Annotated in this window: 104 protein-coding genes, 1 pseudogene and 1 riboswitch (2 of these 106 running past the window's edge); of the genes and pseudogenes, 80 read left to right on the top strand and 25 right to left on the bottom strand. The window is 72.4% G+C overall.

Annotated features, from left to right (window positions below):
- The 28 genes from rplB to truA all read left to right on the top strand — a co-directional run.
- Window positions 1–285: the 3' end of a 50S ribosomal protein L2 gene (gene rplB / locus OG702_RS14020; protein ID WP_327289210.1), read on the top strand. 552 nt of this gene lie to the left of the window's left edge; the window shows 285 of its 837 coding nt (coding positions 553–837); its start codon lies off the left edge, out of view; the stop codon is at window positions 283–285.
- 12 nt (window positions 286–297) lie between these two features.
- Window positions 298–579, top strand: coding sequence for a 30S ribosomal protein S19 (gene rpsS, locus OG702_RS14015; protein WP_033177798.1), 282 nt, complete (start codon window positions 298–300; stop codon window positions 577–579).
- A 45-nt stretch (window positions 580–624) separates the two neighbouring features.
- A complete protein-coding gene (gene rplV, locus OG702_RS14010) occupies window positions 625–972 on the top strand; it encodes a 50S ribosomal protein L22 (RefSeq protein WP_327289209.1) in 348 nt (115 codons plus the stop codon).
- Window positions 972–1,811 carry a 30S ribosomal protein S3 gene (gene rpsC / locus OG702_RS14005; RefSeq protein ID WP_327289208.1) on the top strand — a complete coding sequence of 280 codons (840 nt, stop codon included), beginning with the start codon at window positions 972–974 and terminating at the stop codon, window positions 1,809–1,811. The genes rplV and rpsC overlap by 1 nt, the downstream gene beginning before the upstream one ends.
- A 5-nt stretch (window positions 1,812–1,816) precedes the next feature.
- Window positions 1,817–2,236, top strand: coding sequence for a 50S ribosomal protein L16 (rplP, locus tag OG702_RS14000; RefSeq protein WP_033177801.1), 420 nt, complete (start codon window positions 1,817–1,819; stop codon window positions 2,234–2,236).
- Window positions 2,236–2,469: a 50S ribosomal protein L29 gene (gene rpmC / locus OG702_RS13995; RefSeq protein WP_327289207.1), complete on the top strand. Its 234-nt coding sequence runs from the start codon at window positions 2,236–2,238 to the stop codon at window positions 2,467–2,469. Before rplP ends, rpmC begins: the two co-directional genes overlap by 1 nt.
- A complete protein-coding gene (rpsQ, locus tag OG702_RS13990; RefSeq protein ID WP_188284650.1) occupies window positions 2,469–2,756 on the top strand; it encodes a 30S ribosomal protein S17 in 288 nt (95 codons plus the stop codon). Before rpmC ends, rpsQ begins: the two co-directional genes overlap by 1 nt.
- 119 nt (window positions 2,757–2,875) lie before the next feature.
- The gene (gene rplN, locus OG702_RS13985) at window positions 2,876–3,244 is read left to right on the top strand and encodes a 50S ribosomal protein L14 (RefSeq protein ID WP_073492414.1); all 369 of its coding nucleotides are present in this window, start codon (window positions 2,876–2,878) and stop codon (window positions 3,242–3,244) included.
- A 3-nt stretch (window positions 3,245–3,247) separates the two neighbouring features.
- Window positions 3,248–3,571 carry a 50S ribosomal protein L24 gene (rplX, locus tag OG702_RS13980; RefSeq protein ID WP_327289206.1) on the top strand — a complete coding sequence of 108 codons (324 nt, stop codon included), beginning with the start codon at window positions 3,248–3,250 and terminating at the stop codon, window positions 3,569–3,571.
- Entirely contained in the window at window positions 3,571–4,131 is a 561-nt protein-coding gene (rplE, locus tag OG702_RS13975) for a 50S ribosomal protein L5 (protein ID WP_251485174.1), read from the top strand. Before rplX ends, rplE begins: the two co-directional genes overlap by 1 nt.
- Before the next feature lie 2 nt (window positions 4,132–4,133).
- On the top strand, window positions 4,134–4,319 hold the full coding sequence (locus OG702_RS13970; protein ID WP_073492416.1) for a type Z 30S ribosomal protein S14: 186 nt from the start codon (window positions 4,134–4,136) through the stop codon (window positions 4,317–4,319).
- Window positions 4,320–4,527: 208 nt separating this feature from the next.
- Entirely contained in the window at window positions 4,528–4,926 is a 399-nt protein-coding gene (rpsH, locus tag OG702_RS13965) for a 30S ribosomal protein S8 (RefSeq protein ID WP_327293223.1), read from the top strand.
- Between the two features lie 21 nt (window positions 4,927–4,947).
- Entirely contained in the window at window positions 4,948–5,487 is a 540-nt protein-coding gene (rplF, locus tag OG702_RS13960) for a 50S ribosomal protein L6 (RefSeq protein WP_327289205.1), read from the top strand.
- Window positions 5,488–5,489: 2 nt separating this feature from the next.
- Window positions 5,490–5,873, top strand: a complete 384-nt coding sequence (rplR, locus tag OG702_RS13955; RefSeq protein WP_327289204.1) for a 50S ribosomal protein L18 — start codon at window positions 5,490–5,492, stop codon at window positions 5,871–5,873.
- 43 nt (window positions 5,874–5,916) lie between these two features.
- The gene (gene rpsE, locus OG702_RS13950) at window positions 5,917–6,522 is read left to right on the top strand and encodes a 30S ribosomal protein S5 (protein ID WP_031524774.1); all 606 of its coding nucleotides are present in this window, start codon (window positions 5,917–5,919) and stop codon (window positions 6,520–6,522) included.
- Complete coding sequence (rpmD, locus tag OG702_RS13945) at window positions 6,522–6,704, top strand: 50S ribosomal protein L30 (RefSeq protein WP_031524772.1); 183 nt, start codon at window positions 6,522–6,524, stop codon at window positions 6,702–6,704. Before rpsE ends, rpmD begins: the two co-directional genes overlap by 1 nt.
- Before the next feature lie 2 nt (window positions 6,705–6,706).
- Window positions 6,707–7,159 carry a 50S ribosomal protein L15 gene (gene rplO / locus OG702_RS13940; protein ID WP_442814413.1) on the top strand — a complete coding sequence of 151 codons (453 nt, stop codon included), beginning with the start codon at window positions 6,707–6,709 and terminating at the stop codon, window positions 7,157–7,159.
- A 191-nt stretch (window positions 7,160–7,350) separates the two neighbouring features.
- Window positions 7,351–8,667 (top strand): preprotein translocase subunit SecY, encoded by a 1,317-nt coding sequence (secY, locus tag OG702_RS13935; RefSeq protein ID WP_327289203.1) that lies wholly within the window; start codon window positions 7,351–7,353, stop codon window positions 8,665–8,667.
- Window positions 8,667–9,320 carry an adenylate kinase gene (locus tag OG702_RS13930; RefSeq protein WP_327289202.1) on the top strand — a complete coding sequence of 218 codons (654 nt, stop codon included), beginning with the start codon at window positions 8,667–8,669 and terminating at the stop codon, window positions 9,318–9,320. The genes secY and OG702_RS13930 overlap by 1 nt, the downstream gene beginning before the upstream one ends.
- 146 nt (window positions 9,321–9,466) lie before the next feature.
- Window positions 9,467–10,303: a type I methionyl aminopeptidase gene (gene map, locus OG702_RS13925; protein ID WP_327289201.1), complete on the top strand. Its 837-nt coding sequence runs from the start codon at window positions 9,467–9,469 to the stop codon at window positions 10,301–10,303.
- A 131-nt stretch (window positions 10,304–10,434) separates the two neighbouring features.
- Window positions 10,435–10,656: a translation initiation factor IF-1 gene (gene infA / locus OG702_RS13920; RefSeq protein WP_003956442.1), complete on the top strand. Its 222-nt coding sequence runs from the start codon at window positions 10,435–10,437 to the stop codon at window positions 10,654–10,656.
- 29 nt (window positions 10,657–10,685) lie between these two features.
- On the top strand, window positions 10,686–10,799 hold the full coding sequence (rpmJ, locus tag OG702_RS13915; RefSeq protein WP_003956441.1) for a 50S ribosomal protein L36: 114 nt from the start codon (window positions 10,686–10,688) through the stop codon (window positions 10,797–10,799).
- Window positions 10,800–10,986: 187 nt separating this feature from the next.
- Entirely contained in the window at window positions 10,987–11,367 is a 381-nt protein-coding gene (gene rpsM, locus OG702_RS13910) for a 30S ribosomal protein S13 (RefSeq protein WP_327289200.1), read from the top strand.
- Window positions 11,368–11,435: 68 nt separating this feature from the next.
- Window positions 11,436–11,840, top strand: a complete 405-nt coding sequence (gene rpsK, locus OG702_RS13905; protein WP_003956432.1) for a 30S ribosomal protein S11 — start codon at window positions 11,436–11,438, stop codon at window positions 11,838–11,840.
- Between the two features lie 26 nt (window positions 11,841–11,866).
- Window positions 11,867–12,493, top strand: a complete 627-nt coding sequence (gene rpsD, locus OG702_RS13900) for a 30S ribosomal protein S4 (RefSeq protein WP_327289199.1) — start codon at window positions 11,867–11,869, stop codon at window positions 12,491–12,493.
- 117 nt (window positions 12,494–12,610) lie between these two features.
- On the top strand, window positions 12,611–13,633 hold the full coding sequence (locus OG702_RS13895; RefSeq protein WP_033177813.1) for a DNA-directed RNA polymerase subunit alpha: 1,023 nt from the start codon (window positions 12,611–12,613) through the stop codon (window positions 13,631–13,633).
- A gap of 118 nt (window positions 13,634–13,751) precedes the next feature.
- On the top strand, window positions 13,752–14,288 hold the full coding sequence (gene rplQ / locus OG702_RS13890; protein WP_327289198.1) for a 50S ribosomal protein L17: 537 nt from the start codon (window positions 13,752–13,754) through the stop codon (window positions 14,286–14,288).
- Window positions 14,289–14,373: 85 nt separating this feature from the next.
- Window positions 14,374–15,216, top strand: coding sequence for a tRNA pseudouridine(38-40) synthase TruA (gene truA, locus OG702_RS13885; RefSeq protein WP_327289197.1), 843 nt, complete (start codon window positions 14,374–14,376; stop codon window positions 15,214–15,216).
- Window positions 15,217–15,598: 382 nt separating this feature from the next.
- Here truA and OG702_RS13880 read toward each other — a convergent pair whose 3' ends face one another.
- The gene (locus OG702_RS13880) at window positions 15,599–17,104 is read right to left on the bottom strand and encodes a hypothetical protein (protein ID WP_327289196.1); all 1,506 of its coding nucleotides are present in this window, start codon (window positions 17,102–17,104) and stop codon (window positions 15,599–15,601) included.
- 121 nt (window positions 17,105–17,225) lie between these two features.
- Here OG702_RS13880 and OG702_RS13875 point away from each other — a divergent pair, with 121 nt between their 5' ends.
- From OG702_RS13875 to glmM, 4 genes are all read left to right on the top strand, one after another.
- Window positions 17,226–18,848, top strand: coding sequence for an ABC-F family ATP-binding cassette domain-containing protein (locus OG702_RS13875; RefSeq protein WP_327289195.1), 1,623 nt, complete (start codon window positions 17,226–17,228; stop codon window positions 18,846–18,848).
- A gap of 284 nt (window positions 18,849–19,132) precedes the next feature.
- Entirely contained in the window at window positions 19,133–19,576 is a 444-nt protein-coding gene (rplM, locus tag OG702_RS13870) for a 50S ribosomal protein L13 (protein WP_251485194.1), read from the top strand.
- Between the two features lie 39 nt (window positions 19,577–19,615).
- Complete coding sequence (gene rpsI, locus OG702_RS13865) at window positions 19,616–20,131, top strand: 30S ribosomal protein S9 (protein WP_073492440.1); 516 nt, start codon at window positions 19,616–19,618, stop codon at window positions 20,129–20,131.
- Between the two features lie 266 nt (window positions 20,132–20,397).
- Complete coding sequence (glmM, locus tag OG702_RS13860) at window positions 20,398–21,756, top strand: phosphoglucosamine mutase (RefSeq protein ID WP_327289194.1); 1,359 nt, start codon at window positions 20,398–20,400, stop codon at window positions 21,754–21,756.
- 62 nt (window positions 21,757–21,818) lie between these two features.
- Here glmM and coaA read toward each other — a convergent pair whose 3' ends face one another.
- Window positions 21,819–22,784 carry a type I pantothenate kinase gene (gene coaA, locus OG702_RS13855; RefSeq protein WP_442814412.1) on the bottom strand — a complete coding sequence of 322 codons (966 nt, stop codon included), beginning with the start codon at window positions 22,782–22,784 and terminating at the stop codon, window positions 21,819–21,821.
- Between the two features lie 199 nt (window positions 22,785–22,983).
- Here coaA and OG702_RS13850 point away from each other — a divergent pair, with 199 nt between their 5' ends.
- Both OG702_RS13850 and OG702_RS13845 read left to right on the top strand, forming a co-directional pair.
- On the top strand, window positions 22,984–23,352 hold the full coding sequence (locus OG702_RS13850) for a holo-ACP synthase (RefSeq protein WP_327289192.1): 369 nt from the start codon (window positions 22,984–22,986) through the stop codon (window positions 23,350–23,352).
- Between the two features lie 68 nt (window positions 23,353–23,420).
- A complete protein-coding gene (locus OG702_RS13845) occupies window positions 23,421–24,872 on the top strand; it encodes an NAD(P)H-hydrate dehydratase (RefSeq protein WP_327289191.1) in 1,452 nt (483 codons plus the stop codon).
- A 2-nt stretch (window positions 24,873–24,874) separates the two neighbouring features.
- Here OG702_RS13845 and OG702_RS35605 read toward each other — a convergent pair.
- Window positions 24,875–25,045 (bottom strand): annotated as a pseudogene (locus OG702_RS35605) (SUMF1/EgtB/PvdO family nonheme iron enzyme); the annotation flags it as partial.
- 143 nt (window positions 25,046–25,188) lie between these two features.
- Between OG702_RS35605 and alr the strand changes: the two are divergent.
- The 4 genes from alr to OG702_RS13820 all read left to right on the top strand — a co-directional run bounded on the left by alr (window position 25,189) and on the right by OG702_RS13820 (window position 28,463).
- Window positions 25,189–26,331: an alanine racemase gene (alr, locus tag OG702_RS13835; protein ID WP_327289190.1), complete on the top strand. Its 1,143-nt coding sequence runs from the start codon at window positions 25,189–25,191 to the stop codon at window positions 26,329–26,331.
- Entirely contained in the window at window positions 26,324–27,532 is a 1,209-nt protein-coding gene (locus tag OG702_RS13830) for an alpha/beta fold hydrolase (RefSeq protein WP_327289189.1), read from the top strand. Before alr ends, OG702_RS13830 begins: the two co-directional genes overlap by 8 nt.
- A gap of 71 nt (window positions 27,533–27,603) precedes the next feature.
- Window positions 27,604–28,146 (top strand): tRNA (adenosine(37)-N6)-threonylcarbamoyltransferase complex ATPase subunit type 1 TsaE, encoded by a 543-nt coding sequence (gene tsaE, locus OG702_RS13825; protein ID WP_327289188.1) that lies wholly within the window; start codon window positions 27,604–27,606, stop codon window positions 28,144–28,146.
- Between the two features lie 176 nt (window positions 28,147–28,322).
- Entirely contained in the window at window positions 28,323–28,463 is a 141-nt protein-coding gene (locus OG702_RS13820) for a hypothetical protein (RefSeq protein WP_327289187.1), read from the top strand.
- A gap of 72 nt (window positions 28,464–28,535) precedes the next feature.
- Here OG702_RS13820 and OG702_RS13815 read toward each other — a convergent pair whose 3' ends face one another.
- Window positions 28,536–29,084, bottom strand: a complete 549-nt coding sequence (locus OG702_RS13815) for a hypothetical protein (protein ID WP_327289186.1) — start codon at window positions 29,082–29,084, stop codon at window positions 28,536–28,538.
- A 132-nt stretch (window positions 29,085–29,216) separates the two neighbouring features.
- Here OG702_RS13815 and tsaB point away from each other — a divergent pair, with 132 nt between their 5' ends.
- From tsaB to OG702_RS13790, 5 genes are all read left to right on the top strand, one after another.
- A complete protein-coding gene (gene tsaB, locus OG702_RS13810) occupies window positions 29,217–29,882 on the top strand; it encodes a tRNA (adenosine(37)-N6)-threonylcarbamoyltransferase complex dimerization subunit type 1 TsaB (RefSeq protein ID WP_327289185.1) in 666 nt (221 codons plus the stop codon).
- Window positions 29,879–30,385 carry a ribosomal protein S18-alanine N-acetyltransferase gene (gene rimI, locus OG702_RS13805; protein ID WP_327289184.1) on the top strand — a complete coding sequence of 169 codons (507 nt, stop codon included), beginning with the start codon at window positions 29,879–29,881 and terminating at the stop codon, window positions 30,383–30,385. The genes tsaB and rimI overlap by 4 nt, the downstream gene beginning before the upstream one ends.
- On the top strand, window positions 30,378–31,469 hold the full coding sequence (gene tsaD, locus OG702_RS13800) for a tRNA (adenosine(37)-N6)-threonylcarbamoyltransferase complex transferase subunit TsaD (protein ID WP_327289183.1): 1,092 nt from the start codon (window positions 30,378–30,380) through the stop codon (window positions 31,467–31,469). Before rimI ends, tsaD begins: the two co-directional genes overlap by 8 nt.
- On the top strand, window positions 31,466–31,738 hold the full coding sequence (locus OG702_RS13795) for a hypothetical protein (protein WP_327289182.1): 273 nt from the start codon (window positions 31,466–31,468) through the stop codon (window positions 31,736–31,738). Before tsaD ends, OG702_RS13795 begins: the two co-directional genes overlap by 4 nt.
- A 97-nt stretch (window positions 31,739–31,835) precedes the next feature.
- A complete protein-coding gene (locus tag OG702_RS13790; RefSeq protein ID WP_327289181.1) occupies window positions 31,836–32,681 on the top strand; it encodes a polysaccharide deacetylase family protein in 846 nt (281 codons plus the stop codon).
- Here OG702_RS13790 and OG702_RS13785 read toward each other — a convergent pair.
- On the bottom strand, window positions 32,672–33,874 hold the full coding sequence (locus OG702_RS13785; protein ID WP_327293221.1) for a THUMP-like domain-containing protein: 1,203 nt from the start codon (window positions 33,872–33,874) through the stop codon (window positions 32,672–32,674). The genes OG702_RS13790 and OG702_RS13785 overlap by 10 nt on opposite strands.
- 455 nt (window positions 33,875–34,329) lie before the next feature.
- On the opposite strand from OG702_RS13785, the gene groES reads away from it, so the two are divergent.
- The gene (groES, locus tag OG702_RS13780; protein ID WP_033177833.1) at window positions 34,330–34,638 is read left to right on the top strand and encodes a co-chaperone GroES; all 309 of its coding nucleotides are present in this window, start codon (window positions 34,330–34,332) and stop codon (window positions 34,636–34,638) included.
- A gap of 135 nt (window positions 34,639–34,773) precedes the next feature.
- Window positions 34,774–36,396 (top strand): chaperonin GroEL, encoded by a 1,623-nt coding sequence (gene groL / locus OG702_RS13775; protein ID WP_327289180.1) that lies wholly within the window; start codon window positions 34,774–34,776, stop codon window positions 36,394–36,396.
- A 70-nt stretch (window positions 36,397–36,466) separates the two neighbouring features.
- On the opposite strand, the gene OG702_RS13770 is transcribed toward groL, so the two are convergent.
- From OG702_RS13770 to OG702_RS13755, 4 genes are all read right to left on the bottom strand, one after another.
- Window positions 36,467–37,246 (bottom strand): SDR family NAD(P)-dependent oxidoreductase, encoded by a 780-nt coding sequence (locus tag OG702_RS13770; RefSeq protein ID WP_327289179.1) that lies wholly within the window; start codon window positions 37,244–37,246, stop codon window positions 36,467–36,469.
- 25 nt (window positions 37,247–37,271) lie between these two features.
- Complete coding sequence (locus OG702_RS13765; RefSeq protein WP_327289178.1) at window positions 37,272–37,934, bottom strand: MOSC domain-containing protein; 663 nt, start codon at window positions 37,932–37,934, stop codon at window positions 37,272–37,274.
- A gap of 15 nt (window positions 37,935–37,949) precedes the next feature.
- Complete coding sequence (locus OG702_RS13760; protein WP_327289177.1) at window positions 37,950–38,753, bottom strand: GNAT family N-acetyltransferase; 804 nt, start codon at window positions 38,751–38,753, stop codon at window positions 37,950–37,952.
- A 70-nt stretch (window positions 38,754–38,823) separates the two neighbouring features.
- Window positions 38,824–39,909, bottom strand: coding sequence for an aminotransferase class V-fold PLP-dependent enzyme (locus OG702_RS13755; RefSeq protein WP_327289176.1), 1,086 nt, complete (start codon window positions 39,907–39,909; stop codon window positions 38,824–38,826).
- 83 nt (window positions 39,910–39,992) lie between these two features.
- Here OG702_RS13755 and OG702_RS13750 point away from each other — a divergent pair, with 83 nt between their 5' ends.
- Entirely contained in the window at window positions 39,993–40,901 is a 909-nt protein-coding gene (locus OG702_RS13750; protein ID WP_327289175.1) for a LysR family transcriptional regulator, read from the top strand.
- Window positions 40,902–40,944: 43 nt separating this feature from the next.
- On the opposite strand, the gene OG702_RS13745 is transcribed toward OG702_RS13750, so the two are convergent.
- Entirely contained in the window at window positions 40,945–41,247 is a 303-nt protein-coding gene (locus OG702_RS13745; protein WP_327289174.1) for a WhiB family transcriptional regulator, read from the bottom strand.
- Between the two features lie 474 nt (window positions 41,248–41,721).
- Between OG702_RS13745 and OG702_RS13740 the strand changes: the two genes are divergently transcribed.
- From OG702_RS13740 to OG702_RS13725, 4 genes are all read left to right on the top strand, one after another.
- Window positions 41,722–42,333, top strand: coding sequence for a response regulator transcription factor (locus tag OG702_RS13740; RefSeq protein ID WP_003948568.1), 612 nt, complete (start codon window positions 41,722–41,724; stop codon window positions 42,331–42,333).
- 248 nt (window positions 42,334–42,581) lie between these two features.
- Window positions 42,582–43,199 carry a sigma-70 family RNA polymerase sigma factor gene (locus OG702_RS13735; protein ID WP_327289173.1) on the top strand — a complete coding sequence of 206 codons (618 nt, stop codon included), beginning with the start codon at window positions 42,582–42,584 and terminating at the stop codon, window positions 43,197–43,199.
- A gap of 96 nt (window positions 43,200–43,295) precedes the next feature.
- Window positions 43,296–44,795 carry an IMP dehydrogenase gene (guaB, locus tag OG702_RS13730; RefSeq protein WP_327289172.1) on the top strand — a complete coding sequence of 500 codons (1,500 nt, stop codon included), beginning with the start codon at window positions 43,296–43,298 and terminating at the stop codon, window positions 44,793–44,795.
- 222 nt (window positions 44,796–45,017) lie between these two features.
- On the top strand, window positions 45,018–46,139 hold the full coding sequence (locus OG702_RS13725; protein ID WP_327289171.1) for a GuaB3 family IMP dehydrogenase-related protein: 1,122 nt from the start codon (window positions 45,018–45,020) through the stop codon (window positions 46,137–46,139).
- Window positions 46,140–46,214: 75 nt separating this feature from the next.
- Here OG702_RS13725 and OG702_RS13720 read toward each other — a convergent pair whose 3' ends face one another.
- On the bottom strand, window positions 46,215–46,841 hold the full coding sequence (locus OG702_RS13720) for a hypothetical protein (RefSeq protein ID WP_327289170.1): 627 nt from the start codon (window positions 46,839–46,841) through the stop codon (window positions 46,215–46,217).
- 191 nt (window positions 46,842–47,032) lie between these two features.
- Window positions 47,033–48,304: a nucleotide sugar dehydrogenase gene (locus OG702_RS13715; protein ID WP_327289169.1), complete on the bottom strand. Its 1,272-nt coding sequence runs from the start codon at window positions 48,302–48,304 to the stop codon at window positions 47,033–47,035.
- A gap of 388 nt (window positions 48,305–48,692) precedes the next feature.
- Here OG702_RS13715 and OG702_RS13710 point away from each other — a divergent pair, with 388 nt between their 5' ends.
- The 9 genes from OG702_RS13710 to OG702_RS13670 all read left to right on the top strand — a co-directional run bounded on the left by OG702_RS13710 (window position 48,693) and on the right by OG702_RS13670 (window position 64,615).
- Window positions 48,693–50,399: a glycerol-3-phosphate dehydrogenase/oxidase gene (locus tag OG702_RS13710; protein WP_327289168.1), complete on the top strand. Its 1,707-nt coding sequence runs from the start codon at window positions 48,693–48,695 to the stop codon at window positions 50,397–50,399.
- Window positions 50,400–50,482: 83 nt separating this feature from the next.
- Window positions 50,483–52,147, top strand: coding sequence for a serine/threonine-protein kinase (locus OG702_RS13705; RefSeq protein WP_327289167.1), 1,665 nt, complete (start codon window positions 50,483–50,485; stop codon window positions 52,145–52,147).
- Between the two features lie 85 nt (window positions 52,148–52,232).
- Window positions 52,233–54,089, top strand: a complete 1,857-nt coding sequence (locus OG702_RS13700; protein ID WP_327289166.1) for a serine/threonine-protein kinase — start codon at window positions 52,233–52,235, stop codon at window positions 54,087–54,089.
- A 119-nt stretch (window positions 54,090–54,208) separates the two neighbouring features.
- Entirely contained in the window at window positions 54,209–56,224 is a 2,016-nt protein-coding gene (locus OG702_RS13695; protein WP_327289165.1) for a protein kinase, read from the top strand.
- 386 nt (window positions 56,225–56,610) lie between these two features.
- The gene (locus tag OG702_RS13690; RefSeq protein ID WP_327289164.1) at window positions 56,611–58,173 is read left to right on the top strand and encodes a serine/threonine-protein kinase; all 1,563 of its coding nucleotides are present in this window, start codon (window positions 56,611–56,613) and stop codon (window positions 58,171–58,173) included.
- A gap of 291 nt (window positions 58,174–58,464) precedes the next feature.
- On the top strand, window positions 58,465–60,084 hold the full coding sequence (locus OG702_RS13685; protein ID WP_327289163.1) for a succinic semialdehyde dehydrogenase: 1,620 nt from the start codon (window positions 58,465–58,467) through the stop codon (window positions 60,082–60,084).
- Window positions 60,085–60,094: 10 nt separating this feature from the next.
- On the top strand, window positions 60,095–61,885 hold the full coding sequence (locus OG702_RS13680; protein WP_327289162.1) for a GMC family oxidoreductase: 1,791 nt from the start codon (window positions 60,095–60,097) through the stop codon (window positions 61,883–61,885).
- Window positions 61,886–62,291: 406 nt separating this feature from the next.
- Window positions 62,292–63,896: a glutamine-hydrolyzing GMP synthase gene (gene guaA / locus OG702_RS13675; RefSeq protein ID WP_327289161.1), complete on the top strand. Its 1,605-nt coding sequence runs from the start codon at window positions 62,292–62,294 to the stop codon at window positions 63,894–63,896.
- 161 nt (window positions 63,897–64,057) lie between these two features.
- Window positions 64,058–64,615, top strand: coding sequence for a DoxX family protein (locus tag OG702_RS13670; RefSeq protein ID WP_327289160.1), 558 nt, complete (start codon window positions 64,058–64,060; stop codon window positions 64,613–64,615).
- Here OG702_RS13670 and OG702_RS13665 read toward each other — a convergent pair.
- On the bottom strand, window positions 64,563–64,781 hold the full coding sequence (locus OG702_RS13665) for a hypothetical protein (RefSeq protein WP_327289159.1): 219 nt from the start codon (window positions 64,779–64,781) through the stop codon (window positions 64,563–64,565). The two genes, OG702_RS13670 and OG702_RS13665, sit on opposite strands and share 53 nt — an antisense overlap.
- Window positions 64,778–66,073 (bottom strand): PspC domain-containing protein, encoded by a 1,296-nt coding sequence (locus OG702_RS13660; protein WP_327289158.1) that lies wholly within the window; start codon window positions 66,071–66,073, stop codon window positions 64,778–64,780. The genes OG702_RS13665 and OG702_RS13660 overlap by 4 nt, the downstream gene beginning before the upstream one ends.
- A gap of 148 nt (window positions 66,074–66,221) precedes the next feature.
- Between OG702_RS13660 and OG702_RS13655 the strand changes: the two genes are divergently transcribed.
- The 6 genes from OG702_RS13655 (at window position 66,222) to OG702_RS13630 (ending at window position 80,819) form a co-directional block, all read left to right on the top strand.
- The gene (locus OG702_RS13655; protein WP_327289157.1) at window positions 66,222–67,592 is read left to right on the top strand and encodes an ATP-binding protein; all 1,371 of its coding nucleotides are present in this window, start codon (window positions 66,222–66,224) and stop codon (window positions 67,590–67,592) included.
- On the top strand, window positions 67,589–68,281 hold the full coding sequence (locus OG702_RS13650) for a response regulator transcription factor (RefSeq protein ID WP_327289156.1): 693 nt from the start codon (window positions 67,589–67,591) through the stop codon (window positions 68,279–68,281). The genes OG702_RS13655 and OG702_RS13650 overlap by 4 nt, the downstream gene beginning before the upstream one ends.
- A 140-nt stretch (window positions 68,282–68,421) precedes the next feature.
- Window positions 68,422–69,333 (top strand): transglutaminase-like domain-containing protein, encoded by a 912-nt coding sequence (locus OG702_RS13645; protein WP_327289155.1) that lies wholly within the window; start codon window positions 68,422–68,424, stop codon window positions 69,331–69,333.
- 304 nt (window positions 69,334–69,637) lie between these two features.
- Window positions 69,638–73,354: a LamG domain-containing protein gene (locus tag OG702_RS13640; RefSeq protein WP_327289154.1), complete on the top strand. Its 3,717-nt coding sequence runs from the start codon at window positions 69,638–69,640 to the stop codon at window positions 73,352–73,354.
- Window positions 73,355–73,870: 516 nt separating this feature from the next.
- Window positions 73,871–80,236: an RHS repeat-associated core domain-containing protein gene (locus OG702_RS13635; RefSeq protein WP_327289153.1), complete on the top strand. Its 6,366-nt coding sequence runs from the start codon at window positions 73,871–73,873 to the stop codon at window positions 80,234–80,236.
- 10 nt (window positions 80,237–80,246) lie between these two features.
- Window positions 80,247–80,819 (top strand): hypothetical protein, encoded by a 573-nt coding sequence (locus OG702_RS13630; RefSeq protein ID WP_327289152.1) that lies wholly within the window; start codon window positions 80,247–80,249, stop codon window positions 80,817–80,819.
- Between the two features lie 50 nt (window positions 80,820–80,869).
- Here the strand turns inward: OG702_RS13630 and OG702_RS13625 are convergent, their stop codons facing one another.
- The 3 genes from OG702_RS13625 to OG702_RS13615 form a co-directional block, all read right to left on the bottom strand.
- Window positions 80,870–82,045 carry a C40 family peptidase gene (locus OG702_RS13625; protein ID WP_327289151.1) on the bottom strand — a complete coding sequence of 392 codons (1,176 nt, stop codon included), beginning with the start codon at window positions 82,043–82,045 and terminating at the stop codon, window positions 80,870–80,872.
- Window positions 82,046–82,350: 305 nt separating this feature from the next.
- On the bottom strand, window positions 82,351–83,385 hold the full coding sequence (locus OG702_RS13620; protein ID WP_327289150.1) for a C40 family peptidase: 1,035 nt from the start codon (window positions 83,383–83,385) through the stop codon (window positions 82,351–82,353).
- Window positions 83,386–83,392: 7 nt separating this feature from the next.
- A riboswitch (cyclic di-AMP (ydaO/yuaA leader) is annotated at window positions 83,393–83,549 on the bottom strand.
- A 130-nt stretch (window positions 83,550–83,679) separates the two neighbouring features.
- Complete coding sequence (locus OG702_RS13615; RefSeq protein ID WP_327289149.1) at window positions 83,680–84,792, bottom strand: C40 family peptidase; 1,113 nt, start codon at window positions 84,790–84,792, stop codon at window positions 83,680–83,682.
- 214 nt (window positions 84,793–85,006) lie between these two features.
- Here OG702_RS13615 and pcrA point away from each other — a divergent pair, with 214 nt between their 5' ends.
- Window positions 85,007–87,466: a DNA helicase PcrA gene (pcrA, locus tag OG702_RS13610; protein ID WP_327289148.1), complete on the top strand. Its 2,460-nt coding sequence runs from the start codon at window positions 85,007–85,009 to the stop codon at window positions 87,464–87,466.
- 121 nt (window positions 87,467–87,587) lie between these two features.
- On the opposite strand, the gene OG702_RS13605 is transcribed toward pcrA, so the two are convergent.
- Together OG702_RS13605 and OG702_RS13600 are read right to left on the bottom strand one after the other, a co-directional pair.
- Window positions 87,588–89,144: a M23 family metallopeptidase gene (locus OG702_RS13605; protein ID WP_327289147.1), complete on the bottom strand. Its 1,557-nt coding sequence runs from the start codon at window positions 89,142–89,144 to the stop codon at window positions 87,588–87,590.
- A 139-nt stretch (window positions 89,145–89,283) separates the two neighbouring features.
- Window positions 89,284–89,997 (bottom strand): esterase/lipase family protein, encoded by a 714-nt coding sequence (locus OG702_RS13600; RefSeq protein WP_327293220.1) that lies wholly within the window; start codon window positions 89,995–89,997, stop codon window positions 89,284–89,286.
- 529 nt (window positions 89,998–90,526) lie between these two features.
- Here OG702_RS13600 and OG702_RS13595 point away from each other — a divergent pair.
- Window positions 90,527–90,934 (top strand): cobalamin B12-binding domain-containing protein, encoded by a 408-nt coding sequence (locus tag OG702_RS13595; protein ID WP_327289146.1) that lies wholly within the window; start codon window positions 90,527–90,529, stop codon window positions 90,932–90,934.
- A gap of 323 nt (window positions 90,935–91,257) precedes the next feature.
- Here OG702_RS13595 and OG702_RS13590 read toward each other — a convergent pair whose 3' ends face one another.
- On the bottom strand, window positions 91,258–92,826 hold the full coding sequence (locus OG702_RS13590; RefSeq protein ID WP_327289145.1) for a DUF5691 domain-containing protein: 1,569 nt from the start codon (window positions 92,824–92,826) through the stop codon (window positions 91,258–91,260).
- Window positions 92,827–92,912: 86 nt separating this feature from the next.
- Window positions 92,913–94,256: an SWIM zinc finger family protein gene (locus OG702_RS13585; RefSeq protein WP_327289144.1), complete on the bottom strand. Its 1,344-nt coding sequence runs from the start codon at window positions 94,254–94,256 to the stop codon at window positions 92,913–92,915.
- Between the two features lie 138 nt (window positions 94,257–94,394).
- Here OG702_RS13585 and OG702_RS13580 point away from each other — a divergent pair, with 138 nt between their 5' ends.
- The 5 genes from OG702_RS13580 to sucD all read left to right on the top strand — a co-directional run bounded on the left by OG702_RS13580 (window position 94,395) and on the right by sucD (window position 101,621).
- A complete protein-coding gene (locus OG702_RS13580; protein ID WP_327289143.1) occupies window positions 94,395–95,507 on the top strand; it encodes an ATP-binding protein in 1,113 nt (370 codons plus the stop codon).
- Window positions 95,504–98,083 (top strand): DUF5682 family protein, encoded by a 2,580-nt coding sequence (locus tag OG702_RS13575; RefSeq protein WP_327289142.1) that lies wholly within the window; start codon window positions 95,504–95,506, stop codon window positions 98,081–98,083. Before OG702_RS13580 ends, OG702_RS13575 begins: the two co-directional genes overlap by 4 nt.
- Window positions 98,076–99,254 carry a VWA domain-containing protein gene (locus OG702_RS13570; protein WP_327289141.1) on the top strand — a complete coding sequence of 393 codons (1,179 nt, stop codon included), beginning with the start codon at window positions 98,076–98,078 and terminating at the stop codon, window positions 99,252–99,254. The genes OG702_RS13575 and OG702_RS13570 overlap by 8 nt, the downstream gene beginning before the upstream one ends.
- 285 nt (window positions 99,255–99,539) lie before the next feature.
- On the top strand, window positions 99,540–100,712 hold the full coding sequence (sucC, locus tag OG702_RS13565; RefSeq protein WP_327289140.1) for an ADP-forming succinate--CoA ligase subunit beta: 1,173 nt from the start codon (window positions 99,540–99,542) through the stop codon (window positions 100,710–100,712).
- 21 nt (window positions 100,713–100,733) lie between these two features.
- The gene (gene sucD, locus OG702_RS13560; RefSeq protein ID WP_327289139.1) at window positions 100,734–101,621 is read left to right on the top strand and encodes a succinate--CoA ligase subunit alpha; all 888 of its coding nucleotides are present in this window, start codon (window positions 100,734–100,736) and stop codon (window positions 101,619–101,621) included.
- 77 nt (window positions 101,622–101,698) lie between these two features.
- Here sucD and OG702_RS13555 read toward each other — a convergent pair whose 3' ends face one another.
- Window positions 101,699–102,721 carry a hypothetical protein gene (locus OG702_RS13555; RefSeq protein ID WP_327289138.1) on the bottom strand — a complete coding sequence of 341 codons (1,023 nt, stop codon included), beginning with the start codon at window positions 102,719–102,721 and terminating at the stop codon, window positions 101,699–101,701.
- Between the two features lie 127 nt (window positions 102,722–102,848).
- On the opposite strand from OG702_RS13555, the gene OG702_RS13550 reads away from it, so the two are divergent.
- Entirely contained in the window at window positions 102,849–104,111 is a 1,263-nt protein-coding gene (locus OG702_RS13550; RefSeq protein ID WP_327289137.1) for a cell division protein PerM, read from the top strand.
- Window positions 104,112–104,376: 265 nt separating this feature from the next.
- Here the strand turns inward: OG702_RS13550 and OG702_RS13545 are convergent, their stop codons facing one another.
- The gene (locus OG702_RS13545; protein ID WP_327289136.1) at window positions 104,377–105,171 is read right to left on the bottom strand and encodes a hypothetical protein; all 795 of its coding nucleotides are present in this window, start codon (window positions 105,169–105,171) and stop codon (window positions 104,377–104,379) included.
- A 284-nt stretch (window positions 105,172–105,455) separates the two neighbouring features.
- Here OG702_RS13545 and purN point away from each other — a divergent pair, with 284 nt between their 5' ends.
- Both purN and purH read left to right on the top strand, forming a co-directional pair.
- Window positions 105,456–106,094 carry a phosphoribosylglycinamide formyltransferase gene (purN, locus tag OG702_RS13540; protein WP_327289135.1) on the top strand — a complete coding sequence of 213 codons (639 nt, stop codon included), beginning with the start codon at window positions 105,456–105,458 and terminating at the stop codon, window positions 106,092–106,094.
- Window positions 106,091–107,686: a bifunctional phosphoribosylaminoimidazolecarboxamide formyltransferase/IMP cyclohydrolase gene (gene purH / locus OG702_RS13535; protein WP_327289134.1), complete on the top strand. Its 1,596-nt coding sequence runs from the start codon at window positions 106,091–106,093 to the stop codon at window positions 107,684–107,686. Before purN ends, purH begins: the two co-directional genes overlap by 4 nt.
- 89 nt (window positions 107,687–107,775) lie before the next feature.
- On the opposite strand, the gene OG702_RS13530 is transcribed toward purH, so the two are convergent.
- Window positions 107,776–108,438, bottom strand: a complete 663-nt coding sequence (locus tag OG702_RS13530) for an RDD family protein (RefSeq protein ID WP_327289133.1) — start codon at window positions 108,436–108,438, stop codon at window positions 107,776–107,778.
- A 142-nt stretch (window positions 108,439–108,580) separates the two neighbouring features.
- On the opposite strand from OG702_RS13530, the gene OG702_RS13525 reads away from it, so the two are divergent.
- The 5 genes from OG702_RS13525 to OG702_RS13505 all read left to right on the top strand — a co-directional run bounded on the left by OG702_RS13525 (window position 108,581) and on the right by OG702_RS13505 (window position 114,270).
- Window positions 108,581–109,444, top strand: a complete 864-nt coding sequence (locus OG702_RS13525) for a bifunctional methylenetetrahydrofolate dehydrogenase/methenyltetrahydrofolate cyclohydrolase (protein WP_327289132.1) — start codon at window positions 108,581–108,583, stop codon at window positions 109,442–109,444.
- The gene (locus OG702_RS13520) at window positions 109,434–109,832 is read left to right on the top strand and encodes a DUF3017 domain-containing protein (protein ID WP_327289131.1); all 399 of its coding nucleotides are present in this window, start codon (window positions 109,434–109,436) and stop codon (window positions 109,830–109,832) included. Before OG702_RS13525 ends, OG702_RS13520 begins: the two co-directional genes overlap by 11 nt.
- Window positions 109,833–110,336: 504 nt before the next feature.
- On the top strand, window positions 110,337–111,155 hold the full coding sequence (locus OG702_RS13515) for a helix-turn-helix domain-containing protein (RefSeq protein WP_327289130.1): 819 nt from the start codon (window positions 110,337–110,339) through the stop codon (window positions 111,153–111,155).
- Between the two features lie 183 nt (window positions 111,156–111,338).
- Window positions 111,339–112,328, top strand: a complete 990-nt coding sequence (locus OG702_RS13510) for a malate dehydrogenase (protein WP_327289129.1) — start codon at window positions 111,339–111,341, stop codon at window positions 112,326–112,328.
- A 223-nt stretch (window positions 112,329–112,551) separates the two neighbouring features.
- Window positions 112,552–114,270 (top strand): LCP family protein, encoded by a 1,719-nt coding sequence (locus OG702_RS13505; protein WP_327289128.1) that lies wholly within the window; start codon window positions 112,552–112,554, stop codon window positions 114,268–114,270.
- Between the two features lie 100 nt (window positions 114,271–114,370).
- Here the strand turns inward: OG702_RS13505 and pdxR are convergent, their stop codons facing one another.
- On the bottom strand, window positions 114,371–114,424 hold the 3' portion of the coding sequence (pdxR, locus tag OG702_RS13500) for a MocR-like pyridoxine biosynthesis transcription factor PdxR (RefSeq protein ID WP_327289127.1). 1,392 nt of this gene lie beyond the right edge of the window; only the last 54 of its 1,446 coding nucleotides appear in the window; its start codon lies beyond the right edge, outside the window; the stop codon is at window positions 114,371–114,373.

Here is a 114,424-nt window from a genome sequence, read left to right as displayed (position 1 = left end):
GTCGACGTCCGCTGCCGCGCCACCATCGGCGAGGTCGGCAACGCCGAGCAGTCGAACATCAACTGGGGCAAGGCCGGCCGTATGCGGTGGAAGGGCGTACGCCCGACCGTCCGCGGTGTCGCCATGAACCCGGTGGACCACCCGCACGGTGGTGGTGAGGGCAAGACCTCCGGTGGTCGCCACCCGGTCTCCCCCTGGGGTCAGAAGGAAGGTCGTACTCGCTCGCCGAAGAAGGCATCGAGCAAGTACATCGTCCGCCGCCGCAAGACGAACAAGAAGCGCTAGGAGCGGGTTCAGATGCCGCGCAGTCTCAAGAAGGGGCCCTTCGTCGACGACCACCTGATCAAGAAGGTGGACGTCCAGAACGAAGCAGGCACCAAGAACGTCATCAAGACCTGGTCCCGCCGCTCGATGATCATCCCGGCGATGCTGGGCCACACGATCGCGGTGCACGACGGCCGTAAGCACGTCCCGGTGTTTGTCACTGAGTCGATGGTCGGCCACAAGCTCGGCGAGTTCGCACCGACCCGCACTTTCCGCGGGCACGAGAAGGACGACCGCAAGTCGCGGCGTCGCTGAGCGGGCTGAACCGTGACGACGAAGACAGACACTGAAGGGACGACCATGGAAGCCAGGGCCCAGGCGCGGTACATCCGCGTCACGCCCATGAAGGCCCGCCGTGTGGTGGACCTCATCCGTGGCATGAACGCCACGGAGGCTCAGGCGGTCCTGCGTTTCACCCCGCAGGCCGCGAGCGAGCCGGTCGGCAAGGTGCTCGACAGCGCCATTGCCAACGCCGCGCACAACTACGACCACACGGACGCCGAGTCGCTGTTCATCAGCGAGGCGTACGTGGACGAGGGCCCGACCCTGAAGCGGTTCCGGCCGCGCGCCCAGGGCCGTGCCTACCGGATCCGCAAGCGGACCAGCCACATCACCGTGGTCGTCGCCAGCAAGGAAGGGACCCGGTAATGGGCCAGAAGGTTAACCCTTACGGGTTCCGGCTCGGCATCACCACGGACTTCAAGTCCCGGTGGTACGCCGACAAGCTGTACAAGGACTACGTCAAGGAAGACGTCGCCATCCGCCGGATGATGACGCAGGGCATGGAGCGGGCCGGCATCTCCAAGGTGGAGATCGAGCGCACCCGCGACCGCGTCCGCGTCGACATCCACACCGCCCGGCCGGGCATCGTCATCGGCCGCCGCGGCGCGGAGGCCGACCGTATCCGCGGTGACCTGGAGAAGCTGACCGGCAAGCAGGTCCAGCTGAACATCCTCGAGGTCAAGAACCCGGAGATGGACGCTCAGCTGGTGGCCCAGGCCGTCGCCGAGCAGCTGTCCTCCCGCGTCTCCTTCCGCCGTGCCATGCGCAAGAGCATGCAGGGCACGCTGAAGGCCGGCGCCAAGGGCATCAAGATCCAGTGCGGCGGCCGTCTCGGCGGCGCCGAGATGTCCCGCTCGGAGTTCTACCGCGAGGGCCGGGTCCCGCTGCACACGCTGCGGGCGAACGTGGACTACGGCTTCTTCGAGGCCAAGACCACCTTCGGCCGGATCGGCGTGAAGGTCTGGATCTACAAGGGCAATGTCAAGAACATCGCCGAGGTCCGCGCCGACAACGCGGCCGCCAGGGCGGGCAACCGTCCGGCCCGCGGTGGTGGCAACGAGCGTCCGCAGCGTCGCGGTGGCGAGCGTGGCGGCGAGCGCGGTGGCCGTGGCCGTCGTCCCCAGACGGAAGGAGCGCCGGCCCCCAAGGTCGACGCGCCCGCCGCTGAGGCCCCGGCCGCGGAGACCCCCGGAACGGAAGGCTAAGTACCATGCTGATCCCCCGTAGGGTCAAGCACCGCAAGCAGCACCACCCGACCCGCCGCGGCATGGCCAAGGGCGGCACGGAGCTGGCGTTCGGCGAGTACGGCCTGCAGGCCGTCACCCCCGCGTATGTGACCAACCGGCAGATCGAGTCCGCTCGTATCTCCATCACCCGGCACATCAAGCGTGGCGGCAAGGTCTGGATCAACATCTACCCGGACCGCCCGCTGACGAAGAAGCCGGCCGAGACCCGCATGGGTTCCGGCAAGGGTTCCCCGGAGTGGTGGATCGCGAACGTCAAGCCCGGTCGGGTGATGTTCGAGCTGTCCTTCCCGAACGAGAAGGTTGCCCGCGAGGCGCTCACCCGCGCCGCGCACAAGCTTCCGATGAAGTGCCGCATCGTGCGGCGCGAGGCAGGTGAGTCGTGATGGCGGCCGGTACCAAGGCGACCGAGCTGCGCCAGCTGGGCGACGAGGAACTCGTCGGCAAGCTGCGTGAGGCCAAGGAGGAGCTGTTCAACCTCCGCTTCCAGGCGGCCACGGGACAGCTTGAGAACAACAGCCGGCTCAGGGTCGTCCGCAAGGACATCGCCCGGATCTACACCCTCATGCGTGAGCGCGAGCTGGGCATCGAGACGGTGGAGAGCGTGGAGAGCGCCTGATGAGCGAGAAGAATGTGACTGAGACGACCGACGAGCAGCGCGGCTTCCGCAAGACCCGTGAGGGTCTGGTGGTCAGCGACAAGATGGACAAGACCGTAGTGGTCGCCGTCGAGGACCGCGTCAAGCACGCGCTGTACGGCAAGGTCATCCGCCGCACCAACAAGCTCAAGGCGCACGACGAGCAGAACGCCGCCGGCATCGGCGACCGGGTCCTCCTCATGGAGACCCGGCCGACCTCCGCCACGAAGCGGTGGCGCGTCGTGGAGATCCTCGAGAAGGCCAAGTAAGGCCCAGAAATCCCTGAGCGGGTATCCGCTCAGGACCGTTCCGTCAGGCTCGGCGGCGGGGCCGCACCGCGAGGCAGCGGCCCCCCGCCGGGAACCGACGCGACAAACAGGAGATAGACGTGATCCAGCAGGAGTCGCGACTCCGCATCGCTGACAACACTGGTGCCAAGGAGATCCTTTGCATCCGTGTTCTCGGTGGTTCGGGTCGCCGCTACGCGGGAATCGGTGACGTCATCGTCGCCACCGTCAAGGACGCGATCCCCGGTGGCAACGTGAAGAAGGGCGAGGTCGTCAAGGCGGTCATCGTCCGGACTGTCAAGGAGCGCCGTCGTGCCGACGGCTCGTACATCCGGTTCGACGAGAACGCCGCCGTCATCCTCAAGAACGACGGCGACCCCCGCGGCACCCGTATCTTCGGCCCGGTGGGTCGTGAGCTGCGCGAGAAGAAGTTCATGAAGATCGTCTCGCTCGCGCCGGAGGTGCTGTAACCGATGAAGATCAAGAAGGGCGACCTGGTCCAGGTCATCACCGGTAAGGACAAGGGCAAGCAGGGCAAGGTCATCGTGGCCTTCCCGGCCCAGGACCGTGTCCTCGTCGAGGGTGTCAACCGGGTCAAGAAGCACACCAAGGCCGGCGCGACCGACCGCGGTTCGAAGACCGGCGGCATCATCACCACCGAGGCGCCGATCCACATCAGCAACGTGCAGCTGGTTGTTGAGAAGGACGGCAAGAAGGTCGTGACCCGCGTCGGCTACCGCTTCGACGACGAAGGCAACAAGATCCGCGTTGCCAAGCGGACCGGTGAGGACATCTGATGACTGCCACCACCACTTCACCCCGCCTCAAGGCGCGCTACCGCGAGGAGATCGCGGGAAAGATGCGTGACCAGTTCTCCTACGAGAACGTCATGCAGATCCCCGGTCTCACCAAGATCGTGGTCAACATGGGTGTGGGCGACGCCGCCCGCGACTCCAAGCTGATCGAGGGCGCCATCCGCGACCTCGCCACGATCACCGGCCAGAAGCCGCAGGTCACCAAGGCCCGTAAGTCCATCGCGCAGTTCAAGCTGCGTGAGGGCCAGCCCATCGGTGCCCACGTCACGCTGCGCGGCGACCGCATGTGGGAGTTCCTCGACCGTCTGCTGTCGCTGGCGCTGCCGCGTATCCGCGACTTCCGCGGTCTGTCCCCCAAGCAGTTCGACGGCCGGGGCAACTACACCTTCGGTCTCACGGAGCAGGTCATGTTCCACGAGATCGACCAGGACAAGATCGACCGGGTCCGGGGCATGGACATCACCGTGGTCACCACGGCGACCAACGACGACGAGGGTCGTGCCCTCCTTCGTCACCTCGGCTTCCCGTTCAAGGAGAACTGACCGTGGCGAAGAAGGCTCTGATCGCTAAGGCCGCTCGCAAGCCCAAGTTCGCTGTGCGCGGCTACAACCGCTGCCAGCGCTGTGGCCGGCCGCACTCCGTCTACCGCAAGTTCGGCCTGTGCCGCGTGTGCCTTCGTGAGATGGCCCACCGTGGCGAGCTGCCGGGCGTGACCAAGAGCTCCTGGTAAGTCCCTCCGGGACCACCAGGAACTCTCGGTAAGCAGTTGGACGGCGGGACCCCCGCCTTTCTTCCCGTAAGGTAGAAGGGTTGGGCGCCCGCCGCCCGCATCGACTTACTACGCCGTAGGTCCACCGCACCGCACCCGTCCCCGGTTCGCCCGGGGGAGAGGGATGGAGCACCAGGAAACCCCGGCGAGAGAGGCCCAGGGCCACCTCATGACCATGACCGACCCGATCGCAGACATGCTGACCCGTCTGCGTAACGCGAATTCGGCATACCACGACGACGTCACCATGCCGTTCAGCAAGATCAAGTCGCACATCGCGGAGATCCTCCAGCAGGAGGGTTACATCACCGGCTGGAAGGTCGAGGACGCCGAGGTCGGCAAGAACCTCCTCCTTGAGCTGAAGTTCGGCCCGGAGCGGCAGCGCTCCATCGCCGGGATCAAGCGGATCAGCAAGCCTGGTCTGCGGGTCTACGCGAAGTCCACCAACCTGCCGAAGGTGCTCGGCGGCCTGGGCGTGGCGATCATCTCCACGTCGCACGGCCTGCTCACCGGCCAGCAGGCTCAGAAGAAGGGCGTGGGTGGGGAAGTCCTCGCCTACGTCTGGTAACCGGGAAAGCGAGGTATAGCAATGTCGCGCATCGGCAAGCTGCCCATCTCGGTTCCCGCCGGAGTGGACGTCACCATCGACGGCCGCACGGTCGCGGTGAAGGGCCCCAAGGGCTCGCTCACCCACACCGTCGCCGCGCCGATCGACATCGCAAAGGGCGAGGACGGCACTCTGCTGGTCACCCGCCCCAACGACGAGCGTGTCTCGAAGGCCCTGCACGGCCTGTCCCGCACGCTGGTGGCGAACATGATCACCGGCGTGACCGCGGGCTACAGCAAGCAGCTCGAGATCAGCGGTGTCGGCTACCGCGTCCAGGCGAAGGGCTCCAACCTGGAGTTCGCGCTCGGCTACAGCCACCCGATCCTGGTCGAGGCCCCCGAGGGGATCTCCTTCAAGGTCGAGAACCCGACGAAGTTCTCCGTCGAGGGCATCGACAAGCAGAAGGTCGGCGAGGTCGCCGCCAACATCCGCAAGCTGCGGAAGCCCGACCCGTACAAGGCCAAGGGTGTCAAGTACGCGGGCGAAGTCATCCGCCGCAAGGTCGGAAAGGCGGGTAAGTAGCCATGGCATACGGTGTCAAGATCGCCAAGGGCAAGGCTTACAAGAGCGCTGCGATCAAGCGTCGCCACATCCGGGTGCGCAAGCGCGTCTCCGGTACGACCGAGCGTCCGCGCCTGGTCGTGACCCGGTCCAACCGGGGCATCGTGGCGCAGGTCATCGACGACCTCGCGGGCCACACGCTCGCGTCGGCGTCGACCCTCGACGCGTCCATCCGCGGCGGCGAAGGCGACAAGAGCGCCAAGGCTAAGCAGGTCGGCCAGCTCGTGGCCGAGCGTGCGAAGGCCAAGGGCGTCGAGGCTGTCGTGTTCGACCGTGGCGGCAACCAGTACGCGGGGCGCATCGCCGCCCTGGCGGACGCCGCCCGCGAAGCCGGTCTGAAGTTCTAGCCCGGTTCCGTTTGCTAGCGGGAAACGAAGAGAGGTAATTCCAATGGCTGGACCCCAGCGCCGCGGAAGCGGTGCCGGTGGCGGCGAGCGACGGGACCGTAAGGACCGGCGGGACGGCGGCCAGCAGGCCGAGAAGACCGCCTATGTCGAGCGGGTCGTCGCGATCAATCGCGTCGCCAAGGTTGTGAAGGGTGGTCGTCGCTTCAGCTTCACCGCGCTGGTCGTGGTGGGCGACGGTGACGGCACCGTGGGTGTCGGCTACGGCAAGGCCAAGGAGGTGCCGGCCGCCATCGCCAAGGGTGTTGAGGAGGCCAAGAAGCACTTCTTCAAGGTCCCCCGTATCCAGGGCACCATCCCGCACCCGATCCAGGGCGAGAAGGCCGCGGGCGTCGTCCTGCTCAAGCCGGCTTCCCCCGGTACCGGTGTGATCGCCGGTGGCCCGGTGCGTGCCGTGCTGGAGTGCGCGGGCATCCACGACGTGCTGTCCAAGAGCCTCGGCTCGGACAACGCGATCAACATCGTGCACGCCACGGTCGCGGCGCTCCAGGGCCTGCAGCGGCCCGAGGAGATCGCGGCCCGCCGCGGTCTGCCGATCGAGGACGTCGCTCCCGCGGCCCTGCTGCGGGCCCGTGCCGGAGTGGGTGTGTGATGGCGCGTCTGAAGGTCACGCAGACCAAGTCCTACATCGGCAGCAAGCAGAACCACCGTGACACCCTGCGTTCGCTCGGGCTCAAGCGCCTGCACGACGTCGTGGTCAAGGAGGACCGCCCGGAGATCCGCGGCATGGTCCACACCGTCCGCCACCTCGTCACGGTCGAGGAGGTCGACTGATCATGGGTGACAACCCGATCAAGATCCACAACCTGCGTCCCGCCCCGGGAGCCAAGACCGCCAAGACCCGCGTGGGTCGCGGCGAGGCGTCCAAGGGCAAGACGGCCGGTCGTGGCACCAAGGGCACCAAGGCCCGCTACCAGGTTCCGGAGCGCTTCGAGGGCGGGCAGATGCCCCTCCACATGCGGCTCCCGAAGCTCAAGGGCTTCAAGAACCCGTTCCGCACCGAGTACCAGGTGGTCAACCTGGACAAGCTCGTGACCCTCTACCCCGAGGGTGGCGAAGTCACGGTGGCCGATCTGGTCGCCAAGGGTGCGGTCCGCAAGAACCAGCTCGTCAAGGTGCTCGGCGCCGGCGAGGTCTCCGTGGCGCTGCAGGTGACCGTTGACGCGGTCTCCGGTTCCGCCAAGGAGAAGATCGCCGCCGCCGGCGGCACCGTCACCGAGCTCGTCTGAGTCCGATGCGGAACACGACCGGGGACATCCAGAAACTTCTGGATGTCCCCGGTCGTTCGTTCCTGTGATTTTCCTTCCCTGGTTGGTCATTCCTTGAGGGGCCAGGTCGCCGGTAGGCTGGCCGACGCTGCTGTCGTCAGAAACCTCATAAACCGTCCTTCCGCCCTGGCGCGGGGGGTGCAGGAGGCACCGTGCTCACCGCGTTCGCACGGGCGTTCAGGACGCCCGACCTGCGCAAGAAGCTGCTGTTCACTCTGAGCATCGTGGTGGTCTACCGCCTCGGAGCCCATGTACCGGTGCCGGGCATCGACTACCACGTCGTCAACCAGTGCATCAAGGACACGAAGGGCAACAACAGCCTGTTCGGTCTGGTGAACATGTTCAGCGGCGGCGCGCTGCTGCAGCTGACCATCTTCGCGCTCGGGATCATGCCGTACATCACGGCGAGCATCATCCTCCAGCTGCTGACCGTGGTGATCCCACGCCTGGAGGCCCTCAAGAAGGAGGGCCAGGCGGGCACCACGAAGATCACGCAGTACACCCGGTATCTGACGGTCGCGCTGGCCGTGCTGCAGGGCACCGGCCTGGTCGCCACCGCCCGCTCCGGCAGCCTGTTCTCCGGCTGCAACAACGCCACCGGGATCGTGCCCAACCAGTCGATCTTCACGACCATCACCATGGTCACGACGATGACCGCGGGCACCGTGGTGATCATGTGGCTCGGCGAGCTGGTCACCGACAAGGGCATCGGCAACGGCATGTCCATCCTGATGTTCGTCTCCATCGCGGCCGGCTTCCCGGGCTCGCTGTGGGCGATCAAGGTCTCCGGCAAGATCGCCGGCGGCTGGGTGGAGTTCCTCGCCGTGCTGGCGGTCGGCCTGGCGATGGTGGGCCTGGTGGTCTTCGTCGAACAGGCACAGCGGCGTATCCCCGTGCAGTACGCCAAGCGCATGATCGGGCGGCGGTCGTACGGCGGCACGTCCACGTACATCCCGCTCAAGGTCAACCAGGCCGGTGTGATCCCGGTCATCTTCGCGTCGTCGCTGCTCTACATCCCGGCGCTGATCGTGCAGTTCTCCGGTTCGACCTCGGGCTGGGCCCAGTGGATCAGCCGGAACTTCACCAAGGGCGACCACCCGGTGTACATGGCCGCGTACTTCCTGCTGATCGTCTTCTTCGCCTTCTTCTACGTCGCGATCTCCTTCAACCCCGAAGAAGTCGCGGACAATATGAAGAAGTATGGTGGGTTCATTCCGGGCATCCGTGCCGGTCGCCCCACCGCCGAATACCTGAGTTACGTGCTGAACCGCATCACGTGGCCCGGGGCGCTGTACCTGGGGCTCATCGCTCTCGTGCCGACGGTCGCCATCGCGATCTTCAACGGCAGCAACGGCAACTTCCCACTCGGTGGTACCAGCATCCTGATCATCGTGGGTGTCGGTCTTGAGACGGTGAAGCAGATCGAGAGCCAGCTACAGCAGCGCAACTACGAAGGGTTCCTCCGCTGATGCGTATCGTCCTGGTCGGGCCGCCCGGCGCGGGCAAGGGGACGCAGGCCGCGTATCTGGCCGAGAACCTGTCGATCCCGCACATCTCCACGGGCGACCTGTTCCGCGCCAACATCAGCCAGGGCACCGAGCTGGGCAAGCAGGCCAAGGCCTACATGGACGCCGGCCGGCTCGTGCCGGACGAGGTCACCATCGGTATGGCGGAGGACCGGCTGCTGCAGCCGGACGCCGCACGTGGCTTCCTGCTGGACGGCTTCCCGCGCAACGTCGGCCAGGCGCAGGCGCTTGACGCCTTCCTGGCCAAGACGAAGGTGTCGCTGGACGCGGTCCTCGACCTGGAGGTCCCCGAGGAGGAGGTCGTCAAGCGGATCGCCGGCCGCCGGCTGTGCCGCAACGACGGCAGCCACGTCTTCCACGTCGAGTACAACCCGCCGGCCGACGACAACGTGTGCGACACCTGCGGCGGCGAGCTCTACCAGCGCTCGGACGACACCGAGGAAGCCGTCCGCATCCGGCTGGAGGAGTACCACAGCAAGACCGAGCCGATCATCGACTACTACAAGCAGCAGGGCCTGGTGCGGACGATCCCGGCCCTGGGCAAGGTGGCCGAGGTCACCCAGCGCGCGATGGACGCGCTGCAGCGCGAGGCCTGACCGGGCCCCGTCGCACGGCGGCGACAGCACAGCACAGCACGGCAGACGGCCGTGGTGCCCCCAGGGGTGCCACGGCCGTATCGTTGAACGGGCGCCGCGCCCGTCAGCGCCCGTACCACCCCGATTCGAGGAAGGCGTCAGCCGCAATGGTGGAGATCAAGACCCCGGAGCAGATCGCCACGATGCGGCGCGCCGGGCTGGTCGTCGCGGCGGTGCACGGGGCGACCCGCGCCGCGGCCGTCCCCGGTGCCACGACCAAGGACCTGGACGAGATCGCCGCCAAGGTCATCGCCGACCACGGCGCCAAGCCGAACTTCCTCGGCTACGGCGGCTTCCCCGGCACCATCTGCACCTCGGTCAACGATGTCGTGGTGCACGGCATCCCGGACCGCGAGACGGTGCTCAAGGACGGCGACATCATCGCCATCGACGCCGGCGCGATCGTGGACGGCTGGCACGGCGACGCGGCCTTCACCTGCTTCGTCGGCGGCGGTCACGCACCGGAGCTGATCGAGCTGAGCCGGGTGACCGAGGAGTCCATGTGGGCCGGCATCGCCGCCTTCCGCAAGGGCAACCGGCTGGAGGACATCTCCCGGGCCGTCGAGGGCTACATCCGCCGCCAGCCGCGCCCCGCGTCCGGCAAGTACGGCATCGTCGAGGACTACGGCGGCCACGGCATCGGCAGCGAGATGCACATGGACCCGCACCTGCTGAACTACGTCACCAAGAAGCGCGGCCGGGGCATCAAGCTGATCCCCGGGGTGTGCCTGGCGATCGAGCCGATGGTCACCCTCGGCACCCCGCACACCCACGTCCTGGACGACGAGTGGACGGTCAAGTCCGACGACGGCTCGTGGTCCTCGCACTGGGAGCACACCATCGCCCTGACCGAGGACGGCCCGCTGGTGCTCACCGCCCCGGACTGCGGCCGGGCCAAGCTCGCCGAGTACGGCATCACGGTGGCACCCGATCCCGCTGCGTAATGATCTTGCAGCGTGGGCATACACAGTGGATTCGTCTTTCCGGGAGCCGTGTCGTAGACTGACACGTCGGCTCTCGCATGTCTTCCGGCATGCCTGGAGCCGATCAAGGTAGCCGATCCCGAAAGCAGGACATGGCCAAAAAGCAAGGCGCCATCGAAATCGAGGGCACCGTGATCGAGTCTCTGCCGAACGCCATGTTCAAGGTGGAGCTGCAGAACGGTCACAAGGTCCTCGCGCACATCAGCGGCAAGATGCGGATGCACTACATCCGTATCCTTCCGGATGACCGGGTCGTCGTGGAGCTGTCTCCGTACGACCTGACGCGCGGACGGATCGTCTACCGATACAAGTAGATCTCAAGACCCGGAGAACCTGACATCCCATGAAGGTCAAGCCGAGCGTCAAGAAGATCTGCGACAAGTGCAAGGTGATCCGCCGCCACGGCCGGGTCATGGTCATCTGCGACAACCTGCGCCACAAGCAGCGCCAGGGCTGACGTACGACCTGCTCCTTCTGCACCGCCGCAGAGATTCGCGCGACGCACACACGTACATACGCAGTGCCCGTCCCCCGTATCGAGGGGACGACACCCCCGGCGGAGGCCGGGGACCCGTCCGGTACCTGACACGGCCGCCGGGAACCGGCGCTGCGGAAGACCTCCGACATCATCAGGAGCCACACACATGGCACGCCTTTCAGGCGTTGACCTCCCGCGCGAGAAGCGCGTGGAGATCGCCCTCACCTATGTCTTCGGCATCGGGCGTTCGCGCTCGCAGGACATCCTGAAGAACACCGGTGTGAACCCCGACGTCCGCGTGCGCGACCTTCCCGAGGAAGACCTCGTCAAGATCGCCAAGTGGGTCGACGACAACTACACGACCGAGGGTGACCTCCGTCGTTCGGTGCAGGCCGACATCCGCCGCAAGGTGGAGATCGGCTGCTACCAGGGTCTTCGTCACCGCCGCGGCCTGCCCGTCCACGGGCAGCGCACTCACACCAACGCCCGCACCCGCAAGGGCCCGCGTCGCGCCATCGCCGGCAAGAAGAAGCCGGGCAAGAAGTAGTCCTCAGCAGGACCCACCCAGCGGTCTTCGCCATAGGACCGACCACCTCCACCGGGAGAACGTGACACATGCCTCCTAAGGGCCGTCAGGGCGCAGCCAAGAAGGTGCGCCGCAAGGAAAAGAAGAACGTCGCTCACGGGCACGCCCACATCAAGAGCACGTTCAACAACACGATCGTCTCGATCACCGACCCCTCGGGCAACGTGATCTCCTGGGCCTCCGCCGGCCACGTCGGCTTCAAGGGCTCGCGCAAGTCCACCCCCTTCGCCGCGCAGATGGCCGCCGAGTCGGCCGCCCGCCGGGCGCAGGAGCACGGCATGCGCAAGGTTGACGTCTTCGTCAAGGGTCCCGGCTCCGGCCGCGAGACCGCGATCCGCTCCCTCCAGGCCACCGGCCTCGAGGTCGGCTCGATCCAGGACGTCACCCCGACCCCGCACAACGGCTGCCGCCCGCCGAAGCGCCGCCGCGTCTGACCAGCTGATACAGGAGAACTGAGACAATGGCGCGTTACACCGGGGCCGACTGCAAGCGATGCCGTCGGGAAAAGCAGAAGCTCTTCCTCAAGGGAGCCAAGTGCGAGAGCGCGAAGTGCCCGATCGAGATCCGTCCTTACCCCCCGGGTGAGCACGGACGCGGGCGCACCAAGGACAGCGAGTACCTGCTTCAGCTGCGTGAGAAGCAGAAGTGCGCGCGTATCTACGGTGTCCTCGAGAAGCAGTTCGTGAACTACTACAAGGAAGCGAACCAGAAGTCCGGCAAGACCGGTGAGAACCTGCTTCGCATCCTCGAGACCCGCCTCGACAACGTGGTCTACCGGGCCGGCTTCGCCAAGTCCCGCGACCACGCCCGTCAGCTGGTCCGTCACGGACACATCACCGTCAACGGCCGCAAGAACGACATTCCGTCGGCTCGCGTCGCTGTGAGTGACATCGTCGAGGTCCGCGAGTCGTCCCGCAACCTGACCCCGTTCGCGGTGGCGCAGGGCGAGGCCGGCGACAAGACCGTGCCGGCGTGGCTGGAAGCCAACGCGGGCAAGCTGCGGATCCTCGTGCACAGCCTGCCCGAGCGCCAGGTGATCGACACCCAGGTGCAGGAGCAGCTGATCGTCGAGCTCTACTCCAAGTAGCAGCTCGCTGGGCGGGCGGTACGGCAGCCGTTTCTCACGGTTTCGCCGTGCCGCCCGTACCCTCGTAGTACAGGGGGCGTCAAATAGCGGGCGCCCACGACAGAAGGACCCACGAAAATGCTGATTGCTCAGCGTCCCTCGTTGACCGAAGAGGTCGTCGACGAATTCCGCTCACGGTTCGTGATCGAGCCGCTTGAGCCGGGCTTCGGCTACACCCTCGGCAACTCCCTGCGCCGTACGCTCCTCTCCTCGATCCCGGGTGCCGCGGTCACCTCCATCCGGGTCGACGGCGTCCTGCACGAGTTCACCACCGTGCCGGGTGTCAAGGAGGACGTGACCGACGTCATCCTCAACATCAAGCAGCTGGTCGTCTCCTCCGAGCACGACGAGCCGGTCGTGATGTACCTGCGCAAGCAGGGCCCGGGTGTCGTCACCGCCGCCGACATCGCGCCCCCGGCCGGTGTCGAGGTGCACAATCCCGACCTGGTCCTGGCCACGCTGAACGCCAAGGGCAAGCTGGAGATGGAGCTGACCGTCGAGCGCGGTCGCGGCTACGTCTCCGCGGTGCAGAACAAGCAGCAGGGCCAGGAGATCGGCCGGATCCCGGTCGACTCCATCTACAGCCCGGTGCTCAAGGTCACCTACAAGGTCGAGGCGACCCGTGTCGAGCAGCGCACCGACTTCGACAAGCTGATCGTCGACGTCGAGACCAAGCAGGCCATGCGTCCCCGCGACGCCATGGCGTCGGCCGGCAAGACCCTGGTCGAGCTGTTCGGCCTGGCCCGCGAGCTCAACGTCGACGCCGAGGGCATCGACATGGGCCCGTCCCCGACGGACGCCGCCCTGGCCGCGGACCTGGCGCTGCCGATCGAGGAGCTGGAACTGACCGTCCGCTCCTACAACTGCCTCAAGCGTGAGGGCATCCACTCCGTGGGTGAGCTCGTCGCCCGCTCCGAGGCGGACCTGCTCGACATCCGGAACTTCGGTGCGAAGTCGATCGACGAGGTCAAGGCGAAGCTGGCCGGCATGGGCCTGGCCCTCAAGGACAGCCCGCCCGGATTCGACCCGACCGCCGCCGCCGACGCCTTCGGCGCCGACGACGACGTCGACGCCGGCTTCGTGGAGACCGAGCAGTACTGATCACTTCCGGCGGCACCCGGGGACTCCCCGGGTGCCGCCGGTGAACGAGCTGGCAGCCGCCAGTTCGCACTGACACCGGTACCTGACACGGCCGGTGCAGCGTAGAAGGAGAACGACCATGCCTCAGCCCGCCAAGGGTGCCCGTCTGGGCGGCAGCGCCGCGCACGAGAAGCTGCTCCTCGCGAACCTCGCGAAGTCGCTCTTCGAGCACGGCCGCATCACCACCACCGAGGCCAAGGCGCGCCGTCTGCGCCCGGTCGCGGAGCGCCTGATCACCAAGGCGAAGAAGGGCGACATGCACAACCGTCGCCAGGTGCTGCAGACCATCACGGACAAGAGCATCGTGCACACGCTCTTCACCGAGATCGGCCCGCGGTACGAGAACCGCCCGGGTGGCTACACCCGGATCACCAAGATCGGCCCCCGTCGTGGCGACAACGCCCCGATGGCGGTCATCGAGCTGGTCGAGGCCCTGACCGTGCAGCAGTCCGCTGTCGGTGAGGCCGAGGCCGCGACGAAGCGTTCCGCGAAGGACGCCGCGGGTGACGAGGCCCTGAGCGACCTCAAGAAGGACGAGGCCGCAGAGGACGCCAAGCCCGCTGGCGCGGACGCGGACGCCGAGGCCGAGGAGTCGGACGAGGCCAAGGACGCCTGAGGCGTCGGACTCTGTGTTCCACGGGCGGACCCGTACCCCCTCCGGGGTGCGGGTCCGTTCCGTTCCCCATGGTGAGGAGCTACCCGTGAGCGACGACGCGGCACCCGGTTTCGTCCGGGTCCGGCTGGACCTGGCATACGACGGGGCCGAATTCTCCGGCTGGGCCAAGCAGCGCAGCCGGCGCACCGTGCAGGGTGAGCTGGAGTCGGCGATCGCCACGGTGCTGCGGCTGCCCGAGCCGGTCGAGCTGACCGTGGCCGGCCGCACCGACGCCGGCGTCCACGCGCGCGGGCAGGTCGCACACGTCGACCTGCCGGAGGACGTCTGGGCCCTCGAACGCGACAAGCTGCGCAGGCGGCTCGCCGGGCGGCTGCCCTGGGACGTCCGCGTCTTCCGCGTCAGCGAGGCGCCGGCCGGCTTCAACGCCCGCTTCTCCGCGGTCTGGCGGCGCTACGCCTACCGGGTCGGCGACCACCCCGGCGGGGTGGACCCGCTGCTGCGCGGCCATGTGCTCTGGCACGACCGGCCGGTCGACGTCGACGCCATGAACGCCGCTGCCGAACTGCTCCTGGGGGAGCACGACTTCGCGGCCTACTGCAAGAAGCGCGAGGGCGCGACGACGATCCGCACGCTGCTCGACGTGCGCTGGTCGCGCGGCGCCGACGGTGTGGCCGTCGCCACGGTCAGGGCTGACGCCTTCTGCCACAACATGGTGCGGGCGCTGGTGGGGGCGATGATCCTGGTCGGCGACGGCCACCGGCCGGTGCCCTTCCCGGCGGAGGTCCTGGCCGGCCGGGTCCGCCACTCCGCGGTGAACGTCGTGCGCCCCCACGGCCTGACCCTGGAGGAGGTCGGCTACCCCGCCGACGCCCACCTCGCGGCCCGCAACCAGGCCGCCCGCAACCTCCGCACACTCGGCTGCGCCTAGCTTGTAGGTGGGGGTGCCACTTCCTGTTGCGTTCACAGTGCCGGTGCGTCGTTGTTGCGCGCGCAGTTCCCCGCGCCCCTGAAAAACGCTCACCCTCTCCGGCAGAGAGCCCCTGGCAGGGGCGCAATGCTGGGCGGAGGAGGAAACGCGCCCGAAGGGGCGCGGGGAACTGCGCGCTCAGCCGAGACGGTGGGAAAGATGCGACGCCACGGCAAGTGGCACCTACCCAGGGGCGCGGGGAACTGCGCGACCAGCCACGACGGCGCTGCAGGCGACCAGCCACCGCAAGTGGCAGCCCCCAGGGGCGCTCACCGGGACCGCGGGAAGGCAGCGTCGCCACCGCAAGGGGCAAGGGCCCCCCGGCCCGCGGGGTACGGCGGGGCTACTGCCGGCTCGGGTCCGCAGCGGCAGCGTCCTTGCCGCGCTGGACTATGCGGCCGAACGCGAAATCGGACGCGTCGTTGGCCGCCTGCTTCCCCACCGTGTCGTGGGCCGACAGCGTCGTACCGTTCTTGAAGCCCGCGATGCTGAAGTAGGCGTACCGGCCCACGGAGTTGGCCGTCATCTGGCAGCGCACAGCCCGGCAGAAGTCGGCGACGCCGCCGCCGCTGAGCGGGGCCAGGTATTGGTTGATGCCCGAGACCATCTTGGCGTGGGCGTCGTCGGGGAAGACCGCGACGCCGACCGTCACGACCAGGTCGCCCTGCGTGTAGGTCGCGCGGATCAGCTTCTGGCAGCCGTTGGCGGTGAGCGCCGTCGCGACCGCCTTCCTGGCGTTCTTCGCGCAGGACGTCGTGACGTCGGTCGTGGTCTTGGTGTAGGTGCGGCCACCGCTCTTCGTGGTGAACTGCTTGGTCGGGAAGAGGGCGTCCGGGGTGAGCGGCGCCTTGTCCTTGGCGGCGGTGTTGAGGTAGTCCAGCGGATTCACCGGCGGAGGCGGCGCCACGGAGGAGAAGGACGGCACCGGCGGCAGCGGCTGCTGGCCGGCCGTGGTGGACGTGGAGGCGGACGGTCCCGCGGACGTCTTGTCGTCGCTCTTGCCGGACATCACGACCGCAGTGGCCACGCCGCCGGCTATCACCGCGATGGCGACGATGCCGCCGGTGAGCATCAGGACGCGGCGCCGGCGCGCGCCGGTGGCCTCCTGCTGCTCGGCGAGCGCGTCCCAGTCCGGGGTGGGGGCTTCCGCGGTCTGCCGCGACCGCGACCGCGGCGGCCGTGCCGCAGGGCCGCCGGCGAACGGCACCTGCCCCTGCGGGCCCTGGGCCGCGTGCCGGGCGGGCGACTGGGCCTGCGGGGGCGGAGCGGCGTGCTGGGCCGGCGCGGGCTGCTGCGGGGCGGGTCGCGGCTGCTGCTGGGCCGGCGCCGGGGTGGGGGCCGGGGCCGGCGCCTGCGGCTGGGGCTGGGGCGCGTACTGCTGCGCCGGCTGACCGGCCTGCTGCTGCGGGGCCGCGTACTGCTGCTGGGCCGGCGCCTGCGGCGGTACGGACTGCTGCGGGCCGGCGTGCGGCTGCTGCTCGGCCGGGGGCTGCGGCTGCGCCGCGTACGGCGGCCCCGACCAGTTCTGGGCCGGGACGATCTGCGTCGCGGCGTCCGGGTGCGGGGTCTCCAGCGCCGGCTGCTGCGGGCCCTGGCCCCACGGTTCGCCCTGGGGGACCGCCTGGGTGGCCGCGTCGGCCTGCGGGGACCAGGCGGGGCCGGCCTCGGGGGCCTGCGGGGGCGGTGGGGACTGCCGGCGGAACTGCTGGCGCGGGTCGGAGTCGTGCTGGGACTGCGGGCGGGAGGGGATGACGCGTCCCTCCAGCACTTCGCGCTCGCCGGTACCTTCGGCGTCGGCGTTCGTGCGCGGTTCCTGCGGCGGCTGCTGCTGCCCGGGGCCATCGGTCATGTCGCGCATCATATTGCCGGTCCGGCCACCGGCCTACCGCGGGCCGTTACGGGCGGCAGGGACAAGGCCGTTCGGGGAAAACGGGTTGGGCGGGATCGGACCGCACGGGAGAATTCAGGTCATGGGACATGTGGAAGCAGCGCACCTGGAGTATTACCTGCCGGACGGGCGGGCGCTGCTCGGCGACGTCTCGTTCCGGGTCGGCGACGGCGCGGCCGTCGCGCTGGTCGGACCGAACGGCGCAGGCAAGACGACGCTGCTGCGGCTGATCTCCGGGGAGATCACGCCGCACGGCGGCGGGATCACCGTCAGCGGCGGCCTCGGCGTGATGCGGCAGTTCATCGGAAGCGTCCGGGACGATCGGACCGTACGCGACCTGCTGGTGTCGGTGGCGCACCCGAGGATCCGGGCGGCCGCCGAGGCGGTCGACGCGGCCGAGTTGGCGATCATGGCGCAGGACGACGAGCCGGCCCAGATGGCGTACGCGCACGCGCTCGGCGACTGGGCGGAGGCGCGCGGCTACGAGGCCGAGACGCTGTGGGACATGTGCACCATGGCGGCGCTCGGCGTCCCCTACGAGCGGGCGCAGTGGCGCGAGGTCAAGACGCTCTCCGGCGGCGAGCAGAAGCGGCTGGTGCTCGAAGCGCTGCTGCGCGGCCCCGACGAGGTGCTGCTGCTCGACGAGCCGGACAACTACCTGGACGTACCGGGCAAGCGCTGGCTGGAGGAGCAGATCGCGGCCACCCGGAAGACCGTGCTGTTCGTCAGCCACGACCGGGAGTTGCTGTCGCGTACCGCGGAGAAGATCGTCAGCGTGGAGACCGGGCCCGCCGGATCGACGACCTGGGTGCACGGCGGCGGCTTCGACACCTTCCACGAGGCCCGCAAGGAGCGCTTCGCGCGCTTCGAGGAGCTGCGGCGCCGCTGGGAGGAGGAGCACGCCAAGCTCAAGGCGATGGTGCTGCGGCTGCGCCAGCAGGCGGCGAACAGCCCCGACATGGCGTCGCGTTACCACGCGGCCCAGACCCGGCTGAAGCGTTTCGAGGACGCCGGCGCCCCGCAGGAGCCGCCGCGCGAGCAGGACATCAGCATGCGGCTCAAGGGCGGCCGCACCGGCATGCGCGCGGTGACCTGCGAGAAGCTGGAGCTGACCGGCCTGATGAAGCCGTTCGACCTGGAGGTCTTCTACGGCGAGCGGGTCGCGGTGCTCGGGTCCAACGGCTCGGGCAAGTCGCACTTCCTGCGGCTGCTGGCCGGTGACGGGAGCGTCGCGCACACGGGGACGTACAAACTGGGCGCCCGGGTGGTCGCCGGCCACTTCGCCCAGACCCACGCGCACCCGGAGCTGCGCGGCCGCCCGCTGGTGGACATCCTGTGGACCGAGCACGCCAGGGACCGCGGCCGCGCGATGTCGGTGCTGCGCCGCTACGAGCTGGAGCGGCAGGGCGACCAGCCCTTCGACAAGCTCTCCGGCGGCCAGCAGGCCCGCTTCCAGATCCTGCTGATGGAACTGGCCGGCACCACCGCGCTGCTGCTCGACGAGCCGACCGACAACCTGGACCTGGAGAGCGCGGAGGCACTGCAGGAGGGGCTGGAGTCCTACGACGGCACGGTGCTCGCCGTGACCCACGACCGCTGGTTCGCCCGCAGCTTCGACCGCTACCTGGTCTTCGGGTCCGACGGCCTGGTCCGGGAGACGACCGAGCCGGTGTGGGACGAGCGCCGGGTGGAGCGCCGGCGGTAACGGCCCCGACCCGTTGCCCGGCGCGGGAGGGACCCCGTTTTGACCCGTACGGCCCCGCACCGGTATTCTACGAGTTCGTTATGCGTATTGGCTTGCTCTATCTCACGTGAGGGGCCCTTACGCCGGTCCACCGGGCCGATGACCAGCGGCAGGCAGACGGGTTGCGTCCCCGTATGCGGCCACGGCTGTCGTGATCGTCCGGGTGGCCTTGTCAGGACCCTTCCCCACCGTCCTCGCGGCGGGTCAGGGGAAACCACTACTGAGAAGAAGCGAAGGCTACGACCGTGCGTACGTTCAGCCCCAAGCCCGGCGATGTCCAGCGCCAGTGGCACGTCATCGACGCGCAGGACGTTGTCCTGGGCCGTCTGGCCACTCAGGCCGCCACCCTCCTGCGGGGCAAGCACAAGCCCATCTACGCGCCCCACGTCGACACCGGCGACTTCGTCATCATCATCAACGCCGACAAGGTCCACCTCTCGGGTAACAAGCGGACCCAGAAGATGGCCTACCGCCACTCGGGTTACCCGGGCGGCCTGCGGTCGGTGCGGTATGACGAGCTGCTGGAGAAGAGCCCCGAGAAGGCCGTCGAGAAGGCCGTCAAGGGCATGCTCCCGAAGAACACCCTGGGCCGTCAGATGCTCTCGAAGCTGAAGGTCTACTCGGGCGACCAGCACCCGCACGCCGCCCAGCAGCCGGTGCCGTTCGAGATCACCCAGGTCGCGCAGTAGTTCCGGCCACCAGCTACCAGAAAGAACCTGAGGAGAATCGTGGCTGAGACCACTGCCGAGACCGTCATCGAGGGCGACGAGTCCTTCGAGGAGATCACCACCTTCGAGTCCGACGCCGTCGAGGGGGAGTACACCTCCGAGTCGCTCGCGTCGCGCTTCGGCGACCCGCAGCCGGCCGCCGGCACCGGCCGCCGCAAGCAGTCCATCGCCCGTGTCCGTATCGTTCCGGGCAGCGGGAAGTGGAAGATCAACGGCCGCACCCTTGAGGGCTACTTCCCGAACAAGGTGCACCAGCAGGAAGTCAACGAGCCCTTCAAGGTGCTCGAACTCGACAACCGCTACGACGTCATCGCCCGCATCAGCGGCGGCGGCATCTCGGGCCAGGCCGGTGCGCTGCGCCTCGGTGTCGCCCGCGCGCTGAACGAGGCCGACGTCGACAACAACCGCGGCCCGCTCAAGAAGGCCGGCTTCCTGACCCGTGACGACCGCGCGGTCGAGCGGAAGAAGGCCGGTCTGAAGAAGGCCCGCAAGGCGCCGCAGTTCAGCAAGCGCTAGTCGCAACCGGCACGCCGCTGCCGTTGCCGTTGCACAACGCCCCGGAGGCACACCATTGCCTCCGGGGCGTTCGCATGTGGCGCCGTGGTCGTATATCTGTGGTGATACGACTGGTACAACCAATGACAGGGCGCCAAACGTCAAGCATCAAGCAGGTGCGCACCCACCCCCGCGCACGCGGTCCCGGCGGCCGGCACCTGCGTACCTGAGTACGGCCGGGCACGGCCGAGACGGCAGAGCCGCCGTATCGCATCGGAGGACACACAGTGGGACGACTCTTCGGTACCGACGGGGTGCGTGGCATCGCCAACGCGGACCTCACCGCCGAGCTGGCGCTCGGCCTGTCGGTCGCGGCGGCACACGTACTCGCCGAGGCGGGCACCTTCGCCGGCCACCGCCCGGTCGCGGTGGTCGGGCGCGACCCCCGGGCGTCGGGCGAATTCCTGGAGGCCGCCGTCGTGGCCGGCCTCGCGAGCGCGGGCGTGGACGTCCTGCGGGTCGGTGTGCTGCCCACCCCGGCGGTGGCGTATCTCACCGGCGCGCTGGGCGCCGACCTCGGCGTGATGCTGTCCGCCAGCCACAACGCGATGCCGGACAACGGCGTCAAATTCCTGGCCCGCGGCGGCCACAAGCTGGACGACGACCTGGAAGACCGGATCGAGAAGATCTACGAGGAGCACCGCACCGGCGCCCCCTGGGTGCGGCCCACCGGCGCGGGCGTCGGCCGGGTCAAGGACTACGACGAGGGCTTCGACCAGTACGTCGCCCACCTGATCGGCGTGCTGCCCAACCGGCTCGACGGGCTCAAGGTCGTCCTGGACGAGGCGCACGGCGCCGCGTCCCGCGTGTCGCCCGAGGCCTTCTCGCGCGCCGGGGCCGAGGTCGTCACCATCGGCGCCCGCCCCGACGGCCTCAACATCAACGACGGCTGCGGCTCCACCCACCTGGACCTGCTGAAGGCGGCCGTCATAGAGCACGGCGCCGACTTCGGCATCGCGCACGACGGCGACGCCGACCGCTGCCTGGCAGTCGACGCGGCGGGCGAGGAGGTCGACGGCGACCAGATCCTGGCGATCCTGGCGCTGTCGCTGCGCGAGCGGGGCGAGCTGCGCGGCAACACCGTCGTCGGCACCGTGATGTCCAACCTGGGCTTCAAGCTCGCCATGGAGCGCGAGGGCATCACCCTGGTGGAGACCGCGGTCGGCGACCGCTACGTCCTGGAGTCGATGAAGGAGCACGGCTACGCGCTCGGCGGCGAGCAGTCCGGCCACGTCATCGTGCTCGACCACGCCACCACCGGCGACGGCACCCTGACCGGGCTGCTGCTCGCCGCCCGCGTCATGGCGACCGGCCGCCCGCTGGCCGACCTGGCCGCGGTCATGCAGCGGCTGCCGCAGGTGCTGATCAACGTCCCCGACGTCGACAAGAGCCGCGCCGGGACCGCGCCCGAGCTGATCGCCGCCGTCGCCGAGGCCGAGGAGGAGCTCGGCGCGACCGGCCGGGTGCTGCTGCGCCCCTCGGGCACGGAGCCGCTGGTCCGCGTCATGGTCGAGGCCGCCGACATCGACCACGCCAGGTCGGTCGCGGGGCGGCTCGCCGACGTGGTGAAGTCCTCGCTCGGCTGATCACCGCCACCTGGTGCGGCGCCGTGGACCACGGCGCCGCACCAGGGGTGTGCCGCGGGGCGTCACAGCTTGCGCAGGGAGAGCCGCCGCACCTTGTGGTCCTGGTTCTTGCGCAGGATCAGCGTGGCGCGGCTGCGGGTCGGCAGCACGTTCTCCTCAAGGTTGGGCCGGTTGACGGTCCGCCAGATCATCCGGGCGAAGTCGACCGCCTCGTCCTCGCCCACCTGGGTGTACTGCGTGAAGAACGAGTCGGGGTGCTGGAACGCGGTCTCCCGCAGCTTGCGGAACCGCCGCAGATACCACTGCTCGATGTCCTCGGTGCGCGCGTCGACGTAGACGCTGAAGTCGAAGTAGTCGGCGAGCCCGACCCTGGTGCGGCCGTCCTGCCCGGGCAGCGCGGGCTGCAGCACGTTCAGGCCCTCCACGATGAGGATGTCCGGCCGGTGCACGGTCAGCAGCTCGCCGGGGACGATGTCGTAGATGAGGTGCGAGTAGACCGGGGCGGTCACCTCGTCCTTGCCGGACTTCACGTCGGCGACGAAGCGGGTCAGGGCGCGCCGGTCGTAGGACTCGGGGAAGCCCTTGCGTGCCATCAGGCCGCGCCGCTCCAGCTCGGCGTTCGGCAGCAGGAAGCCGTCGGTGGTGACCAGCTCCACCCGGGGGTGCTCGGGCCAGCGCGCCAGCAGTGCCTGCAGGAGCCGCGCGGTGGTGGACTTGCCCACCGCCACGCTGCCGGCCACCCCTATCACGAACGGCGTGCCCGGCTGGGGGTCGCCGGCGGCGCCGGCCAGGAAGGTGTTCAGCGCCCCGCGCAGCCCGCTGTGCGCGGCCACGTACAGGTTCAGCAGCCGGGACAGCGGCAGGTAGACGTCCACCACCTCGTCCAGGTCGATGACATCCCCGAGCCCCCGCAGCCGCTCCACCTCCTCCGCGGTCAGCGGCAACGGAGTCCGATCCCGCAAGGCACTCCACTGCTCCCGGGTGAGATCGACAAACGGGCTGGCCGCTCCGACAGGCGTATTCGTCACACCCCCCATCCTCCCAACCCCCCACCCCCACGCAGGACCTCAGGGGCGCGGGGAACTGCGCGACAAGCCACGATGGCGCGGGAGCCGGCAACGCCTCAGCAAGTGGCACCCCCCTCGGCCCGCGAAAACCTAAGCTGACCCCCATGCATGGCAATGCAATTGGCGCGGCCCCCGCCGCATCCCCCCCGGCGGCAAGCCGATGATCATCGGCATCGGCATCGACGTCGCCGAAATCGACCGCTTCGCCGCCGCCCTGGACCGCACCCCCGGCCTCGCGGAGCGGCTGTTCACGCCCGCCGAACTCGTCCTCCCCTCCGGCGCCCCGCGCGGCTCCGCCTCCCTCGCGGCGCGCTTCGCCGCCAAGGAGGCGCTGGCCAAGTCGCTGGGCGCCCCGGCGGGGCTGAGCTGGCTGGACGCCGAGGTGACCACCGAGCCGTCGGGCCGCCCCCGGCTGACGGTGACCGGCACGGTCGCCGCCCGGGCCGCCGAACTGGGCGTCAGCAGCTGGCACCTGTCCCTCAGCCACGACGCGGGCGTCGCCTCCGCGGTGGTGGTCGCGGAGGGGTGAGCGGGGCCGGGGTGCCGCGGCGCCAGCCGGTACGTATCGTCGGGTGCAGGGCTACGGGAGGGTTCGCGATGAGGTACGCGCACACGGTGCAGGCCGTACGGGACGCGGAGGGCGCGCTGATGGCGCGGCTGCCGGAGGGCGCGCTGATGCAGCGCGCGGCCGCCGGGCTGGCCGCGGTCGGCGCGGACGTGCTCGGGCGGGTGTACGGCGCCAGGGTCGTCGTGCTCGCCGGCAGCGGCAGCAACGGCGGTGACGCGCTCTACGCCGCCGCCCGGCTCGCCCGGCGCGGCGCCGGCGTCACCGCGGTGCTGCTGTCGCCCGACCGGGCGCACACCGGCGGCCTGGCGGCGCTGCGGGCCGCGGGCGGCCGGGTCGCCGGCGCCGAGGACGGCCTGGCGGCCGTCGCCCGCGCCCACCTCGCCTACGACGGCATCGTCGGCATCGGCGGCAAGGGGGGCCTGCGCCCGCAGGCCGTGGAGCTGATGGCGGCCGCCTACGACGCCCGCGCCGCGGTCGTCGCCGTCGACCTGCCCAGCGGTGTGGACGCCGACACCGGCGAGGTCGCCGGGGACGCGGTCCGCGCCGACGTCACCGTCACCTTCGGCACGTACAAGCCCGGGCTGCTCATCGACCCGGCCGCCGGTCTCGCCGGCGCCCTGCGGCTCATCGACATCGGCCTGGACGCCGACCTGGGCGCGCCCGCGGTCGAGGCGCTGCAGCACGCCGACGTGGCCGCGGTGCTGCCGCGGCCGTCCGGCGAGAGCGACAAGTACCGGCGCGGTGTGGTCGGGGTCGTGGCCGGCTCCGACCGCTACCCGGGTGCGGCCGTGCTGGCCGTCTCCGGCGCCATCCGGGGCGGTGCCGGCGCGGTCCGCTACGTCGGCGGCGGCGCAGCCGCGGTGCTGGCCAGGCACCCCGAGACGCTGGTCTCCACCGGCTCCCCGCATGCCGCGGGCCGCGTCCAGGCCTGGGTGGTCGGCCCCGGCCTCGGCGACAGCGCGGACGCCAGGACCGCGGTCGCCGAGGTGCTGGCCGCCGACGTGCCCGTGCTGGTCGACGCGGACGGCCTCCGCCTGATGTCCCGTGACGCGGTCCTGGCGCGTACCGCCCCGACCGTCCTGACCCCGCACGCCGGGGAGGCCGCGGCGCTGCTGGGGCGCTCCCGCGAGAGCGTCGAGGCGGGCCGCCTCGCGGCGGTGCGGGAACTGGCCGCGGCCTTCGGGGCGACGGTGCTGCTCAAGGGCTCCACGACACTGGTGGCCTCGCCCGACGCCGCCGAGCCCGTCCGGGTCAACCCCACCGGTACGGCCTGGCTGGCCACCGCGGGCAGCGGCGACGTGCTGTCCGGGCTCACCGGCTCCCTGCTGGCCTCGTCCCTGGCCGCCCCGGCCGCCGCCTCGGTCGGCGCCTACCTGCACGGCCTGGCGGCCCGCCTGGCCGTGCAGGCAGGCGGGCCGCTCACGGCACTGGACGTGGCCGAGGCCGTACCCGCCGCCTGGCGCAGCGTCCACCCGGGCTGACGCCGGGTGCCCGACCAGGCGCAGTAGGCCGCCGCGTCGTGCCAGGAGACGTGGACGACCGGGTGCTGCTGGACGTCCAGGAAGCCCGAGCCCGGCCCCTGCGGCGCCCGCCAGCTTGCCCCGGCGACCGCCCGCCACCACGGGGTGCCGGGGACCGCGGGGGAGCGGGCCCGGGAGCCAGCGACGCCACCGCAAGGGGCACCCTGCCAGGGGCGCGGGGAACGGCGTGCTCAGCCACGACGGTGGGAAGCCGGCAACGCCACCGCAAGGTCGCGGGGAAGGGCAACCATGACCCGGGCCTGAGAGACTGGGCGGGATGAACGACATGACGAGCGGCCGCGCCTGGGCGCACATCGACCTCGGCGCCCTGCGGGGGAACGTCGCCGCCCTCCGGGCGAAAGCCCCGGACGCGGCCTTCATGGCCGTCGTGAAGGCCGACGCGTACGGCCACGGCATGGTGCCGTGCGCGCGGGCCGCGCTGGAGGGCGGCGCCACCTGGCTGGGCGTGGCCACGCCCGAGGAGGCGCTGGCGCTGCGTGCGGCCGGTGTCGGCGGCCGGGTGCTGTGCTGGCTGTGGACGCCGGGCGGCCCCTGGCGCGAGTGCGTCGAGGCCGACGTCGACGTGACGGTCAGCGCGCAATGGGCGCTGGAGGAGGCGGTCGCGGCGGCCCGGGCCGCCGACCGCACCGCGCGCGTACAGCTCAAGATCGACGCGGGCCTGGGCCGCAACGGCGCGCAGCCCGCGGAATGGCCCGCGCTGACCGCCGCGGCGCGGGCGGCGGAGAAGGCCGGCCTGATCCGCGTCACCGGCGTATGGGCGCACTTCTCGTGCGCCGACGAGCCCGGCCACCCCTCGATCGCCCGCGAACTCGGGGTGTTCCGCAGCGCGCTGGAGCAGGCGGCCGACGCCGGCCTGGACCCGGAAGTGCGGCACATCGCCAATTCGCCGGGCACACTGACGCTGCCCGAGTCGCATTTCGACCTGGTACGGCCCGGCGTGGCCATGTACGGCATCTCCCCGGTGCCCCAGGTCGGCGGGCCCGCGGACTTCGGGCTGCGCCCGGTGATGACGCTCGCCGCCCGGCTGGCGAGCGTCAAGTCGGTGCCGGGCGGCCACGGGGTCAGTTACGGCCACCGCTATGTGACGCCGGGTCCGACGACGCTTGCGCTGGTCCCGCTGGGGTACGCAGACGGTGTGCCGCGGCATGCGTCGGGCGCGGGCCCGGTGCTGGTGGCCGGGAAGTGGCGGACGGTGGCGGGACGGGTGGCGATGGACCAGTTCGTGGTGGACCTCGGCGGTGACGCCGCGGCGGCGGGGGACGAGGTGCTGCTGTTCGGCCCTGGCGACCGGGGCGAGCCGACGGCCGAGGACTGGGCGCGGGCCTGCGGCACGATCGCGTACGAGATCGTCGCGCGGATCGGCGGCCGGGTGCCGCGGGTCTACGGGGAGAGTGGCTGAGCAGGTGGGAGACGGGGTGAAGTGGGAGCGGGCCGGTCTGGTCGGCGCCGCGATCGGGGTGGTGGCGGCGGGCGCCGCCGCCGGCGTGGCGATCGAGCGGGTCACCGTCGGGCGGGGTGTACGCCGCAAGGCGCAGCTCGCGCTGGACGCGACCGGCCCGTACGGCAGCCTGCGCGGTACGGCGGGCACCGCGATCGCGGAGGACGGCACCGAGCTGTACTACGAGACCGAGGAGGCCGCGCCCCCGGAGCCGCCCGAGCCTGCCTCCCGCCGCGGCTGGCTGCGCGGCCGCAGGGGCACCGCCGTGGCGACGCTGCCGGTCACCGTGGTCTTCTCGCACGGCTACTGCCTCAACCAGGACTCCTGGCACTTCCAGCGGGCCGCCCTGCGCGGCACGGTCCGCGCGGTCTACTGGGACCAGCGCAGCCACGGCCGCAGCGAGCGCGGCCGCGACCAGGCCGCGGGTCGCCCGGTGACCATCGACCAGCTCGGCCGCGACCTGCGGGCCGTGCTGGACGCGGCGGTGCCCGAGGGCCCCGTCGTGCTGGTCGGGCACTCGATGGGCGGCATGACGCTGATGGCCTTCGCCGACCAGTACCCGGAGTACGTGCGCGAGCGGGTCGCCGGGGTCGGCTTCCTCTCGACCTCCTCGGGCAAGCTGGCCGCGGTCACCCTCGGGCTGCCCGCGGTCGGCGCGCGGGCCTTCCGGGCGGTCGCGCCGGGCCTGCTGAAGATCATGGGCAGCCAGGCGGAGCTGGTGGAGCGGGCACGGCGGGCCACCGCCGAGCTCTTCGCCGGGATCATCAAGCGCTACTCGTTCGGCTCTGACGTGGACCCCGCGGTGGGGCGGTTCGCCGAGCGGCTGATCGAGTCGACGCCGATCGACGTGGTGGCGGAGTTCTACCCGGCCTTCACCGAGCACGAGAAGGGCCACGCGCTCACCGTGCTCGACGGGCTGCCGGGGCTGGTCCTGGCCGGGGACAAGGACCTGCTGACGCCCAGCGCGCACAGCACCGAGATCGCCGAGAAGCTGCCGGAGGCCGAGCTGGTGATCGTGCCGGGCGCCGGGCACCTGGTGATATTCGAGCGGCCCGCGCTGGTGAACTCCGCCCTCGCGCTGCTCATCGCGCATGCCGCGGACTCGGTGCAGGCGCCGGTCGCCGACGGGCTGCGTGAGCTGGCGACGGCGGGGGAGCCGTAGCCGCCGCCCGTCTGCGGACGCCGGGTCGTACACCGGCGGGACGCGGCCGGCGGCGCGTAGGCTTCGCGGTCATGGGCACACCGCACGACCCGTACCCCGCGGGCACGCAGGACGGGCTTCCCCCCGCCGTCCGGATCACCGTACGCACTGCCGAGCGCATGCGTGACCTGGGAAGACGCCTTGCCGCGCTGCTCGGCCCCGGCGACCTGGTCCTGCTCAACGGCGAGCTGGGCGCGGGCAAGACGACCCTGACGCGGGGCCTGGGCGAGGGCCTGGGCGTCCGTGGCGCGGTCACCTCGCCGACCTTCGTCATCGCCCGCGTCCACCCCTCGCTGACCGGCGGCCCCGCCCTGGTGCACGTGGACGCCTACCGGCTCGGCGGCGGGCTGGACGAGATGGAGGACCTGGACCTCGACGTGTCGCTGCCGGAGTCGGTGGTGGTCGTCGAATGGGGCGAGGGCAAGGTCGAGGAGCTGTCCGAGGCCCGGCTGCAGGTCGTCATCGAGCGCACGGTGGGCTCCACGCCCGACGCCGCCGACGACGCCCGGCTGGTGACGGTCAGCGGCGTCGGTCCGCGCTGGGCGGCCACCGACCTGGCGGCGCTTGAGGCGTGAGCGGGCCGGCACGGGCCTGAGCGGGCGCGACGCGCGGCGGCGGTGTCCGGCGGGCGGGCGGGACATGAACCGACAGGCTGTCGGGAAGATGTTGCGCGAGGACCGGCACCCGTGGTGTCCTGGTTCCAGGGCGCCTGCTTAGGGCATCCTAACTTCGACCGCTCGGGGAGGCACCCATGTCGGACACCGACCACCCGCAGCCCCCGCCCGCCCCCACCTTCCGTGACCTGCTGGCCGCCGCGGAGGCCGCCCGCCGGATCTCCACCCCGCCGCCGGCCACACCCCGCCCTGCCATCCCCGACGAGGACGCGGCATAGCCCGAACGGGTGAAACACCAAAGGCGCGGCAATGTGCCGCGCCCACCGTGACCGCCGTGAAGGTGCTGCCGCTCAGGGCATCACGTCGATGGCGCTGCCGACCGTCGCGAACTGCCACATCGCGGCGGTGTCCGCGCGCGTCGCCCGGATCGCCGCGTTCTGCTTCGCCGGGTCCGGCTTGGTCAGCGAGCCGTCGATCGCCGCGCTGAAGCCGACGTTGACCCCGTGGGTCATCGCGAAGAGCACGGTGTGTTCCACCCGCTTGCCGTCACCGCCGGTGCCGCTCGCCCGCCGGTAGAACACGTAGTGCACCCCCTTGGACGGCGCCACGTTGCCCGCGACCACCGGATAGGTGCGGGCCACCTTGTTGCCGCCGTCCACCAGCCACACCCGCTTGGCGGAGATGCTGTAGACGACGCGCTTGCCCACGCCCGAGTGCAGCGGCAGCGGATACGTCTTGGGTGTCGGCTTGGCCGGCGCGGACTTCTTCGGCGGGGGCGCGGAGTGCCCGGCCGCCGGGGTCTTCGGCGCCGAGCCCGACGCCTGCGCGGCCAGCACCGCGATCACTGCCATGGCCGCCGCGGTCAGTCCCGTGACGAGGGTGCCGGCCTTGATTGCCACGGGTGTCCTCCGGTCGGGTTGCGCACTCACTCCCCGTTGACGGTAGCAGCCGCGGCGGCCCCGACCGCCGCCGTACGGGCCCGGTCCGCACCACCGCCACGGCCGTACGGGCGCTGCCCGTACCCTGGGGGCGTGCTGCTGCTTGCCTTCGACACCGCCACGCCCGCCGTCACCGCCGCCCTGCACGACGGGGAGCGGGTGCTCGCCGAGTCCACGGTGATCGACGCGCGGCGCCACGGCGAACTGCTGGTGCCCGCCGTCGACCGGGTGCTGGAGACCGCAGGCCGCCCGCTCGCCGACGTCACCGGCATCGTCGTGGGCGTCGGCCCCGGCCCCTACACCGGGCTGCGGGTCGGCCTGGTCACCGCCGCGTCCCTCGGCGACGTCCTGGACGTCCCCGTGCACGGCGTGTGCACCCTGGACGGGCTGGCCTGGGCCGCGGGCGAGGCGGGCCTGGAAGGGCCGTTCACCGTGGCCACCGACGCCCGCCGCAAAGAGGTCTACTGGGCCCGCTACGACGGCCCCGCCCGCCGGGTCACCGAGCCCGCGGTGAACCGCCCGGGCGACCTGCCGCAGGACGTCAGGGCGCTGCCCGCGGTCGGCGAGGGCGCCGCGCTCTACCCCCAGGCCTTCCCCGACCGCCGCCCCGACCCCGCGCACCAGTCGGCCGGGTCGCTCGCCGCGCTCGCCGCCCGGCGGCTGGCCGCCGGCGAGCCCTTCGCGCCCGCGCTGCCGCTCTACCTGCGCCGCCCCGACGCGCAGGTGCCCGCGGGCTACAAGGCGGTCCTGCCGAAGTGAACGGCGCGAACGACGTCGTCCTGCGCGACCTGCGCTGGTGGGACCTGGACCGGGTGCTCGCGCTGGAAGGCGAGCTCTTCCCCGACGACGCCTGGTCCCGCGGCATGTTCTGGTCGGAGATCGCCGACACCAGGCACCCCGCGGCGACCCGGACGTACGTCGTCGCGGAGACGCCCGGCGGCCGCCTCGTCGGCTACGGCGGCCTTGCCGCGATCGCCGGCACCGGCGACGTCCAGACCATCGCCGTCGCCCGCGACCACTGGGGCACCGGGCTCGGCTCGCGGCTGCTCACCGCCCTGCTGCGGGCCGCGACCGCCGCGGAATGCCACGAGGTGCTGCTCGAAGTACGCGTCGACAACCGCCGTGCCCAGCGGCTCTACCAGCGCTTCGGCTTCGAGCCGATCGGCATCCGCAAGGGCTACTACCAGCCGGGCAACGTCAACGCGCTCGTGATGCGCCGCGCCGACCCGGCACAGAACCTGGCTGAGGAATTCCATGGCTGACGAACCCCTTGTGCTCGGCATCGAGACCTCGTGCGACGAGACCGGCGTCGGCATCGTCCGCGGGCACACCCTGCTCGCCGACGCGATCGCCTCCAGCGTGAACGAGCACGCCCGCTACGGCGGCGTCGTCCCGGAGGTCGCCAGCCGCGCCCACCTGGAGGCGATGGTCCCCACCATCCGGCGGGCGCTGAAGGACGCCGGAGTGAACGCCGGCGACCTCGACGGCATCGCGGTGACCGCCGGCCCCGGCCTGGCCGGCGCGCTGCTGGTCGGGGTCTCGGCGGCCAAGGCGTACGCCTACGCCCTCGGCAAGCCGCTCTACGGCGTCAACCACCTCGCCTCGCACATCTGCGTCGACCAGCTCGAACACGGCCCCCTGCCCGAGCCGACGATGGCGCTGCTGGTCTCGGGCGGGCACTCCTCGCTGCTGCTGGCACCCGACATCACCGGCGACGTACGCCCGCTGGGCGCCACCATCGACGACGCGGCCGGCGAGGCCTTCGACAAGGTCGCCCGGGTGCTCGGCCTCGGCTTCCCCGGCGGCCCCGCGATCGACCGGCACGCCCGCGAGGGCGACCCGGCGGCCATCGCCTTCCCGCGCGGCCTGACCGGCGGCCGGGACCCGCTCTACGACTTCTCCTTCTCCGGCCTGAAGACCGCCGTCGCCCGCTGGGTCGAGGCCCGCCGCAGGGACGGCCAGGACGTGCCGGTCGCCGACGTGGCCGCGTCCTTCCAGGAAGCCGTGGTCGACGTCCTGACCCGCAAGGCGATCAGGGCCTGCAAGGACAACGGCGTCGACCACCTGATGATCGGCGGCGGGGTCGCCGCCAACTCCCGGCTGCGCTCGCTGGCCCTGGAGCGCTGCGAAGGCGCCGGGATCCGGCTCCGGGTCCCGCGCCCCGGCCTGTGCACCGACAACGGGGCCATGGTCGCCGCGCTGGGCGCCGAGATGATGGCCAGGGGCCGCGCCTCGTCCACCTTCGACCTCCCGGCGGACTCCTCGCTGCCGGTGACCGAGGTCTCAGTGCCCGGCCACACGCACGACCACGGGCACGAACTCGGCAGGGACAACCTCTACGGATGAGCGTCACGCTGATGTGGGAGGCCGCCGCCGCCCCGGGCCGCGGCCCCGAACTGCTCGCCTGGGCGCGGGAGTCCGCCGCCGCCCTGCCCGGCGGCTTCACCCGCCGCGAGTTCCTCACCGCCCCCGGCGACCGCGTCCTCGTCCTGACCTGGTGGGACGCCGGATACGACGCGGCCTTGCCGGAACTGCCCGAACCGGCCGCCGACCTGGTGCGGCGCGCGGTGCACCGCTGGCGGTTCACGCCGGTCGCGGTGGAACCGGCGGGCTGAAAAACGCCTCGTCCAGGGTGAGCACGCGGCCGTCGCCCCAGTCCGCGGCCGCGTGCTCGCTCCATGCCGTAGCAGCACCGACGTAGGGTCCCCCCCGATGCGCGCACCACGCGGGAAAACCGCTGTCCTCCTGCTCCTGGGCCTGCTGTTCACCGCGGGCTGCTCCGCGGGCACCCCGGCCGGCTCCCCGGCCCCCCGGGACGCCACCACCGCCTCACCGACCACGCCGCCGGCCTCGAAGCCGTCGCCGACCGACGACCGCGCGGCCGGCTTCCGCAAGTGGGGCCTCCCGCTGCTCCCGCCGCCGCCGGCCCCGCCCGCGGTCAAGCCGATACGCACCGGCGACGGAAAGATACCCGCGGTCAGCGACATACCGACCACCCAGAAAATCGTCTTCCTGACTTTCGACGACGGTGCGGAGAAGGACCCGAAGTTCGTCGGGATGATGCGGGACCTGAAAATCCCGTTCACCATGTTCCTCACCGATGACATCATCAAGAACGACTACGGTTTCTTCCGCCCGCTCCAGGCCCTGGGCAATACGATAGAGAATCACACGCTCAGCCATCCTGACCTGCACGGACGGACGTTGGCGCAGCAGAAGCACGAAATATGCACCCAGCAGCAGAAGCTCACTCATGAATACGGGAAGGTGCCCGGGCTCTTCCGGCCGCCCTACGGCAACTACAACACCGATACGCGGGCCGCGGTGAAATCCTGCGGGGGGCTGCGGGCGATGATTCTGTGGCGCGAGTCGATGCAGATCAAAAAGGTCCAGTTCCAGCGGCCTGACAAGAAATTCCATCCCGGTGACATCATCCTGGCCCACTTTCGCGGGCCGGCGCAGTTGAAGGGCGAGACGATGACGAAGATGGTGGCCAACCTGCTGCGCCAGATCTCGTCCCAGGGCTTCACCCTGGCCCGCCTGGAGGACTACGTCTGAGCGGGCGGCTCCACCCGGGCCGGTGCCGCCAGGAGCATCGTGGGGGCGCCTGAGGTGCGGGTGAGGAAGACGGTGGCCGAGTGCGGGCCGCGCGGCCGCACCCGGCGGCGGAGGTCCTCGGGGTCCACCGCGGAGCCCCGCTTCTTCACCGTGAGGATGCCGACCTCGCGCTCCCGCAGCAGCGCCTTGAGCCGCTTCAGCCCGAACGGCAGCACGTCGGTGACCTCGTACGCCGTCGCGAACGGCGTCGCCCGCAGCTCGTCGGCGGTGACGTACGCGATCGTCGGGTCGATCAGCCCGCCGCCGAGCTCCTCCGCGACCTCGGCGACGAGATGCGCGCGGATGACGGCGCCGTCCGGTTCGTAGAGGTAGCGCCCGACCGGCCGCACCGCCGGGTCGGGCAGGCCGCGCCCGACGAGGGTGGCGCCCGAGGGGAGCAGGGTCGCGCGCCGGGCGCCCGAGCGTACGCGGTCGCCCCGGCCGTCGAACCAGACCACCGCCTCCTTCACGTCGCCGCCGTCCGAGATCCACTCGGCCTCCGCGGCGGGCGGCACCGCCTCGTGCGGGATGCCGGGCGCGACCTTCACCGCCCCGGGTGCGCCGGACGCCGCCGCGTCCAGGGCCCATGACAGCGGCGGCGAGTACGACTCCGGGTCGAAGACCCGGCCCCTGGCGGTGCGGCGGGCGGGGTCCACGAACACGCCGTCGAGGCCGCCGCCGCCGACGTCCCGTACGTCCGCGCACCTGACCTCCAGGCGGTCGGCCAGATCGAGCGCGGCGGCGTTCGCGGCGACCACCGCGCAGGTCAGCGGGTCGCGGTCCACGGCCGTCACCGCCAGGCCGGCCCGCAGCATGGCGATCACGTCGCCGCCGACGCCGCAGCACAGGTCGGCGACGGCCTCCGGCCAGAACGCGGCGAACCGCTGCGCGCGGTGCGTCGCCACCGAGGCGCGGGTGGACTGTTCCAGCCCGTGCGGCGTGAAGTACATCCGGTGCGCGTCCGCCGCGCCGAACTTCGCGACGGCGCGCTGGCGCAGGCGGGTCTGGGACAGGGCGGCGGCGACGAGGCGCGCGTCGTGCGTCCGCCGCAACGCCGTTGCGGCAGCCAGGTCGTTCACGGGGTCGTGACCCCGGAGCCCCGCGAGCAGCGCCTGACCCTCGGCGGTCAGCAATCCCTCAAGCTCTTCCGGCATCACCACGTCATTCTCCCCGACGTCCCTCCTGCGTAGGGCGGCGCCCATCAGAGGCGCGGGGAACTGCGCGACCAGCCCACCACCGGCCGGTGGTCCGGATCGGACCGAACAGCCCCTTTCGGCCGGTGACGACGTGCAGCCCGTCGACGGCTGGTCGCGCAGTTCCTCGCGCCCCTGAGGGGGTGCCGCTTGCGGTGAGTTCGCGCACACCCGCCGGGGGGCAGGGCATGGGCGGAGCCCCGGGGGAGGTCCCGGGGGAGCCCCGGAGGGCGGCGCGCGGCTGGCACTCCGCTTGACCGAGTGCTAAAGGCGTCCTAGTCTCGCTTTTGGCACTCGGCCCCGCTGAGTGCCAGACAAACAGCGACGGGCAGGTCCGGCACCCGCGACGACGGGCCTACCAGGTCGCCGACCCAGACAGACACTCCCGTGAGCCCTTTGAAGGGGGAGGTCGGATCGTGACGACCGCCAGCACCAAGGTTGCCATCAAGCCGCTTGAGGACCGCATCGTGGTCCAGCCGCTCGACGCCGAGCAGACCACGGCCTCCGGCCTGGTCATTCCGGACACCGCCAAGGAGAAGCCCCAGGAGGGCGTCGTCCTGGCTGTGGGCCCGGGCCGCTTCGAGGACGGCAACCGCCTGCCGCTCGACGTCGCCGTGGGCGACGTCGTGCTGTACAGCAAGTACGGCGGCACCGAGGTGAAGTACAACGGCGAGGAATACCTCGTCCTCTCGGCCCGCGACGTTCTCGCGATCATCGAGAAGTAGTTCCCCGGCTGTACCAGCCGTGATCCCGCCCCGGGAGTCCGTGTCCTTGAGGCCGGGTCCCCGGGGCGGCTTCTTTCGCCGTCCTTACCGTCCGTGACGACGTGATTAGACGAGTAGACGAGGTAGTTCGCAGGCATGGCCAAGATTCTTAAGTTCGACGAGGACGCCCGTCGCGCCCTGGAGCGCGGCGTCAACAAGCTCGCCGACACCGTGAAGGTGACGATCGGCCCCAAGGGCCGCAACGTCGTCATCGACAAGAAGTTCGGCGCGCCGACCATCACCAACGACGGTGTGACCATCGCGCGTGAGGTCGAGCTGGAGGACCCCTACGAGAACCTGGGCGCCCAGCTCGTCAAGGAGGTGGCGACCAAGACCAACGACATCGCGGGTGACGGCACCACCACCGCGACCGTGCTCGCCCAGGCGCTGGTCCGCGAGGGCTTGCGGAACGTGGCGGCCGGGGCGTCCCCCGCCTCGCTCAAGAAGGGCATCGACGCGGCCGTCAAGGCGGTCTCCGAGGAGCTGCTGGCCACCGCGCGCGCCATCGAGGGCAAGGAGGACATCGCGGCCGTCGCCGCGCTGTCCGCGCAGGACAAGCAGGTCGGCGAGCTCATCGCCGAGGCGATGGACAAGGTCGGCAAGGACGGTGTCATCACCGTCGAGGAGTCCAACACCTTCGGCCTGGACCTGGAGTTCACCGAGGGCATGGCCTTCGACAAGGGCTACCTGTCGCCGTACTTCGTGACGGACCAGGAGCGTATGGAGGCCGTCCTCGACGACCCGTACGTGCTGATCCACCAGGGCAAGATCTCCTCGATCCAGGACCTGCTGCCGCTGCTGGAGAAGATCATCCAGGCGGGTGGCTCCAAGCCGCTGCTGATCATCGCCGAGGACGTCGAGGGCGAGGCGCTGTCGACGCTGGTCGTCAACAAGATCCGCGGCACGTTCAACGCCGTCGCGGTCAAGGCGCCCGGCTTCGGTGACCGCCGCAAGGCCATGCTCGGCGACATCGCCACCCTCACCGGTGCGACCGTCATCGCCGAGGAGGTCGGCCTCAAGCTCGACCAGGCCGGTCTCGACCTGCTGGGCACCACCCGCCGCGCCACCATCACCAAGGACGAGACCACTCTCGTCGACGGTGCGGGCGACAAGGCGGAGATCGAGGGACGCGTCAACCAGATCAAGGCGGAGATCGGCACCACCGACTCCGACTGGGACCGCGAGAAGCTGCAGGAGCGGCTGGCCAAGCTGGCCGGCGGCGTCTGCGTCATCCGCGTCGGCGCGGCCACCGAGGTGGAGCTCAAGGAGAAGAAGCACCGCCTTGAGGACGCGATCTCCGCGACCCGCGCGGCCGTCGAGGAGGGCATCGTCTCCGGCGGTGGCTCGGCCCTCGTGCACGCGGTGAAGGTCCTCGCGGACAACCTCGGCAAGGTGGGCGACGAGGCCACCGGTGTCGCGGTCGTCCGCCGCGCCGCCGTCGAGCCGCTGCGCTGGATCGCCGAGAACGCCGGCCTGGAGGGCTACGTCATCACCTCCAAGGTCGCCGAGCTCGACAAGGGCCACGGCTTCAACGCGGCCACCGGCGAGTACGGCGACCTGGTCAAGGCCGGCGTCATCGACCCGGTCAAGGTCACCCGCTCCGCGCTGGAGAACGCGGCGTCCATCGCGTCGCTGCTGCTGACCACGGAGACGCTGGTCGTGGAGAAGAAGGAAGAGGAGCAGGAGTCCGCCGCCGGCGGTCACTCCCACTCCCACTGACCTCGCTCCCGCCGACGCCCGCCACCCCCGCCCGGGGCGGCGGGCGTCTGCCGTGCCGGTCGGACACGGACTAGGTCTTCGGGTCGTACTTGCGGCCCGCGCCGGTGGAGACCGCGCCGAAGAGGCCGGGGGGCAGGTGGCGGGCGAGGCCGACGGCCACCTTGTAGCGGGCGTCGGGCACCGAGACCACCCGCCCCCTGGCAAGGTCGCGCAGGCCCGCCGCCACCACCTTGTCCGCGTCGAGCCAGGCCCAGGCGGGCAGCCGGTCCGGCTGCATCCCGGCCCGCTGGTGGAATTCCGTGCGGACGAAGCCGGGGCACAGCGCGAGGAAGCGGACGCCCGACCCGCGCAGGTCCAGGGCGGCGCCCTGGGTGAAGCGGACGACCCACGCCTTGCTCGCCGCGTATGTGCCGCGCGGCATGAAGGCGGCGACCGACGCCACGTTGACCACCGAGCCGCGCCCGCGCTCCCGCATGCCCTGCGCGGCGGCGGAGGTGAGCCGCAGCACGGCCTCGCAGTGCACGGTGAGCATGCGCAGCTCGTCGGACAGCGGCACCTCCAGGTAGCGGCCGCGGTGGCCGAAACCGGCGTTGTTGACCAGCACGTCGACCGGCGGGAGCCCACTCTCCCGCAGCCGGTTCTCCACCGCGGTGATGCCGCCGTCCGACGCGAGGTCGGCCTGCAGCACCTCGACCGCGACGCCGTGCTGCTCGCGCAGTTCGGCCGCGCTCTCGCCGAGGCGTACGGCGTCCCGCGCGACGAGGACCAGGTCGTGCCCGTCGGCCGCCAGCCGCCGTGCGAAGGCAGCGCCGATACCCGCCGTCGCACCGGTGATGAGGGAAGTCGTCATACGGGCAGCGTAGGCGTACCGCGGCTCACCGGCGGGTGCGCGCCAGCCGTTCCCTGACGCGCCGCAGGTCCTCCGCCGGCAGGGCGTCCGCCGCCAGCAGCCGTGGCAGCAGCGCCGGTTCCGCGGTCATCGCCCGGAAGGCCAGTTCGACCGTGACGTCGTGGTCCGGGCGGGAGACCACCCGCACCGGGTCGCCGGCGGCCAACTCGCCCGGTTCGAGGACCCGCAGATACGGGCCTGGCAGCGCGCGGTCGGTGAAGCGCCCGATCCAGCCGCGCTCGTCCAGCCAGCCGGCGAAGGTCGCGCACGGGATGCGCGGGCAGGACACCTCCAGCAGCGGCCCTTCCGTGCCGACCCGCCAGCGCTCGCCTATCAGCGCGGCGTTGACGTCGTAGCCGGTGGTCGTCAGGTTCTCGCCGAAGCAGCCGTTGGCGAAGCTGCGGTCCAGCTCCTTCTCCCAGCGGTCCAGGTCCTCGCGGGCGTAGGCGTAGACCGCCTGGTCGTCACCGCCGTGGTGCTTGATGTCGTAGACCCGGTCACCGGCCAGGCCGACCGCCCCGGTCCCCTTCGGCCCGGGCGAGCGCACCGCGACCGGGCCGCTGACCGGCTGCTTGTCTATGCCGGTCGCCGCCAGCCGCTTCCACGGATTGGGTATCGGCCGGCCCACGTTGACGCTCAGCAGCCGCATCGGTGCTCCCCTTTTCTACGCCGGTACCGTGATCAGATACGGGGTCGTCACGCTCAGCGCCGCGAAGCCGAGGCGCTGCAGGATGGGGCGGCTGTCGTTCGACGCGTCGACCTGGAGATAGCGGTACCCATGGGCCGCGGCGATACGCGCCCGGCGCGCGACCAGGGCGCGGTAGATGCCCTTGCCGCGCCACTCCTTGACGGTGCCGCCGCCCCACAGCCCGGCGAAGTCCGTCCCCGGGCACAACTCCATCCGCGCCGCGCACACCGGGACGTCGCCGGCCATCGCCAGCACGATGCTCACGGTGTCCGCGCTGCGGGTGACCTGGTCGAGCATCCTGATCCGGAGCCGGTCCGCGTTCGTGCCGAACGCCTGCTCGTGCACGGCCGCCGCCAGGTCGACGCCGGCCGCGTCCCGTACCGGCTCCAGCCGCACGCCGGGCGGCAGTTCCGCGCCCCGCGTGAGCTCGGCGACCTCGTCGATCTCGGCGACCATCAGGGTCTCGGGTTCCTCGGGTGTGAAGCCCGCGGCGAGCAGCCGGTCGCCCAGGTCCGCCGGGCCGTCGTGCGCGTACGTCTTCCACTCGAACTCGCGCCCGGCCGCCTCCGGGCCGCGCAGCCAATCCAGTTGCGCGGCGATGGCCGCGTCGGCGGTCGTCGCGTCCAGGTCGGACCACAGGATGCCGCACCACTCGTGGGTCCCGGCCCCCACCTGCCGTACGACGCCGGGGAGCCGGTCGATCCGGGTGGTGGGGCTCTCCGGCGGTGCGTCCCGGCGTAGCTGGGCATCGAAGAGGGCGAGGGCGTGCGTGGAGTCCATCGGGGCATTCCACCACCCGCCCCCGCCGCACCCAACCGGTTTTACCGGCGCCACCGCGGCGGGGGGGCGGTCAGGCGGCGGCGGCCAGGGCCAGCTCGATGTCGGCCGGGGTGTTGTAGAAGTGCGGGGCGAAGCGCAGGTTGCCGGCCCGGGAGGAGAAGGTCAGGCCCGCCTCGGTGAGCCGGTCGGTGACGGCCGCGGGCACGCCGGGGATCGCGACGATCGCGGAGCGGCCCGGGACCGGGTCGTAGCCGAGGGCGGCGAATCCCGCGCGCAGCCGGTCCGCGAGGGCCACGTCGTAGGCGTGGACGGCGTCCACGCCCAGCTCCTCGATGAGGGACAGCGACGCGGCGGCGCCGACGTAGGGCAGGTAGGCGGGGCGCGCGTCGAAGCGGCGGGCGCCGGGGGCGAGGTCGGCGACCGGGCCGTAGCAGGAGGCCCACGGGTCGTCGGCGCCGTACCAGGTGGTGAAGGCGCCGGAGAGGGTGGATTCGGCGCCCGGGCGGACGGTGAGGAAGCAGGCGCCGTGCGGCGAGACCGGCCACTTGTAGCCGTGGCAGACGACGTAGTCGTACTCGGTGGCGTCCAGCGGCAGCCAGCCGACCGACTGGGTCGCGTCGAGCAGGACCCGGGCGCCGTGCTCGGCGGCGGCCGCGCGGATCGCCGGGAGGTCGGCGATCCGCCCGTCGGCGGACTGCACGGTGCTGACCGCCACCAGGGCGGTGCCGGGGCGTACGGCGCCGGCGACGTCCTGGAGCGGGACCAGCCGCAGGCGCAGGTCGGGGCGGCCGGCGAAGGGCTGCACGAGGGCGCTGAAGTCCTCCTGGAAGGCGACGACTTCGGCGCCCGGCGGGAGGGCCGCGCAGATCAGGCCGACGCTGCCGGCCACGGTGCCGGCCAGGGCGACCTGGGAGACCGGGGCGCCGACGATACGGGCGAAGGAGGCGCGGGCCTCGGCGGCCGCGCGCTCGTAGCCGTCCAGGTCGGGGCGCCCGGCGGCCCACATGTCGAGAGAACGGCGGAGGGCCGCCACCGTACGGGCCGGGGCGATGGCGTGGGCGGCGGTGTTGAGGTAGCCGGGCGCGAGATCGGGGTATTCCGCGGCCCGGACCTCGCTGAAGGCGGCGGCGGAGTCGGTCGACACGTGAGCGCTCATGTACGGCAGCGTGCCCCCGGTCCTGGGCAAAGTCCATCGCCGGTCTCTGCAGGACATACCTAAGTAATGCTTATGGTGGGGACGTGATCGAAGCACGGCACCTACGGGTACTGCGGGCGGTGGCAAGGGGCGGCTCGTTCTCCGCCGCGGCCCGGGCCCTGGGCTGTACGCAGCCGGCCGTCAGCCAGCAGATGAAGGCCCTCGAAGCGTCGGCGGGCACCCCGCTGCTGGTGCGCGGGCCGCGCGAGATGCGGCTGACGCAGGCCGGCGAGGCGCTGGTGCGGCACGCCGACGGCATCCTGGCCGGGCTGACCGCAGCCGAGGAGGAGGTGGCGGCGATCGCCGGCCTGCGGGCGGGGCGGGTGCGGCTGGCCTCGTTCCCCTCGGGCACGCCGACCCTGGTGCCCGGCGCGGTCGCCGAGCTGCGGGAGCGGCACCCGGGCACCGAGGTCTCGCTGGTGGAGGCCGAGCCCCCGGGGTCGGTGGACCTGCTGCGGGCCGGCGACTGCGACATCACGCTGGCCTTCCGCTTCCCCGGTCTGCCGACGCCGGCCGAGGAGTCCTGGGCCGACCTGGTGGTGCGCCCGCTGCTCACCGACCGGCTGGTCGGGGTGCTGCCGCAGGGGCACCGGCTGGCCGGCGGCGGCCCGGTGGACCTGGCGGCGCTGGCCGGGGAGCGGTGGATCGCGGGCTGCCCGCGCTGCCGCGGGCATCTGGTGGAGCTGTGCGAGCGGGCGGGCTTCACGCCCAGGATCGACTTCGCCACCGACGACTACCCGGCGGTGATCGGCCTGGTCGCGGCGGGTCTGGGGGTCGCGGTGCTGCCGCGGCTCGCGCTGGAGTCGCTGCGGTCACGCGGCGTCGCGGTGGTCGCGCTGCGTCCTGCGGTGCAGCGCGAGGTCGTGGCGCTCACGCTGCCTGACCTCGCGCACGTACCGGCGGTGGACATGATGCTGGGCCGGCTCGCGCGGGCCGGGCTGCGGTGGGCGTGACCCACCGCGGAATCGATTCTTCGGCGGTGCGGGGTGTGGCGCGCTAAGGCTGGGAGCTCATCATCCTGTGCCGGGAGCGCCCCATCATCTCCTCGCGCTCGTCCTCGGTGAGCCCGCCCCACACGCCGTACGGCTCGCGTACGGCCAGGGCGTGGGTGGCGCACTCGGCCCGCACGGGGCAGCGCATGCACACCTCCTTGGCCGCGGCCTCCCGCGCGCTGCGGGCTGCGCCGCGCTCGCCCTCGGGGTGGAAGAACAGCGAGCTGTCGACGCCTCGGCAGGCGGCCACCAGCTGCCAGTCCCAGAGATCGGCGTTCGGGCCGGGAAGGCGGGAGAAGTCTGCCATTGCTCATCCCCTCGACGGGTGCGTGACGGCCAAGACGACCTCGGTGTCTCCGACCGTACATCTACTGTCGTAGTAGATGTAAATATGACTCATCGCCAATCTAGCGTCGATTAGCCCACGCATCGGAAAAGAGCGGCCAAAGGGTGCAAAGTCCGGCATAACACCCGTTCAGCAGCATCTGCCGTCCCGGCACGCGCGCCCGCGGTTCGCCGGCCATCCGGGAAATCTGCCGACTCACCCGTTCTGACCTGCGGCGTGACCGATTCGTATGCGGATGATCACGTAGAGTGCCGATGGCGGCGACCAAACTTCGTAACTCTTTCGGGTGAGGGTCGTTGAGTGTGGCGGAAGCGGTTGGCGGCCCAAGCGGTCCCACAGGATTCGGGCATCTGCCCGATGCCGTCAGCCTCAACGGTGAAGACTTCGTACAGCCTGGAGGCACAACGTGACGCGGTTCAGCTGCGGAGGGCGGTCATGACTTCCGTCCTCGTCTGCGACGACTCCCCGCTCGCCCGAGAGGCCCTGCGCCGCGCGGTGGCGACCGTGCCCGGCGTCGAGCGCGTAACCACCGCGGCCAACGGTGAGGAAGTGCTCCGCCGCTGGGGGGCCGACCGGTCCGACCTCATCCTGATGGACGTCAGGATGCCCGGCCTCGGCGGTGTCGAGACCGTACGGCGGCTGCTGTCCGCCGACCCCGGCGCCCGCATCATCATGCTCACCGTCGCCGAGGACCTCGACGGGGTCGCTCTCGCGGTGGCGGCCGGCGCCCGCGGCTATCTGCACAAGGACGCCTCGCGCGCCGAACTGCGGGCCACGGTCACCCAGGCGCTCGCCGACCCGACCTGGCGGCTCGCCCCGCGCCGGCTGCGGTCCGCCGAGATGGGCGCCGCGCCCACCCTGACCGCCCGGGAGATCCAGGTGCTCGAAGGGATGAGCCATGGACGGTCCAACGCCGAGATCGGCCGCGAGCTCTTCCTGTCCGAGGACACCGTCAAGACGCACGCGCGGCGGCTGTTCAAGAAGCTCGGCGCCTCGGACCGGGCGCACGCGGTGGCACTCGGCTTCCGCTGGGGCCTGGTCCGCTGACCCGGCTACGCCGTACGCCGTACGGCGAAGTCCCCCACGAGTCCTCGGTTTCCCGGGGGAGGACGCATGCTTGACGTATGGACTTCCTCGGGGATCGGCGGGGGCTTCACATGGTGGACCAGAAGGCGGAGATGACAGTGCCTGCCGCGGACTCCGCCGCGGCCTCGGCCACGGCGGCTCATAACGCTTCGGTGCAGAAGTACGGCCGCGATGCGGCGAATGCTCCGGCGGCGAGGCACCATGGGTGGATGCGCGACGACGACGATCCGGCCATCGGTGCCCTCGTCCGTCGCGCCGTCGACGGCGACCAGCGCGCGACCCACGACCTGCTGGCGCACGTCCACCCGCTGGCCGAGCGCTACTGCCGCACCCGGCTCTCCCGGCTGCCCGGTGACGCACGGCACTTCGTGGACGACCTCGCCCAGGAGGTCTGCCTGGCCGTGCTGTGCGCGCTGCCGCGCTACCGCGACCTCGGGCGGCCCTTCGAGGCCTTCGTGGTGTCCATCGCCGCCCACAAGGTCGCCGATCTGCAACGGGCCGCGATGCGCCACCCCGGCAGCACCGCCGTCCCCTCCGACGAGATGCCGGAGAAGCCCGACGACTCGCTCGGCCCCGAGGAGCGCGCGCTGCTCAACAGCGACGCGGCCTGGGCCAAGGAACTGCTCGACCGGCTGCCCGGACACCTGCGCGAACTGGTGCTGCTGCGGGTCGCCGTCGGGCTGAGCGCGGAGGAGACCGGCCAGGTGCTCGGCATGTCGCCGGGAGCCGTCCGGGTCGCCCAGCACCGCGCGCTCAGCCGGCTGCGGGCCATCGCCGAGGAGTCGGCCGCCGCCCACCCGGCGAGTGCGGGCGGCCTCAGCGCCTAGGGACGTGGCACGGCCCTCACCTGGGCGGTCATGGGAATACCGGCGCAGCCACTACCATTGAACAACTCGCCGGGCAAGACCATTCGGGAAGGTGTCATGACGCTGAACGCCGACGGAGTAGCCGAGAAGTTCGCCGCGCTCGGGTTGACCTACGACGATGTGCTGCTGCTGCCGGGCGCGTCAGAGGTGCTGCCCAACGAGGTCGACACCTCGTCGCTCATCTCGCGCAACGTCAGGGTCAACATCCCGCTGCTGTCCGCCGCGATGGACAAGGTCACCGAGGCCAGGATGGCGATCGCCATGGCCCGGCAGGGCGGCGTCGGCGTGCTGCACCGCAACCTGTCGATCGAGGACCAGGTCAACCAGGTCGACCTCGTCAAGCGCTCCGAGTCCGGCATGGTCACCGACCCGATCACGGTCCGCCCCGACGCCACGCTCGGCGACGCGGACGCACTGTGCGCGAAGTTCCGCATCAGCGGGGTGCCCGTCACCGACGCCAACGGGCGGCTGCTCGGCATCGTCACCAACCGCGACATGGCCTTCGAGTCCGACCGTTCGCGGCAGGTCCGCGAGGTCATGACGCCGATGCCGCTGGTCACCGGCAAGGTCGGCATCTCCGGTGTGGACGCGATGGCGCTGCTGCGCCGCCACAAGATCGAGAAGCTGCCGCTGGTGGACGAGGACGGCCGGCTCAGCGGGCTGATCACCGTCAAGGACTTCGTCAAGGCCGAGCAGTATCCGCACGCGGCCAAGGACTCCGAGGGCCGGCTCGTCGTCGGCGCCGCGGTCGGCGCCGGACCCGAGGCCCTGGACCGCGCACAGGCGCTGGTCGGCGCGGGCGTGGACTTCCTGGTCGTGGACACCTCGCACGGCCACAACAGCAACGCGCTGAACTGGATGGCCAAGATCAAGGCCAGCGTGCCGGTCGACCTGGTCGGCGGCAACGTCGCCACCCGCGACGGCGCCCGCGCGCTGATCGACGCCGGCGTGGACGGCGTCAAGGTCGGCGTGGGCCCCGGCTCGATCTGCACCACCCGGGTCGTCGCCGGCATCGGCGTCCCCCAGGTCACCGCGATCTACGAGGCCGCGCAGGCCTGTATCGACGCGGGCGTCCCCGTCATCGGCGACGGCGGCCTGCAGTATTCCGGCGACATCGGCAAGGCGCTGGCCGCGGGCGCGAGCAGCGTCATGCTCGGCAGCCTGCTGGCCGGCTGCGAGGAGTCCCCGGGCGAGCTGCTCTTCATCAACGGCAAGCAGTTCAAGTCCTACCGCGGCATGGGCTCGCTCGGCGCGATGCAGTCCCGCGGGCAGGGCCGCTCGTACTCCAAGGACCGCTACTTCCAGGCCGAGGTCTCCGCCGACGACAAGCTCGTACCCGAGGGGATCGAGGGCCAGGTGCCGTATCGCGGCCCGCTGTCCGCGGTCCTGCACCAGCTGGTCGGCGGTCTGCGCCAGACGATGGGGTATGTGGGCGCGGCCACCGTCGCGGAGATGGAGTCGAAGGGGCGGTTCGTCCGCATCACGGCCGCGGGACTCAAGGAGTCCCACCCCCACGACATCCAGATGACGGTCGAGGCCCCCAACTACCACGGCTGAGCCCACCTCTGCGCTGGTCCTCCCCTTCCCCCGGGCCCCCCGGCCCCGCGTTCCCCCTTCCCGGGGGGCGGTGGTCGGCGGGTCCCTTTTCGGCAAGGGGGTACCCCCACGCGCCCCTGGTGGGCACCCTGTGCGGCAGAGGGGCGCACCCCCGGCGGAGGGGAAGGCCCGGGTCGGGGGTGCGGGATACTGGGGCCGCAGGCCACAGAGAGAGGCACGGACGTGACAGAGATCGAGATCGGTCGGGGCAAGCGAGGCCGCAGGGCATATTCGTTCGACGACATCGCCGTCGTCCCGAGCCGCCGCACCCGGGACCCGAAAGAAGTCTCGATCGCCTGGCAGATCGATGCGTACCGCTTCGAGCTGCCCTTCCTCGCCGCACCGATGGACTCGGTCGTGTCGCCGGAGACAGCGATCAGGATCGGCAACCTCGGCGGCCTCGGCGTGCTGAACCTGGAGGGGCTGTGGACCAGGTACGACGACCCGGAGTCGCTGCTCGCGGAGATCGCCGAGCTCGATGACGTACGGGCGACCGCGCGGCTCCAGGAGATCTACCGTGCGCCGATCCGCGAGGAGCTGATCGGGCAGCGGATCAAGGAGGTGCGCGACGCCGGCGTCGTGACCGCCGCCGCGCTGTCGCCGCAGCGCACCGCGCAGTTCTCCAAGGCCGTGGTGGACGCCGGGGTCGACCTGTTCGTGATCCGCGGCACCACCGTGTCGGCGGAGCACGTGAGCGGGTCCCACGAGCCGCTGAACCTCAAGCAGTTCATCTACGAGCTGGACGTGCCGGTCATCGTCGGCGGCTGCGCCACGTACACGGCGGCGCTGCACCTGATGCGGACCGGGGCGGCCGGCGTGCTGGTCGGCTTCGGCGGCGGGGCGGCGCACACCACGCGCAACGTGCTGGGCATCCAGGTGCCGATGGCCACCGCGGTGGCCGATGTGGCGGCGGCCCGCCGGGACTACATGGACGAGTCCGGCGGCCGCTACGTGCACGTCATCGCCGACGGCGGCTTCGGCGCCAGCGGTGACCTGCCGAAGGCGATCGCCTGCGGGGCGGACGCGGTGATGATGGGCTCGCCGCTGGCCCGCGCGACGGACGCGCCCGGCCGCGGCTTCCACTGGGGCATGGAGGCCGTCAACCCCGAACTGCCGCGCGGCAAGCGGATGAACCTGGGCACCGCTGGCACCACCGAGGAGATCCTGCTCGGCCCGTCGCACGCCCCGGACGGCTCGATGAACTTCTTCGGCGCCCTGCGCCGCTCGATGGCCACCACCGGCTACTCCGACCTCAAGGAGTTCCAGCGGGTCGAGGTCACCGTCTCGCCGACGCACCACCGCTGAGACCTCGGGTACGGCCAGGGGCCCTGCCGCATGTAGCGGCGGGGCCCCTGGCCGTCGGCTTCGCGGGCCGCGGTGTCAGTTCGCCACGCGTTTGGTGATCACGAAGCCTTCCAGGCCCGCGATGGCGAAGAAGAAGAAGTCCTTGCCGTCCATCGCGTCCTTCCAGGTGTCCTGGACCAGGCTGAAGTGGTCGCTGAGGATGGTCATCACGCCCGGGGCGCCCGGCAGGTCGGTGAGCAGCAGCGCGATGCCGAAGATCTGGCCGAGGTAGACGCCGAGCAGCGCCAGCGGGACGCCGAGGAAGGGCAGCGCGGGGTTGCGGCCGCCGAGCTTGCCGAGCGCGAAGCCCACGAGGGCGCCGACGGCGAGGGCCGCGTAACCGATCTCGTGCTTGGTGCCCTTGATGAGCAGGCCGTAGATCAGCGCGGCGACGATCGCGGCGGCGATGCCGGCCACGATGCCGAGCCCCGGGTTGCCGGCCGGCGGCGCACCGATCGGCGCGGGCGGGGCGTAGGCGGCGGCGTTGAAGCCGCCGGGGGCCGCGCCCTGCGGCGGGGCGGCGTAAGGGGACGGCGGGTAGGGCTGCTGCGGGGCCGGCCCGGCCTGCGGTGCCTGGGGAGGCTGCGGTGCCTGCGGCGGCTGCTGCGCGTACGGGTTCTGGCCGCCCGGCTGCTGGGGCGGCGGTGGGTAGTCGGAGCTCATGAAGGGTCCCCCGGGGACGGAAAAGGCTGTGGGTCCGTACCGTGGGCGGCGCCGCGACGTGACGCGTGCATGCCTCTGTACGAACGGTGACGCCGAAATGTAGCAGGGGGAAGTGACAATCGGACAAGTAGATTGAGGTCGTTACACGACCCGGACGTCCGGCTGAACGAGGGCCACTCGGGGCCCTCTTGTCACAGCCGGGCGGCGGCTCCGGCCGGGGTGGCGCCGCGGGTGTCGAGCAGCAGCTGCGCCTTGACCGCCAGGCCCTGGAGGTCGTAGGTGCGGTGGTGCTGGAGCAGCAGCGTCAGGTCGGCGTCGGCGGCGGCCTCCCACAGCGAGTCGGCGCGCGGCACCGGGCGGTCCATGACCCGCCATTGGGGTACGTAGGGGTCGTGGTAGCAGAGCTGGGCGCCGAGTTCGAGCAGCCGGGTGCCGATCTCCCGTGCAGGGGCGCCCTGCTGGTCGGCGAGGTCGGCCTTGTAGGTCACGCCGAGCAGCAGGACGCGGGCGCCGCGCAGCGACTTGCCGTGCTCGTTGAGCAGCGCCGCGGCGCGCTGGACGACGTAGCGCGGCATCCGGGAGTTGACCTCCTGGGCGAGTTCCACCATCCGCAGCGGGTGGCCGGGCAGCCTGGGGTGCGCGGGCGGGGTGAAGTGCGGTGCCGCGTTGGGGTCGAGCGGGGCCGCGGGGCCGCCGACGCCGGGTCCTGGACGGAAGGCCTGGAAGCCGAAGGGCTTGGTCTCCGCGCACCGGATGACGTCCCACAGGTCGACGCCCAGGTCGTGGCAGAAGACCGCCATCTCGTTGGCGAAGGCGATGTTGACGTGCCGGTAGTTGGTCTCCAGCAGCTTGACCGCCTCGGCCTCGCGGGTGCCGCGGGCGCGGACGATGCGTTCGGTGAAGCGGCCGTAGAAGGCGGCGGCGGCCTCGGTGCAGGCGGGGGTGCAGCCGCCGACCACCTTGGGGGTGTTGGCGAGCTGGAAGGCGCGGTTGCCGGGGTCGAGGCGGCCGGGGGAGTAGGCGAGGTGGAAGTCGCGGCCGGCCCGCAGGCCGTGCGACTCCAGCAGCGGGCGCAGATAGCCCTCGGTGGTGCCCGGGTAGACGGCCGACTCCAGCACGACGGTGGTGTGCGGGCGCAGGTGCGCGGCCAGCGCGCGGGCGGCGGTGGCGACCGCGGACAGGTCCAGGGCGTGGTCCTCGCCGGGCGGGGTGGGCGCGCAGATCACCGCGGTGCGCACCCGGCCGAGCACGGCCGGGTCGGCGGTCGCACGGAAGCCGCAGGCCAGCATCCTGCGCAGGTCGGCGGCGGCCAGCGAGCCCGGCGGTACGCGCCCGGCGTTGATGTCGGCGACGGTGGCGGGGTCGGGGTCGTAGCCGATGACACCGACGCCGGCGGCGGTCGCCGCCTGGGCGAGGGGGAGTCCGGTGCTGCCGAGTCCGAGTACGGCGAGGTCTGCGGGCATGGGGGGTGTCCTCCCTGGCGACCACCACGAATGGGCTCATGCATGGCTTTAAAACAGGCTAACCAGACAAATGACTGATATGACCACACGCCGCGCCGTACTGACCGACCGGTCCGCAGGTCCGCGGCCCCGCGACCCCGCCCCGTCCGCCCCGGGACCTGGCCGGATCGCCGGGCGGATCACCGGCCCGGGGCCGCCCCTGGGCCGGCCGGGCACCGCCCCGGGACCGGCTGCCCTGGCAGCACGCCGCCACGGCGGTCACTATCGAAGGAGGGCCACCCGCCCGATCGGGGCAGATTCCCCGCGGGGCCCGTCGCAGCAGCGACCGACCACAACCGGGCAGAACCGACCGAGAGCCCGATCAGCACCGGCAGGCACGGAGGTACGGATGCGTACGACGACACTCGGACCCACGCAGCGGGCGGCAGCCCTCACCCGGATGGCGGAGAAAGAGCTGGACATCCTGGTGGTGGGCGGCGGCGTCGTCGGCGCCGGGACCGCCCTGGACGCCGCCACCCGCGGACTGTCCACCGGCCTCGTCGAGGCCCGGGACTGGGCGGTCGGCACGTCGAGCCGGTCCAGCAAGCTCATCCACGGCGGGCTGCGCTATCTGGAGATGCTGGACTTCGGCCTGGTCCGCGAGGCGCTCAAGGAGCGCGGGCTGCTGCTCGAGCGGCTCGCACCGCACCTGGTGCGCCCGGTGCCGTTCCTCTATCCGCTCCAGCACAAGGGCTGGGAGCGGGTGTACGCCGGCTCGGGCGTGGCCCTCTACGACGCGATGTCGCTGTCGTCCGGCCACGGCCGCGGGCTGCCGCTGCACCGCCACCTGAGCCGCAAGCACGCGCTGCGAATAGCCCCCGCGCTGCGCAAGGACGCGCTGGTGGGCGCCCTGCAGTACTACGACGCCCAGGTCGACGACGCGCGGCTGGTGGCGACGCTGGCGCGTACCGCCGCCTCCTACGGCGCGCACGTCGCCAACCAGGCGCGGGTGACGGAGTTCCTCCGCGAGGGCGAGCGGGTCGTCGGCGCCCGGGTGCACGACGCTGAGGCCGGCGGCGAGTACGACGTCCGGGCCAAGCAGGTGGTGAACGCGACCGGGGTGTGGACCGACGACACCCAGGCGCTGATCGCCGAGCGCGGGCAGTTCCACGTCCGCGCGTCCAAGGGCATCCACCTGGTGGTGCCGAAGGACCGGATCCACTCGACCACCGGTCTGATCCTGCGCACCGAGAAGAGCGTGCTGTTCGTCATCCCCTGGGAGCGGCACTGGATCGTCGGCACCACCGACACCGACTGGAGCCTCGACAAGGCCCACCCGGCGGCGTCGAGCGCGGACATCGACTACGTGCTCGACCACGTCAACTCGGTGCTGAACACCCCGCTGACCAGGGACGACGTCGAAGGCGTCTACGCCGGGCTGCGCCCGCTGCTGGCCGGCGAGTCGGACGCGACCAGCAAGCTGTCCCGGGAGCACACCGTGGCCCACCCGGTGCCCGGGCTCGTGGTCGTCGCCGGCGGGAAGTACACGACGTATCGGGTGATGGCCAAGGACGCGGTGGACGAGGCCGTGCACGGCCTGGACCGCCGGGTCGCCCCCTGCTGCACCGAGGACGTGCCGCTGGCCGGCGCCGAGGGCTACCAGGCGGAGTGGAACGCCCGCGCCAGGACCGCGGCGGCCAGCGGGGTGCACGTGGCGCGGATCGAGCACCTGCTCAACCGGTACGGCACGCTGACCGAGGAAGTGCTCGCGCTGATCGCCGACGACCCGACGCTGGCCGCACCGCTGACCGGCGCGGACGACTACCTGCGGGCCGAGGTCGTCTACGCGGCGGCGTACGAGGGCGCCCGCCATCTGGACGACGTGCTGGCCCGCAGGACGCGCATCTCCTTCGAGACCTTCGACCGCGGCACCCGCAGCGCCCGCGAGGTGGCGGAGCTGATGGCGCCGGTCCTCGGCTGGGACGCCAACCAGATCGACAAGGAGGTGGAGTACTACGAGAAGCGGGTCGAGGCGGAACGTGAATCGCAGCTCCAGCCCGATGATCTGACCGCGGATGCGGCCCGGTTGGGGGCGCCGGATATCGTGCCCCTGTAGACGCACGGCGTCTGGACGCGAGCGGGGAATGCCGGACGGCTCTCCGGGAACGCGTGATCGGGGGACAGACGGAGGAGCGCGACATGGTGGGACCCGCGGACGAGGGACGGTTGGTCGCGGGCCGCTACCGGTTGATGGAGCGGATCGGCCGCGGCGGCATGGGCACGGTCTGGCGGGCCGAGGACGAACTCCTCGACCGCCAGGTCGCGGTCAAGAAGCTGCACCCGCCGCAGCCGCACCTGGCCGACGAGGAGGTGGCCACGCTCTTCGAGCGCACCCGCCGCGAGGCCAGGGCCGCCGCCAGGATCAGCCACCCCAACGTCATCGTCGTCCACGACGTGGTGGACGACGCCGGCCTGCCGTCCATCGTCATGGAGTACGTCCCCTCGGTCACCCTCGGCGAACTGCTCAAGGACCGCGGCGCGCTGCCGCCCGCCGAGGCCGCCCGGATCGGCCGCGGCATGATCGCGGCGCTGCGGGCCGCGCACCGCGCCGGGGTGCTGCACCGGGACGTCAAGCCGGGCAACGTGCTGCTCGGCGAGGGCGGCCGGATCGTGCTGACCGACTTCGGCATCGCCCAGGCCTCCGGCACCTCCACCCTCACCCGGACCGGCGAGCTGATCGGCTCCATCGACTTCCTGTCGCCGGAGCGCATCCGCGGCGCCATACCCGGGCCGGAGGCCGACCTGTGGGCGCTGGGCGCCACCCTCTACCAGGCCGTCGAGGGCGAGTCGCCCTTCCGCCGCCCGACCGCGATCGAGACGGCGTACGCGATCGCCGAGGAACCGGTCGTGCCGGCGCCGAACGCCGGGGCGCTGACCCGGGTGATCGCCGGCCTGCTGGCCAAGGAGCCCGCCGAGCGGCTGTCGGCAGAAGAGGCCGAGCGATTGCTGCGGATACCGGCGGGGGAGCAGGACACCGCGCTCGTCGAGCAGGTCGGCTTCACCCAGCCGCTCCCGCACCCCGATCCGGCCGGCCGGTCCGGCGGCGGCACCCAGCCGGGCCCGCAGCACGGGCAGCACGCCCAGCACCCGCACGAGGCGCAGCACGCCCAGCACACCGCGCCCCGCGGCCGCCCCGGCCGCTGGATCGCCGCCGCGGTGGCCGTCGCCGTGGTGGCCGGCGGCGTCGCCGTCGCCGTGGACCGGGCGAACCGGTCCGACGCGGCCGGCGGTGACACCGGCGGACCGACCGCCTCCGCCACGACCGCGCCCACCACCGCCCCGCCCACCACCGCCCCGCCGACCACGGATCCGACCACCCCCACCCCCGACCCGACGACGCACGAACCGCCGCCGGTCCCCGACGGCTACCACCTCGTGCAGCAGGCCGACCACGGCTACAGCCTCCCCGTCCCCGACCACTGGACGAAGAAGGTCACCGAGGACGGTGACCAGATCAGCTACGTCGACCCCACCGACACCGTCGCCCTCAAGATCAGTTCCCTGGACTTCGCCGGACCCGACCCGTACCAGCACTGGATCGACCTGGAGCCGCAGACCAGGGACAAGGTCAAGGCCTACCACCGCGAGCGCATGGAGCGGACCACGACCGCGGACGGCCAGTCCGCGGCCCTGTGGCAGTTCACCTTCCAGGGCACGACAGCCACCTTCCGTGCCCGCGACATCGGATTCGGCAAGGAGGGTGGACGCGAGTACGCGGTCTACCTGTCCGCGCCGAAGGCCCAATGGAGCACCTACCTACCGGTGTTCGAGAACGCCGTCGCCGGATTCCGGCAGACGGACTGACGCGCGGCCGGATCCCCGCATTCGCTTCCACGTGCCCCGTTCGGGGATGATGGGGGTTCACACCGCAGGACTGCAGAGGGAACCCATGAGCGAGGACGAAGGTACCGACGGACGCGTGCTCGCCGACCGGTACCGCCTCGACGGCGTACTCGGCAAGGGCGGGATGGGTACGGTCTGGCGCGCGGTCGACGAGACCCTGGGCCGTGCCGTCGCCGTCAAGGAACTCCGCTTCCCCGGCAACGTGGACGAGGAGGAGAAGCGCCGCATGGTCACGCGCACCCTGCGCGAGGCCAAGGCGACCGCCAGGATCCGCAACACCGGCGCCATCACCGTCTACGACGTCGTCAAGGAGGACGACCGGCCGTGGATCGTGATGGAGCTGATCGAGGGCAGGTCGCTGTCCGACGCGATCCGCGAGGACGGCCCGCTGACCCCCAAACGGGCGGCCGAGGTCGGGCTGGTGGTCCTCGACGTGCTGTCCGCCGCGCACCGCGAGGGCATCCTGCACCGCGACGTCAAACCGTCCAACGTGCTGATCGCCAACAACTCCCGGATCGTGCTCGGCGACTTCGGCATCGCGCAGATCGACGGCGACCCGTCGGTCACCTCCACCGGCATGCTGGTCGGCGCGCCCTCGTACATCTCGCCGGAGCGCGCCCGCGGTCAGAAGCCCGGCCCGCCGGCCGACCTGTGGTCCCTGGGAGCGCTCCTCTTCGCCGCCGTCGAGGGCCGGCCGCCCTACGACAAGGGGTCGGCGATCGCCACCCTGACCGCGGTGATGACCGAGCCGGTCGGGCCGATGCGCAACGCCGGGCCGCTCAGCACGGTCATCACCGGGCTCCTGGCCAAGGACCCGGAGGAGCGGCTGGACGAGAGCGGCGCGCGCGCCCTGCTGCAGGGCGTCGCGAACGCCCCGGAGCGCCCGGTCGCGCCCCCGGCGCCCGCCGGTGACTCCGCGACCGCCGTGCTGCCCGTCGACCCCCAGCCCACCCCGACCGACGCGCCGCCCGCCGCCCGGCGGTCGGCCGCCGAGCAGCTCAGGGTGCGCGAGGCGCTGACGTCGGTGCGCAAGGCCGCGGCGAAGTCCAGGACCGCCGCGAGACCCGCGGCGGCCAGGCCCGCACCGGAACCCGGCGTGCCGTCCGACGCCCCGCCGCCCGCCCGCGCCTCGATCACCGACGTCGTGCCGCGCCGCACCCTGATCATCGCGGCGGTCGCCGTGGTGCTTGCGCTGCTCGGCACGGTGATAGGCGTCGCGATCGCCAACTCCGGTGGCGGGGGCGGCGACTCCAAGAACGGTGGCGCGTCACCCGCGCCGACGCAGCAGAGTGGTGGCGCTCACAAGCCGTCCGCCACACCGAGTGCGAGCAGCACCGGCCCCACGGGCACCGCCACCGGGACCGCGACCGCCACCGGCGGCTCCGGCGACGGCGCGGCGGACGACTCCGACGGCCAGGACACCACGAAGCCCGACACCGGCGCCACCGCCGTACCCGCCGGATTCAAGCGGGTCCCGGCCAACGGCGGCGCCAGCGTGGCGATCCCGGACACCTGGAAGCGGCTCCCGGACAGGACGGACTACCGGTCGGGCACGTATTTCAGCGGCCCCGACGGCGGCCGGCTGATGGTCGACTGGACGCCCAAACCTGGGAAGAGCGCGGTCGGCAACTGGCGGTCCCACGCCAAGTCGGTCGGCCCCAACCTCCAGGACTACCAGCAGCTCAGCATCGAGACCGTGGACTATCGCACGTACGACGCCGCTGACTGGGACTACAAGTACACGTCGGGGGGTAAGCAACTGCGTGTCCAGAACCGCGGCATGGTGACGGACGCTCACCACGGCTATGCGCTGTTGTTCACCTTCCCCGCCGACGCGTGGGACAGCGACGCGAACGGGCACATCCGTGAGGTCGTCTTCGCCACGTTCGAACCGGCCAAGTGAACAGGCCGAGTGAACGGGCCGCAGCACGTATCGTGAAGGGGTAGGGACTGTACGCATCCGGAACCGCCCGGACGTGACCGGTCCGCACCGAAGTCCGACCGGGCCAGGGAGGGGGCACCGTGGACGAATACGCAGGGCGGGTGCTCGCCGACCGCTACCGGCTGCCCAGGCCGCCCGCCGACGAGTACGAACTCGTGGAGACGCGCGCCTTCGACACCTACAGCGGCCAGGAAGTCCTGGTCCGCCAGGTGCTGTTGCCCGAGGTGGTGGCCGCGGAGTCCGCCGACGGCGGCCCCGACGGCATGGACGAGAGCTCCCGCCGCGCCCTGGAGGCGGCCCGCGCCGCCGCCGCGATACCCGACCACCCGCGGCTGGTGCAGGTCTTCGACATCTTCGTCGAGGACGGCAGCCTGTGGATCGCGAGCGAACTGGTGTCCGGTCGCCCGCTCGCCGCGTTACTGGCCGAGCGCCCCATCGACGCCTACCGCGCCGCCGAGGTCGCCTCCGACGTCCTCACCGCGCTGCGCGCGCTGCACGCCAACGGCTGGACCCACCGCAACGTGACCGCCGGCACCGTACTGGTCTGCGACGACGGCCGCGCCATGCTCGGCGGCCTCGCGGCCGGTGCCGCGCAGGAAGCCCTGTGCGGCTACGACCCGCTGCCCGAGCAGGTCCCGGCCATGAGCGGCAGCGGCGAGGCCGCGGAGGCCGCGGCGGAGGGGACCACCAGGGACCCGGCCGCCTGGCACGGCCCGCGCTCCGCGCTCGAACAGGAACGGGCCCGGCAGAACCGCATCACCGTGGTCGGCGCCGTCACCGAGCGCTGGGCTCCCGAACAGGCCCACCCCGTCCACGAGAACTGGCAGCTGTCCCCGCCCGTCGGCCCGCCCGCCGACCTCTGGGCGCTGGGCTCGCTGCTCTTCCGCAGCGTCCAGGGCCACCCGCCCTACCCCGAGGAGAACGCCGCCGAGCTGGTGCAGCTGGTGTGCGCCGAGCCGCCGGCCTTCGCCGAGGAGTGCGGGCCGCTGCGCCCGGTCGTCGAGTCGCTGCTGCGGCCCGACCCCGAGGAGCGGCCGGAGGCCGAGGAGCTGGGCGGCTGGCTGCGCTCGCTGATCCGCTCCGCGCCCGAGCCGGAGATCGGCGCCCACACCGTCCAGGTGCCCACCGACCCGGCCAAACTCCCGGTCAAGCGCCGCAAGGGCGAGCTGGTCAGGCGCCGGCGCCGGGAGGCGTCCGACCCCACCGGCCTCCAGCACCGCAGGCACGCCCGCGGCAAGCAGGCCAAGGTCACCAAGGCCAAGCGGGAACGGGTCAGGCGCAGCGAGGTCCAGCAGGAGCACTTCCACCAGGAGCAGGTGGTCTCCTCCCGCCGCCCGGCCGGCGACGGCACCGCCGCCTCACCGCGCCGGCTCGGCGCCCGTCTGCTTGTCCTGGTCCTGGCGGTGCTCGTCGCGCTGGTGGTCTTCGTGGTCCTGCTGCTGCCGCACCGCGACGACACCACGGACGGCGCCGGCGGGGACCGTACGGTACCGGCCGAGATGCCGGGCTCCGGGGACGGCAAGAAGACCGACTCGCCCTCACCGTCGTCCACGGCGGCGCCCAGGCACAGCGCCACGAAGCCGCCGCCCGCCAAGCCGTCCACCCACCCGGCCACCACCGTGCCCCCGGCCGCCCCGCCGCCCGACCTCGGCACGGACTTCGCGCTGCGCACCGACCCGGCCGGCTTCACCGTCGCCGTCCACACGGGCTGGCAGCGCAGCGGCAAGAACGGCAAGGACCAGGTGCGTTACACCGGCAGCGACCTGACGATGACGGTCGTGCCCGGCCGTGACAAGGCGTCGGGCGACACGGACGACCCGCTGGCCTACCAGCTGGTCGAGCCCGAACTCGCGGAGTTCCGCGCCTCGTCGTGGTCCTCGGCGGCCGGCCTCCAGGCCGTCACCGTCCACGGCCACGAGGCTGCCGAAGGCGAATACACCTGGCGTGACGCCAACCAGCAGTCCGTGTACGGCCGCAACCTGGCGATCCAGATCGCCGGCCGCTACCACGTGATCCTCATCTACGGCCCCGACTCCCAAAGGGCCGCTGTGCAGCGGGCGTTCGACAAGGTCGTCGAAACCTACGCGATGTCCTGACCGGAGGTTCCCCGGGGCCCCTGGGTGGTTGCCACTTGCGGTGGCCTTCGCACTTGCGGTGCGCTGTGGCTTGTCGCGCAGTTCCCCGCGCCCCTGAAAACGCCCACCCTCCGCGCAGAGGGCAAGCTCCCCAGGGGCGCGGGGAACTGCGCGCTCAGCCCGCGCGGTGGGAGAGCAGCGCAGCCACCGCAAGTGGCACCCCCCGAGGGGCGCGAGGAACTGCGCGCGCAACCACGACGGTGGGAAAGACGCGCTGCCACCACAAGTGGCAACCCCTCAGGCGCGCGCGGCACGCGCTGGGTGCAGGCGAGGGGCCACCGCGAGTGGCACTGGCCCCAGGGGCACGAGCCACCCCCCGGAGGGAATTGGTGCGGCATGATGGGGGTATGGCGAGTGACGGGGGTCGGAGCGCCGCGGCACCGCGGGATGTGGTCGCCGGGCGGTATCGGCTCACCGCCCGGGTGGGCCGCGGCGGCATGGGCACCGTCTGGGCGGCGACAGACGAACTGCTCCACCGCCAGGTGGCCGTCAAGGAGTTGCACCCGGAGTCCGGCCGCCAGCACGACCGCGCGCTGCGGGAAGCCCGCAGCGTCGCCCGTATCCGCCACCCCCACGTCGTCGTCGTGCACGACGTCGTGGAGGAGGACGGCCGCCCGTGGATCGTGATGGAGCTGGTCGACGGCCGCTCCCTGGCCGATGTCCTGCGCGAGGACGGCCCGTTGGCGCCGCGCGAGGCCGCCAGGGTCTGCGCGGCGGTCGCGGGCGCGCTGCTCGCCGCGCACACGCACGGCATCCAGCACCGCGACGTCAAGCCCGCGAACGTCCTGATCGACCGGAGCAGCGGCCGCGTCGTCCTCACCGACTTCGGTATCGCCCGCATCCCGGGCAGCGCCACGATCAGCGAGACCGGCTCCTTCGTCGGCTCGCCCGAATACACCGCCCCCGAACGCATGTCGGGCCACGCGACGGGCCCGGAGTCCGACCTGTGGTCGCTGGGCGCGCTGCTGTGCGCGGCCGTCGACGGTCACTCGCCCTTCCAGCGGGAGTCGATCGGCGAGATCGTGCACGCCGTCGCGATCGCCGACATCACGCCGCCGGCCACGGTCGGCCCGCTGCTGCCGGTCGTCCGGGCCCTGCTGGACCGGGACCCGGCCCGCCGGATGGCCGCCGCCGAGGTGCAGACCGTCCTGGTCGCGTACGCGGAGACCGGCGTCGAGCCGCCGACACCCGACGCGCCCACGCCGGAGTTGCCGGCGCCGGAGCCGGCCGCCCTGCCGAGGCCGCGCGGGCGGCGGCGCCGGCTGCTGGGCGGGCTGGCGGCCGCGCTCCTTATCGCGGTCGTCGCGGGCGGCACCGCGGCGCTCGTGGTCACCCGGGGCGAGGGCAGCAGTGCGGCCGCGCCGCCGCCGACCGTGGCGCCGACGGCCCCCACGACGGCTCCTGCGCCCACCACCGCTGCGCCGACCACGACGGCTCCGGCGCCCACCACCGCGGCGGTGCCGGCCGGCTTCCGTACCGTCACCGACAAGCGCGGCTTCTCCGTCGCGCTCCCGGCGGGGTACGTGCGGCAGGAGATGGACCCGAGGGTCTACTACTGGTCGCCCGACCACAGCTTCCGCTTCGGCGAACGGGTCCAGGACCCCGACGCCGGCGACCCGTACGCCGTCATGCACGCGCAGGACGTCGCCGCGCGCCTCCCGAACGGGCCCTACGCCGGTTACCGTGACGGCGTCATCACCCGGACCACCCAGCACGGCCAGGAGGCCGCGCTCTGGGAGTTCACCTACGACGGCTTCGCGGGTGTCCCCGGCGCCCGCCGCACGTTCGACCTGTGCTGGATGCAGGGTGGGCGGATGTACGACGTGTGGGTGTCCGGGCCGGTGACTCGGGTCGAGCAGACGCGAGCCATGTTCGACACGGCCCGCGCCACCTTCACCCCACCCGGGTGACCCCCCGAGCCCTGCCCCGCCCGGCCCCCGCGCGCCCCGGGGGGTTGCCACTTGCGGTGGCGCTCACCCCCCGCCGGGGCGTCGGTGCGAGCGCCACCGCAAGTGGCAGCCCCCGCCGGGCGCCCGGCGCGGACGGCACCGCGTGGGGCCTCGGGGCTACCCAGGGTTACCCCCGGGCTGGCCTGGGGCGGGGGAAGTGTGCCAGTGGGCGGTGGCGGGATGGGTGGGCCGGGGGAGAAAAGGATTACTCATGGGTAGCCACGCAGTGCCCGGCGTCGTACCGTCAACCGCATGACGGATTCCCCGCAGCTGGCAGAAGCGACCGCACCCCCGGACGGGAACCCGGCGGCGCCGGGTGGCGCGCGCGGGCCCGGGGACGTCGTCACGCCGGAACTGCTCGCGCGGCTGACGCGCGGGCTGCCGGGGGAGACCAGGACCGTGAGCCACACGCCGCTCACCGGCGAGCGGCTCGCCGAGTTCCCCGAGGCCTCGCCCGAGGACGTCGTGGAAGCGTTCCGCCGGGCCCGTGCGGCCCAGGCCGGATGGGCGAGGACCCCGGTCCGCAAGCGCGCCGCGGTGCTGCTGAGGTTCCACGACCTGGTCCTGGAGCGCCAGGGCGAGGTCCTCGACCTCATCCAGGTCGAGACGGGCAAGGCCCGCCTGCACGCCCACGAGGAGGTGCAGGTCGTCGCGATGGCGGCCAGGCACTACGGGCGCAAGGCGCCGTCGTATCTGGGCCCGAAACGCCACCTGGGCGCGATCCCGGCGCTCACCCGTACCGTCGAACTGCGACAGCCCCGCGGGGTGGTGGGGCAGATCGCCCCGTGGAACTACCCCTTCGAGCTGTCGGTGGGCGACGCGCTGCCCGCCCTGGTGGCGGGCAACGCGCTGGTGACGAAGCCGGACACCGAGACCGCGCTGACCGCCCTGTGGGCGCGGGAGCGGCTGATCGAGGCGGGGCTGCCGGAGGGCGTGTGGCAGATCGTGATCGGGGACGGGCCGGTCGTGGGGCCCGCGGTGGTCGACCACGCCGACTACGTGTCCTTCACCGGCTCGACCCGCACCGGCCGCGAGGTGGCGCAGCGCGCCGCCGCCCGGCTGGTCGGGGCGAGTCTGGAGCTGGGCGGCAAGAACGCGCTGCTGGTGCTGCGCGACGCCGACCTGGACAAGGCGGCGGACGGCGCGGTCCGGGCGTGCTTCGCCTCGGCGGGCCAACTGTGCATCTCCATCGAGCGGTTGCTCGTGGACGAGTCGGTCGCCGACGCCTTCCTGGCGAAATTCGCCGAGAAGACCAGGGCGTTGCGGCTCGGCACCGGGCTGGCGTACGGCGCCGGGATGGGATCGCTGGTGGGCCGACGGCAGTTGGACGTGGTGACCCGGCATGTGGACGAGGCGCGGGAGAAGGGCGCCAGGGTGCTGGCCGGCGGGCGCGCGCGGCCGGACATCGGGCCGTACGTCTATGAGCCGACCATCCTGGACGGCGTCGAGGCCCCGATGGCGGTGTGCACCGAGGAGACCTTCGGCCCCGTCGTCTCCGTCTACCGCTTCCGGGACGAGGACGAGGCGGTGGAGCGCGCCAACTCCACCGACTACGGCCTCAATTCCAGCGTGTGGACCAGGGACGCCCGGCGCGGCGTCCGGATCGCGGCCCGGCTGCGTTCCGGCACGGTGAACGTCAACGAGGCCTACGCCGCCGCGTACGGCAGCATCCGCGCCCCGATGGGCGGCATGAAGGACTCGGGGCTCGGCCGCAGGCACGGGTCCGAGGGGATCCTGAAGTACACCGAGGCGCAGACCGTCGCCACCCAGCGGCTGCTGCCGATGGCGCCCTCCCTGGGCATGGACGACGAGACGTACGCGGCCTTCCTGAGCCGTTCGCTGCGGCTGATGAAGACGCTCCGGATGCGCTGAGGAGGCGCTTGTGGCAGAGGAAGACGACTACGACGTCGTCGTCATCGGCTCCGGCTTCGGCGGCGCCGTCTCGGCGCTGCGGCTGACCGAGAAGGGCTACCGGGTCGGCGTGCTGGAGGCGGGCCGCCGCTTCGCCCGCGACGAACTGCCCAGGAACTCCTGGGACTTCCGCAACTACCTGTGGGCGCCCGCCCTGGGCCTCTACGGCATCCAGCGCATCCACGTCCTGGGCAACGTGCTGGTGCTGGCCGGCGCCGGGGTGGGCGGCGGCTCGCTGAACTACGCCAACACCCTCTACGTGCCGCCCGCCGCCTTCTTCCAGGACCGGCAGTGGGGCCACATCACCGACTGGCAGCAGGAGTTGGCGCCGTACTACGACCAGGCGCAGCGGATGCTCGGCGTACGGCTCAACCCCACGGTGACGCCCTCGGACGTGCATCTGCGGGCCGCCGCCGAGGAGATGGGCGTCGGCGACACCTTCCACCTGGCGCCGGTCGGTGTCTTCTTCGGCGACGGCAAGGACGCGGACGGCGAGGCGAAGGCCGCGCCCGGCACCGAGGTCCCCGACCCGTACTTCGGCGGCGCGGGGCCGGCGAGGACGGCCTGCACCGAGTGCGGGGAGTGCATGACCGGCTGCCGGCACGGCGCCAAGAACACCCTCAACGAGAACTACCTGCACCTCGCCCAGCAGGCCGGCGCGGTGGTTCACCCGATGACCACCGCCGTGGGGCTGACCGAGGACCCGGAGGGGGGCTACCGCGTCACGACCGTGCCCACCGACCGCCGCAGGAAGGGGGAGCGGCAGGTGCTGCGGGCCCGCCAGGTGGTGCTCGCGGCGGGTACGTACGGCACCCAGACGCTGCTGCACGCGATGCGGGACGCGGGCCTGCTGCCCGGGATCTCGGCCCGGCTCGGCGAGCTGACCCGGACCAACTCCGAGGCGCTGGTCGGCGCCCAGACCACGCCGGGCCGCTACCGCAGGAAGCACCCGGACCGGCCGCTGGACTTCACCCGGGGCGTCGCGATCACCTCGTCGGTGCACCCCAACGACCACACCCACATCGAGCCGGTCCGCTACGGCCGCGGGTCCAACTCGATGGGCTCGCTGTCGCTGCTCGCGGCGCCCTACCGGGGCAGGGTGCCGCGCTGGCTGGAATTCCTCGGCAACAACGTCAAGCACCCGGTGGTGGCTCTCCGCTCGCTGTCGAATTACCACTGGTCGGAGCGGACGATCATCGGCCTGGTCATGCAGACCAGCGACAACTCGCTGGCCACCTACCGCAAGGCCAAAGGCCTGGGCAAGGGCCTGCTGACCGCGCGGCAGGGCCACGGCGAGCCCAACCCGGTGCACATTCCCGAGGGCGCGCGGGCGGCCCGGCTGATCGCCGAGCAGATCAACGGCTTCGCCGGCAGCAACATCGGCGAGGCCACCCAGCGCCCGATGACCGCGCACTTCCTGGGCGGCTGCCCGATCGGCGAGGACGCCGGGCACGGCGTGATCGATCCGTACCACCGGCTCTTCGGGCACCCGGGCATCCACGTGGTGGACGGTGCGGCCGTCTCGGCGAATCCCGGTGTCAATCCGTCCCTGACCATCACCGCCCAGGCGGAGCGGGCGATGGCGCTGTGGCCGAACAAGGGCGAGGCGGACCCGCGGCCCGCACCGGGCGGGGCTTACCGCAGGATCGCCGCCGTCAGGCCGGCCGCCCCGGTGGTGCCGGAGGACGCCTTCGGCGGTCTGCGGCTGCCGTTGCTGCCGGTTCCGGCAGTGCCGCCGACGCGGACCGTGCCTGACAATTAGCTCTGAACAAGCTGTAATGTGTGCGTCGCGGTTCGTTCTTCGCAGAGCGGCCGGTTCCGGGCGTCCCCGGCACCGACCGCCTCTTTTTCAGTCGTGACCGGGCTGCTGTCCCCTGCCGTCCGGTCACTTGCACCGCTGCGAGGTCCCACGGCGGGCGCATCGCTGCGGCCCGCCTCATCGCATCGGTCACACCCCGCCCAGCTGCGTCTGGGCGGTGTCCATTTCCACGCGTGGTGTTGGCTACCGCCCCTGGCTGGCACGGACACCACCTCCAACGAAGGGGTCGCGGGCCGGTCACGTGCCGTTTGGGTGATCCCCCTCGAAAGGGTTGGCGTCATGGCGGTGGGCGCGGCGACGGTAGAATCGGAGGACCGACCCCATCGCAGCAACCGCCGGAAGGCAGCCCGTGGCACCAGCGACCCCCGCCGCCCCCGACCGCAGCACCGAGGCCGCGACGGACACCGTCCTCGTCGTCGACTTCGGCGCGCAGTACGCCCAGCTCATCGCCCGCCGGGTGCGGGAGGCGCGGGTGTACAGCGAGATCGTGCCCTCGACCATGCCGGTCGCCGAGATGCTGGCCAAGGGCCCGAAGGCGGTCATCCTGTCCGGCGGCCCCTCGTCGGTCTACGAGCCGGGTGCGCCGACGCTCGACCCGGCGCTGTTCGAGGCCGGGGTGCCGGTCTTCGGCATGTGCTACGGCTTCCAGCTGATGGCCACCGCGCTGGGCGGCACCGTCGACAACACCGGGGCGCGCGAGTACGGCCGCACCGAGCTTGACGTGTCGCGGCCCGGCTCCACGCTCTTCGAGGGCACCCCGGCCGAGCAGTCGGTGTGGATGTCGCACGGCGACGCGTGCTCGGCGGCGCCCGAGGGCTTCACCGTGACCGCGTCCACCGACGTCGTGCCGGTGGCCGCGTTCGAGAACGACGAGAAGCGGCTCTACGGCGTGCAGTACCACCCCGAGGTGCTGCACACCACGCACGGCCAGCAGATCCTCGAACACTTCCTCTACCGGGGCGCGGGCCTGACCCCGACCTGGACCACCAGCAACGTGGTGGAGGAGCAGGTCGAGCTGATCCGCGCCCGGGTCGGCAGCAGCCGGGCCATCTGCGGGCTGTCCGGCGGCGTCGACTCCGCGGTCGCGGCAGCCCTGGTGCAAAGGGCCATCGGCAGCCAGCTGACCTGCGTCTACGTCGACCACGGGCTGATGCGCAAGGGCGAGACCGAGCAGGTCGAGAAGGACTTCGTCGCCGCGACCGGGGTGCAGCTGCGGGTGGTGGACGCCTCCGAGCGCTTCCTGGCCGCGCTGGCCGGGGTGTCGGACCCGGAGCAGAAGCGCAAGATCATCGGCCGGGAGTTCATCCGGGTCTTCGAGCAGGCGCAGGCCGAGATCGTCGCCGAGGCGCCGGGCGACCACCCGGTGGAGTTCCTGGTGCAGGGCACCCTCTACCCCGACGTGGTCGAGTCCGGCGGCGGCACCGGCACCGCCAACATCAAGTCGCACCACAACGTCGGCGGCCTGCCGGAGGACCTGGAGTTCCAGCTGGTCGAGCCGCTGCGCAAGCTCTTCAAGGACGAGGTCAGGATGGTCGGCCAGGAGCTTGGCCTGCCCGACGAGATCGTCCAGCGGCAGCCCTTCCCCGGCCCCGGCCTGGGCATCCGCATCGTCGGCGAGGTCACCAGGGAGCGCCTCGACCTGCTGCGGGAGGCCGACGCGATCGCCCGCGAGGAGCTGACCGCGGCGGGCCTCGACCGGGAGATCTGGCAGTGCCCCGTGGTGCTGCTCGCCGACGTACGCTCGGTCGGCGTGCAGGGCGACGGCCGCAGCTACGGCCACCCCATCGTTCTGCGGCCGGTCTCCTCCGAGGACGCGATGACCGCCGACTGGTCGCGGCTGCCCTACGACACCCTGGCCCGGATCTCCACCCGCATCACCAACGAGGTCAAGGACGTCAACCGGGTCACGCTGGACATCACCAGCAAGCCGCCGGGCACCATCGAGTGGGAGTAGTCCCCCCGCGGGCCGCTCCGGCGGCCCGCCCCGCCGCCGGATCAGGTTTCCCCCGCCGGTGTTGAGTCACAGCGCGCTGGTGTACGTATGACTGTCTGACGCCGGCGCACCGGAAGACCGCTTCCACCCCACGACGCGCGCGGCGGGAGAGGCGGGAGACGATGCGCGAGACGATCGACACCTGGCGGGAGGCCGCCAGACGCCATGCGCTGCTGCCGTTGCGGATCTTCCTGGGCGTGACCTTCATCTACGCCGGGCTCGACAAGCTGACCAGCGACACCTTCTTCACCGACAGCGCCAACGGGTCGCTGGTGCAGATCCTGCACGGGTCGCACGACTCGGCGGCGATCCCCGGGATGATCGACCTCGCGCTCAAGGCGCCGCACGGCTTCGGGTACGCCATCGCGCTGGGGGAGCTGGCGGTCGGGCTCGGCACGCTGGTCGGGCTGCTGGGGCGGGTGGCGGCGACCGGCGGGGCGCTGATCTCGCTGAGCCTGTGGCTGACGGTGAGCTGGTCCACCACGCCGTACTACTACGGCAACGACCTGGCGTATCTGATGGCGTGGCTGCCGCTGGTGCTGGCCGGGGCGCCCACGCTCTCGCTGGACCGCCGGCTGCGCGCCCGCCGGGAGCCCGCGGCCGTGCCGGGGGCGCGTACCGCGACCGCTACGGCCGCCGGCGTCCACGGCGGGCCCGTACGGTCCGCGCCCCCTGCGTGACGGTGCCGGCCGCGGCGGCCAGTGCCAGGCCGCCGAGGGCCAGCGGGCCGGAGCGGGACGGGCGCAGGTCCCACACGCCGCCCGCGTCCAGCAGGAAGAAGACCGCCAGGGTCAGCAGGACCAGGCCCATGACCAGGGCGGCGGGCTCGAAGCGGTGCCGTCTCACCGGACCACCTTGACCTGGCCCACGCCGACCTCGATCTGCAGGTCGAGGGTGCCGGTCGACGCGGTGCCGGCCGGCGGCTCCAGGGTCACCGTGCGGTGCTGTCCGGTCTTGAGGTCCACGCCGTCGTTCACCTTTCCCGGCAGCACGGTCTCACCGACGCCGAGGTCGTAGTCGAGCACCACGGTGGCGCCCGGGGGCAGCAGCACTTCCGCCTGGCCGGCGCCCACCTTGAGGTGGGTGTGCACGGTGGTGCCGCCCAGCGGGACCGCGGTCAGGTCGAGCAGGCCGCGTCCGGTGCCGCGCTCGTACTCCGGCTGCACGGCGGCGGCGCTGCCCGGCCGCCAGGCGGTGCTGCCGACGCCGTGGCCGGTCCTGGGCAGCGCGGTGGCGCCGACCAGCCCGGCCAGTATCAGCACCGAGAAGAAGACCGGGCCGCCCCTGGCCCGTCCGGCGAAGGACGCGAACACGAAGGCGGTGCCCAGCACGCCGAGCGCGGCCGCCAGGCCGATCTCCGCGCTGGCGCGGGCCGGCTGGTAGGGCCAGGACACCCCGGTGCCGACCCCGAGCGCGGTCAGCATCAGCAGGAAGACCGCCAGCGAGAACGGCCAGTTGCGCTCGCGCCCCTGCCTGACCGCCTTCTTCCTGTCCTGCCACGCCTGCCGGTCCAGGTCGCCGTAGGGCCCGTCGTCGGGGCCCCACAGGTAGCCGGGCTGGTCCTTCGACAGCGGGTCGCGCCACCAGGACGGCGACCCGCCGGGCTCCGGCGGCGCCTGGACGGCGGGCGGCGCGTCGACCACGGCCGCGGCCGTCACGGGCGAGGCGGTCTCGCCGGGCGCCCGCCGGCGCTGCATCGACCAGTAGACGGCGCCCGCGGTGGCGAACAGCAGGATGAGCGAGAAGGCCTGGTTGGCGCCGTTGCCGAGCATCGAGGCGTAGAGGCCGCAGCCGACCAGCGTCATCAGCACCGCGGTCAGCGGCGCGCCCTCGATGCGGCCGGACATCAGCCGGTGCGCCTCGCTCTGCTCCTCACCCTCCTGCGGGATGACCAGCCAGCCCATGCCGTAGACGATCAGACCGATGCCGCCGGTCAGCGACAGCACGGCGAGCACGATCCGGAAGATCACCGGGTCGATGCCGAAGTAGCGGCCCGCCCCGTCGCAGACGCCCGCCAGCACCTTGTGATCCCGGCCACGGGTGATCCGCGGCCGGCCCTCCCCGTGCGGGCCGCTCTCCTCGGCGGGGGCGCGGGCGGCACCAACCGGTGGCACCTCGTCGTGCGGCTCTTGCGTCATGTCCCCCATGGTGGCCGCTCCCGGCGCCGCCCGGCACCCACCGCGACCCTGGAAGGACCCTGATCCGACCCTGGTCCCTCACCCGGGGCAACCCTTGGGGGATCGACCCTGATGCCCCGACAGGGCCGGACGTGTGACGATCGGGGGTATGTCAGCGAGCAGCGCCCCGCCGGGGGCGCACACGGGACCGCCGGGCGGCGGTACGCGGCCCGGCGAGCGTACGTCCGGTGCGCGCCTGGGGGACCGTACGGCCACCGGCGGCCCGACGGGTGCGTCGTTCCTCAACCCGCCCGACCCCGCGGACGCCGGGGTGCGCAAGCTCTACCGCAGCTCCGAGGGCCGGATGGTCGGCGGCGTCGCCCGCGGCCTGGCCGGTCACCTCGGGCTGCCCGTGCTGTGGGTGCGGGCGCTGTTCCTGGTGCTGGCCGCCTTCAACGGCATCGGCGTGCTCCTCTACGCCGTCTTCTGGTTCTTCGTGCCGCTGGGCATCGGCGGGGTCGCCGAGGCGAAGGAGCCGCGCGACGCCCGCTCCTGGCTGGCCGGCAAACGCCCCGACAAGGGCCAGGTGATGGCGCTGATCGCGCTCGCGGTCGGCACCGGCATCCTGATCGACAACCTCAACCTCGGCGCCGCCAACCGCGCGGTCTGGCCGCTGCTGATCGTCGGCCTCGGCGTGGCGCTGGTGTGGCGGCAGGCCGACAACGCCCGCAAGGCCCGCTGGGTCGAGATGAGCCACGGCAAGCGCTTCTGGCCGCTGGTACGCGCGGCGGGCGGTGTCGCGCTGGTCGTCGCCGGCGTCACCGGCTTCATCGTGGTGCGCGGCACCGGCACCCACCTCGGCGGCATCCTGCAGGCCGCGCTCGCCGTGCTGGTCGGTGTCGCGCTGATCGCCGGCCCCTACCTGGTGCGGATGACGCAGGACCTGTCGGCGGAGCGGCTGATGCGCATCCGCGCCCAGGAACGGGCCGAGGTCGCCGCGCACGTGCACGACTCCGTGCTGCACACCCTCACCCTGATCCAGCGGCACGCCGACGACCCGCGCGAGGTCTCCCGGCTGGCCCGCGCCCAGGAACGCGAGCTGCGCGCCTGGCTCTACCGCCCCGAGGGCACCGGCCGCGACGACGAGCCGACGACGCTGGCCGACGCCGTACGGGCCGCCGCCGCCGAGGTGGAGGACGCGCACGGGGTGCCGGTGGAGGTGGTCTGCGTCGGCGACTGCCCGCTGGACGACCGCCTCGTCGCCACCGTGCAGGCCGCGCGGGAAGCCATGGTGAACGGCGCCAAGTACGGTGGCGGGGCGGCGGTCCAGGTCTACGCCGAGGTCGAGGACGGCCAGGTGTTCGTGTCGGTGCGCGACCACGGACCCGGCTTCGACCTCGACGCGGTGCCGGACGACCGGATGGGCGTCAGGGAATCGATCATCGGCCGGATGCGGCGCAACGGCGGCGAGGCACGGCTGCGCGCCGCCCCCGGCGGCGGCACGGAAGTCGAACTGGAGATGGAGAGGGTGGCGGCATGACGGACACGGAATCGGCCCCGCAGGAAGAACGGCACGTCAGGGTGGTGCTGGTGGACGACCACCGGATGTTCCGCACGGGCGTGCAGGCCGAGATCGGCGCCACCGCGGAGACCGGCGTCGAGGTCGTCGGCGAGGCCGCCGACGTCGACCAGGCGGTGGCGGTGGTCACCGCGACCCGCCCCGAGGTCGTCCTGCTCGACGTCCACCTCCCCGGCGGCGGCGGCGTCGAGGTGCTGCGCCGCTGCGCCGCGCTGGCCGCCGACCCCGAACACCCGGTGCGCTTCCTGGCGCTGTCCGTCTCCGACGCGGCCGAGGACGTCATCGGCGTCATCCGCGGCGGCGCCCGCGGCTACGTCACCAAGACCATCACCGGACCCGACCTGATCAACTCCATCTTCCGCGTCCGCGACGGCGACGCCGTCTTCTCCCCGCGGCTGGCCGGCTTCGTGCTGGACGCCTTCGCCTCCACCGACGCCCCGCCGGTGGACGAGGACCTGGACCGGCTGACCCAGCGCGAACGCCAGGTCCTGCGGCTGATCGCCCGCGGCTACGCGTACAAGGAGATCGCCAAGCAGCTGTTCATCTCGGTGAAGACCGTCGAGTCCCACGTCTCGGCGGTGCTGCGCAAGCTCCAGCTCTCCAACCGCCACGAACTCACCCGCTGGGCGACGGCCCGCCGGCTGGTCTGACCCCCGGCTGACCCCGCCGCCGGTGCGGCGGGCCGTCCACGCGGTCCGGCGCTCTGGACAGTGCCGCGCGGGATTTGACACGGTGGGGCGCAGCGGCCCGTGAATCGAACGTGTGCCCGAATCCGCCCCGGAGGACCGCCATGCCCGCTCCCCGTCTCGCGCCCGACGTCGCCGCGTACTACCGCGAGCAGAGCGTCACGTCCGACCCGGGCGCCCACGCCGGGCTGTACGCGGAGCTGCCCCGCGACCCGGCCGAACTGGCCCGCGTGGTGCGGGACCTGATCCTGCACCGGGTGGAGGGCAGGCACTTCGGCGTGCCGATCGCCGAGGACCGGCTGCGGGACGACGCCGAGACGCGGTACGTGGACGACATCCTCGGGCTGATCGTCGCCCGCGACGGGCGCGCGCTGTCCTGCCGCCGGGAGTGGTCCGACCGGTTCATCGGGATCTGCCGGGACTTCACGCTGCTGCACGTGTCGTTCCTGCGGCACGCGGGGATACCCGCCCGGCTGCGGTCCGGATTCGCCGACTACTTCTCCGACGACGGCTTCCACTGGGACCACGTCGTCACCGAATACTGGGACGACGCGCGCGGCTGGCTGCTCGCCGACCCGCAGCTCGCCGACCCCGAGCGGTACGCCGTGGACTTCGACCCGATGGACGTCCCCCGGGACCGCTTCCTGGTCGCCGGCCGGGCCTGGCAGCAGATCCGCGCCGGGGAGGCCGCCGCGGAGAGCTTCGGGCTGGCCCTGGAGGAGCACCCGATGATCGGCTCCTGGTTCGTCGCGGGCAACGTCCGCCTCGACCTGGCGGCGCTGAACAAGGCCGAGACGCTGCTGTGGGACATCTGGGGCACCGGCGCGGGCAGCGAGAGCGAGATGACCGACGAGATCCGCGCGCTCTACGACCGGGCGGCCGCGGTCACCGCGGGCCCCGACGTGGACGTGGCGGCCGCCCGCGAGCTGTTCACCACTGACGACGGCCTGCGCACCCCGCCGACCGTGCTGTCGCTGGCCCCCTTCCGCGGGCCCGCGCAGGTCACCCTGCGCTGACCGGCGGGGCGTTCGGCTGCGCCCCAGCCGCCCCCTGCGTCCCGCTGCTTTCCTCGGTCGCGGCTTTACCGGGACACGTGCCGTCCGCACTCCGCTGCATTACCGGTCACGCACCCGCGGTTCACCTGGAATTAACCCCACCGGGGGTATTTACCGGGCGTAATGCGAACCTCAAATTTCGCTATTGACGGTGCTCGTTCACCGATGCTTTTCTTACGGCGTTTGTATTTTCGCAGGCGCTCGTGGGGTGGGTATTGTGAAGCGGAGTGGAATACGTCGGCGCGGGCCTGGGCGGCTCAGACCGGTGGTCGCGGTCGCCGCCGCGGCGGGGCTGCTGTCGGTGCTGCCGGCACTCGGGGGGTCGGCCGCCGTCGCGGACACCGGGCGGCAGGGTGCGGCGGCGCCGGGCGGTGACGCCAGGACCGCCTCCGCGCGGGCCGCGGCCAGCGGCACGCGGGTGGAGGTCACGGGGGACCGGACGGAGTTCGCGACCACCTACGCCAACCCCGACGGCTACACGTACACCCAGGAGCAGTCCGCCGTGCCGGTGCGGGTGCGCGCCGCGGGCGGCGGCTGGACCGCGCCCGACCCGACGCTCCAGGTGCGGGCGGACGGGACGGTCGGGCCCAAGGCCGCGATGGTCGACCTGGCCTTCTCCGGCGGCGGCGCGGCCCCGATGGTCAGGATCGGCAGCGGCAGTACGGCCATCGCGCTGACCTGGCCGGGAGCGCTGCCCCGGCCCGTGCTCGACGGGGACAGCGCGGTCTACCCCGACGTCCTGCCCGGGGTGGACCTGCGGCTGACCGCGTCGGTGCAGGGCTACCGCGAACTGCTGGTGGTCAAGACGCCTGCGGCCGCCGGCGAGGACCTGAAGAAGATCGACTTCGGCGTGCGGAGCAGCGGCCTGCGGATCGACCAGGTGGCCGGCGGCGGCCTGTCCGGCGTCGACGCCGACGGCAAGCAGGTCTTCACCGCGCCGCCCGCCCAGATGTGGGACTCCCGCGGCACCGGACCCGCCGCCCAGCAGGCGGCCAGGGCCGCCCGGCCCAAGGCCGGGTCGGGGGCGCGGCCGGAGGCGACGGGCGCGGCGGGGAGTGCCGCCCGACAGCCCGCGGCCCCCCTGCCCCCCGCCTCCGCCGTGGACGGCCCCGCGCCGGGCGCCGGCGCCGCGGACGTACCGCTCACCGTCTCGGGCGACGCGCTCGCCCTGGCCCCCGACGCGTCGCTGCTGAAGCAGACCGACCCGGCGGCCTACCCGCTCTACATCGACCCGAACATCGGCCTCGCCTCCGGCGTCCCCGAGCACACCCTGCTGCGCAGCGACGGTTATGAGGATTACGGCTGGGCCAACGGCACGAATGGCGAGGGCGACGGTAAATGCGGGCAGTGGGGCGATTACCCGTGCGGCCCCGGATACGTGCAGCGGCTTTACTTCCAATTCACCCCGGGAAATCTCAAGGGCAAGCAGGTACTGTCGGCGACCTTCCGGGTGACGTCCCCCTGGGCCTTCCAGTGCTCGCCCCGGCAGACCGACCTGGTGCGGACGAACAACATCTCGTCCTCGACCACCTGGGCGTCGCGGCCCAAGGAACTGGACTGGATGGTCGACGAGTCGTTCTCGGCCGGCCGCGGCTCCACCTGCGACCCGGACTCGCCCGACGCGCCGATCGAGTTCAAGGACAACCCGGCGGAGAGCGACGAGAACCTGACCCCGACCGTCCGTGACTTCGCGGCCGGCAAGTTCGCCAAGCTCACCCTGGAGCTGCGGGCCCACGACGAGGGCGACACCTCGGCCTGGAAGCGCTTCAAGAACAACGCGACGCTGACCGTGAACTATGTCGGCGTGCCGGTGCCGCCCACCTCCGCGGGCATCCTGGAGGGCACCGGCGTCAGCTGCGAGCCCAACTCGGCGGCGCCCGACGTGGTCGGCGACCCGCACCCGCAGTTCACCGCCCACCCCCGGGTCGCCTCCGGCGGCAGCTCGGCCGGCGCCCCCGCCAAGCTGCGGGTCGACTTCACCGTGCAGCAGCAGCTGAGCTCCGGCACCTGGTCGGTGGTGACCGAGCCGATAAGGCCGATGGCACCGGACTTCGCCGGCGACAACGGCACGGTCAGCGCCCCGTCCCCGATCACGCTGTCCGAGGGGCCGCTGTACCGCATCGCGGCGTCCACCTGGTCGTACGAGGACAACCAGAGCACGCACGTCAACTCGCACAGCACGGTGACCACCACCGGCTGGTGCTACTTCAAGATCGACACGACCGCGCCGAAGGCGCCCACGGTGACCTTCAACGGCCCCTACACCTCCTGCACCACCAACGACTGCCAGGCCGCCGGCGGGCCCGGCAAGGCCGGCTCCTTCACCTTCGCCGCGGCCACCGGTGACAAGGTCACCGGCTTCCAGTACAAGCTGGCCAGCGGTGCCTGGTCGGCGACGATCAAGGGCGCGGGCCCGGTGACGGTGAACGTCACCCCGCAGCTGACCGGCACCCAGCAACTGCAGGTGCGGGCGATGGACGACGTCGGCAGCGGCCGGTGGGGGACCAAGCAGATCGTCGCGTTCAAGGTCGCCGAGGGCGCCGACGCGGTCAGCCGCTGGCACTTCGACGACTCCGCCCCCGGCAGCGGCGCCGTCACCGCCGCCGACACCGCCACCGCGGCCGGCTCCCGGCACCCCGCGACCCTGCACAACGCCGGCGCCGGCTGGTCGAGCCTGGGCCGGCGCGGCGCGGGCGACAACTCGCTGTGGCTGAACGACACCACCGTCAGCGACCAGCAGACCGGCTACGCCGAGACGGCGGGCCCGGTGGTCAACACCCAGGACTCCTTCACCGTCGCCGCCTGGGTCAACCTCACCGACACCACCGCCTACCACTCGATCCTGTCCCAGACCAGCACCGACAAGAGCAGCTTCACGCTGCGCTACTCGCCGGGCGTGCACCGCTGGGTCTTCCTGTGGACCTGGCCGCAGTCCGGCACGGCCACCTGGCTGGGCGTCAACGGCGGCACCGACGTCGTGCCGGGGGTGTGGACGCATGTCGCCGCCAGTTACGACAAGGACGCCAACACCATCAGCCTGTACGTGAACGGGGTGCCGCAGGGCGCTCCGGTGCAGCTGCCGGCCGCGGCGACCGCGGGCGCCAGTGACGGCCCGCTGGAGATCGGCCGCTACAAGGACCCGAAGACCGGCACGTTCGTGGAGAACTGGAAGGGCCGGGTCGACGAGGCCGAGGTGTGGCAGCGCGCGCTGACCCCCGACGAGATCGCGCTCGACGCCCAGCTGCTGGACGCCGACGGCAAGCCCGCCGTCGAGAACGTCGCCCAGTGGCAGCCCGACCCGGCGGCGACCGGGACCTCGCTCGCCGACACCGGCAGCGGCTACGTCCACCCGCTGAACCTGTCCAACGGCGCCTCGCTGGCGGACGGCGCGATCGTGCTGGACGGCGCCAACGACGCGGCGGCGACCGCGGGTCCGCTGGTGGACGAGACCGGGTCCTTCACCGTCACCAGCCAGGTGCAGATCGACCAGGACGCGATGCTCCTCAAGCCGGACGGCTACACCGCCCAGGTCGCCGGGCAGCGCGGCGCCAACGGCTCGGCCTGGGGGCTGTGGTACCAGATCACCGGGCGCAGCACCGTCCTGGACGACGACCTGAACCTGGTGACCGTACCGACCAGCCGCTGGCTGTTCGGCCGGCTCAACGCCGACGGCACCTTCACCGGCGCGTCCTCCGAGGTCGAGGTCGGCGCCGACACCGGTGACGGCTCCAACGGCGAGGGCGCGGTCCGCGTCAGCGGCGTCTTCGACGCCCAGGCGGGCACGGCGGCGCTGTACATGGGCGTCGCGCCCGAGGACGAGCAGCCGTACACCGTGATCCAGGGCGCCTCGCTCTTCTCCATCGGCGACGCGTTCGTCAACGGCGCCTGGAGCCACTACCTGCCGGGACGCGTGCAGGACGTCAGGGTCTGGTCGGGCGCGATGAGCGACCCGGACCAGATCGGCACCGTCATCGGCGACTAGCGGCTGCCTTATCGCCGCGGCTTCGCCTCCGGGCGCTTGTGACCCGGTGTCGACGGTCGATCGTGCTCGGCCCTTCTCCCCCAGGGCTTCGCCTGGGGGGACCCCCATCAGGGCCTCCGCGCGTTCTCCCTTTCGACACCGGCGCGCCCTTCGGCTCAGCCGCCTTATCGCCGCGGCTTCGCCTCCGGGCGCTTGTGACCCGGTGTCGACGGTCGATCGTGCTCGGCCCTTCTCCCCCAGGGCTTCGCCTGGGGGGACCCCCATCAGGGCCTCCGCGCGTTCTCCCTTTCGACACCGGCGCGCCCTTCGGCTCGGCCGCTACCGGCACTCGTTTTGCGGCCGGCACCAACTCCATTGGTGCCGGCCGCAGTCAGGTCCGCGTGCCTTCCACGCGGGAATGTCCAGGGGAGGGTTCCAGCAGTGAGATCAGTGTCAGGCGCCCGCCGACCACGCCGCCCGGCGTGGTGGCGGGGCAGAACGCTCGGGGCGGCGCTGGCGACAGCGATCGTCGTGCCGATGCTCGGGCTGAGCGTCGGCCCGGCGGTCGCCGCAAGCGGCAGTCCGCTCGGCCGGACCGATGTCCGCAAGCCGCGCAGCACCACCACGCACGCCGTCGCGCTCGGCGCCAAGAGGCAGCGCGACGACTTCGCGCGGCAGAAGAAGGCCGACAGCGGGCAGGCCGCCCGCGCGCTCACCCAGCAGCACGCGGCCTGGCCGAAGGGCGGTACGGCGACGGTCGCGGTGGACGGCGCGCTGCCCGCCGGCAGCGCGACCGCCGCGGCGCCGCGCAAGGACGCCAACTCCGCAGCGCCGGCCGGCGGTCTGCCGGTCGTGCTGACCGGCGCGGCCGGCGCCACGGCCGCGGCGACCGCGAAGGTCACCGTTGCCGACCGGGCCGCCACCGGCGCGGCCGGCGTCCGCGGGGTGCTGCTCGCCGTCACCCCGCAGGGCGCGGCACGACCCGCCGACATCCGGCTGGGCTACGCCGGGTTCGCGTCCGCCTACGGCGGCAACTGGTCGGGGCGGCTCGGCCTGGTGCGGCTGCCCGCCTGCGCCCTGACCACCCCGGAGCAGGCCGCCTGCCGTGCGCAGACGCCGCTGGCGACCAGCAACGACGTGGCCACCCGGACCGTCTCCGCGGTCCTGCCGCAGGCGGCCGCCGCCCAGCCGATGGTGCTCGCGCTGACCGCGGGCGGCACCGGCGAGGCCACCGACGGCGCCGGCGACTTCTCCGCCACCGCCCTTTCCCCGTCCGCGGGTTGGACCGCCGGCGGCTCCTCGGGCTCCTTCACCTGGTCCTACGACATGACCGCCCCCTCGGCGCCGGCCGGACCCGCCCCTTCGGTGTCGCTCGCCTACGACTCCGGCAGCGTCGACGGGCAGATAGCGACCAGCAACAACCAGGGCTCGCAGGTCGGTTCCGGGTTCACCGACACCGCCGAGTCCTACATCGGCCGTGACTACGGCTCTTGCGACGAGGACGGGCACGACAAGGTCTACGACCTGTGCTGGAAGTACGACAACGCCTCGCTGGTGCTCAACGGCAAGTCCACCGAGCTGGTCAAGGACGACACGACCGGCACCTGGCGGCTCGCCGACGACGACGCCTCGACCGTCATCCACTCCACCGGCGCCGACAACGGCGACCAGGGCGACGGGGTCGACGGCGCGGGCGAGTTCTGGACCGTCATCACCGGTGACGGCACGAAATACGTCTTCGGCCAGAACAAGCTGCCCGGCGCGGGCACCCAGCGGACCAACTCCGTCTGGTCGGTGCCGGTCTTCGGCGACGACGCGGGCGAGCCGGGCTACGCCAAGGGCACCGCGTTCGCGGACCGTTCGTACAACCAGGCCTGGCGGTGGAACCTCGACTACGTGGTGGACACCCACGGCAACGCCGAGTCCTACTGGTACACCGCGGAGACCAACTCGTACAAGAAGAACAAGGCCACCACCGCCAACGCGACCTACACCCGGGGCGGTTACCTCGACCACGTCCTCTACGGGCAGCGCTCGGACACCCTGTTCACCGCCACCGCGCCCTACCAGGTGCACTTCTCCTACCAGGAGCGGTGCCTGGCGGCGGACTGTTCCAGCCTGACCGAGAAGACCGCGCCGAGCTGGCCGGACGTACCGTTCGACCAGATCTGCGCGGCGGGCGCGTCGGACACGGCCTGCAAGGCGGTCGCCCCGTCGTTCTTCTCCCGCAAGCGGCTCACCCAGGTGCAGTCCTCGGTGTGGTCCGGCACCGGCACCACCTACACCCCGGTCGACACCTGGGCGCTGACCCAGAAGTACCTCGATCCGGGCGACATCGGCGACAGCTCCGACCAGTCGCTGGTGCTCGACTCCATCACCCGCACCGGGAACAGCGCAGGTGACGTCCCCCTCAAACCGGTGTCGTTCACCTACCAGCAGCTCGCCAACCGGGTCGACGCGACCGACGACATCCTGCCGCTGTCCCGGCCGCGCATCGAGGGCATCACCTCGGAGACCGGCGCGATCACCACCGTCACCATGTCGACGGCGGACGACTGCGTCCGCGGTTCCAGGATGCCGGCCGCCGAGGACGACGACACGATGGCCTGCTACCCGGTCTACTGGCACATCAACGGCGCCACCGACGCCTCCGTCGACTGGTTCCACAAGTACCGGGTGCTGTCGGTCAGCACCGCCGACCCGACCGGCACCAACGAGCCTGTGGTGCACGCGTACGACTACGCCGACCCGGCCTGGCACCACAACGACAGCCCGCTGACCCCGGAGGACGAGCGCACCTGGTCCATCTGGCGCGGCTACGGCACGGTCACCGACTACACCGGCAACACCTCGGCGGGCCGGGAGAAGACCGTCACCACGTACATGCAGGGCATGGACGGCGACAAGAAGAAGACCGGCCCGGCCCGTTCCGCCAGCGTCACCGGTCAGACGGTGCCGGGGCTGACCGTCCCCGCGGTCACCGACGCCGACCAGTACGCCGGATTCACCCGTGAGTCGGTCACCTACGACGGCGCCACCGCGATCTCGGCGACCGTCGAGGACCCGTGGTCGGCGACCACCGCGACCCAGCACAAGTCGTACGCCGACGTGGAGGCCTCCTACGTCAGGACGGGGAAGTCCTACGACTACACGTATCTGACCGCCCAGTCGAAGTGGCGCGGCACCTCCACCGCCACCTCCTTCGACTCCTACGGCATGCCCGTCTCCCAGGACGACGCGGGTGACCTGGCCAAGACCGGCGACGAGACGTGCACCCGCACCTGGTACGCCCGCAACGCCGGCATCGGCCTGACGTCACTGGTGTCCAGGACCCGCGAGGTCGGCAGGCCCTGCTCGACCGCCGACAGCGGCCTGTCGCTGCCAACCAGCAGCACCACCCGGGGCGACGTGCTCTCCGACACCGGCACCGTCTACGACAGCAAGGACGCCACCACCTGGACGTCCAGCCAGACCCCGACCAAGGGCGACGGCAACTGGACCGGCCGCGCCGCCGCCTACCCGGCGGCCGCCGACGCCAACGGCGACCGCAAGCCCACCGGTTGGCAGACCACCGGCACCTCCACCTTCGACGCCCTGGGCCGCCCCCTCCTCACCAAGGACGCGGCGGGCAACCCCGACACCACCACCTACACCCCCACCGGCGCGGGACCGGTGACCAAGTCGGTGGAGACCAACGCGGCCGGGCAGAACACCGTCACCGTCTACGAGCGGCTGCGCGGCCTGCGCACCCAGATCTTCGACGCCAACAGCAAGCTCACCGAGCTGACCTACGACGGACTCGGCCGGCTCACCGGCGTGTGGCTGCCCAACCGCAGCAAGGGCGGCGGCGAGAGCGCCAACACCACCTACGCCTACCACGTCGACAACGCCACCCCGTCCTTCATCGCGACCTCCTCGCTCGGCGTCAACAACGCCCGCTCCACCAGCTACCAGATCTACGACGCCCTGCTGCGGCCCATCCAGCAGCAGACGCCCACGCCGATCGGCGGCCGGCTGCTGACCGACACCCGTTACGACTCGCGGGGCCTGACCACCGCGACCTACGCCGACACCTACGACAGCTCTAAGGCCCCGACCGGCACCTACGATCGCGGCGAATACGGCGGCACACCCACCCAGCACCAGATCACGCTGGACGGCGCCGGACGCACCACCGCGGACGAACTGCTGGTCTACGGCGTGCCCAAGTGGACCATCAGCACGTCCTACACCGGTGACTCCACCGCGACCAGCGCTCCCGACGGCGGCTCCGCGACCCGGACCGTGACCGACGCGCTGGGCCGCACCACCGAACTGCGCGAATACGCCGGGCCGTCCTACGCCGACACCGACTTCGGCGCCGCCTCGCCCGCGCCCGCGCACACCAGGACCGCGTACACGTACACCAGGGACGACCAGAAGGAGACGGTGACCGGGCCCGACGGGGCCAAGTGGTCCTGGAGCTACGACCTGTTCGGCCGGCAGACCTCCGCGACCGACCCCGACGCGGGCACGTCGACCACCACCTTCACCGCGCTGGACCAGACCGACACCAACACCGACTCCGAGGGCCGCAAGGAGCTCTTCGGCTACGACAGCCTCGGCCGCAAGACCGGGCTGTGGCAGACCGCCCGCACCGACGCCGGCCGGCTGGCGAGCTGGACCTACGACACCCTCGCCAAGGGCCAGTTGACCTCCTCGACCCGTTACGACGCCGGCAAGCAGTACAGCGACACCGTCACCGGCTACGACAACCTCTACAACGTCACCGCGAGCACCACCCAACTCGACCCGGCGGACCCGCTGGTGACCTCCGGCGCCGCCCAGGCCTCGTACAGCTTCACCGCGAAGTACAACACCGACGGCAGCCTCGCCTACCGCGGCGAGCCCGCCGTCGCCGGGCTGCCCGCGGAGAACGTCAGCTACACCTACACCCCGACCGGCGACGTCGACACGGTCGTCGGCACGTCGAACTACGTCCTGGACACCGCCTATTCGGAGACCGCCCAGCCCGAGCAGCTCACCCTCGGCGTCTCGCCGTCGCCCACCGTCAAGCAGGCCTACCTCGACAACCAGTACGAGGAGGGCACTGGCCGGCTGCTGCGCAGCTACGTCACCGACGACACCCACGCCTGGATGCCGCAGGACCTGCACTACAGCTACGACGACGCCGGCGACGTCACCAAGATCAGCAACCCGGCGACGCTGGGCGGCACCACCACCAGCGACACGCAGTGCTTCGGCTACGACGGCTACCAGCGCATGACCAGCGCCTGGACGCCGGCGAGCGGCGACTGCACCGCGGGCACCGCGGCCACCGCCGCGCTCGGCGGCCCGGCGCCGTACAGCAGCAGCTACACCTTCACCTCCGGCGGCCTGCGCACCGGCGACACCGAGCGCACCGCGGCCGGCACCGGCAGCACGACGACGTACTGCTACAACAAGCCGGCTCAGCCGCACGCGCTGACCACCACCCTGACCTCGGGGACCTGCGCCGGGGCCGCCGACACCTACAGCTACGACAAGACCGGCAACACCACGGCACGCCCGGTCGCGGGCACCGGCGGGCAGGCGCTGTCGTGGAACGCCGAGGGCGACCTCGCCACCAGCAGCGAGGGCGGTGACGCGGCCGGCTACCTCTACTCCGCCGACGACGACCTGCTCATCCGGCACGCCACCAGCGGTGACGGCGAGAACGTGCTCTACCTGGGCTCGACGGAGCTGCACGCGAAGAAGGGCGCGGACGGCAAGGTCACCAGCTGGGGCGTGCGGCAGTACAGCGAGGGCGACGGCGGCCAGGTCGTCGCCGAACGCACCACCGAGCCGGGGGTGCCCCAGCTGAGCTGGATCGCCTCGGACAGCCATGGGACCGCCGGCATCTCGCTGGACGGCGCCACCCAGGCGATCACCACCCGCTACACCACCCCCTACGGCGCCGCCCGCGGCACCAGCCCCGCCAACTGGCCGGACGACAAGGGCTTCCTGGGAGCCCCCACCGACCCGGACAGCGGCCTGACGCAGATCGGCGACCGGCAGTACGACCCGCTCACCGGGCGGTTCCTCAGCGTCGACCCGCAACTGGAGACCGACAAGCCGCAGACGCTCAACGGCTACGCCTACAGCGCCGACAACCCGGTGACCTTCAGCGACCCGACCGGCGACGGCCTCGCGTGCGGCCCGCCGTTCGCCGAGGCGTGCCCGCACAGCCCGAGCAAGGGCAAGGGCGACGGCGGCGACCACCGCACCCAGAAGGAGAAGGACGACGACGCCAAGCACAACAGGAACCAGGGCAAGACGTCCGGCAGCAACAGCGGCGGCAAGTCCATCGACTCCAGGACCCAGGACTGGCTGCACAAGAACCTCGGATACAACGGCGGCGCGAACCTCGACGCCAAGACCTTCCGGGCCTGGATGGACAGCGCCGACAGCAAGTACGCGGCGCAGATCCAGGAGTTCGACAAGTGCATGGCCGCCGGCACCTCGGCGGCACAGTGCAAGGACTCGGTCCACATGCCGCACGGGCGCACCACGGCGGACCGGCTGAACTCACTGTCCAACGACGTCATGATCGGCTCCGCCGCCATGATGCTGGCCTGCGCGGCGACCACCGGTCCCGGCGTGGGCGTCTGCGGCGCCGCGGCGCTGACCGCGTACACCGTGCTCCAGGTGGCTGCCAACGCCTACCAGGCGTACTACAACTGCAGGAACGGGTTCGGCAGCTCGTGCCTGAAGTCGTCCCTGCAGACCGTGTTCGTCTTCGTCGGCATCGGATACGCCTCGAAGTTCGAGGGCACACCGGTGGCGAAAGCGGCCAAGTGGATCGGGGACAAGGCGGGCACACACAAGATCATCGACGCCGGCAAAGCCATCGGCGGCGCGGCCAAGCATCTGAAGTTCTGGTGACGAGGTGACCATGACCATGACCGAGACCGGCAGCACGACAGCGCCCCACCTGGTGCCGCTGGCCGCCCAGGCCAGGCATTCCGGCATCGGAGCGGCGGTGGGCGGCGCGGTCGCGCTCGCCGTGCTGCTGCCCGCGGCGGACAGCGCCGACTGGCAGGGCACGAAGGCCGTCGGGCAACTGGCGCTGACCGCGCTGCTGATCGCGCTCTGGGCGTATCAGCAGTTCGGTGCCAGGTCCCGCGCGCGGGTCGCGCGCGACTACGCGGCCGCGGTGCCGGCCCCCGACACGCTCTGGCACGACCAGACCGGCCGCAGGAAGGACCTGCGGCGCGGCACCGTCGTGATGGGGCTGGTCGCGGCCGGCTGGGCGCTGGTGTGCGCCGACTACGTCCACCTGCCGCTGGTCGGGCTCGCCTTCCCGCTGATGATGCTGCTCGGCATCCTCCAGGCGCGGCAGACCACCCGGTGGGAGCGGGACTACGGCGTGGTGCTGTGGAAACCCGCCCTCACCGTGGTCGGCCCCGGCGCGTACGGCTCCGCGCCGTGCTACTCCACCCGGCCGGAGGTGACGCCGCAGCCATAGGCCGGAGTTGACGCGCCGGCCCCAGGCCGGCACCACCGCCGCACCCCGGCTCAGCCCGGACGTACCGCCGCCGCGAAAGGCATCTCGCTGATCGGCGCGACACGGACCGGGGAGCCGGGGTGCGGTGCGTGGATCATGTTGCCGCCGCCGATGTAGAGGCCGACGTGGCTCGCACCCGAGTAGAAGAACACCAGGTCACCCGGCTGCAGTTGGGAGCGGGAGATGCGGTGACCCGCGTTGATCTGGGTGTAGGTGGTGCGGGGGAGCGAGACCCCGGCCGACCGCCAGGCCGCCTGCGTCAGGCCGGAACAGTCGTACGCGTGCGGCCCGGTGGCACCCCACACGTAGGGCAGGCCGAGCGCCCGGTAGGCGAACGCCACCGCCCGCGCGGCACGCGGGGAGGCCGTCGTGACCGGGGCGAGCGGGGCGCGCACGGCGGCCCGGGTGGCGGGCGCGGCCGCGTCGGACGCCGGCGCGGGGCCGTCGGCGGCCGCGACCGCGGCCCGCTGGGCCGCGGTCAGCTGGGCCAGCAGCGCCTGGGCGGCGGTGAGTTCGGCGGTCACCGTGCGCTTGTGGTCCGCGACCCTGGACTGGGCGTCGCGCAGCGCGGCCAGCCGGCCCGCGGCCAGCGAACGCGTGTGGGCGATGTCCTGCTGCTGGGCGGCCAGCCGGGTCAGCGCCTGGCTCTGCTGGGTGCCGGCCTGCCGGAGGTAGGACGCCCGGGCGAGGTAGGTGTCGGGCGTGGAGCTCAGTGCGAGCTGCAGCAGCGGGTCGATGCCGCCGGAGCGGTACTGCGCCGCGGCGATGCTGCCGAGCGCGTCCCTGGTGCTGTTCAGCTTCGCCGTCTTGCGGGCCAGCTGGTCCTGGAGGGCGGAGACCGCCGAACTCGCGGTGTCGGCCTGCTCCTTGGCTCCGTCGTAGTCCTGCGTGGCCTGCTCCGCCTGCTGGTAGAGCGCCGCCACCTTCGCCCTGACCTGGTCCGGGGTCAGCTGCGGTGCCGCGTTGCCGGCCTCGCCGAACAGCGAGACGGTGGCGGCCGAGGCGAGCACGAGGGTGACACCGATCCGGGCGGTGGTGCGGGTCGTGCTGGTCGTGCTGGTCGTCGTGCGGGTGGTGCGGGGGGCGCCCGGGCTGCCGCTACCGCTTCCGCTGCCGGTTAAGGCGATGCGTTTCTTGCGGTGCGCGGGAGTGTGCGCGGGGGTGAGGGCGGGACTGTGTGAGGCCATCGCGGGCCGTCACTCCTTCCGAGGGGCGGCCCGGCGGCGGCTGCACGGGGGAGCAGCACGCCGCCGGGCCTTCGGCGGGGGTGGCCGTTGCCGTCCGGTACCGGACGGCAGTGGGGTGTCGGCCACCTGAGGAGCGACGCTAAACCTGCCCGGGGGCGCACCGGGACGTACTGACCGGGACTGTCCCGTATCGGTCGGCCCGTGCAAGGAAACGACCGCCGTTCGACGGGTGAGCGGGACGGAAACGGACCCAGCCTGACCGTTGGCCCGTTTCCGGCCCCGGCGCCGCGGGCGTGTGCCTGCGGTCAGGCGACCCGGCGGGCGGCGGCGAAGGGCATCCAGCTCAGCGGGGCGACCTCGACGAACGCGCCGGTGTGCGGGGCGTGCACGATCTGGCCGTTGCCCAGGTAGATGCCCACGTGGGACAGCCCCGAGTAGAAGAAGACCAGGTCGCCGGGCTGCAGGTCGGCCTTCGAGACGGCGACGCCGTCCTTGTCCTGGTCGTAGGTGGTCCGGCCGAGCTTGACGCCCGCCGCGCCGTAGGCGGCCTGGGTCAGGCCCGAGCAGTCGTACGAGCCGGGGCCGGTGGCGCCGTAGACGTACGGCTTGCCACGCTGGGCGAGCGCGAACTTGATCGCGGCGGCGGCACGGCCGGACGCGGGGCCGGAGTAGCTGTAGCTCGCCGGCGAGGACTTGCCCTTCTTCATGCCGGCGATCTTGGCGCGCTGCGCGGCGCTGAGGCTGTTGAGCAGCTTCTGCGCGGCCGCGAGCTTGGTCTGCACCGTCTTCTTCTGGGTGGCCAGCTGCTTCTGGGCGTTGGTCAGCTGGGTCAGGCTCGCAGTGGCCTGCGACCGCTGGATCGAGGCCTGCTCCTGCTGGATCTGGAAGTTCTTCAGCGCCTCGGTCTGCGTCGCGGAGAGCTGGTTGACCATGTGCGACTGGTTCAGGAACTGCTCGGGGTTGTCGGCCAGCAGCAGCTGCACGGTCTGGTCGATGCCGCCGTCGCGGTACTGCTCGCTGGCGAACTGTCCCAGCACCCGGCGGGACTCGTTCATCTGCTCGGTCTTCCGGGCGACCTGCGCGAGCAGCTGGTTGGTCTTGTCGCGCTGGGTGTCGGTCTTCTCCTTGGCCTGGTCGTAGTTCTGCGTCGCGACCTCGGCCTGCTGGTTCAGGGTGTCGATCTGCGCCTTGACCTCGGTGATGGAGGGCTTCGCGGGCGCCGCGCTCGCGCTCTCGCTGAGCAGGGTGACCGATGCGATGGCCGCCGCGGTGACGCCGACCGCCGCACGGGGGGCGGTCGAGGCGAGTATCCGCGGGCGCGGCTTGCGATGCGACGCCACGAAGGCGACTCCTTCCGTGAACCGCCGACCGGGTTAGCTGACGGGTTCGGGCAGGGAAGGCAGCCCTACGGGTCGGACACCTGCCGGCGTCTGTCCCGATTCACCCCGATGGTGCGTGGTGGGTCCCCGGTTCCGGCCTGGGCCGGATTGAGCGGAGGCGGCGCGGTGCCGGCACTTTCACCGGCGGCGAACGCGTCACCTAGCGGGTTACCGTACTCAACTTCTCCGGATGTTGGGAAGTTTGGATTGCAACGTGACCGAAATCGCTTTGTGATCTTACGGTTGGTGGTCGATTCAGTACGGACGAACCGCTGCATAGATCGGCATTTCGGTGATCGGAGCGACCTTGACGACCGTTCCCGTGTGCGGAGCGTGGATCATGTTGCCGTCGCCGATGTAGAGACCGACGTGGCTGGCGTCGCTGTAGAAGAAGATCAGGTCACCCGGCTGGAGGTCCGAGGTCGAGACCCGGGTGCCGACGTCGACCTGCTCGCCCGTGGTCCGCGGCAGCGTGATGCCCGCCGCCTTGTAGGACGCCTGGGTCAGGCCCGAGCAGTCGAAGGAGGCCGGGCCGGTCGCGCCCCACACGTACGGCTTGCCCAGCTGGGCGTGCGCGAAGGCGATGGCCTTGGCGGCGACCGACGCGTTGGCCGGCGTCGCCGGCGCGGTCGACCCCGACTTCTTCGCCGCTGTCTTCGCCTTTGCCTTCTCCTGTGCGGCGATGGCGGCGGCCTTCCGCTTGGCCTCCTGCTCCTGCTTGGCCTGCAGGGCCGCCAGCCGTTCCTTCTCCTGCGCGGTGAGGCTGTTCAGCAGCGTCTGGGCGGCGCCCAGCTTGGTCTGCACGTCGGCCTTGGCGGTCCGCAGCTGCGCCTGCCGGGTGGTCAGCGTCGCCAGGCTCCTGGCCGCCTCGATGCGCTGCTGGGTGGCCGCCGCCTGCTGCACCCGGTAGGACTCGACGGCCGACTTCTGCCGCTTCCCCAGCAGGCCCACCAGATGCGTCTGGTCCAGCAGGTCCTGCGGGTCGGTCGCCATCAGGAAGCGCCCGGTCGAGTCGTCGCCGCCGCTGCGGTACTGCGCGGCCGCGTACTGCCCGAGCAGCCGGCGCGAGTCGTTCAGCGTCTGCGTCTTCTGTGCCGCCTGCGCCAGCAGCTTGTTGACGGTGGCGTTCTGCTGGGAGGCCTGCTCCTTGGCGCCGTTGTAGTGCTCGGTGGCGACCTCCGCCTGGTGCAGCAGCGCGTCGACCTTCGCCTTCACCGCGCTGATCGACGGCTGCGGCGCGGGCGCGGCGGGTGCGGCGCCCGCGGTCTCGGAGAACAGGGTCACCGTGGCCAGGGCGGCCGTTGTGAGCCCCACAGCCGTGCGCGGGGCGGTGATCGTCGCGGTACGGGTCTTACGGTGTGTCGCCATCCCCGGCGGACTCCTTTCGGACACTGCCTGGTGCGGCACCGTAGCCGGGCGGCGGCACCGCTGGGAAGAGCGGTGTCCGATAGGCCCGATACCTTTTCGTAATCAAGTCGGATTGTCACTCAGCGTGGTAATCGGGCTACCGCCGCCGCCGGGTGCGGCCGTCCGCCGGAAGGGGGGCGTGGGTGTCGGTGCGGGCGCCTAGACTCGGGAGGCGATGAGCAGCCTCTTTGACGACGACTTCCTGCCCGGTCTGCACGTGGCACCGGAACCGGCCGACCCCGACGCCCCGCCGCCCCCGGAGGACCGGGGCCCCGGCGGCGGGTACGACGGCGGCGGGCGGGACGCGTACTACCGCGACGGCGCCCCGCGCCCGGCCACCGACCCCGCTCAGCTGCTCGAGGGGCTCAACGAGCAGCAGCGCGCCGCCGTCGAGCACTCCGGCGGCCCGCTGCTCATCGTCGCGGGCGCCGGCTCGGGCAAGACCCGGGTGCTCACCCACCGCATCGCCCACCTGCTCGCCGCCCGGCACGTCCACCCCGGCTCGATCCTCGCGATCACCTTCACCAACAAGGCCGCGGGCGAGATGAGGGAGCGCGTCGAACAGCTGGTCGGCCCGCGCGCGAAGGTGATGTGGGTCTCCACCTTCCACAGCGCCTGCGTGCGCATCCTGCGCCGCGAGTCCAAGGTGCTGGGCTTCACCTCGTCGTTCTCGATCTACGACGCCGCCGACTCCAAGCGCCTGATGGCCCTGGTCTGCCGCGACCTCGACCTGGACCCGAAGCAGTATCCGCCGAAGTCCTTCAGCGCGAAGATCTCCAACCTCAAGAACGAGCTGATCGACGAGGAGACCTTCGCCGGGCAGGCGGAGAACACCTTCGAGAAGAAGCTCGCCGAGGCCTACGCGCTCTACCAGGCCCGGCTGCGCGAGGCCAACGCGCTGGACTTCGACGACATCATCATGACCACCGTCAACCTGCTGCAGGCCTTTCCCGACGTCGCCGAGCACTACCGGCGGCGCTTCCGGCACGTGCTGGTCGACGAGTACCAGGACACCAACCACGCCCAGTACACCCTGGTGCGCGAGCTGGTGGGCACCGGCGAGTCCCCCGGCGCCACCGACCCGGCGGGCACCCCGATGGCGGAGCTGTGCGTCGTCGGTGACGCCGACCAGTCCATCTACGCCTTCCGCGGCGCCACCATCCGCAACATCCTCCAGTTCGAGGAGGACTACCCGGACGCCCGCACCATCCTGCTGGAGCAGAACTACCGCTCCACCCAGACCATCCTGTCCGCCGCGAACTCCGTCATCGAGCGCAACGCCGGGCGGCGCGCGAAGAACCTGTGGACCGAGTCCGGCGACGGCCCGGTCATCACCGGCTACGTCGCCGACCAGGAGCACGACGAGGCGCAGTTCGTCGCCGAGGAGATAGACCGCCTCACGGACGCCGGCGACGCCCGGCCGGGCGATGTGGCCGTCTTCTACCGCACCAACGCGCAGTCCCGGGTCTTCGAAGAGGTCTTCATCCGGGTCGGCCTGCCCTACAAGGTCGTCGGCGGCGTCCGCTTCTACGAGCGGCGCGAAGTCCGAGACGTGCTCGCGTACTTGCGGGTGCTGGCCAACCCCGAGGACGGCGTGCCGCTGCGGCGTATCCTCAACGTGCCCAAGCGCGGCATCGGCGACCGGGCGGAGGCGATGATCGACGCTCTCGCGCTGCGCGAGAAGATCTCGTTCGCCGCCGCCCTGCGCCGGGTTGACGAGGCGTACGGCATGGCGGCGCGCTCGGCGAACGCGGTCCGCCGGTTCAACACCCTGATGGACGAGCTGCGCACCATCGTCGAATCGGGCGCGGGCCCGGCCGTCGTGCTGGAGGCGGTGCTCGAACGCACCGGCTACCTCGCCGAGTTGCAGGCCTCCACCGACCCGCAGGACGAGACCCGCGTGGAGAACCTGCAGGAACTTGCCGCCGTGGCACTGGAGTTCGAGCAGGAGCGCGGTGAGGACGAGCCCGGCACCCTGTCCGACTTCCTGGAGCGGGTCGCCCTGGTCGCCGACTCCGACCAGATCCCCGACGACGACGCCGAGAACAACGGCGTCATCACGCTGATGACCCTGCACACCGCCAAGGGACTGGAGTTCCCCGTCGTCTTCCTCACCGGCATGGAGGACGGCGTCTTCCCGCACATGCGGGCGCTGGGCCAGGTCAAGGAGCTGGAGGAGGAGCGGCGGCTGGCGTACGTCGGCATCACCCGCGCTCGCGAACGGCTCTACCTGACGCGCTCGATGATGCGCAGCGCCTGGGGCCAGCCCTCGTACAACCCCCCGTCGCGCTTCCTGGAGGAGATCCCCGACGCGCTCATCGAGTGGAAGCGGACCGGTTCCGCCGCGGGCGGCGGAGGTCCCGTCTCGAAGGCGGCGGCGTCGCTGTCCAGCACGCTCGGCACGGGCGGCGGCCGGCGCGGCGGCGCTGCGGGCGGCTTCGCGACCAGACGCTCGGCCGGCGACCGGCCGGTCATCTCGCTCACCGTGGGCGACCGCGTCACGCACGACCAGTTCGGCCTGGGCACGGTCGTCGCGGTCACCGGGCAGCCGGGCGACGAGAAGGCGACGATCGACTTCGGCGACGAGCGGCCCAAGCAGCTGCTGCTGCGTTACGCGCCGGTGGAGAAGCTGTAGGTCCCGCCGGGCGCGGCGGTCCTCCGCCGCGCCGGGGTCTTTCGCCGCGCCGGGGGCCTGTCGCGGATCAGCGCTGGTCGGGGCCTGTCGCGGATCAGCGCTGGTCGGGGCCTGTCGCGGATCAGCGCGGGTCGAGGCCGTGCTTGAGCAGCCACGGCAGCGGGTCGATCGGCGAGCCGGCGTTCGGCCGTACCTCCAGGTGGAGGTGCGGTCCGGTGGTGTTGCCGGTGTTGCCCGAGTAGGCGATGACCGTTCCGGCCTTGACCGAGCCGCTGCGGATCTTCGTACTGCTCAGGTGGCAGTACCAGGTCTCGGTGCCGTCGGGGGCGGTGACGATGGCCATGTTGCCGTAGGAGTTGTTCCACTGCGTGCGGACGGTGCCGTCGGTCACCGCCATCACCGGGGTGCCGACCATCACCGGGAAGTCGATGCCGGTGTGCACGGCCATCCAGTTGACACCGGCCTGCCCGAAGTAGGCGCTCAGCCCCTTCTGCTTCACCGGCAGCACGAACTTCGGCCGCAGCGCCTCCTTGCGGGCCGCCGCCGCTGCCGCCGCGCGCTTCGCGGCCGCCTGCCGGTCCTTGAGGTCGATCCGCTCCTGGGTGCGGCTGGCCCGGTCCGCGAAGTCGCTCGCGTCCTCGCTCACTCCGGCCAGCTGCCGGTCGAGCTGGGTCGTCGGCGCCTTGCCGGTGGTCGTCGGGGCGTCGGCCTGCGCGCTGCCGGAGTCCGACGCCACGCCCACCCCGGTCACGGCGGCCGCGCCGACTGCGGCCACGCCCATCACGGCGACCGAGGGCACCGCGACGGTGAGCAGGGCGGAACGCTTGGCGGGCTTGCGGCGCCGGCTGCGGGCCGCCGGCATGCCGGGCTCGAAGCCGTCGGCGGCGTAGTCGTGCCGCTCCCGCTCGGCGAAGACCTCGGGGGCCGGGACGTCGAGGCCCAGATCCAGGTCCAGGTCCAGGTCGAGATCGAGGTCGGTGGCCGCCTCGAACGGCGAGCCGAACGCGTCGGGGCCTGCGGCCGCCTGCTCCGGCTCGGGGGCGTACGACACCGGGGCCTCGTACGCCTCGGGCTCGGGGGCGGGCGCCTGGTAGTCGTACTGCTGCGCCTGCTGCTCGTACTGCTGGTGCTCGTAGCCCTGCTGGTGCTGCGGCTGCTGCTCGTACTGCTGCTGCTGGGGCTGCTGTGGCGGGAACTGCTCGTAGATCCCGGTGTCGCCGCCGGCGTCGTAACCGTAGCCGTAGGCCGGGTAGGCGCCCGAGTCCCAGTCCTGCTGCTGCTGCGGGTAGGCCTGCTCCTGCGCCGCCGGCTGCTGATACGCCGCGAACTGCTGGGCGTCGTAGGTCCCGGTGTCGTAGTACGTCGCGCCGGCCGGGTAGCCGTACGCGTCGTAGCTCTGCGGCTCGGCGGGGGGCTGCTGCTCGGCCTGGCCGTAGTCGTACCCGTAGCCGGTGCCGTAGGCGTAGTCCTGGCCGGACTGCGCGGGCTGGGGTTGGGGCTGGGCCTGCGGCTGGTCGTAGCCGTAGAGCGGGGGCTGCTGCGGGATGTACCCGTACGTCCCGGTCGTGGTGTCGTCCGCGAAGACGGTGCCGACAGCCTGGTAGGCGCCCGTGGAATAGACGTCATACGCGTAGGCGTCGTAGTCGGGGGCGTACCCCGACGGGTGACGTTCGTTCACCGCCAACTTCTCTTTCGCCTCGGCAGCAGGAGAATTAGCGGTGACTGTAGCCCGGTGCGGGGGACGGCGACAATCTCTCCCCGTAGCCTGACGTCCGGCTTGCCCGGCGTTCGGTCGATATCCGACCGTTATGTGTCCGTTATGCCGCCTCGATCGCCGACCGCACCGGGCCCGTCCCTGCCAGCGTCCGGCGGATCTCGGCCACGACCGAGCCGTGCACCGGCAGCGCGAGGTGCCCGACCCCGCTGACCTTGACATTCTCCGCCGGGAGGTCCGGGTGGACCAGCTGGGCGGCCTCCACCGGGATCATCAGCTGGTCCAGATCGCTCCAGAAGGCCACGAACCGCGTCCGGCAGCTCGGGGCAGGCCCCGCCAGCTCGGTCAGCACGTCGGAGCCGGGCCGCATCTGCCGGATGATCGGATGCGGCGCCAGGGCAGGCACCGCCCGGGTCCCGGCGTGCGGCGTACCCAGCGTGACCAGCGTGCGGATCCGGCGGTCACCGCCCAGGCACTGCACGTAATAGCGGGCGATCAGCCCGCCCAGGCTGTGCCCGACGATGTCCACCCGGCGGCGGCCGCTCTGCGCGCAGATCTCCTCCACGTGGCGGCCGAGCAGCTCGGCGGCGGTGCGTATGTCGCCGATGAGCGGTGAGTAATTCAGTGCCTGCACCTGCGTCCATCCGTGGTGGTGCAGGGAGCGGCGCAGCACCGCGAAGGTCGAACGGTTGTCCACGAAGCCGTGCAGCAGCAGCACCGGCGGATGGGCCCTGACGGTGTCCCGCTCCTGGTCGCGCTCCGGGAGCAGGCCGGTCGGATACATCACCAGGTGGCCCGCGAGGACCGCCAGGTCCATCGCGGTGGCCCTGGCCAGGCCCACGCCGTGCCACAGGCGGCTCCCCGTGCCGCCCGCGACGTCGTCGTCCGGCCCCGCTCCGCTGTCCGCCCCGGGTCCTTCCTCCCGGTCCGCGCCTTGTCCTGCGCCCTGCTCCGCCCCCGACGACTGGCCGGCCATGGCCCACCTCCCGTCGCGACCCGGAATCAGCACTGACCCCGGCGCCATCGGAGAAGCCGGTGCCCGCGGACGGGTCCGCGGATGCCGCATCACCGCGCCCTGCGGCTAGCGAGCGCGGCAATGCGGCGTCCTGACAGCGGCTCCTCAGAACAACCCGGTGGGTCGCCGGACGGCTCGGGCGTGTCCCTCGCCCTTCGCCGCCGTCGGCCCGACCTCTGGGGAATGTGTCCCACTGTGTGATTTCCCCCTCGGTGCCGTTCGTAAAACTGTCGGCCGCCGGACGTGGACGATAACGTTCGTTCACACAGGTTCCCGCGGGGCCACGCAGCCGCAGTCCACGGGCCCGCGAACCGTACGCATGGAGGCAGAGATGGGTGTGTCCGGTCCGATCCGCGTAGTGGTCGCCAAACCTGGGCTCGACGGTCATGACCGCGGGGCGAAGGTCATCGCCCGGGCGCTCAGGGACGCCGGCATGGAGGTCATCTACACCGGCCTCCACCAGACCCCCGAGCAGGTCGTCGACACCGCCATCCAGGAGGACGCGGACGCCATCGGCCTGTCCATCCTGTCCGGCGCCCACATGACCCTCTTCGCCAAGGTCATCGAGCTGCTGAAGGACCGCGACGCCGAGGACATCAAGGTCTTCGGCGGCGGCATCATCCCCGAAGCGGACATCCCCCCGCTCAAGGCCCTCGGCGTCGCCGCGATCTTCACCCCGGGCACCCCCACCGGCGACGTGGTGACCTGGGTAAACGAAAACATCCCCTCAGCGGCCTAGCCCCTGCGGGGCGGCAGGTGAGCGCCCCCCGGCGAGTGGCACGGACCCGGGGGTGCGCCCGGCCCCGACCGGGCGGCAGCCAAGCACCCCACGGGAAGTGGCACGGACCCGGGGGCGCGGGGAACTGCGCGCGCAACCCCCACCGGGCCGCAGGCAGGCACCCCACGGGAAGTGGCACGGACCCCGGGGGCGCGGGGAACTGCGCGCGCAACCCCCACCGGGCAGCAGCCAAGCCCGCCACCGCAGGTGGCACGGACCCACCTACCCCCGCCGGGGGAAGGTCCCGGCGCCCTCCCGCAGCGCCAGGCCGGCGGGCCACCCCCTCAACCCGAACGCAGTTCGCCCAGCATCGCGGCGCGCAGCCCAAGCGTGCTGCTCAGCCGCTGGAAGGCCTCCCCCCAGTAGGCGGTCGCGCCCGGCGCGGAGTCGGGCGGCTCCTCCCCACCCCCGGCCAGCGCAGCGACCTGCGCTGCCGCTGCCGGATCGAGGCAGCGCTCGGCCAGTCCCATCACCCCGCTGAAGCTCCACGGGTAGCTGCCGGCGTCCCGCGCGATGTCCAGCGCGTCCACCACCGCCCGTCCCAGCGGCGCAGCCCACGGCACCGCGCACACCCCCAGCATCTGGAACGCCTCGGACAGCCCGTGCGCCGCGATGAACGCCGCCACCCACTCCGCCCGCTCCGCCTCGGGAAGTATGGACAGCAGCTTCGCCGGGTCACCGACCGCCGCGAGCGGCGCGGCCGCGGCGGGCGGCGGCCCGAGCAGCGCTCGCGCCCACCCGGCGTCCCGTTGCCGCACGGCAGCCCGGCACCAGGACGCGTGCAGGTCCGGCTGCCAGTCGTCCAGCACGGGCAGCGCGATGATCTGCTCGGGCGTGCGGCCCCCGAACCGCGCGGGCCAGGTCGACAACGGTGCCGCGTCCACCAGCTGGCCCAGCCACCACGCCCGCTCGCCCCTCCCGTTGGGCGGCCGCGGAGCCACCCCGTCCCGCTCCATGGCCGCGTCGCACTCGTAGGGCGCCTCCACCACGATGCCGTCAGGACCGAGCGACACGCAGCTGCGGGCGCGGCCGGCCATCCGGGCGGCCAGCGCGGACTCCGGCAGCGCGGAGAGCAACTCGGCTGCGGTCGCCCGTACGTTGCGACTGCGATCGGCCAGCGCCTGCTCCAGGAACGGCTCGTCCGCCGCGGACAGCCCGGTCCGCAGCGAGTCGAGGAACATCAGCCGGTCCTCGGCCCGCTCGCTCTTCCACGTCGCCACCAGCAGCTCGAGCGCGGTGTCCGGCGCCGTCAGCCGCAGCCGGGTCAGCAGGGCGACCCGCTCGGCGAACAGCCCTTCCTCCCACAGCCTTTCCACCTGCTCAGGACCCTCCGGCTCCGGGCCGGCCACCGCCCCGGAACCGGCACGCAGCGCGTATCTCCAGTCCGGATTCAGCGTCGCCAGCCAATGGCCGCGCGGCCCGGCGAAGGCCAGCGCGTCCGCCCGCAGGTCCGTCCTCGCCCTGGCCGCGTCCAGCAGCGCAGGCAGCATCTCCGGCGGCGCCGCGTATCCCTCCTCGCGGGCGGCGGCCAGCCACTGCGGCAGCAGCTCGGCCAGATTCGGCGCCGAACCGCGCCGATGGCCGCCGCTGCCGGCGCTGCGGTCGGACAGCAGCGTCCCCAGCCGCTGCCGTGCCGCGTCCGGCAGCTCCGCCCGCCCGTCCGCCACCGCCACGGCCGGCCGCTCCCCGGCCACCCCGGGCCGCAGCCCGGCCCGCCGCCGCACCACCCCGGCCGCCGCGGCGTCCAGCAGCCCCGCGGCGGCCTCCTCCGCGTCCCCCACCACACCGCTCGGCCGCCGCCGCTCCGTCCCGAGCAGCGCGCTTCCGACGAGGTCGTCCCACCCGATGTCCATCCGAGTCCCTCCGCGTCCGATCCCGCCGGTGCGCCGTGCGGCGCGGCTGTCCTTGCGTCTCCTGAGGTCGGCCAGCGTCTGTCCCCCTACAAGGCGATCGGTCTCGGCGACGCCCGCGTCCACCCCGCGAGCGGGCGCAGGCCCGTCGCCCCGGCCTCGGCAAAGAGGGTGACGGGGCGCCCACCGGATATCGCGGCGAGCCGCCAGTGATCGGTGCCGAGCAGCGGCAGCGCGGCGTCGGTGCCGGCGTCCGCCAGATGCCAGCGGTCCCGGCCGGGGAGGGGCACGACGTCGGTGAGGAGGACGGGCCAGGCGTCCAGCCACGGGTCGTCGGCGAGGGCGGTGCCGTAGGAGTCGAGCGCCGGGCCGACCGCCGTGCCGGACGGCGCCCGCTCGGGCAGCCCGGTGCCGTAGCGCGTGCCGAGGACGGCGCGGAGCGGTACCGCGGCCGGGTGGAAGGCGACCTCGGCGTCGAGCACCGTGCCGACGGGGAGCGTCAGTTCGGGCGCGCGGCCGGCCGCCCCGAAGGACAGGACGAGCGCGAACCGCTCCGCCACCCCGTCGTACAGCCAGATCCGCCGGGTCGTCAGCCGCTCGTCCGCCGTGTCGTACTGCGCCAGGACCAGCCACTGCGCCCTGATCAGCGGCCCCGCGAGCACCTCCGCCGAGTCGACGGTGAAGCCGACCCTCGTCCGCACCGTCTCGGCCAGCGGCGCCGGCAGCCGCTGGCGGCCGAGGAAGCCGCGGGCCAGCAGATGCAGCAGGCCCGTCTCCTCCAGCATGCGCGACGGCCAGTCGCCCCCCGAGACGGCCACCGTCCCCAACTCCCGCACCCGCGAGGCGAGCCCGGGCGCCTGCGCGTCCACCATCCGGGCCGCGATCTCGTCCCACGCCTGATATCCGGCCCGGTCGGAACCCGCGAGACCGCCCCTGAGCAGATCGGTGAGCCGCTGCTCCAGCTCGGCGGCACCCCCCTCCACCCGGACCGCCCGCCGCTCGGCCCGCTTCCTCGCCGCGTCCTGGCCGGCCGCCGCCGGTCCCTGACCCGGCCCCGAAACCGCCGCGGGGGCCGCCTCCGCCTGCTTCCGGCGGGCGGAGATCCACTCCTCGGCCCACTCCGGCGCCGCCGCCCCCTCGGCGGCCGGCCGGCCGTCCCCCGACGACCACAGCAGCAGCAGCCCCAGCGCGTGCTTGCAGGGGAACTTCCGGCTCGGGCACGAGCACGCGAAAGCCGGTCCGCTCAGATCGACCACCGTCTGATACGGCCTGCTGCCGCTGCCCGCGCACAGCCCCCACACCGCCCTGGCGGTCGCGCCCGTGCCCGACCACGGCGCGGGCGCCGCGAGCCGCGCGCCCGCCGTGCGTGATGCCGCGTCAGGCGCGAGCGCGAGCACCTGGTCCGCTGTCCACCGAGCTTCCGAGTCCTCCATGCGGAACACGCTAGGGCCGACCACTGACAACGGCCCTGACCTGCGAGGACAGCGGGCGGTGACAGATTGTCAGTGGTGGGGTGCATGGTGGGAACAGCACGGATCGAGAGGGTCCGTTCCGACGAGTGGGGGAGTGCCATGACCGCTACGACGAGCGCCGCGGCCGGCGTCGAGCAGGCCCTGCGGCCGCACGCCGAGGAGGCCTTCGCGGCCGAGCTCGGCGCGCTCGCCGCCGCCGACGACCGCCCGCGCCCCGCACGCTGGAATCTGTCCCCGTGGGCGGTCGCCACCTATCTTCTCGGCGGGACGCTGCCGGACGGCACGGTCGTGACACCCAAATACGTCGGCCCCCGGCGGATCGTGGAGGTGGCCGTCACCACCCTCGCGACCGACCGGGCGCTGCTGCTGCTCGGCGTGCCGGGCACCGCGAAGACCTGGGTCTCGGAGCATCTGGCCGCCGCGATCAGCGGCGACTCGACGCTGCTGGTCCAGGGCACGGCGGGCACACCCGAGGAGGCGATCCGTTACGGCTGGAACTACGCGCAGTTGCTCACGCACGGACCGAGCCGTGCCGCGCTGGTGCACAGCCCGGTGATGAGGGCGATGGCCGAGGGCCGGATCGCCCGGGTGGAGGAGCTGACCCGCATCCCGGCCGACGTGCAGGACTCGCTGATCACGATCCTGTCGGAGAAGACGCTGCCGATACCGGAGCTGGGCTCGGAGACGCAGGCCGTCCGCGGCTTCAATCTCATCGCGACCGCCAACAACCGCGACCGGGGGGTCAACGACCTGTCGAGCGCGCTGCGCCGCCGGTTCAACACGGTGGTGCTGCCGCTGCCCGCCAGCGCGGAGGACGAGGTCGCCATCGTGTCCCGCCGGGTGGACCAGATCGGCCATGGCCTCGACCTGCCCGCGGCCCCCCGCGGCGCCGACGAGATCCGCCGGGTCGTCACGGTCTTCCGCGAGCTGCGCTCCGGGGTCACGGAGGACGGCCGCACCAAGGTCAAGTCCCCCTCGGGCACGCTGTCCACGGCCGAGGCGATCTCGGTGGTGACCAACGGCCTGGCGCTGGCCGCCCACTTCGGCGACGGGGTGCTGCGCGCGGGCGACATCGCGGCAGGCATCCTCGGCGCGGTCGTCCGCGACCCGGCGGCGGACCGGCTGGTCTGGCAGGAGTATCTGGAGACGGTGGTCAGGGAGCGGGACGGCTGGAAGGACTTCTACCGTGCCTGCCGTGAGGTGTCGTCATGACGCCCGCCACGGAACGGCTCTCGCCCATCGACCTCCCGGACGCCGCCGACCGCGCGGCGGCCACCGCCGTGGCCCGCGCCGTGGCCGCGGCCGCCCACCCGGACCCGGACCCGGCCGTGACGGCCGGCCCCGCGCAGGATCGATCCCTGGTCCCGGCCCTGTCGGCGGTCCCGGCTCCGGAGGACGTCGTCCTGCTCGGGGTGCGGCATCACGGGCCGGGGTCCGCCCGGGCGGTGCTGGCCGCGCTGGACGCGTATCGGCCGCAGGCGGTGCTGATCGAGGGTCCGCCGGAGGCCGACGCGCTGGTCGCGCTGGCCGGTGACCCGGCGATGCGGCCGCCGGTGGCGCTGCTGGCCCATGTGGTGGACGACCCGGCGCGTGCGGCCTTCTGGCCGTTCGCCGAGTTCTCGCCCGAGTGGGTGGCGCTGCGGTGGGCGGCGAGGGCGGGCGCCGAGGTCCGCTTCATCGACCTCCCCGCCGCCCACAGCCTGGCCCTGCGCCCGGCGACCGGCGACGAGCCCGACCCGGCCGCCGCCCCGGAGGGGGAGGGCATCGACGTGCGGGTCGATCCGCTGGCGGTGCTGGCCGAGACGGCCGGATACGACGACCCGGAGCGGTGGTGGGAGGACGCGGTCGAGCACCGGGGCGGCGACTCGGACGGTGGGTCGGACACCGGCTCGATTGGCGGGTCGGACGGCGGGGAGGACCCGTTGGCGCCGTTCGCCGCACTCGGCGAGGCGATGGCGGCGATCCGGGCGATCCACGGGGACGGCGGTCACCCGTACGACCCGGTGCGGGAAGCGCATATGCGGCTCCGGCTGCGCGAGGCGCGACGGGCACACGCGCGGACGGCGGTGGTGTGCGGGGCGTGGCACGTGCCGGCGCTGGCCGGCCGTACGGCGGTCGCCGCCGACCGGCTGCTGCTCAAGGGGCTGCCGAAGGCGAAGGTCGAGACGACCTGGGTGCCCTGGACGCACCGGCGGCTGGCCCGGGCCAGCGGATACGGCGCGGGGATCGACTCGCCGGGCTGGTATCGGCACCTGTTCACGGCGCCCGACCGGCCGGTCACCCGGTGGATGACCAAGGTCGCGGGACTGCTGCGGGGGGAGGATCTGCCGGTCTCCTCGGCGCATGTCATCGAGGCCGTACGGCTCGCCGACACGCTCGCCGCGATGCGCGGCCGGCCGCTGGCCGGACTCGGCGAGACGACGGACGCGATCCGGGCCGTGATGTGCGACGGATCCGACGTGCCACTGGCGCTGATACGGGACCGGCTGGTGGTCGGCGACGTGCTCGGCGAGGTCCCGCCGGACGCGCCCGCCGTGCCGCTGGCCCGCGACCTGGCCGGGCAGCAGCGCACGCTGCGTCTCAAGCCGGAGGCGCTGGAGCGCGAGGTGGACCTCGACCTGCGCAGGGACACCGACGCGGCCCGCAGCCGGCTGCTGCACCGGCTTGCCCTGCTCGGCATCGGCTGGGGCGAGCCGGCCAGGGGCCGGGACAACAAAGGCACCTTCCGCGAGAGCTGGCGGCTGCGCTGGGAGCCGGAGCTGGCGGTGCGGGTCGCCGAGGCCGGGATCTGGGGGACGACGGTGGCGTCGGCGGCCACCGCGAAAGCTGCGGACGCGGCGGTGCACTCCGGCACCCTCGCCGAGGTCACCGCGACCGCCGAGGCGTGCCTGCTGGCCGGCCTGCCGGACGCGCTGCCGGTGGTGATGCGCGTGCTGGCGGACCGGGCGGCGCTGGACGCCGATGTGGCGCACCTGGCGGCGGCGCTGCCCGCGCTGGTGCGGGCTGTGCGGTACGGCGACGTGCGCGGCACCGACTCGGCGGCGCTCGGGAAGGTCGCGGCGGGCCTGGCGCTGCGGATCTGCATCGGGCTGCCACCGGCCTGCGCGGGATTGGACGCGGACGGCGCCGCGGCCATGCGCGCCCAGGTCGACGGGGTGCACCGGGCCATCGCCCTGCTGCCAGACCCGGCGCTGCGTGACCGCTGGGCGGCCGCACTGATGACCCTGGCAGAAAGGGACGGGGGCATAGCCGGCCTGCTGCGCGGCGCCGCCGTCCGGCTGCTGATGGACGACGGTCGGCTGGAGCCGGACCAGGCGGCCCGGCTGATGGGCCTGGCACTGTCGGCCGGGGCGGGGCCGGCCGAGGCGGCGGGCTGGATCGAGGGCTTCCTGGCCGGCGGCGGCATGCTGCTGGTGCACGACGAGAAGCTGCTGGCGCTGGTGGACGGCTGGCTGTGCGGGGTGTCGGCGGAGGCGTTCAGCGATGTGCTGCCGCTGCTGCGGCGGACCTTCGCCGAGTTCGAGCCGGGGGTGCGGCGCACGGTCGGCGAGCTGGTGCGGCGCGGTCCTTCGGCGGGCAGGCGGCCGGCCGGGGGAGCGGCGGAGCCCGGGCTGCCGGGGTTCGGGGCCACTCTCGACCCGGCCAGGGCGGAGGCGGCGGCGCACACCGTACGGCTGCTGCTCGGCACCACCACGACGACCGACCTGGGCACGCTCGGGGACGGCTCACACGCGAACGGCTCACACGGGGACGGCTCGTACGGGGACTTGGGGGCGCAGGATGACTGACCACGGGACCACCGGGTCCGCCGAGGAGCGGCTGCGGCGCTGGCGGCTGGTGCTGGGCGGCGGCCCGGCGGCGGACGGCACCGGCTACGAGCCGGCCGGGCGCGACGCGGCGATGGACCGTACGCTCGCCGCCCTCTACGGTTCGGCGGGGGCCGGCAGCGGGCGGCCGGACCACGGCGCGGAACGGGGCGCGGGGCTCGGTGGTTCCGCGCCGCAGGTCGCCCGCTGGCTCGGCGACATCCGCACGTACTTCCCCAGTTCCGTCGTCCAGGTGATGCAGCGCGACGCCATCGACCGGCTCGGCCTGTCCGCGCTGCTGCTTGAGCCGGAGATGCTGGAGGCGGTGGAGGCCGACGTCCACCTGGTCGGCACGCTGCTGTCGCTGAACAGCGCGATGCCCGAGACGACCAAGGAGACCGCGCGGGCCGTGGTCAGGAAGGTGGTCGAGGACATCGAGGCCAGGCTCGCGACGCGGACGCGTGCCACGCTCACCGGCGCGCTCGACCGGTCGGCGAAGGTCAGCAGGCCCCGGCACCAGGACATCGACTGGGACCGCACCATCCGGGCCAACCTGCGGCACTACCTGCCCGAGTACGGCACGGTCGTGCCGCAGCGGCTGGTCGGTCACGGCCGCGCGGACCGCTCGGTGAAGAAGGACGTGGTGCTCTGCGTCGACCAGTCGGGATCGATGGCCGCGTCCGTCGTCTACGCCTCGGTCTTCGGCGCGGTGCTCGCCTCGATGCGGTCCGTCGACACCCGGCTGGTGGTCTTCGACACCGCCGTGGTGGACCTGACGGACCAGCTGGAGGACCCGGTCGACGTGCTGTTCGGCACCCAGCTCGGCGGCGGCACCGACATCAACCGGGCGCTGGCGTACTGCCAGTCGCTGATCACCCGCCCGTCCGAGACGGTGGTCGTCCTGATCAGCGATCTCTACGAGGGCGGCATCCGGGACGAGATGCTGAAGAGGGTGGCGGCGATGAAGGCGTCGGGGGTGCAGTTCGTGGCGCTGCTGGCGCTGTCCGACGAGGGCGCACCCGCCTACGACCGGGAGCACGCGGCGGCGCTGGCCGCGCTCGGCGCACCCGCCTTCGCCTGCACTCCCGACCTCTTCCCCGAGGTGATGGCCGCGGCGATCGAGAAGCGCCGCATTCCGATACCCGAGGCGTGAGACCCGGAAGCGGACGGCGGTCTGTGACCGTTCTCACCGCGCACAACCGATCCGCGATTTAGGCCGCACCGGCGCGCGGCGATAACCTGCAAGACGGACATGCCGCGTACTCGGACACCGCGTGCGCTTCCCTGGTGACAGCTGGTGACGTGCCGTCGCCCTGCCCGTAGCGGCACGCCCAGCCGGCAGGTGGCGCTGTACTCACGGCGGCAGCCTCCTGCCGACGCCGGAGTGACATCCAGGCTTACTTCCAGCGGATTCCAGGGAAAAGGGAGACGGACGCGCGTGGACCTGTTCGAGTACCAGGCGAGGGATCTCTTCGCCAAGCACGGTGTACCGGTGCTGGCCGGTGAAGTCATCGACACGCCTGAGGCGGCACGCGCGGCGGCGGAGCGACTGGGCGGCCGTGCCGTCGTCAAGGCGCAGGTCAAGGTGGGTGGCCGCGGCAAGGCCGGCGGTGTGAAGCTGGCCGCCGACCCGGCCGACGCGGTCGCCAAGGCCGAGGCCATCCTGGGGATGGACATCAAGGGCCACACCGTCCACAAGGTGATGCTCGCCGAGACCGCGGACATCAAGGAGGAGTACTACGTCTCCTTCCTGCTGGACCGCACCAACCGCACCTTCCTGGCCATGGCGTCGGTCGAGGGCGGCGTCGAGATCGAGGTCGTCGCCGAGGAGAACCCCGACGCGCTCGCCAAGGTCGCGGTGGACGCGCTGGAGGGCGTGACGCCGGAGAAGGCCGCCGAGATCGTGGCCGCCGCCAACTTCCCGGCCGACATCGCCGACCAGGTCGCCGATGTGCTGCAGCAGCTGTGGACCGTCTTCATCAAGGAAGACGCCCTGCTGGTGGAGGTCAACCCGCTGGTCAAGACCGGCGAGGGCAAGATCGTCGCGCTCGACGGCAAGGTGTCGCTGGACGAGAACGCCGCCTTCCGGCAGCCGGCGCACGAGGCGCTGGAGGACAAGGCCGCCGCCAACCCGCTGGAGGCCAAGGCCAAGGCCAAGGGCCTCAACTACGTCAAGCTCGACGGCGAGGTCGGCATCATCGGCAACGGCGCCGGCCTGGTCATGTCCACCCTCGACGTGGTCGCCTACGCCGGCGAGGCGCACGGCGGCGTGAAGCCCGCCAACTTCCTGGACATCGGCGGCGGCGCGTCGGCCGAGGTCATGGCCAACGGCCTGGAGATCATCCTCGGCGACCCCGACGTGCGCTCGGTCTTCGTCAACGTCTTCGGCGGCATCACCGCCTGCGACGAGGTCGCCAACGGCATCGTGCAGGCCCTGGCGCTGCTCAAGTCCAAGGGCGAGGACGTCACCAAGCCGCTGGTGGTGCGCCTGGACGGCAACAACGCGGAGCTGGGTCGGAAGATCCTGTCCGACGCGAACCACCCCCTGGTGCAGCGGGTGGACACCATGGACGGCGCGGCCGACAAGGCCGCCGAGCTGGCCGCGAAGTAAGGGACGAGGACTCAGACAACCATGGCTATCTTCCTCACCAAGGACAGCAAGGTCATCGTCCAGGGCATGACCGGCGCCACCGGCATGAAGCACACCACGCTGATGCTGGGTGACGGCACCAACATCGTCGGCGGTGTCAACCCGCGCAAGGCCGGCACCACCGTCACCTTCGACCAGGGCCGCGAGGTCCCGGTCTTCGGCAGCGTCAAGGAGGCCATCGAGGCCACCGGCGCGGACGTGACGGTCATCTTCGTCCCGGAGAAGTTCACCAAGGACGCCGTGGTCGAGGCCATCGAGGCCGAGATCCCGCTGGCCGTCGTGATCACCGAGGGCGTCGCGGTGCACGACTCCGCCGCGTTCTGGGCGCTGGCCCAGCAGAAGGGCAACAAGACCCGCATCATCGGTCCGAACTGCCCCGGCCTGATCACGCCGGGCCAGTCCAACGCCGGCATCATCCCGGGCGACATCACCAAGCCCGGCCGCATCGGCCTGGTGTCGAAGTCCGGCACGCTGACGTATCAGATGATGTACGAGCTGCGCGACATCGGTTTCTCGTCGGCGGTCGGCATCGGCGGCGACCCGATCATCGGGACCACGCACATCGACGCGCTCGCCGCGTTCGAGGCCGACCCCGACACCGACCTGATCGTGATGATCGGCGAGATCGGCGGCGACGCCGAGGAGCGGGCCGCGGCCTTCATCGAGAAGAACGTGACGAAGCCGGTCGTCGGCTACGTCGCCGGTTTCACCGCGCCCGAGGGCAAGACCATGGGCCACGCAGGCGCCATCGTCTCCGGCTCCTCCGGCACGGCGCAGGCCAAGAAGGAGGCCCTGGAGGCCGCGGGCGTCAAGGTCGGCAAGACCCCGTCCGAGACCGCCCGGCTGGCCCGCGAGCTCCTCGTCGGCTGACCCCCGGTCACCCGACGGCAACGGCGTGGGCCCGCCCCCGGGAAGGGGGCGGGCCCACGCCGTTCGCCGTCCTGCGGTCAGCCGCCGGTGGAGGGCTCGGTCTGGTGCCGGGCCGCGGGGCCGCGCAGGGGCGGTGCGCCGTGGTGCGGTCCGGCGATCATCCCGGCGGTGATGGCCAGCGCGACGCCCCCGGCCACGGCGAAGCCCGCGGCAGTACGCCGGAGCGACCGGCGCTCGCTCGCCTTGCGTACGCCCGACGGCGCCGGCTCCCCGCCGGGCGGGTCCGGCTCCGCGGCCAGCAGGGCGGCCAGTTGCGTGGCCGCGTCGCCGCCGTCGTAGTCGTCAGGTGCGGCGGCGGCCAGTTCCCGCCGGGCGCCGATGATCCGCGACGCGACGGCCGTCGTGCTCGCCTCGACCTCCGCGGCCGCCACCGCCAGGCTCAGCCCCAGCCCGTCGTGCAGCAGCAGCGCCCGCCGCCGCTCCGGGTGCAGCCGCACCAGCGCCTGCGGCAGCGTGACCGGTGCCGGGGCCTTGCGGCGGCGCCGCCGGGGGCGCCGCCATTTCTGGGAGCGCCGCCACGGCGCCAGCGCGTACGCGTGCGCGGCCGCGCGCACCCAGCCCACCGGGTCGCTGTCCCGCGCCACTTCCGGCCACTCCTGCCAGGCCCGGTCGAACCCCCGCCGTACGGCTCGCGCCGCCAGGGCGCGGTCCCCCGTCAGCACGGCGACCTGCCGCCGCAGGGCGGCGGCGCCGTGCAGGTAGAGGGCGTCGAAGGCCCCCTCGGCGTCGGCGGCGACCGCCAGGGGCTCGGCCGGTTCGGCCGGTTCGGTCCGGAGGACGGTGGCGGCGACCGGGTGGTAGACGATCCGCACGCGGAAGGGGCCGGGCTGGGGTGTGCTCGGGCGGGCAGGCGCGGGACCCGGTTTGCCCGGCCGGGCGGTCTTGGGGCCGGACGGGGAATCGGGCGGAGTGGTGGTCGGCTGACCCGCCGTCATGGGCGAGCCGGCCGCGGTCGGCAGCGGCGCCGTGGCCGCACCTGGCGCGGGGGCCTGGGTGGCCGCCTTGGACCGGGACTTGTGTGGCCGTTTGCGCCCGCTCACCGGTGAGCCTTTCATCCGACGGTCCGACAAAAGCACGTATACAGCACATCATGGGCGACACGACGATCAAACGCCCGCTGCGCGGGCGAAACGGGTGTTCTTGACACCATGGGGTGTCGTGACCCAAATGACGGAACAGCCACAGGCGTACGGCTCCGGCGCCGGGACCAGGAGCGGTCGGCTGGGCAACACCGCCCGCGCGTCGGCCGTCGCGGCCGGGGCGTCCGCGGCCGGGCTCGCACTCGCCGGGCTCGCCGCGGTCGTGCTGCTGCTCTGGGTCGTCTCGCCCTTCCCCGACAACGGGCTCGACGGCGCCCTGCACCTCGCCGGCGGCCTCTGGCTGCTCGCGCACGGCGCCGACCTGGTGCGCGACGGCACGCTCTCCGGGGTGCCGGCCCCCATCGGCGTCACGCCGCTGCTGCTCAGCGCGCTGCCCGCATGGCTGCTGCACCGGGGGACCGCGTCTGCGGTCGCGAGCGGCACGTACCGCTCCGCGGGGTGGGTGCTCGGCGGATACCTCGGTATCGCCGCGCCGGTCACCGTCTACACCGCGAGCGGCCCGCTGCGGGTCGACGTGGTCTCGGCGGCGGTGTGCGTACCGCTCTTCGCGGCGGCGGCGACCGCAGCGGGGGCGTGGTCGGGCAGCGGGCGGCCGCGGCTCGAACGGTACGCGCCATGGGGCGCGGACGCGGCCGTCGCGCTACGGGCCGGCGCCATGGCCACCGCCGTCCTCGTCGGGGGCGGCGCGCTCATCGGCGGCGCCGCGATCGCCTGGCACAACGGCGCCGCCGGTCACACGTACGCGCAGCTCAGTGCGTCGCTCGTCGGGCGTGTCGCCGTCCTGCTGCTCTGCGTCCTGCTGGTGCCGAACGTCGCGGTGTGGTCCGCCGCGTACGCCCTCGGGCCGGGGTTCGCCGTGGGCGCCGGGCACGTGGTCGCGCCCGGCGGCGTGTCCGCGCATCCGCTGCTGCCCCGCTTCCCGCTGCTGGCCGCGCTGCCCGCGGCGGGCGGCCACGGGGTGGGCTGGGCGGCCCTGGCGGTGCCGGCTGTCGCCGGGGGAGCGGTGGCCTTCTGCTGCGCACGCGCGGCGCTGGCGGTCAAGCGGACGGCGGTCGTCACAGCGGGTGCCTCCGCCGTGTGCGGCCTCGCCTTCGCGATCCTCGCGGTCGGGGCGGGCGGGCCCATGGGGGTGGGCGCGATGGCCTCCTTCGGGCCCACCTGGTGGCTCACGGCGGCGGCCGCCGCTGCCTGGCCCATGGTCCTGGCGGTACCGACCGCGACGCTCATCTCCTGGACCCGCACGAGGTCGCCTCGGGCGCCGGCCATCCCCCCGCCTCCGCCGTATCCGCCGATGCCGGCGCATCCCCCGGGGATCCCGTCCTCCCCCTGACCAACGTCTCGCCGCCGCACCCCTGGGGTTGCCCTCCGCGGCAGGCCTACCCCCGCAGGTGCCCACCGTCGCGGAGGTGGACGCGCCCGTCAGGGGCGCGGGGAACTGCGCGCCCAGCCCGAGCGGGGCCGCGGGTAGGCACGCCACGGCGAGTGGCACCTACCGAGGGGCGCGGGGAACTGCGCGACCGGCCCCCACCGGGCAGCAGGGCAGGCGCGCCAGCGCAAGGGGCACCCACCGTGGGGTGTGACGAGCCGGCCGCAGGCTATTGGCGGAGGGCCGGGACGCTTCGCAACGGCTCCGGGAGGAGCTTCTGGCAGGACTGCGACGCCGGCGTCGTCAGCGCGTCCTGCTTGCACGTGTAGTAATCGCGGTAGGCGAGATGCAGCGCGAAGGACGACGCGACGATCGCGATGGTCACCGCGCTGGTGATGATCCCGGTCCACGCCGCGGTCTTGAAGGACCGCTGCGCGTCCGGGCCCGGGGCCGGCGGGGTCGGGCGGGGGGTCTGCGTGGCGTCGGCGAGAGCGGACGCCGCGGTGGCGCGGGCCTCGGCACGGTCCTCCGGGGACATCCGCAGCGCGCTGATCCCCCAGTAGAGGGCGAGCGCCCCGAGCAGCAGGCCGACCTGGACCCAGCCGAGGACGGCGAAGATCAGTCCCCAGCCGCCGCAGACCAGCGCGTAGCGGGAGCGCCGCTGCGCGGGGTCGGTGGGGTCGAAGCGCGGGCCGGTGCCCTGCGGGCCGTTGGGGCCCTGGTCGGGGCGGCGGCCGTAGGGGTCGCGGCCGTCCTGCGGGCGGTTGCCCCACTGGCTGCCCCAGGCCTGGGGTGCTCCGGGCCGCCGTCCGGGTGGCGGGGGCGGCGGCGTACCGCCGTCCGGGGAGCCCGGGCCGGACGAGCCCGGATCCGTGCCGGGCGATCCCTCGGGCCGCCTGGGCGTCCAGGGCCGGTCCGGCGCCCCCTCGGGGGGCGGCGCAAACGGATTGTCCTGCTCCTGGTCGCCCTCGGGCGCGCGCAGCGCAAGACGATTACGGCCGCTGCTCATGATGTGATGCGCCATCCCCTTGGGCTCGACTCCTCAGTACCGGGCTCAACGCCGTCCTGCACCACAAGTCATACGTGACGCAGGTGTCGGATACATCACGTTCATCCGCGCGCAGCGCGCGCGAAGTCCCGTGCTCCCGCCAGACGCTACCTCGCGCGCGCTCCCCCGTCCCGTGGGGGCCGTGCGGAGTGCCGGTATCGTTGCTGACGGTCGGCGGTCTCGTAGGGTTCCCCGGAATCCGGCCAATCCCCGACTCGTACGATCATCCGAACGACGTCAGCGAGAGAAGAGCCCCGCCAGTGGTCGCCCGCACTCCCGCCCGCAGCACCCCGACCCGTCTGGTCGTCCTCGTCTCCGGCTCCGGCACGAATCTGCAGGCGCTGCTCGACGCCATCGACGCCGACCCCTCCTACGGTGCCAGGATCGTCGCGGTCGGCGCCGACCGCGAGGGCATCGCGGGCCTGGAGCGGGCCGCGCGCGCCGGGCTGCCGACCTTCGTGGTGAAGGTCGGCGACCACGCCGACCGGGCCGCCTGGGACGCGGCGCTGACCCGGGCCACGGCCGCGTACGAGCCCGACCTCGTCGTGTCGGCCGGCTTCATGAAGGTCGTCGGCAAGGACTTCCTGGCGGCCTTCGGCGGCCGGTTCCTCAACACCCACCCCGCACTGCTGCCGAGTTTCCCCGGGGCGCACGGCGTACGCGACGCGCTCGCGTACGGCGCGAAGGTCACCGGATGCACCGTCCACTTCGTCGACGACGGCGTCGACACCGGCCCGGTCATCGCCCAGGGCGTGGTCGAGGTCAGGGCGGACGACACGGAGGACGCGCTCCACGAGCGCATCAAGGACGTCGAGCGGCGGCTGCTGGTCGACGTCGTAGGGCGGCTGTCGCGCGACGGCTACCGCATCGAAGGACGAAAGGTACGGATTCCGGCATGAGCGCCGAAGACACCCGCGGCCAGGACCAGGACGGGCGCCAGGGCAAGCTGCCCTTCCGCCGCGCGCTGATCAGCGTCTACGACAAGACCGGTCTGGAGGAGCTGGCCCGCGGCCTGCACGAGGCGGGCGTGGAGCTGGTCTCGACCGGCTCGACGGCCGGCCGGATCGCCGCCGCGGGGCTGCCGGTGACCCCGGTCGAGGAGCTGACCGGCTTCCCCGAGTGCCTGGACGGCCGGGTGAAAACCCTGCACCCGCGGGTGCACGCCGGCATCCTGGCCGACCTGCGCCTGGAAGACCACCGCCGACAGCTCGACGAACTGGGCGTCGCGCCGTTCGAGCTGGTCGTGGTGAACCTCTACCCCTTCCGCGAGACCGTGGCGTCCGGCGCGAGCGACGACGAGTGCGTCGAGCAGATCGACATCGGCGGCCCCTCGATGGTGCGTGCCGCCGCCAAGAACCATCCGTCGGTCGCCGTGGTCACCAGCCCGGCCCGTTACGCCGACGTGCTGGCCGCGGCCAAGGCGGGCGGCTTCGACCTGCACACCCGCAAGCGGCTCGCGGCCGCGGCGTTCCAGCACACCGCCGCGTACGACGTGGCCGTGGCGTCCTGGTTCGTCGACGGCTACGCGGCCGACGAGGACAGCGCCTTCCCGGAGTTCGTCGGCGAGGTCTTCACCCGCCGCCAGACGCTGCGCTACGGCGAGAACCCGCACCAGCCCGCCGCGCTCTACGTCTCCGGCGACGGCGGCGGCCTGGCCGGCGCCGAGCAGCTGCACGGCAAGGAGATGTCCTACAACAACTACGTGGACACCGAGGCGGCCCGCCGGGCCGCCTACGACCACGAGGGCGTCTGCGTGGCGATCATCAAGCACGCCAACCCCTGCGGCATCGCCGTCGGTTCCGACGTCGCCGACGCGCACCGCAAGGCGCACGCGTGCGACCCGCTGTCCGCGTTCGGCGGGGTGATCGCCGTGAACCGGCCGGTGTCCGTCGCGATGGCCGAGCAGGTCGCCGACATCTTCACCGAGGTCATCGTCGCCCCGGACTACGAGGACGGCGCCGTCGAGGTGCTGGCCCGCAAGAAGAACATCCGGGTGCTGCGGGTCGCCACCGCGCCCGGCGCGGTCGCCGAGCACAAGCCCATCGAGGGCGGCATGCTGCTCCAGGTCAAGGACCGGCTGCAGGCCGAGGGCGACGACCCGGCGCATTGGACGCTGGCCACCGGCGAGCCGCTGCCCGCCGCCGAACTGGCCGAACTGGCCTTCGCCTGGCGCGCGTCGCGTGCCGTGAAGTCCAACGCGATCCTGCTGGCCAAGGACGGCGCCACCGTCGGCGTCGGCATGGGCCAGGTCAACCGGGTCGACTCGGCCAAGCTGGCGGTCGCCCGCGCGGGCGCCGACCGGGCGGCCGGCTCCTACGCCGCCTCCGACGCCTTCTTCCCCTTCCCCGACGGCTTCGAGGTGCTGGCCGAGGCCGGTGTGCGCGCGGTGGCGCAGCCCGGCGGCTCGATCCGCGACGAAGCGGTGATCGAGGCGGCGCGCACGGCCGGCGTGACGATGTACCTCACCGGCACCCGGCACTTCTTCCACTGACCCGCCGCCGCGGAGCCGTACACACCGAGGCCGTACCCGCACGGGGTACGGCCTCGGTGCGTGTCAGCGGCCCGCTCACCCCGGAACGCTCAGAACTGGTCCTTGATCACCACAGTGTGGACCATCTTGTCGGCCCAGGTCTGGTTCTTGCCGTCCCACAGCGGCCACAGGAAGCCGAGCAGGCACGGTATGGCGTCCAGGACGTGCAGCCAGCGGCGGCCGAACGCGCGGCCGAAGCCCAGCGCGGCACCGTCGGCCTCGCGCAGCAGCCGGATGCCGACGATCTTCTTGCCGGGTGTCTGTCCCGTCCTGCCCTCGCGGATGCTGAGGAAGACGAGCACGGCGAGGCCGAGGGCGGAACCGATCAGGACCAGCGTCAGCTGGGAGCCGGTCATGTGGGGCAGGTCGCAGTTCTGCGAGGAGATGCCCTGGTCGGTGCAGGCGGTCTTGGCGTCCTGCACCTTCTTGTTGTACGGAATGTTCCCGGCCAGGACCAGCCCGGTCGGCACCAGGTTGAACATCAGGAGGTCGAGCAGATACGCCCCCAGCCTGGCCCCCCAGCTCGCCAGCGGCGGCATCCCGGGCGGCAGCCCGCCGGGCGGCGGATAGGCACCGTACGGCGGCTGCTGCGGGTGGCCGTAACCCGGCTGCTGGCCGTAGTAGGGCTGCTGCGGGATGCCGGGCGGCTGCGGCTGGCCGTAGGGCTGCTGCGGCGGCTCGCCGTAGGGACTCGGGTCGGGTGGCTGACTCACGTGCGGATTCCTTAGCGAGCGGGAGGGACGGGACGGACCCGCCACATCGTCGGGCCCAGCGCAGTGGGGGCGCAAGGGTCAACGGTGCACAGGAAGCGGACGGATTGGTCCCGCACGGCATCGATCCGGGAGTATGGGTGCCATGACCGCCCAGATTCTCGATGGCAAGGCCACCGCCGCCGCGATCAAGTCCGAACTGACCGAGCGCGTCCAGGCGCTCCAGGCCCGCGGTGTCGCACCCGGCCTCGGCACCCTGCTGGTCGGCGACGACCCGGGCAGCAAGTGGTACGTCGCGGGCAAGCACCGCGACTGCGCGCAGGTCGGCATCGGCTCCATCCAGCGCGAACTGCCGGACACCGCGACGCAGGACGAGATCGAGGCGGTCGTCCGGGAACTCAACGACGACCCCGCCTGTACCGGCTACATCGTGCAGCTCCCGCTCCCCAAGGGCATCGACACCAACCGGGTGCTCGAACTCATGGACCCGGCCAAGGACGCGGACGGGCTGCATCCGACGAACCTCGGCCGCCTCGTCCTCGGCGTGCCGGCGCCGCTGCCCTGCACCCCCAACGGCATCGTCGAACTCCTGCGGCGCCACGGCGTCGCCATCAACGGCGCCCACGTCGTGGTCGTCGGCCGCGGCATCACGGTAGGCCGCTCCATCGGCCTGCTGCTCACCCGCAAGTCGGAGAACGCCACGGTCACGCTGTGCCACACCGGCACGCGCGACCTGTCCGCGCAGCTGCGGCAGGCCGACATCATCGTGGCGGCGGCGGGCGTGCCGCACATCGTCAAGCCCGAGGACGTCAAGCCGGGCGCCGCCGTCCTCGACGTCGGCGTGAGCCGCGACGAGCACGGCAAGATCGTCGGCGACGTCCACCCCGGAGTCGCCGAGGTCGCCGCCTGGCTCTCCCCGAACCCCGGCGGCGTCGGCCCCATGACCCGGGCGCTGCTGCTGCAGAACGTCGTGGAGACTGCGGAACGGGTCGCGGCCCATGTCCGGTGACCTCGGCCCCGGCGGCCGCCCCGCCGTGACCACCTCCACCGCCCGCCCGGAAGGCGGCGGCCGCGCCGCCTCGGGCGGCGCGCCCGCGCCCGCGCGCCAGTGGCCCATCATCGTGGTGATCGCCGGCGCGGTGATCGGCCTCATCACCACGGCCATCGGGGCGTTCCGCGCCGGCACGATCGTGGTCGGCGTCGCGCTCCTCCTCGGCGGGGCGCTGCGGTGGGGGATGCGCTCGGTGGGGATGCTGGCGGTGCGCAGCCGGTTCACTGACGTGATCACGTACGGGATCCTCGGCGTCGCCATCATCCTGCTGGCGCTGATGGCCCAGCCGGACCCGCTGATCCGGATCCCGTTCCTTGAGGACATCATCCACTTCTCGGTGCGGTGAGCCGCGGGATAGCTCCCCGCGGCGTCCCTCCGGGGGGTGGGGGGGTTGCCACTTGCGGTGGCGTCGCGTTCTTCCCCGCCGTCGTGGGCGCGCGCGCAGTTCCTCGCGCCCCTGCGGGGGTGCCACCTGCGGTGGGCCGCTGGCCGGCGGTGCGTCGTGGCTGGTCGCGCCGTTCCTCGCGCCCCTCGGGGGGTGCCACTTGCGGTGGCGTCGCGTTCTTCCCCGCCGTCGTGGTTGCCCGCGCCGTTCCTCGCGCCCCTGAGGGGTGCCCTCTTGCGCAGAGGGTGGGCGTTTTCAGGGGCGCGGGGAACTGCGGCCAGCCGAGGTGGCGGGAAAGAGGCGGCGCCACGGCAAGGGGCAATCACCTGCGCGGCCGGGTGTGGGCGGGGCATGGTTGTACCACAAGGGAACGCGGGTCGGAGTGAGTTGACGTGAAGAACATCCGTGCGGGCACGGATGTTCTACCGTGGCCCTGGGTATTCGGCGGGACACGAAGGGTTCGGTATGGGGCAGTGGGAGCCGCTGGCGGACCGAATCCCCCTGGACATGCGGCGCCTCGCGACGCAACTGCGGCGGATGAAGGACCGCAGCGGCCTGACCGTCCCCGCGCTCGCCGCGCGCACCGCGGAGTCCGCCGGCGCGTGGTCCGCCTACCTCACGGCGCGCAAAGTGCCGCCGCTCGCCGCCGTCGAGGTGCTGGCGCAGGCCAGTGGCGCGGACTACGACCGCGTCGGCGCCCTGTGGAAGCTCGCCGAGAAGGCGTCGGCCGGTACGGGTGACCGTGGCCGGGGCAAGCCCGTGCCGCAGCCGGACCCGCTCGACCCGCTCGGCGCGGAGGACGGCCTGCCCGCCCGCCGCAGGCGCTTCGCCCTGCTCGCCGCCGCCGCCGTGGTCGCGGTGGCCGCGCTGCTCACCGTCGTGCTGATGGGTACGGGCAGCGGCCGCACGCCCGACCGCGGCGCCGACCCCACCGGCGACAGCACCACCGCCACCGGCGCCCCGGTGCCGTCCGCGCCGCCCAGGGGCGGTGCCCCGGCGTCGGGCACCGGCGCTCCGGGGAAGGGCGGCGGTACGGCCGCGGGCAGCGGCGCCCCGGGCGGCACCGCGTCCGCGCCGCCGTCCACCGTGGCCCCGACCGCCTCCGCCGGCGCGCCGACCGCGGGCACGACGACCCCGGCGGCCGGGCCGCCACCCCCGTCGGTGCCCGGCGCCCCGACCACGCCGCCCACCGCGACCGCCACGCCCACGGCCACCGCCACGCCGAGCCCGGCGCACACCAGCCTCTGCCTGGGACTGATCGTGCTGGGTATCTGCATAGGCTGAATCCGGGCGGCAGCGCGGTGACGGCCGCCACACGACCGCGGTCCGACGGCGCGCGCGGCGCGCGATAGCCTGACGGGTGGCTCTCTTGACGACGAGAGATCCGCGTTCGGGGCCGCTCGGGCCACTGCCGTAGCGGCCACATCCCGCGACCGCAGCGACCGCAGCAAAGGCCAGGAGAAGGCAATGACTCGCACTCCCGTCAACGTCACCGTCACCGGAGCGGCCGGCCAGATCGGCTACGCGCTCCTCTTCCGCATCGCCTCGGGCCACCTGCTCGGCGCGGACGTGCCGGTGAAGCTCAGGCTGCTGGAGATCCCGCAGGGTCTCAAGGCGGCGGAGGGCACCGCCATGGAGCTCGACGACGCCGCCTTCCCGCTGCTGCGCGGCATCGACATCACCGACGACCCGAACGTCGCCTTCGACGGTGCGAACGTCGCGCTGCTGGTCGGCGCCCGCCCGCGCACCAAGGGCATGGAGCGCGGCGACCTGCTCTCGGCGAACGGCGGCATCTTCAAGCCGCAGGGCAAGGCCGTCAACGACCACGCGGCCGACGACATCAAGGTCCTGGTGGTCGGCAACCCGGCGAACACCAACGCGCTCATCGCGCAGTCCGCCGCCCCCGACGTCCCGGCCGAGCGCTTCACCGCGATGACCCGGCTGGACCACAACCGCGCGATCGGGCAGCTGGCGAAGAAGACCGGCGCGGCCGTCTCCGACATCAAGCGCCTCACGATCTGGGGCAACCACTCCGCCACGCAGTACCCGGACATCTTCCACGCCGAGGTCGCGGGCAAGAACGCCGCCGAGGTCGTCGCCGACGAGCAGTGGCTGGCCGACACGTTCATCCCGACCGTCGCCAAGCGCGGCGCGGCCATCATCGAGGCGCGCGGCGCCTCCTCGGCCGCCTCCGCCGCGTCCGCCGCCCTCGACCACGTCCACACCTGGGTCAACGGCACCGCCGACGGCGACTGGACCTCGATGGGCGTCGTCTCCGACGGCTCCTACGGCGTCCCGGCCGGCCTCATCTCGTCCTTCCCGGTCACCACGAAGGACGGCGCCTTCGAGATCGTCCAGGGCCTGGACATCAACGCCTTCTCGCGGGCGCGGATCGACGCGTCGGTGAAGGAGCTGGAGGAGGAGCGTGCCGCGGTACGCGAACTCGGCCTGATCTGACCGGTACGCGCCCGCGCGCCCGCGCGCCCGCGCACCCGCGCACCCGCGCACATCTGCGTCACGGCCCCGTCGCTGCCGGTCAGCGACGGGGCCGTCGCGTGGGCCGGACCGGGAAGGAAGATGTGAAAATCGTAAGCGCACTGCAACCTGAGTGACGTTTCGCAGGTCGTAGATGTCGGCCGCCCCAGTCCGACCTGGGCCCGACGTCGCAAGGAACCGACCCATGACCGAGTCCTCCCACGGATCACGCAGGCGCGACAGCGGCCGGCGGCGCTCCGGTGCACACAGCGCCGGCGCGGTCAGTACCGCCCCCGCCTCCGCTGCGGGGCAGGACCGTCCGCCGGGTGGCCGGGCCGCGGTCCGCAAGGGGCGCAAGAAGCGCGGCGGCCGGCGTGCCGTGAAGATCGTCGGCCTGGTCATGGGCTTCGTCATCCTGCTGGCGGGCGGCGCCGCCGGGTACGTGTACTGGAAGCTCAACAGCAACATCAAGTCCGACGACCTGTCGGCGAACGGCAAGGACGGCGCGGGCCACGAGAAGGCGGACGCCTTCGGGCGCACCCCGATCAACATCCTGGTGATCGGCTCGGACGGCCGTACGGACGCCGCGGACTGCAAGCTCGGCGGCGCCTGCACCACCGCGAACGGCCAGCGCGCCGACGTGGAGATGGTGGTGCACATATCCGCCGACCGCACCAACGCCACGGTGATGAGCGTGCCCCGCGACCTAAGGGCGGACTGGAGCGGCTGCCACGACAAGGGCCACGCGAGCATGGGACCGCAGCACGACGTGATGATCAACGCGGCCCTCGCCGGCGGCCCGGGATGCAGTGTCGTGGCCGTCCACGAACTCACCGGCATACCCATCGACCACTTCATGATGGTCGACTTCTCCGGCGTGGTGGACATGTCCAACGCGGTCGGCGGCGTCAACGTCTGCGTCTCCGCAAACGTGTACGACCCCTACAGCCACCTCAAGCTCAAGAAGGGCGCGCACGTCCTCCAGGGCCAGGCGGCCCTGCAGTTCCTGCGCACCCGGCACGGCTTCGGCGACTCCAGCGACAGCCGCGGCCGGACGTTCGGCCAGCACATCTTCCTCACCGCGCTGCTCAACAAGCTCAAGGACCAGGGCACGCTGACCAGCCCGGGCAAGATGTGGAAGATCGCCAACGCGGCGACCAGGGCGCTGACCGTCGACAACTCGCTGGACTCCGCCACGAAGCTGATCGGTCTCGGCACCGACCTCAACAAGGTGCCGACCAACCGGATCACCTTCGCCACCCTGCAGACCGCCGACGCCAAGGTGAACGGCGCCTACGAGACCCACCTGGTCAACCCGGGCGCGACCACGCTGTTCAAGACCATCGCGCAGGACCAGTCCCTGACCACGGCCCACGGCGGCAAGACGGCGCCCTCCGCCACCCCCACGGTCCCGCCGTCGTCCATCGCGGTGCAGGTCCACAACGGTACGACGGTCACCGGCCGGGCCGCGGCGATAGCCGCGGAGCTGGTCGACCGCGGCTTCAGCAAGCAGACCACCTCGGGTGACGGCCCGTCGTCCACGAAGACCTCCCTGACCTACCCGGCGGGGCAGCAGGCGCAGGCGCAGAGCGTCGCCAAGGCGCTGGGCCTGCCGTCGGCGGCCGTCAAGCAGTCCGCCTCCGCCACGGGCATCGTCCTGCTGCTCGGCGCGGACTGGCCGACCGGCACGACCTTCCCCGGCGGGAAGGTGGCCGCGTCCGCCGCAGACCAGAAGTCAGCGCTGAACGGGGCGAATTCGCAGCTGGGCAGCGACAAGGGCGAGTGCGCGCCGGTGAGCAAGTTCGACGACGTGATAGGCGTCGACGCGTCCGGCCACGTCACCACCAAGTCCAACCCCCCGCACTCCACCTCCCCGACCCACGCCTACGCCATCTCCCCCAACGTCAAGGACTCGGCCCCTTAGCCTTCCGTGCCGAGGGTGTCCGTTTCCCAGGGGCGCGGGGAACCGCGCGACACGCCACGACGGCGGGAAGGAGGCGACGCCACCGCAAGTGGCACCCCCCTCAAGCCCCCGCGGCCAGCGCGTCGCAGAGCAGGCTGAGCGCCGTCGAGAAGGC

Source organism: Streptomyces sp. NBC_01198, from assembly GCF_036010485.1.
In the GTDB taxonomy this organism is placed as follows: Bacteria; Actinomycetota; Actinomycetes; order Streptomycetales; family Streptomycetaceae; genus Actinacidiphila.
Note: the sequence above shows the minus strand (reverse complement) of the source record. Positions and strands in the feature narration are given on the sequence as shown.

Coding starts and splice junctions, on each gene's coding strand:
- rpsS (WP_033177798.1), top strand. CDS start 298: ATGCCGCGCAGTCTCAAGAAGGGGCCCTTCGTCGACGACCACCTGATC.
- rplV (WP_327289209.1), top strand. CDS start 625: ATGGAAGCCAGGGCCCAGGCGCGGTACATCCGCGTCACGCCCATGAAG.
- rpsC (WP_327289208.1), top strand. CDS start 972: ATGGGCCAGAAGGTTAACCCTTACGGGTTCCGGCTCGGCATCACCACG.
- rplP (WP_033177801.1), top strand. CDS start 1,817: ATGCTGATCCCCCGTAGGGTCAAGCACCGCAAGCAGCACCACCCGACC.
- rpmC (WP_327289207.1), top strand. CDS start 2,236: ATGGCGGCCGGTACCAAGGCGACCGAGCTGCGCCAGCTGGGCGACGAG.
- rpsQ (WP_188284650.1), top strand. CDS start 2,469: ATGAGCGAGAAGAATGTGACTGAGACGACCGACGAGCAGCGCGGCTTC.
- rplX (WP_327289206.1), top strand. CDS start 3,248: ATGAAGATCAAGAAGGGCGACCTGGTCCAGGTCATCACCGGTAAGGAC.
- rplE (WP_251485174.1), top strand. CDS start 3,571: ATGACTGCCACCACCACTTCACCCCGCCTCAAGGCGCGCTACCGCGAG.
- rpsH (WP_327293223.1), top strand. CDS start 4,528: ATGACCATGACCGACCCGATCGCAGACATGCTGACCCGTCTGCGTAAC.
- rplF (WP_327289205.1), top strand. CDS start 4,948: ATGTCGCGCATCGGCAAGCTGCCCATCTCGGTTCCCGCCGGAGTGGAC.
- rplR (WP_327289204.1), top strand. CDS start 5,490: ATGGCATACGGTGTCAAGATCGCCAAGGGCAAGGCTTACAAGAGCGCT.
- rpsE (WP_031524774.1), top strand. CDS start 5,917: ATGGCTGGACCCCAGCGCCGCGGAAGCGGTGCCGGTGGCGGCGAGCGA.
- rpmD (WP_031524772.1), top strand. CDS start 6,522: ATGGCGCGTCTGAAGGTCACGCAGACCAAGTCCTACATCGGCAGCAAG.
- rplO (WP_442814413.1), top strand. CDS start 6,707: ATGGGTGACAACCCGATCAAGATCCACAACCTGCGTCCCGCCCCGGGA.
- OG702_RS13930 (WP_327289202.1), top strand. CDS start 8,667: ATGCGTATCGTCCTGGTCGGGCCGCCCGGCGCGGGCAAGGGGACGCAG.
- map (WP_327289201.1), top strand. CDS start 9,467: ATGGTGGAGATCAAGACCCCGGAGCAGATCGCCACGATGCGGCGCGCC.
- infA (WP_003956442.1), top strand. CDS start 10,435: ATGGCCAAAAAGCAAGGCGCCATCGAAATCGAGGGCACCGTGATCGAG.
- rpmJ (WP_003956441.1), top strand. CDS start 10,686: ATGAAGGTCAAGCCGAGCGTCAAGAAGATCTGCGACAAGTGCAAGGTG.
- rpsM (WP_327289200.1), top strand. CDS start 10,987: ATGGCACGCCTTTCAGGCGTTGACCTCCCGCGCGAGAAGCGCGTGGAG.
- rpsK (WP_003956432.1), top strand. CDS start 11,436: ATGCCTCCTAAGGGCCGTCAGGGCGCAGCCAAGAAGGTGCGCCGCAAG.
- rpsD (WP_327289199.1), top strand. CDS start 11,867: ATGGCGCGTTACACCGGGGCCGACTGCAAGCGATGCCGTCGGGAAAAG.
- OG702_RS13895 (WP_033177813.1), top strand. CDS start 12,611: ATGCTGATTGCTCAGCGTCCCTCGTTGACCGAAGAGGTCGTCGACGAA.
- rplQ (WP_327289198.1), top strand. CDS start 13,752: ATGCCTCAGCCCGCCAAGGGTGCCCGTCTGGGCGGCAGCGCCGCGCAC.
- OG702_RS13880 (WP_327289196.1), bottom strand. CDS start 17,104: ATGACCGATGGCCCCGGGCAGCAGCAGCCGCCGCAGGAACCGCGCACG.
- OG702_RS13875 (WP_327289195.1), top strand. CDS start 17,226: ATGGGACATGTGGAAGCAGCGCACCTGGAGTATTACCTGCCGGACGGG.
- OG702_RS13850 (WP_327289192.1), top strand. CDS start 22,984: ATGATCATCGGCATCGGCATCGACGTCGCCGAAATCGACCGCTTCGCC.
- OG702_RS13845 (WP_327289191.1), top strand. CDS start 23,421: ATGAGGTACGCGCACACGGTGCAGGCCGTACGGGACGCGGAGGGCGCG.
- alr (WP_327289190.1), top strand. CDS start 25,189: ATGAACGACATGACGAGCGGCCGCGCCTGGGCGCACATCGACCTCGGC.
- tsaE (WP_327289188.1), top strand. CDS start 27,604: ATGGGCACACCGCACGACCCGTACCCCGCGGGCACGCAGGACGGGCTT.
- OG702_RS13820 (WP_327289187.1), top strand. CDS start 28,323: ATGTCGGACACCGACCACCCGCAGCCCCCGCCCGCCCCCACCTTCCGT.
- tsaD (WP_327289183.1), top strand. CDS start 30,378: ATGGCTGACGAACCCCTTGTGCTCGGCATCGAGACCTCGTGCGACGAG.
- OG702_RS13795 (WP_327289182.1), top strand. CDS start 31,466: ATGAGCGTCACGCTGATGTGGGAGGCCGCCGCCGCCCCGGGCCGCGGC.
- OG702_RS13790 (WP_327289181.1), top strand. CDS start 31,836: ATGCGCGCACCACGCGGGAAAACCGCTGTCCTCCTGCTCCTGGGCCTG.
- OG702_RS13785 (WP_327293221.1), bottom strand. CDS start 33,874: ATGCCGGAAGAGCTTGAGGGATTGCTGACCGCCGAGGGTCAGGCGCTG.
- groL (WP_327289180.1), top strand. CDS start 34,774: ATGGCCAAGATTCTTAAGTTCGACGAGGACGCCCGTCGCGCCCTGGAG.
- OG702_RS13770 (WP_327289179.1), bottom strand. CDS start 37,246: ATGACGACTTCCCTCATCACCGGTGCGACGGCGGGTATCGGCGCTGCC.
- OG702_RS13765 (WP_327289178.1), bottom strand. CDS start 37,934: ATGCGGCTGCTGAGCGTCAACGTGGGCCGGCCGATACCCAATCCGTGG.
- OG702_RS13760 (WP_327289177.1), bottom strand. CDS start 38,753: ATGGACTCCACGCACGCCCTCGCCCTCTTCGATGCCCAGCTACGCCGG.
- OG702_RS13755 (WP_327289176.1), bottom strand. CDS start 39,909: ATGAGCGCTCACGTGTCGACCGACTCCGCCGCCGCCTTCAGCGAGGTC.
- OG702_RS13745 (WP_327289174.1), bottom strand. CDS start 41,247: ATGGCAGACTTCTCCCGCCTTCCCGGCCCGAACGCCGATCTCTGGGAC.
- OG702_RS13740 (WP_003948568.1), top strand. CDS start 41,722: ATGACTTCCGTCCTCGTCTGCGACGACTCCCCGCTCGCCCGAGAGGCC.
- OG702_RS13735 (WP_327289173.1), top strand. CDS start 42,582: ATGCGCGACGACGACGATCCGGCCATCGGTGCCCTCGTCCGTCGCGCC.
- guaB (WP_327289172.1), top strand. CDS start 43,296: ATGACGCTGAACGCCGACGGAGTAGCCGAGAAGTTCGCCGCGCTCGGG.
- OG702_RS13720 (WP_327289170.1), bottom strand. CDS start 46,841: ATGAGCTCCGACTACCCACCGCCGCCCCAGCAGCCGGGCGGCCAGAAC.
- OG702_RS13715 (WP_327289169.1), bottom strand. CDS start 48,304: ATGCCCGCAGACCTCGCCGTACTCGGACTCGGCAGCACCGGACTCCCC.
- OG702_RS13710 (WP_327289168.1), top strand. CDS start 48,693: ATGCGTACGACGACACTCGGACCCACGCAGCGGGCGGCAGCCCTCACC.
- OG702_RS13705 (WP_327289167.1), top strand. CDS start 50,483: ATGGTGGGACCCGCGGACGAGGGACGGTTGGTCGCGGGCCGCTACCGG.
- OG702_RS13700 (WP_327289166.1), top strand. CDS start 52,233: ATGAGCGAGGACGAAGGTACCGACGGACGCGTGCTCGCCGACCGGTAC.
- OG702_RS13690 (WP_327289164.1), top strand. CDS start 56,611: ATGGCGAGTGACGGGGGTCGGAGCGCCGCGGCACCGCGGGATGTGGTC.
- OG702_RS13685 (WP_327289163.1), top strand. CDS start 58,465: ATGACGGATTCCCCGCAGCTGGCAGAAGCGACCGCACCCCCGGACGGG.
- OG702_RS13670 (WP_327289160.1), top strand. CDS start 64,058: ATGCGCGAGACGATCGACACCTGGCGGGAGGCCGCCAGACGCCATGCG.
- OG702_RS13660 (WP_327289158.1), bottom strand. CDS start 66,073: ATGACGCAAGAGCCGCACGACGAGGTGCCACCGGTTGGTGCCGCCCGC.
- OG702_RS13655 (WP_327289157.1), top strand. CDS start 66,222: ATGTCAGCGAGCAGCGCCCCGCCGGGGGCGCACACGGGACCGCCGGGC.
- OG702_RS13650 (WP_327289156.1), top strand. CDS start 67,589: ATGACGGACACGGAATCGGCCCCGCAGGAAGAACGGCACGTCAGGGTG.
- OG702_RS13645 (WP_327289155.1), top strand. CDS start 68,422: ATGCCCGCTCCCCGTCTCGCGCCCGACGTCGCCGCGTACTACCGCGAG.
- OG702_RS13635 (WP_327289153.1), top strand. CDS start 73,871: ATGCTCGGGCTGAGCGTCGGCCCGGCGGTCGCCGCAAGCGGCAGTCCG.
- OG702_RS13630 (WP_327289152.1), top strand. CDS start 80,247: ATGACCATGACCGAGACCGGCAGCACGACAGCGCCCCACCTGGTGCCG.
- OG702_RS13625 (WP_327289151.1), bottom strand. CDS start 82,045: ATGGCCTCACACAGTCCCGCCCTCACCCCCGCGCACACTCCCGCGCAC.
- OG702_RS13615 (WP_327289149.1), bottom strand. CDS start 84,792: ATGGCGACACACCGTAAGACCCGTACCGCGACGATCACCGCCCCGCGC.
- pcrA (WP_327289148.1), top strand. CDS start 85,007: ATGAGCAGCCTCTTTGACGACGACTTCCTGCCCGGTCTGCACGTGGCA.
- OG702_RS13600 (WP_327293220.1), bottom strand. CDS start 89,997: ATGGACCTGGCGGTCCTCGCGGGCCACCTGGTGATGTATCCGACCGGC.
- OG702_RS13595 (WP_327289146.1), top strand. CDS start 90,527: ATGGGTGTGTCCGGTCCGATCCGCGTAGTGGTCGCCAAACCTGGGCTC.
- OG702_RS13590 (WP_327289145.1), bottom strand. CDS start 92,826: ATGGACATCGGGTGGGACGACCTCGTCGGAAGCGCGCTGCTCGGGACG.
- OG702_RS13585 (WP_327289144.1), bottom strand. CDS start 94,256: ATGGAGGACTCGGAAGCTCGGTGGACAGCGGACCAGGTGCTCGCGCTC.
- OG702_RS13580 (WP_327289143.1), top strand. CDS start 94,395: ATGACCGCTACGACGAGCGCCGCGGCCGGCGTCGAGCAGGCCCTGCGG.
- OG702_RS13575 (WP_327289142.1), top strand. CDS start 95,504: ATGACGCCCGCCACGGAACGGCTCTCGCCCATCGACCTCCCGGACGCC.
- OG702_RS13570 (WP_327289141.1), top strand. CDS start 98,076: ATGACTGACCACGGGACCACCGGGTCCGCCGAGGAGCGGCTGCGGCGC.
- sucD (WP_327289139.1), top strand. CDS start 100,734: ATGGCTATCTTCCTCACCAAGGACAGCAAGGTCATCGTCCAGGGCATG.
- OG702_RS13550 (WP_327289137.1), top strand. CDS start 102,849: ATGACGGAACAGCCACAGGCGTACGGCTCCGGCGCCGGGACCAGGAGC.
- OG702_RS13545 (WP_327289136.1), bottom strand. CDS start 105,171: ATGGCGCATCACATCATGAGCAGCGGCCGTAATCGTCTTGCGCTGCGC.
- purH (WP_327289134.1), top strand. CDS start 106,091: ATGAGCGCCGAAGACACCCGCGGCCAGGACCAGGACGGGCGCCAGGGC.
- OG702_RS13525 (WP_327289132.1), top strand. CDS start 108,581: ATGACCGCCCAGATTCTCGATGGCAAGGCCACCGCCGCCGCGATCAAG.
- OG702_RS13520 (WP_327289131.1), top strand. CDS start 109,434: ATGTCCGGTGACCTCGGCCCCGGCGGCCGCCCCGCCGTGACCACCTCC.
- OG702_RS13515 (WP_327289130.1), top strand. CDS start 110,337: ATGGGGCAGTGGGAGCCGCTGGCGGACCGAATCCCCCTGGACATGCGG.
- OG702_RS13510 (WP_327289129.1), top strand. CDS start 111,339: ATGACTCGCACTCCCGTCAACGTCACCGTCACCGGAGCGGCCGGCCAG.
- OG702_RS13505 (WP_327289128.1), top strand. CDS start 112,552: ATGACCGAGTCCTCCCACGGATCACGCAGGCGCGACAGCGGCCGGCGG.